Source organism: Micromonospora alfalfae, assembly GCF_022230925.1.
GTDB lineage: Bacteria > Actinomycetota > Actinomycetes > Mycobacteriales > Micromonosporaceae > Micromonospora > Micromonospora alfalfae.
The window spans coordinates 1-113,738 of record NZ_JAKKFH010000061.1; the positions used below are offsets into that span (position 1 = coordinate 1).

Genomic DNA, 113,738 nt, shown 5'->3' on the forward strand with positions numbered 1-113,738 from the left:
CGGCGGCGGCGAGCGCGGCGCCCAGCGCGGCCCGGAACAGCAGCGAGCCGGTGCTGACCCGGGCCACCCCAGCGGCGCCCAATTCAGCCAGCCCCGGGCCGCCCGGCTGGTACAGCGCGTTCACCGGAGCGTCGATCCGCTCGGTGAGGACGCGCACTGTGGCCAGGTCGACGGTCCCGGGCACGAAGATCCCGTCGGCACCGGCCATCAGGTAGGCACGGGCACGAGCGAGGGTCTGCGGCAGCGGGTCGTCCACCCCGAGCCACCAGGTGTCGGTGCGGGCGTTGATGAACAGTTCCGGCACGGCCGCCTTCACTGCCGCGACCTTGGCGGCGGTGGACTCGGTGTCGGCGAGGGTGCCGTCGGCGCGCCCGTCCTCCAGGTTGATCCCGACCACGCCGAGACCGGCCAACTCCGCCACGTACTCGGCGACCTCCGCCGGGTCGTCGCTGAACCCGGCCTCCACGTCCACGCTGAGCAGCACCGGCAGCCGAGCCAGCCGGCGGGCCAGGGCGAGGGTCTCCGCCGCGGTGGCCGCGACGCCGTCGGGTAGGCCGGCGGTCGCGGCGACACCGAGGCTTGTGGTGCCGATGGCCGGATGTCCACGCGCGGCGAGCGCCGCCGCCGAGGCGTGGTCCCACGCGTTGGGCAACAGCAGAGGGCGGCCAGCGCGGTGCAGGGCGTGGAACGCGGCACGACGGTCGATCATCGGACGCTCACCTCCAGAGTCGTCGGCACCCGCAGTGTCGGGTGCGGTTCGTGGCGCACCGGCGTCGGGTTGCGCCGGCACCGTTCCCGCAGCACGTCGAACACCCCGGTGGCCAACGCCAGGGCGTGCCGGTCGCCGGGGCAACCCCGCTCCCCCGTCCCGAAGGTCAACAGCCCGGCACCGGGCCGACCGGGCTGGAACGTGCCGGGCTCGGTGAACGCCTGCGGGTCACGGTTGGCCGCGTCGAAGCGCAGCAGCACCGGGCTTCCGGCCGGCAGATCCCGCCCGCCCAGCCGTACCTCGTCGACGGTGACCCGTCGGGTGGCCCGCACCGGTGGGTCGAGGCGCAGCACCTCGCCCAGCAGATCGGCGGTCCGTGCCGTGGCTGGCGCTCGCGGGCCGGCAGGGGGCAGCAGGTGCTGGGCGGCGGCGCCGATCAGGCCGGCGGTCGCGTCGCACGCCTGCACCAGCAGACCGATCAGGTTCGCCCGTACCTCCGGCGGACCCTGCGGCGCGAGCGCCAGCAGCGCCGTCACCGCCCGGTCAGCCCGCGCTGTCGAAGCCGGGTCCACCCCCGGGTGGTACGCCGCCGCGACGACAGCGACCGCCGTCCCGGCGGCTACCGGATCAGCGAAACCGAGGCGATCGGCCAACGCCAGCAGCGGCACCGGCCGGGCCAGTTCCCTCATCACGTCGACGCGGTCGCCGGCGCGGTCGAGAACGGCACCGGCCAGCCGTGCCGCGTCCAGCCGCAGGTCGTCCGGGGCCAGCGGGGCCAGAGCGCCCACCGCGACCGCCCGACGGTCGGCGTGCTGTCGCTGTGGACTGAACCGGCTGACGGTGGCACGTAGCCAGGCGAGGGTGCCGGGCGGACCGGGGTCCACGGCCGGCACCTGGAACGCCCTGTCGGTCAGCGCCGCGCGCACGTCGGCGTGCCGGGTCACCCACCAACCGCGCTCCGGTTCGAACGAGGGCGGCCCACACGCCGGTGTTCCCGGGGCGGGCGCAATGTGCGGCCAGTTGTCAGTCACCGCCCGACCGTAGGGCGCGAACCGTTCGCCCCACACCGAACGATCCCGCCCCGGTCCTCCGCTACTCGCCGGTCAGGCGCGGCCGCTCGTGGGCGGCGAGGCCACCGGCGGGTCGAGGGTGTGTTCGGGGATGGACAGGGCCGTGGCCAGGCCCTGACGACCGGTGGGAGTGAGTCGGACGGCGCGGCCGGTGCCCTGGCTGATCCAGCCGACGTCGGTGAAGCGGCGGCAGAGCGCCGCGCCGAGCGCTCCGGCCAGGTGCGGGCGGCGTTCGGTCCAGTCCAGGCAGTCGCGGACCACCGGGCGGCGGGCGGCGCGCAGCACGTCAACGGGTACGCCCAACCCGGCCGCCCAGGCCCATCCGTCGGGCGTGAGCGCCAAGCCGCTGGACCGGTCGAGTCGGCGCTCGGCCAGCAGCGCGTCGTACATCAGCACGCCGAGCCGCCCGGCGAGGTGGTCGTAGCAGGTCCTGGCGTACGCCAGGGCGGCGGTGGCGGTCGTCGCGCGCAGCGACCCGGTCGGTGCGGGCGTGGCCGGGGCGTGCCCGGCCAGGTCCTCGATCAGTTGGGCCACCGACGGCCCGGCCAGCCGCAGATAGCGGTGCCGGCCCTGCCGTTCCTCGACGAGCAGCCCGCCGCTGACGAGTCGGGTGAGGTGGTCGCTGGCCGTCGACGGGGCGACACCGGCGCGCCGGGCCAGCTCACCGGCGGTCCACGCCCGCCCGTCGAGCAGCGCCAGGCACATTCCGGCCCGGGTGCCGTCGGCCAGCAGGGCCGCCAGCTCGGCCATCCCCCGACCGTCGGTGCCAACGCTCATCGCCCCAGTCTAGGTACCGGTGAACAGCGACCCGGGGGCCTCCGTCACGTGGACGAAGACCCCCGGGGCTGGTGGGGCCGAGGCTCAGCCCTTCGGCGTCGGAATCAGGTGTGCGGCGAAGCTGACCGCGGACGGGCTCACCTTCGCTGCCGCCATCCCGCCGGGGGCGGCGAACCGCCGGTCCAGCGCGATGGTGGTGTTGTTCCGGTTGCGGTAGACCACCACGAAGCCGGTTCCGCCGGAGTTCTGGATCGGCGCGATGGCGGGATCGGTGGCGGCGGTGGCAGCGGTCGGGTCGCCCGGGTTCTCGTACAGGCGCAGCCACTCACCCCAGGTGCCCGAGCCCTGCTCGGTCTCGTACACCCGGTACATCTCGTTGTCGCTGGCGCGAGCGACGACAACGATCCGACCCAGAGCCGGGTCGAGGATCGCGGCCGGGGACCCGGCAGCGGTGAACGTACCCACCGTCTGCCAGGTGCTCGGCCAGGCCCCGCCCAGTTCCTGCTTCTTCATGACCAGCGAACCGTCGGCGGCACGGGCCACGACGGCGGTGCGGTAGCCCTGGTTGAGGAAGGCGGCCGGCACCCTGCAGGCCGCCACGTACAAGGGTGGTGCGCTCACCTCGGCCTGGGCGGGCCTGGGTGACGCGGGCTTCGTGGACACGCCGAGCGTGGTGACACTGCCCGGCCGCCGCCTGATGGTGTTCGCCCGGCACACCGACGGAGTGGTGAAGAGCCAGTTGCAGAGCATTGACGGCACCTGGCCCGGCACCTGGAACGCGGTGGGCGACATCGGTGTCACGCCGGTCGGCTCCCCGACCGCGGTCCTGAGCCCCAACACCGGCCGTGTCTCGGTGTTCACCCGGACGACCGACGACACCATCCAGCACAGCCGACAGACCGCCGCAGGCTCCACCGCCTGGGGCAACTGGGCCACGGCGACGGTGCCGGACGAGACCTATCCGACCGATCCGACGGCATTCGTCTTCCAGAACTCCAATGGCTTCCGACTCGGTTTCGTGAGCCGGACCGCCAACGGCTCGGTTCGGCTCTACGACACTGATGAGTCGGCTGCCTCGCTCGCCACCCGGGCCGCCCCGGCCGCGGGCATCTCGTTCACCAGGCAGGAGATTCCGCAGCCGCGCGACAACTGACCAGGATCGGGCCGGCGGCCGTCGGGGCGACACGCCCCGGCGGTCGCCTCAGCTTGCCCGCTGCCCCTACTCTGAAGGGGCCGCGACGCCACTTCGGCAAGTCGGGGCCTTAGCGCCCGCACCGCCGGGCGGATAGAAGTAACCGGATGATCTGGACGAAGTTCAGAAGCGACCGCACCCCTCGCCGACTCCGCGCCGTGTCCGACCTGCAGTTTCCTGCCAGCGGACGTCACCATCTACGAAATCGGTATCCCCATCTCAGCGACGACGACATCGTTCTCGTCGAGACCGCGACCCGGCAGTGGTTCCGGATCATCGCCCGCCAGCCCAACGCGAAACTGTCCATGCCCTCGGTGGTCGTGGACGACCTGTGGCAGGAGCTGACCCTCCATGCGCGGGACTACGCCACCTTCTGTGACGCCGCGTTCGGGCGCGCTACGCACCACCGACCGACGTCCGCGGCGAGCGGCGACACGACCGCCGCCGATCGCGGGCCTCTCCTGCTCGCGACGCTGGGCCACGGCCGGCGGGACGAGGGGTGCGGCCCGACCGGCCTTCCGCTGCTGTTCCGGGTGGACCAGGAACTGGACATCCAGGACGGCAACCGCTACCTGGCCGACTGCGGAGGCCGTGGCGAATGCTTCCCGGTTTCCGGCCGGGTCTGCCTGCAACACCTCGCCGGGCCAGGTAAGCGGCCCAAACCCCGCGGCATCAGTGGCGACCTGCCCTTCCTCGACGGCCGCCACGGCTACGCCGGCGGTGCGGGTGGCAGCGGTGGTGGCGGCGAGTTCAGCGGCGGGAACGATGGCGGAGGCGGCGACGGCGGTGGGGGCAGCAACTGAGGTTTTGGACGACTTGCGACGATCTCAGCCGAGGCCGGTCAGCGGAGTCACCGTCCGGTCCGTGCCGTCGTAGCTGCGCGCGGCGGCGAAGTCACCCGTCGGTCGCTGTCCACCGGCGACGGCACGAGCCACCCGCAGGTCGGCGTTGCGGAACCGCAGGGCCAGGCTCAGGTGCGGCACCCACACCTCGGGCGCATGCCACGGGCGGTGTCCGTCGGCCTCGGCGAGAACGTCCCAGACGGCGGCGTGCAGCGCGGTCAGCGCCGGAGTGGGTCGGACGAGCCAGACCAGTGGGGCGCTGCCGTCGAGGACGACGACCCGGTCGAGCGTCACCGGCACCGGCAGCGCGGCGTCGAACAGCTCGGCGAGGCGGTGCTCGATCCCCGGCGGGAACTCGTCGACGGCGGCGAGGGTGAGGTGCGGCCGGTTGGTCGGGTGGGTGTTGCGGGCCAGGCTGGGCAACCCGGCGGCGGCCAGCCGGCCCCAGACCGCCCGGACCGCGACCTCCAGGCCGGGCGAGCAGACCAGTTCAACGGTACGCACGCGCCCACGCTAGCCGGACGGTCCACGCCGCCCTCACGGATCGGAACCGAGCCACACCCTTCAGGCCGGGTGGCGGCGGTGAGCGCCCTCGGCCGACGCCGGGTTGACCTCACCCGCGATCCGGGCGCGGTGGGTCAGGTCGAAGATGGCGACGACGGTGATGGTGGCCGCGCCCAGCAGGCCCACCGCCAGCGGCGGGAGTCGCGCCGCGACCGGGCTCAGGATCAGGCACGCCACCACGGCCGCGAGGCAGTGCCTCGTCAGGCGGCCGAACACCCAGATCTCGAAGATGATCCGCCCGATGAGGAAGGTCAGCGGCCCGACCAGGATCGCCACGACGTTGCCGGCCGACCGCTGCGCGTCGGGCTCCTTCAGCATCAGCTCGCCTCCGATGCCGGTGAGCAGGATGCCCGCCACCATCACCAGGTGGGTGTAGCTCGCCCGCAGGTTGAGCCGGTACGGGTCCACCGCGGTGTCGATCTTCACGGCGAGGCTGCTCGTGGTGCGATAGAAGTAGGTCCACCAGAGGAAGACCACGGTCCAGAAGGTGAGCAGAAATGCTGTGGTGTCCGCCAGGTCCCGCGTCGACAGCCGGTAGAAGTTGCCGGTGGCCAGGATCGTCTCGCCGAGGGCCAGGATGATGAACTGCCGGTACCGCTCGTTGAGGTGTTCGCCCGAGAGGTGCCACTCGTTGGCCCGCGCCCGGCCGAGCCACGGCAGCGGCCATCCCAGGACCGGCCCCGAGTAGTCGATCGCCAGCGCGCATGCCCACAGCAGGACTCGGGCTTCGCCGCCGCTGGCCGCCGCCCCGGCGAACCAGACCGTCGCGGACAGCAGATACCAGACGATTCCTCGTACCGGCCGACGCCAGGCCGGGGTGCCGCGCAGGTAGAGGGCCATGACCAGGGTCCGGCCGAGGTGGATCCCGAGGTACGCGCTCACGAAGACGAAGCCCTGGTCACCGAAGGCGTCCGGAACGTTGATGGACATCAGCAGGCTGCCGAGCATCACGCAGATGATCAGAATCTGCACTGTGGGTCGTTCGCAGTCGAGGCTGTCGGTGGCCAGGTTGGTGTTGTACCAGATCCACCAGAAGGCCAGCAGGAAGATCACGGCCTGCGCGTCGGCGAGCAGACTGGGCTCCTCGACCAGGGTCGCCGACAAGCGGCCGAGGGTGAAGATGAAAACGAGGTCGAAGAACAGCTCGACGGCACTGGAGCGCACCGGGTCGACCGGACCCGCCGCGGCTTTCCTGGGCATTTGTCCCTCTTCGCAGCCGGCTGGGAGACGAGGACTCCACTGCCCCTTATTGATCAGCTTCCGTCCACCCACGCTGCGGTCGTCCGCGAGGCGCGCCGACGGTCAGAGCCAGCCGTTGTCCCGGGCGGTGCGGACGGCCTCGGCCCGGTCGGCGGCGCCGAGCTTCTGCACGGCGGCGGAGAGGTGGTTGCGCACGGTTCCGGTGGACAGGTGTACCCGACGGGCGATCACCGCGACCGGGGCACCCACCTCCACCAGCCGTAGCGTCTCCAGTTCCCGAGGGGTCAGCGGGCACGGGGGCAGGGTCAACGCGTCGGCGGCCAGCGACGGGTCGACGTAGCGCCCTCCGGCGTGCACCCGCCGGATCACGTCGGCGAGCGCCCCACCCGGCGAGCCCTTGGGCAGGAACCCTCGGGCGCCGGCGGTCAGCGCCTGGCGCAGGTGCCCGGGGCGACCGTGGCCGGTCAGCACGACCACAGCGCAGTCGGGTCGGACCCGGGTCAGCTCGGCGGCTACCGCGATGCCGTCCAGGCCGGGCATCTCCAGGTCGACCACTGCCACGTCCGGGCGGTGCGCCAGCGCCGCGGTGACGGCCGTCTTCCCGTCGGCGGCGTGTGCCACCACCTCGATGTCCGGTTCCAGGGCGAGCAGCGCGGCGACGGCTACCCGGATCAGGTCCTCGTCGTCGGCGAGCAGGACGCGGATCACGACGGCGCCGGCACTGTGGCTTCGAGGGTGAAGATCGCGTCCTCCCGGCGTACCCGCAACTCGCCCCCGGCAGCGGCGAGCCGGTCGGCCAGCCCGCGCAGGCCGTGACTGTGCGCGTCCGGGCCACTGTCGTCGGCGCCGTCGTTGGCCACCGTCATCCTGGCCACGTCATCCTCCCGATCGATGCGGATCCGGCACCAGTCGGCCCGGCTGTGCCGCAGCACGTTGGTGCTCGCCTCGCGCAGCACCGCCGCCAGCTCGATGGCGGCCGGCTGCGGCAGGTCCGCCGGCAGTGGCAGAACCGTGCACCGCACCCCGCAGGAGCGCAGCACCCCCACCACCGCCGTGAGCTGTTCGTCGAGGTCGACGGCCCGGTAGCCGTGCACGGTCTCCCGTACATCGCTCAGCGCGGAGGCGGCCAACCGTTGCACCTCGGCGGCTTCCCGTCCGGCCCGTTCCGGGTCGACCGGGGCGAGCCGGGCGGCGAGTTCGGCCTTCAACGCGATCACCGTGAGGGTGTGCCCCAGGACGTCGTGCACGTCGCGGGCGAAGCGCAGCCGCTCCTCGGCGGCGGCCAGCCGGGCCTGGGCGGCCTGACCCTGCCGGGCCTCCACGAGCAGGTCCCAGAACCAGACCTGGAACCCGTTGACGGCGGCCACTGCCGCGCCGATCCCACCGGTCACGGCGAGGTGGCGCGGAACGGAACCACCGGTCCACCAGGCCACCGCGACCGCCACCGCCAGGACGCCGACAGCCACCGCCAGCGCGGCCCGCCACCGCACCAGAAGCGGCGTCATGCCGATCAGCGCCGCACCGAGCCAGGCCCAGGTCGGCCACCTGCCGGCCGCCACCGGACCCACCAGCGGAACTGTCAGCACCGCCACCCCGACCAGGCTCAGCTCGGCCCGACGCCGCCAGCGCGGGTCGAGCCATGGCGTCACGGCCGCGTACAGCACGACGGTCTGGGCGATCACGAAGGCGAGGATGCCGAGCGCGCCGAGTGTCACCCGGCCCGGGTCGGGCTCGCGGGTCAGGCCGACCGCCGGTAGTAGAACGCTCGCCCAGACGCCGGTGGCCAGCGACACCAGCGTCGCCCGCCGGGCGCGGCGCAACCGGCGGTCCGCCCGGGGAGTCACCGCGTCGCTCGCCACGCACCGATCCTAGGACCGCCCGGCGCAGGGTCCACCCGTGCGAACTGTCACGGTCGGGCCGTGCGGTCCGCACGGTTTTCCCGTGACGAACGGGTCTGCCGGCCACACCGGGGGCACCGGCAGGGTCGAGGCATGGAAAACACCCGGATGTACGCGGACAGCCTCACCGCCGTACCGTCGCCCGCGCCAGTGCCCACCGACGAGCCGGCCCCCTCGGCCCCGACACCGACCAGCCCGACACCGACCGCCGCGGCACCGGTCAGCAGCAGGCGGCGGCTGCTGTGGCATCTGGGCGAGATGGCCCTGGCGATGGTCGCCGGGATGCTGCTGCTCGGGCCGTTGTGGGAGCTGACCGGCACCGCTCTGGGCGTCGGCGACGCGCTGGCCCGGCCGGAGGTCGCCGCACTGGTGATGGCCACGAACATGACCGTCGGGATGACGGTGGCGATGCGCTACCGGGCGCACCGCTGGCACGCGGTCGGTGAGATGGCCGCCGCGATGTACGTTCCGTTCCTGCTGTTGATCGTGCCGTTTCGGGCCGGGCTGATCGACGCCGACGCGCTGCTGCTCGGCGGTCACCTGCTGATGATCCCCGCGATGGTCCTGGTGGCTCTCCGGCACCGACACGAGACGTCGTCGTCGGTACGCCGACACCGGGTCGTGGTGGCGCTCGCCCACCGCTGGCCGGCCGGGTTGGCGCTGCTGCTGACCGTGGACATGTGGGTCGACCCGGGGGTGCTCAGCCCGTGGACGATGCTGGTGCTGCCCGGCGGCTACCTGGTGATCGGCATGGCCCGTCGGACGCTGGGCGGGCGGGGCGTGCTCGCCACCCAACTCGCCGGTCTGGCCATCTGGGTCGCAGTGACGCTGGTCGCGGTGCTGGCCGGTGGGCGGACCGCCGACTGGCTGGTGGCGTTCGGGTGGTTGGCGCACGCCGGCTGGGACGTGGTGCACCACCGCAACCGTCGGGTGGTGCCGCGCGGCTACGCCGAGTTCTGCGTGGTGCTCGACGTGGCCCTCGCCGCGGTGATGGTGCTGGCCATCCTGACCACCGACGCCTGATCGAGGCCGCCGTCGGGGCCGCGGAACAGCCGCAGCACGGGCTCGGGGACAGCTCTTGTGGCGGTCGGCGCAGCGGCTCGGACGGCGTAATGAAAGGCTTGGCACATGAGTTCCGCACCTGCACAGCACGACGCACCGATTGACGCACCGATTGACGCCGCCCCCGACGGCACCGACGAGGTGAGCGCCTTCACCGAGCTCGGGCTCCGCGCCGAGCTGCTGGGCGCGCTCGCCGCCCTCGGGTACGAGGAGCCGACCCCCATCCAGCGGGAGGCTATCCCACCGCTGCTGGAGGGTCGAGACCTGCTGGGTCAGGCGGCCACCGGCACCGGCAAGACGGCTGCGTTCGCGCTGCCGCTGCTGAACCTCATGGCGGCACACCGCCAGGGCGGCGACCCGGTGGCGCTGGTGCTGGTGCCGACCCGGGAGCTGGCGGTGCAGGTCTCCGAGGCGTTCCACCGCTACGGCAAGGACCTGGGCGCGCGGGTGCTGCCGATCTACGGTGGGCAGCCGATCGGGCGGCAGCTGCGGGCGCTGGACAGCGGTGTCGACGTGGTGGTGGCCACCCCCGGGCGGGCCCTCGACCACATCGCCCGGGGCACGCTGCGCCTGGGCGGGCTCGCCACGGTGGTGCTCGACGAGGCCGACGAGATGCTCGACATGGGCTTCGCCGAGGACATCGAGGCGATCCTGGAGCACGCTCCGACGCAGCGTCAGACGGTGCTCTTCTCGGCCACCATGCCCTCGCGCATCGACGGGATGGCCCGCCAGCACCTGCGCGAACCGGTCCGGATCGAGATCGGCCGGGAGCAGCAGGTCGCGGGTGAGGCGCCCCGGGTGCGGCAGAGCGCGTACATCGTGACCCGGGCGCACAAGCCGGCCGCGTTGGGTCGTGTGCTGGACGTGGAGTCCCCGACCGCGGCGATCGTGTTCTGCCGCAGCCGGGAAGAGGTCGACCGACTGACCGAGACGATGAACGGTCGCGGCTACCGCTCCGAGGCGTTGCACGGTGGCATGAGCCAGGAGCAGCGCGACCGGGTCATGGGCCGGCTGCGGGCCGGCACCGCCGACCTGCTGGTGGCGACCGACGTGGCGGCCCGTGGGCTGGACGTCGAGCAGCTCACCCACGTGGTCAACTACGACGTGCCGTCCGCCCCCGAGTCGTACGTGCACCGGATCGGCCGGGTGGGTCGGGCTGGCCGCGAGGGCGTGGCGATCACCCTCGCCGAGCCGCGTGAGCACCGGATGCTCAAGACCATCGAGCGGGTGACCGGCCAGCGGATCACCATCGACAAGATTCCCACAGTGGCCGACATGCGGACCCGGCGGCTGGAGCTGACCCAGGCGGCCCTGCGGGAGAGCCTGCTGGAGGACGATCTCGACCCGTTCCGGGTGATCGTGGAGACGCTGACCGACGAGTTCGACCTGATGGAGGTCGCCCTCGCCGCGGTGAAGCTGGCCCACGAGGTGACGTCGCCGGGCTCCGACGACGAGGAGGAGATCCCGCAGGTTCCGGTCCGTGGGCCGCGCGAGGGTCGACCGGAGGCCGGCGGCCGGGGCGGCGACCGGCGGGGCGGGGGCCGGCCGCGCTCCGGCGGCGGCAACACCGTCCAGGTCTTCGTCGGCCTGGGTCGACGCGCCGGGGTGCGCCCGCAGGATCTGGTCGGCGCGATCACCGGGGAGACCGGGATCCGTGGTCGGGACATCGGTTCGATCGAGATCGCCGACCGGTTCTCACTGGTGGAGGTGCCGCAGGGGGTGGCCGACGAGGTCATCTCCGGGTTGCGCTCCAGCACGATCAAGGGCCGCAAGGCCACTGTGCGCCGCGACCGCGGCGGCGACGAGCGCTGAACACGCCGTCGGCGACCGCCGGAGTACGACGGTCGCCGACGACATGGCCCGGCGAGGCGGCGGGAGAAACGTGAGCCCTCGCCGCCCGCCGGTGTCAGCCGATGTTCGCGTTGAGCACGTTGTTGGCCCCGGCCAGCGACGCGCCACCGGAGCGGTGGTCGTACGCCCGCATCACGTTGTTGCTGACGATCCAGTTGTTGCTGGTGCCGACCGTCATGATCGGTCGGTCCTGGCGGCGGGGCGTCGCGTCGTCGTAGAACTGGTTGCCGATCACCTGGCACATGTCGGCGTCACGGCCGAGGATCCCGTTCGCGCCGTTGTCGTGGATGTCGAGCCCCATGATCCGGGTACGTCCGGATGAGGAGACCTCGATGCCGTTGGTGGCGTTGCGCCACAGCCGGCCGCCGATGAACTGGGTCCCCCAGACCTGCCGCAGGTCGGCGCCACTTCCGGTGCCACTCGTGCCGTTCGACTCCAGGTAGACGTTCTGGAAGATGTTCCGATGGGCGGGTTCCCGCAGTTCCACGCCGTTGCCCCGGCAACCCCAGACATGAAGGTTGTCGAAGAAGCAGGCGCTGTCGAGCAGCCGTATCCCGGTCTGGCACTCACCGACCCAGACGTTGAGGAACTCGTTGTCGTACGCGACCTTGTTCACCAGGATGCCGACACCGAGGCAGTCCTCGATGTTGATATCAGTGATCTTGTTGGCGTGGGCGCTGGTCTCCGCGTCAGTGCCGAGGAACTCGATGGCGTGGCTGCCCGAGTTGCCGAAGTGCAGGTGGTGGAAGGTCGACCGGGGGCCACGGATGGTCAACAGCACGTTGGAGGTCCGCATGCCGTAGAAGTGCACGTTGGAGATCTGGTTGTACTTACCGCTCGACACCAGACGACCGGTGTAGCCCGGGGCCGGCTGGATGATCGCCGCGCCGATGTTCTCGCCGGTCCAGGTCACACTCGTCGGGAAGCGGATCTCCGATCCGAGACCGAGTGCGCCAACCGGTTGGAAGATCTCCCCGCCACCGGCCGGCAGCAGGTTCAGCGCGGTGGTGACCTTGTCCGACTCGTCACTGCCGTCGAGCCGGCAGCCGATCCGGGGGTCCCGGAGGCTGAGCGGGGCCTCCCGCACTGTCGTGACGGGCGGCGATCCCGCCTGTTCGGCTCCGGCGAGGGTGGCCACCGTCGTCGCCACCGCGGCGCCCGCCCCGCCGGCGAAGAGCACTCGCCGTCCCATCCGTCGGCCCGGTGGATCTGACCGTTGTGGCGCTGCCGGCGGTACCGCACCAGGTGCGCTCACGATCGGTTCCATACCTCTCCCCCGTTGAGTGCCACCTCGGCCGGCGGGCAGACTCTACTGTGCATTGTCGCGTGCTGGCCGACCCGGATCAGAGGGCGTACGGGCCGAAACGACCCCAGGCCACCACTGCGGCGAGGACGAGCAGTACAGCGCAGGTGACCGCGCCCTGGATCTCGGTGCGACGTCCCTCCTGGGTGGTCTGCTGCTGACGAGCGCGTAGGTGCACCAGGAGGCCGCCGATCATGACGATGACCAGCCCGACGGCGGCGAGCGGGGTGAGCACCGTGGCGATGCCGGTGGCAGCGGGCAGCACGAGCCCGGCGGCGGCCAGCAACTCGACAGCGCCGAGCGCCTTGACCTGTGACGGCGGCACCGGGTCCACCCACCGCATCACGTCGCGCAACTTCTCCTTGGGCTGGCCCAGCTTGGCCAGTCCGACGCCGGCGAAGACGGCGGCGAGCAGGATCTGAATGATCCAGAGCACCACGTTCACGGGGTTCCTCCAGGGGGCCGCCTGGCGGCGGAGAGGTGGTTGACGGTGCAGACGAGACAGTAGACCTTCCCCCGCGTACCGAAAGGGCCCCCGCCGTCGGAAGACGGCGGGGGCCCGGATGGTCGGAGCGTCAGACCGCGAAGAGCGCCGGACCGTCAAGCGTCTTCACGTCGGCCGGGCGCAGCGCCAGGGCGAGCACGTCGGCCACGTCGGCCAGGGTGTGCACTGTCAGCGCTTCGCGCACCTCGGTCGGCAGGTCGTCCAGGTCGGGCTCGTTGCGCGCCGGGATGATCACCTCGGTGAGGCCGGCCCGGTGCGCGGCGAGCAGCTTCTGCTTCACCCCGCCGATCGGCAGCACCCGACCGGAGAGTGTCACCTCACCGGTCATCCCGAACTCGGGGCGGACCGGGCGACCGGTGACCAGCGACGCCAGGGCCGTGACCATGGTGATGCCGGCGCTCGGACCGTCCTTGGGCACCGCGCCCGCCGGGAAGTGGACGTGGATCCGGCGTCCCGCGAGAGCGTTCGGGTCGATGCCGAACCGCCGCCCGTTGGAGCGCAGGTAGGAGAGCGCGATCTGCGCCGACTCCTTCATCACGTCACCGAGTTGGCCGGTCAGGGTCAGCCCTGGCTCACCCTCCATGCTGGTCGCCTCGATGAAGAGCACGTCCCCACCGGCGCCGGTGACGGCCAGGCCGGTGGCCACGCCGGGCACCGCGGTGCGCTCGGCCGATTCCGGTGTGAACTTCGGCCGCCCCAGGTAACCGGTGAGGTTGTCGGTGCCCACGCGGGCCGGCGTCGGGTCCGTCGCCAGCGTCACCGCCACCTTGCGCAGGATCTTGGCGAGGGCCCGCTCAAGCTGCCGGACGCCGGCCTCCCGGGTGTACTCCCCCGCGATCAGCGCGAGAGCCTCGTCGGCGACGCTGACCTCGTCGACTGTCAGCCCGGCCCGCTCCCGCTGCCGGGGCAGCAGGTGGTCGCGGGCGATGGCGACTTTCTCGTCCTCGGTGTACCCGTCCAGGGTGACCAGCTCCATCCGGTCCAGCAGGGGGCCGGGGATGGACTCCACCACGTTGGCGGTGGCCAGGAAGAGCACGTCGGACAGGTCGAGGTCGACCTCCAGGTAGTGATCCCGGAAGGTGTGGTTCTGCGCCGGGTCGAGCACCTCCAGCAGGGCGGCGGCCGGGTCACCGGCGTAGCCGGCGGCCAGCTTGTCCACCTCGTCGAGAAGCACTACCGGGTTCATCGAACCGGCCTCGCGCAGCGCGCGGACGATCCGACCGGGCAGCGCCCCCACGTAGGTGCGCCGGTGCCCGCGGATCTCCGCCTCGTCGCGGACACCGCCGAGCGAGACCCGGACGAAGTTGCGCCCGAGCGCCCGCGCCACGGACTCGCCGAGGCTGGTTTTACCCACCCCGGGAGGACCGGCGAGGGCGAGCACCGCACCGGAGCCGCGACCGCCGACCACACCGAGATTGCGCTCGGCACGCCGGTTACGCACCGCCAGGTATTCCAGGATGCGGTCCTTCACGTCGGACAGGCCGGCGTGGTCGGCGTCGAGCACCGCCCGGGCCGCGGCCAGGTCGGTGTTGTCCTCGGTACGCGTGCCCCACGGCATCTCGAGCACGGTGTCCAGCCAGGTTCGGATCCAGCCCGCCTCCGGGGAGGCGTCGCTGGCCCGCTCCAGCTTGCCGACCTCGCGCATGGCCGCCTCGCGTACCTTCTCCGGCAGCTCGGCGGACTCGACGCGGGACCGGTAGTCGGCGGAGCCGTCCGGCTCGTCCTCGCCCAGCTCCTTGCGGATCGCGGCGAGCTGCTGGCGCAGCAGGAACTCGCGCTGGGACTTCTCCAGCCCTTCGCGGACGTCACTGTTGATCTGCTCGGTGACCTCCTGCTCGGCCAGGTAGTCCTTCACCCAGCCGACAAGCAGTTCCAGCCGGGCGGTGACGTCCGGCGCGGCGAGCAGCTCGGTCTTCTGCTCCAGCGTCAGCCAGGGCGCGTAACCGGCCGAGTCGGCCAGCTCGGAGAGGTCGGTCATCCGCTCCACCGCGTCGATGACCTGCCAGGCGCCCCGCTGCTGGAGCACGGAGGTCACCAGGGCGCGGTACTCGCGGGCGAGTTCCCGGGCCCGACCGGCGTGGGCGGGTTCGTCGAGTTCGGTCGCCTCGACCCAGAGGGCAGCGCCAGGGCCGGGCACGCCGGAGCCGATCCGGGCCCGGGACAGGCCACGGATCACGGCGGCGGGCTCACCCTCGGGCAGCCTGCCGACCTTCTCGATGGTGGCGACCACGCCCACCGGGCCGTACTCGCCGTCGATGCGCGGCACGGCCAGCAGCTTGCGGTCGCCGGTCGCGCGCGCCGCGTCGATCGCGGCCTGGGTGGTGGGGTCGAGGGTCACCGGGATGACCATGCCGGGCAGCAGTACGGCGTCGGTCAGGGGAAGTACCGGAAGAGTTGCCATCGAACACCTCGCGTTGAGTTGAGCGTGTCTCACTCAAGTAACAAAGCGTTCCCCTTGTTCCGATCTGTGACCCAGACCACTCTTCCACCCGGTCCGTCGGGTCGCCCGGGACCGGCGGACGACCCGACGAGGCACCTCAGGTGAGGTTGCTCTTCACCGTGTTCTTCACCGAGCCGACCACCCCCGGGTTGGTGCCGTACAGACGAGGGTCACCCGGAGCCAGCACCGGTTCCGGCGCGTTCGCCCGCGGGTTGTCGTCGTACCGGAACTCGCCCTTGCCGTCCGGCGAGGGCCCGGACGCCCAGCGCCCCTGGGCGGCGTCGGTGCCCGAGGAGAAACCCAGGTAGGTGTAGCCGTACTCCTCGGTGAACTCGCCCGAGTCCGGGAAGGCCTCCGGCACCGGCATCTCCTCCAGCCCGTCCTCCTTGAGCTGCTCGATCGCCGCCAGCCACATGTTCTGGTGCATCGTGTCGCGGGCCAACAGGAAACGCAGCATCTGCTTGACGCCCGGGTCGTCCGTCATGTGGAACAACCGGGCGACCTGGAGCCGACCCTGCGCCTCGGCGGTGACGTTGAGCTGGAAATCGGCCAACAGATTGCCGCTGGCGGTGATGAACGCGCCGTTCCAGGGCACCCCGTTGGAGTCGGCGGGCAGGGCCCCGCCACCGCCGTGGATGAAGTGCGCCGGGTTCTCACCGGCGTAGGTCGCGGCACCTCCGGGGTCCTCCGCGATCCCCTCGGTCAGCGACAGCGGCGCGTTGTCCAACAGCCGGGTGATCATCGTGACGATCATCTCGACGTGGCCCATTTCCTCCGTGCCGACGTCGAGCAGCAGGTCCTTGTACTTGCCGGGCAGCCGGCAGTTCCAACCCTGGAAGAGATACTGGTTGGCGACCGTCATCTCGCCCCACTTGCCGCCCAGCACCTCCTGCAACCGGCGGGCGAACGCCGCGTCCGGGCCGTCCGGCTTGGCTTCGAACTGCAGATCCTTGACGTGGCTGAACATCCAACCTCCTCGGTACCGGAAAACAGGTAGCGAGGCCGTTCCCGCCCCGATGACCCGAGCGGGCCAACCGGTGTCCCGCCCGGGTCAGGGCACCGGGCGTCCCATCGGCAGCAGCACCTCCAGCGCCACTCCACGCGGCCGTAGCCGGTGCGCCCGCAACGCTCCCCCGTCCGTCGCGACGAGCTGCCGCGCGATCCACAGGCCCAGACCTGACATCCCGACGGCGGGCGCCGGACGTCGCAGCGCGACCAGCAACGCGTCGTCGACCCGACCCTCGTCGGTGACCAGGATGCTCAGGCTGGGGCCGCGCACTGTGGCGTAGAGCCCGACCTGCCCGTCCGGCGGCCCGTGCCGCAACGCGTTCTGCACCAGGTTGACCAGCACCTGTCGGGTTCGTCCGGCCGGCACCGGGCAGGAGGCCGCCCGCCGGGTGGCCCGCGCCCGCCGACGGCCCACCGGCACCAGCGCGGCGGCCTCCCGCAGGATGCCCGACAGCGCGACGGCCGGCTCCGGCTGCGAAGTCGGCGTCAGCACTCCGGTGCCGGCGGTCGCGTCACGCAGCAGGCTCTGCAGGTGGGCGGCCTGGTCGCGGGCCAGCTCACTGAGCGCCCGCCGGTCGTCCCCGGTCAGCTCACGACGCTCGTCGGCCAGCGCGCGGGTCAGCGACGTCAGGGTGCTGATCGGCGTCCGGAACTCGTGGCACAACACCCGCAGCAGCAACTCCGGATCGGCCGCCGCCGGTGGCCGCTCACCCGGTGTCGGCCCATCGGGGCGCAACCCTCGCAGCAGGTCGCGCAAACCGTGCCGTGCGCGCATGCACCCGACTCCTCTCGTTCGGTGCGAACCCGCATGATCGGTACCCGCTGGGGAACGGCGCAGACATGCCGGGAGCCTCCACCTTGCGACTCGTCGTCGTGGACGATCACCCCCTTTTCGTCCGCGGCCTGGAGTTGCTGCTCCCGATCACCACAAACGGCCGCGTCGCTGTGGTCGCCTCGACCGGCGATGCCGCCGCGGCAGCGGCCCTGGTCAGCAACTGCCGCCCCGACCTGGCCCTGGTCGACCTGCACATGCCGCCGCCCGGCGGCATCCGGGCGGTGGCCGCCATCCGGCGGACCACCCCACGGGTACGGGTGGTCGCGATGTCCGGCTCCACCGACCCCGGGCCGGCGGTGGAGGCGCTACGGGCCGGCGCCGAGGGGTTCCTGCCCAAGACCAGCGAAGCGGAGGAACTACTGCCCCCACTGCTGGCGATCCTCGACGGCTGGGCGGTGCTGCCGGCCGAACTGCTGCGCGCCATGCTGCGGCCCACGCGCCCCGCGCCCGTCGACCTGGACGGCGAGGAACGGAGGCTGCTGCGGGCGATCGCCGCCGGCCGCAGCACCGTCGACATCGCCGAAGAACTGCACGTCTCCGAACGGACGGTGAAACGGATGACCGCCGCGTTGCTACGCAAGTTGCGGGTCTCGAACCGGGCCGAGGCGGCTGCCGTCGCCGGCCACAGCGGCATCCTCGGGGAATGAAGCTCCGGCACCGAACCGATTCACGGTTTTGCTCGGTAACGGAATCGCGACGCGCCGAATGAATGGAAGGCATATTGTTGCGGATTACCGGGGTGGTAGGTCAGACTTTGGACACATCCCGCCGCACACAGGGAGTAATCGGCAATGGCGAGAAAAGTAATCACGGTTCTGACCGACGACCTCGACGGTGGGAAGGCCGACCGGACGGTCGAGTTCAGCCTCGACGGCGTGGCCTACACGATCGATGTCTCCGACGAGAATGCCGGCGTCCTGCGCAAGGCGCTCGATCCGTACATCAATGCGGGTCGGCGGATCGGGCGCGGCCCGGTGGAGAGCGCCCGTTCAGTCCGACGGCCGGGACGACCCACCGGTGCGGGAATGGATCGGGAGCAGAACCGGGCCATCCGGGAATGGGCCGTCAAGAACGGCTACAAGATTTCCGAGCGCGGCCGCATCCCGGTTGAGGTCGTCGAGGCGTACAAGAGCCGCTGACGCGACTCGACGGGGCCCCGCCGGAAACGGCGGGGCCCCGTCGTTTTGTCAGGGCTCCCGAAGCGATGCGGCGGCCGGCCACCCCGGGTTGTCGCCCCGAGTGGCCGGCCGCCGTTGGTACGTCAGGTCAGTTGACGTCGATGCGCACCGAGTCGAAGGCGGGGGTCTGGTTGGCCCGCTCCATCATCGGCAGGCGGTGCGAGCCGTCACCGGCCCAGACCGAGCACTGGGCGGTGCCGGACTCCGGCAGGCCCGGAATCTGGATCGTCACCTCGTCGGGCTGGGCGCCGCCGCGGCCGTCCTCCGTCGCGACGAAGAACGCGGGCACCTCCTGCGGCTCCGGCGGAGCGGTCAGGCTGTCCAGCATCCGGCAGGCGGTGTGGAAGTGACCGCGGACCAGGCCCTGGTCGTTGAGGAGCGAGCTCTCCACGTAGTAACCACCCTGACCGGCGGCCAGGAAGCGGTCCCGGACCAGGTTGCGGGTGCTGACCCGCAGGGTGAAGGGCTGGTTCTGGCCGACCTGCTCGGGGAACTGGGTGATCAGCAGCGACGGGTTGTTGGCCGCCGCGCCGACCTCACCGAACTCGGTGCTCACGCACCGGTTGCCGTTCTGGAAACCGTCGTGCGGCTGGAGCCGGCTCTCCTCGCAGTCGTTGGCGAGCACGCCGAGCCCGGCGCCGGGCGCGGTGCCGCCACCGTTGTTGCCGCCACCGTTGTTACCGCCACCGTTGTTACCGCCGCCGTTGTTGCCGCCACCGGGGGTGGTGGTCGGCGTGCTGCCGCCGCCGTTGTTGCCGCCCGTGCCGCCGGTGGGCTGCACCTGGCACTCGGCGAGCTGCGCGAGGCCCTGCGGCCGGGGTCCGACCCGGTCGATGGCGGTCGTGATCCGGTCCAGCACGGCGCGGCGCTTGCCGGCCAAGGGCTGGAGGATCGCGCTGCGGATGAACGCCTCACCCTTGTTGCCCTCGGCGGCGAGCCGGCGGTCCGCCTCGGCGATCTGGGTCTGCAACTGGGCGAGGTTGCGGTCCACCTCGGCGCGCGCCCGGTTCGGCACCTGCGGCAGTTTGGCCGCCACGTCCGGACAGGCGATCGCCGTGCCGGTGCCCACCGTGCCGTCCTTGCCGTCCTCGCACTCGGGGACCGACTGCTGTCCGTCACCCCAGTGATTACGCACCCACCGACCGTTCTGCCAGGTCCGGCTGGTCGAGCCACCGGTCGGCGCGGTCGCGCCGGGGCTCGGCTCCACGCACTGCCCGGAAGCCGGACGTGGCTTATTTGTCCGCCGGTCCTGGGCCGACGAAATCTGAGTCACGGCGACAACTCCGCCGAAGACCGCGAGCGTGCCGACAACTGCCAGCAGACGCTTGCTCCGCGCGTTGCCGGAAGGCCGGCGCGCCCGAGTGGACCTGCGCATCGAATTGCTCTCCTTCTCGATCCGGTAGTGGATTTCTGCCCTCGGCGGACCGACGGATGTGAGGTGGCACGCCGCGGTGGCGACCCACCGTGACCTACCCGGTAATGCGTCGATGGCCGACGATGCCCTTTCCGCACCGTCTCCCGCGCCCGGTGGACGCGGATGGGGAGATCCTGTTCATTCGCGCAGGAGTACGGGGCTGCGGCCGGGAAGGTTCAACAGACGCACAGGAAATTGCCGCGACCCGACACGGAGCCGGTGCGGAGCAGGGATCAGCAGGTGAGACGGACGCTGGTCAGTCGGCGCAGAGGTGGTCGAAGGCGAACCCGCCGACCAGTTCGTGGCGGCGCTGGCTCAGCGCGGCGATCTGCGCGGTCCACTCGGCACGCGACAGCAGGTCGACGCCGACGTTCTCCCGCAGTCGTTCCCCCACGGCGACGGCGGCGAGATCCTCGGCCAGCCGGGCCGCGTCGATGCCGCAGGAGAAACGGTGTTCGGTCACCGAGACCTGCTCGATGAGGCACGCGTCGGGGCGTACCTGCACCCAACTCCACCCCTGTGCCGGCCCGTCCACCCAGCGCACGTGCAGTCCCCGCACGATCGGGTCGGCCACCTGCCCGGCCACGTACGCCTCGACCGCAGCCGCGCGGGTCAGCGCGCCGAGGTCGTTGACCGGGCCGGTACGCCCGTCCGGCAGCCGGCCCAGGATGTCCCGGAAGCCCACCGGCTGCGGTTCGGTCCCGGCGGCGGTGGCCCCGCCCGCGGCGTAGGCGCGCGCGTCGATCACGTACTCGACAAGGCGCCGGCCATGCTCGGCGGCGCTCAACGTGGGCGACCCGATCCGCAGAACCGGTAGGCCGACGGCCGCGCTCACGGCGTCCGTGAGTCGCTGCACGCGCTGCTCCGCCGAGCCGGGAGGCGGCACCGGGCCGATCTGCACGGCGACGACCGGACGGCCGGTGTCGGCGGTGTAGACAACAAAATCGAAGCTGGCGCGGCTCGCCGAGGTCCACTGGCTGCCGGTCACGCCGGATGGGCGGCCCTGGACCAGATCAGTGAGCCGGCGCGCCGCCAGGACCCTGTGACCAGCGCGGCTGAGCAGCGCGTCGAGCCCTGCCTCGGCGGGCATCGCCCGCAGCCCACCGCGGTCGTCGCTCCCGATGCTCGTCATCTGCCTGATCCATCCGCCGGTCGGTCGAGCCGGGCCGAGTCTAGGTGGTCGATCATGGGCCACCGAGTTCTGATGTGACGGGGATCACAGTAGCGCCGACGTTCCAGGGATGGCCCCCGGGTGTATCCAGCCACCGCCGGTACCGGACCGGCCCGGAGGTGACCATGTCGCGACAGCAGTTCGGCTTCCTCGCCGGGTTCCTCGCCGTGGCGGTCTGGGCGCTCGCCGGCGTCGGCGTGGCCGCCCTCGCCGTGCTCGCCGGCCTGCTCGGCTGGCTGGTCGTCCGGGTGCTCGACGGCGACCTCGCGGTGACCGGTCTCGGCGACCGCCGCGCCGACGCTCGGCGGCGCCGATGACCACCCGCCCGTCCGCGGGGACGAACCCCCGCACCGGGCTGGCCCCCGCGACCACCGGTCCGGAGCGCCGCCCGGGTGACACCGCGGAGGTCGCGCGGATCGCGGTGCAGGCGGCCAGCCTCGTGCCGGGCGTGTCCGTCGTCCGCCCGGCGGCGGTCCGCCTGGATGACCGGTCCGTCGGACTCGACCTGCACCTGATCACCTGGTACGGGCACAGCGTGCCGACGATCGCCGAGGCCGTCCGGGCGGTGGTCACCGACCGGGTGGCCGCCCAGACCGGCCTCAGCGTGGCGGTGGTGACAGTCACAGTGGACGACCTGCTCGTCCCCGGCGTCGACTCCTCCGGGGTCGGCACCGCCAGGCCCGAGGACGGCTGAGATGCGCACCGTCAACCGGGTCGCCTCGTTGCTGCTGGCCACCGCTCTGCTCCTCGGTGGCGCGGCGGCGGCCGTCCAGGCGTTGCTGCTCACAGTGCGCCGACCGACACCGCTCGACACGAGCGGCTGGCTCGACGCGCTGAGCGACACCCGGTGGCGCGACCCGACCGTCCGGGCGGTGGCCGCCGGGGCTCTCCTCCTGGGCCTGGCCATTCTCGTAGCCCAGCTGCGCCGCTGGACGCCGGTCCGCCTGCGTGCCGACGAGCGCGACGGCTGGTACCTGCACCGGCGGTGTGTGGAACGGCGGCTCGCTGACGCCGCCAGCGCGGTGCCGGGCGTCCGCCGCGCCCGGGTCCGGGTCCGACGGCGGGGCGGCCAGTGGCGCCCCCGGGTCCGCGCGTCTGGCGACCCGGCGGCCCGAGCGGAGGTCGAGTTCGCGGTGCACCAGGAGTTGCGCCACCTCACCGCACCCCGCCCCGCCCGGATCGACGTCCGGCTGCTGCCTCGGCGACGGCCGGCGTGACCAACGCCGGGCACCGACTGCTGTGGACGATCATCGCGCTGCTGCTTGTCGCGGGCGGCTCGGCGGCGCTGACGGCCAGCCTCGGCACGTTGCCCGGTGCTGACCCGGCGGCGGTGCTGCTCAGCGCCGAACTGGTCGACGAGTGGCGGACGGCCGCGCCGTGGAGCACCCTGGCCGCGGCCGTCGCCGGGGCGCTGTTCGCGCTGGCCGGGCAACGCCTGCTGGCCCGGGAACTGCGGGGCCCGGACGGCACGCTGCGCGGCACCCTCAGCCACCCCGGCCGCCGGCCGGGCCGGACCCGGCTGGCCACCGACGTTCTCGCCGACGCACTGGAACGCGACCTGACCGGCAACCCCGGGGTACGCCGGGCCCGGGTGGTGCTCACCGGCGCGCCACCGCACCCCGACGTGTGGATCCGCGTGGACCTCACCGCCGATGCGCCGACCGCCGGCGTACGCGAGCACGTTCGCGCCGCGGTCCGCCGATTCGCGGCCACTACCGACTGCCAGCCCGCGCACCTCGACGTGACCGCCCGCATCGAGCCCGGTCATCCCTGAGCTGACCCCGACCCGCGGGGCATGATCGGTGTCGGCGGCCCGGTGGCCCGGCGGCCCAGCGGCTCGGCGGTTCAGCCAGCGGGTCGTCGGCGGGCGGCCAGGGTGCTGGCGCCGATGGAAACCGCAAGGGTCAGCAGCACCACGGCCAGGGTCAACCAGACCGGCAGCTTGCCCACCGGTGTCTCGGCGAGAATCAGCTTCAGCCCGGCGAAGGCCAGGAGCAGCGCCAACCCGTACCGCAGGTAGCCGAAGTGCCGCAGCAGGCCGGCGAGGCAGAAGTAGAGGCTGCGCAGCCCCAGGACGGCGAACGCGGTAGCCGTCCAGACCAGGAAGGTGTTTGTGGTGATGGCAAGGATCGCCGCCACCGAGTCGATGGCGAAGACCACGTCGGTGGCCTCGATGGCGACGAGCGCGACCAGCAGCAACGTCGCCACCCGTCGGCCGGCCACCCGGGCGGTGAACCGGTCGCCGTGATAGCGGGCATCGGTGGGCACCAGCCGCCGGAACAGCCGGACCACCACATTCCGTTCCGGGTCGACGTCCGGCTTCCCGCGTACGGCCAGCCGCCAGCCGGTCCAGATCAGGAACCCGCCCAGCGCGAAACCGGCCCAGGCGAGCCGGTCCAGCAACTCGGCACCGGCGAAGATGAACAGCAGCCGGAAGACGAGCGCCCCCACGACACCCCAGAACAGCACCTTGTGCTGGTAGCCCGACGGCACCTGGAAGTAGCCGAAGAGCAGCGCGAAGACGAACACGTTGTCCACCGAGAGCGCCTTCTCCAGCAGGTAGCCGGAGAAGTACGCGATGGCCGGGTCACCGCCGAGGCCCCACCAGACGACCAGGCCGAACAGCAGACCCGCGCCGATCCAGACGGCGCTCCACAGCAGTGCCTCGCGGAGCTCGATCACGTGGTTGTCCCGGTGCAGGAGCACATCCACGGCGAGCAGCACCGCGATCACCGCGCCGACCGCCGCCCAGGCCCACAGTGGGACCGCGACCGTCGCCTCAGCCACCGACGCCCTCCGCATCGACCACCGCGCACCGCCCGTCCACCCAGGCCGGCCGGCCCTTTCCGAGCCTAGGTGAACGCCCGACCCGGCATCGGACGGTCGAACGAAGTCGGGTCGGTGCCCCACGACGACGATCTGAGCGCTACTCGACGAGCACAGCGCCTGCGATCCGGGGGGGGGTCAAACGTCCCGGGCCGTTGCGGTCTGTCGGCCCTGCCGCCGAGAACGCCGTGGGCGTCCACTGGAGATGCCACCGGGAAGCGCGGTGCGAAGCTGAGAAGGGACGTGGAGACCATGATCGCGACGATCGAGCGGGTCACCGCCAAGAACACCGCTGCTAAGGCCGGCACCGCTCACGAGCGGGCCGTCCGGTACATCCTGGCCGGCACCCGGCTGGCACTCGGCTGGATCTTCCTCTGGGCCTTCATCGACAAGATGTTCGGCTTCGGGATGGCCACCGAGTCGAAGAACGCCTGGATCAACGGTGGTAGCCCCACCAAGGGATTCCTGACCTTCGGCGTGACCGGCCCGTTCAAGGATCTCTACGCCGGGATCGCCGGTGCCGCCTGGGCGGACTGGCTCTTCATGGTCGGCCTGGCCGGCATCGGTGTCGCGCTGCTGCTCGGCATCGGCATGCGGGTCGCCGCCGTGGCCGGTGGGCTGCTGCTGGTCATGATGTGGACCGCCGTCCTGCCTCCGGAGAACAACCCCTTCATGGACGACCACCTGATCTACGCGGCGGTGCTGGCGGTCCTGGCGCTGGTCAACGCTGGCGACACCTGGGGCCTGGGCCGGGTGTGGGCGGGGCTGCCGATCGTCCGGCGGATGCCCTGGCTGCGGTGAACACCGCACACCCCCTCCGCGGGCGTCACCAGCACCGGTGACGCCCGCCAGGGCGTCGCCCCACCACCCGGGCCGGCAGCGCCACCGGGACCGCCGATGTGCGACCGGCGGGGACGGGCCTGAGCAGGTTGCGGGTCCGCCGCACATCGGTGAGGGGTGATCCGGCAGGATCGACGGTGACCGGACACATCACCCAACACGGCAGGAGATCCCCGCATGACCCAGGCAGCAGGCGCCCAGTCGGGCAAGCCCGAGGTTGGTCCGATCGAGGGTGCACCGCCGGCCGACCTCGTGATCGAGGACATCACCGTGGGCGACGGCCCGCAGGCCCAGCCGGGCCAACTGGTCAGCGTGCACTACGTTGGCGTGTCGCACTCCACCGGCGGCGAGTTCGACTCGTCGTGGAGCCGGGGCGAGGCGTTCGACTTTCCGCTCGGCGGCGGTCAGGTCATCGCCGGCTGGGACCAGGGCGTCGCCGGCATGCGCGTCGGCGGTCGCCGTCGCCTGATCATCCCGCCGCACCTGGGGTACGGCGACCGGGGTGCCGGCGGCGTCATCAAGCCGGGCGAGACGCTGGTCTTCGTCGTCGACCTGCTCGGCGTGAGCTGACCGATTGCCGGGGTCGCCGGCCCACGCCGGCGGCCCCGCGTCCGGGTGCGAGGGTGGAAGCCCACCTCGCCGTCGGGTCAGGCGGCCAGTTGCAGGTCCGTGGTCGCGAACGCCGGGCGACGCGCGGCCTCGATCGGCGAGGTCAGCTCCAGAATCGGCATCACGCGGTGCAGCCCGCTGACGCGCAACACCCGCGCCACCACCGGGCTCGGGTCGACCAGGACCAGCTCGCCACCCCGGGCCCGCACGCGCAGATGCGCGGCGAGCAGCGTGCGAACGCCGGCGGCGGAGAGCAGCCGCAGCCCGGACAAGTCCAGTTGAAGCATCGGGCGGGCCGGCGCGGACCACAGCGCGGACCGGAACGCGGACACCGTTGCGATGTCGATCTCGCCGGCCACCCGCACGAGGACCATCTGGTCACCCACGCTGACCTGCACGTCCAGCCGGTCGCTGTGCTCTTCCATGCCCAGAAATCTAGCCGCCACCACCGACATTTTCGCCAGTCCACGGAGTGATTCCGGGTACGCCCAGGGGCATACCCCGAGGTATCCCACCTCCCTCTCGGGGTGGAGTCAGGGGCCCGGGCGGCGCGCCGCGCGGGCGCGGAACCCGGGGGTCGGCCGGCATTCCGGTGGAGAATAGGTCGATGCTGATCCCCCGGCCCCGGCCGCCCCGGCTGATCCGCCCCGTCCGCGAGCCGGCGACCAGCCCTCCGGCGCTGGCCGGGCCATGGGCCCCCACCGACCGCCGACTCGACGAGGCCGAGTTGCTACCCCTCCCCGCGGGTGCCGTCGGCCCCGAGGACGTGCTGGTCGACGGCGCCGGGCGGGTGATCAGCGGCGACGAGGACGGTCGGCTCTGGTGGTGGCCTGTCGACGCGCGGGCCGGCACCCCACCCCACCTGCTGGCCGAGACCGGGGGCCGTCCGCTCGGCATCGAGCTGGACCGGTCCGGTGAGGCACTGGTGGTCTGCGACGCGTACCGCGGGTTGCTGCGGGTCACCCCGGACGGCGCGGTACGCGAACTGACCGGAACGGCGCCCCCGGTGCACCTGGCCAACAACGCGACGGTGGCCCGTGACGGCACCATCTACTTCACCGACAGCTCCGACCGGTTCCCGGTTTCGCACTGGAAGCGGGACCTGCTGGAGCACCGTCCCAACGGTCGGGTGCTGGCCCATCATCCGGGCAGCGGCCGCACCGAGGTGGTGACCGACGGGCTGTACTTTCCCAACGGAATCGCGCTGACCCCGGACGAGTCCGCGCTGATGCTCGTGGAGACCAGCACCCACCGCCTGCTGCGGGTCGAGCTCAGCGGCGGTGTGCGGGTCCTCGCCGACCTGCCCGCGTACCCGGACAATCTCGCCTCGGTGGGTGACGGGACGTACTGGATCGCCCTGCCCAGCCCCCGGGTGCCGATCGCCGAACGGCTCCTGCCCCATCCGCGGCTGCGCCAGATCGCCGCCCTGCTGCCCGACGCGATGCAGCCGCAGCCACGCCGCTATGGGCTGGTCGCGCTGGTCGACGACGCGGGAACGGTCCGCCGGACGCTGCACGGTCCGAACGGGCACTACTCCATGATCACCGGGGTACGCCAGCACGGCGACCACCTCTGGCTGGGCAGCCTGACCGGGCCCGGGGTGGCCCGCGTACCCCTGGGGTGACGGGCGAGGGCCACGGGCGGCGACAGGGCCGGGCCCGCCGCGTACCCCTGGGGTGACGGGCGGCGACAGAGCCGGGCCGCCCGCGTACCTCTGAGATGACGGGCGGCGGCAGGGCCGGTCCGCCGTCGTTGCGGGCCGACCCTGTGCTGCCGCATGTGGTGTGTCAGCGGCCGCTGACCGAGGGTGCCGGTGCTGGCGATCCGCCGGCCACCGCGCCCGGGTGCGCCGGGGCGACCGGCGCGGGCTTGAGCCCGGGCGGCACCGGCAGGGCGCTGCCCCGGGCGAACTCGTCCCAGCTCACGTTCCACGCGGTCCAGCCGTTGCCCGGCTGTAGCTCCACCTCGGTGCCCTTGACGGTGACCAGGTCACCCACCTGCGTCACCCCCATCAACCAGTCGGCCGCGGTGGCGGAGACGTTCGCGCAACCGTGCGAGACGTTGGTGCTGCCCTGGTCCCCCTCCGACCAGGGGGCGGAGTGGATGAACTCGCCACCCCAGGTGTAGCGCTGGGCGTCGTCGACGTCGACCACGTAGCCACCGTTCGGCTCACCACGGGTGTCGAAGGTGACCCGCTCGTGCTTCTCCATGATCACCATCTTGCCGCTGGAACTCGGCGTGCTCGGCTTACCCAGGCTCACCGGGATCCGGCGGACCTGCTTGCCGTCGCGCAGCACTGTCATCTGCTTGGTGGCGTTGTCGATCTCCAGCGAGACCTGCCGTCCGATCTTGGAGGTCGCGGTCCGCTCGGCGTCGCCGACCAGCTTCTTGCCGATCGGCAGACCCTCCAGGCCGGCCCGGACACTGATGGTGGTCCCCGGCTTCCAGAAATCGGGTGCCCGGTAATAGACCTGACTTCCATCCTCAAGCCACGACCAGGTACCCGGTTGCGGTGGATTTGTCTTTACGAACAACCGCCGCTGGACATCCGCCCTGGCCTCTTTCGGAATTCCTGGGTCGAACGCCACCGTTACCGGCATCGCCGTGCCGTACGTCCGATTGCCGTTGAAATACAGGGTGCTGGTGATCTGCGGCTTGGTCGATTTGGCCATCGTCGTGAACGTGGTGGTGCGGGTAGTGGTGGCACCGGAGTCACCGGTCGCTGTCACCTCGGCGGTGTAGGTCCGTCGTGGTTGCAGCGGAGCGTTCGGCACCCAGCCGGAGCCGTCCTCGCGCGGCTCGGCGTTCACCTGCTTGCCCTTGTCGTCGGTGAGGCGTACGCCGGTGACCCGCCCGCCCTTGACCACGGTGCCCACCTCGGCGCTGACCGGGACGTCCCGGGCCTTGTCCCCCGGCGTCACGGCGAGTTCCGGTGGGGCGGCGTGCTTCCTGGCCGAGCCGGTCGCCGAACCCCGGTCGACGGTGCACGCACCCAGGACGAGTGGTGCCGCTGCGATGGTTACCGCCAACAGCGTCATTCGCCGCCTAGACGTCATGTTTCAGTCCCCCCGTTTTCGACTTCCCTCCGCCACATTCTTGCCCGCTTGACGGGCCCATTCGCGGCATTCCGAAATAATCGGCCGCGCATTTATCGACGCATTTTCCGACAATGCTCCGCTTGGCCGAACAGGGGTTCAAGCGACCCGTGTCATGCGTTTCGCTCCGCTTGAGCGACCCAACGTCGACTGTCCGAATGGCGGGGTGGTGGCACCTGGGGGCCCGGTGCGCCCATGGTCGACTCCACTTCACGAGAGTCGCGGCATCCCGGCCGCCCTGACACCGCGACTTCCGTGAACCCGAGTGGATCATGCGGCGGGTCGGCCGAGCCGGCCGGATCGCGCGGCGTGGTGGCACGGGAAGTAGAAGGTCAGGCCGGGTGGCGCACCTTGTGGGCGGACTTTTGTCAGTTGAAGCGAAACTTCCGGCGAACGCGACAAAGCTTTGCCTTCGTCCGGGGGCAAGGGTAAGGTCTCGATCTAGATAGAGGGTTGCCCATTCGTCGATCAACTTGCCGCCACCTCTGCCGGGTCGCCGCGTTCCGCTCCCGATGGGTCCGGGCCGCACCCGCGCCGTTCCTCACCGTCCAGCCGGAGCCCGCCTCCGGCCGGTTCGGCGCGCCCGGCGGACGGCAGTCAGGTCGACCGCCGCCGACGGCGTACCAGCCGTCAGGAAGGGACCACCACCATGGATCAACAACTCAACCGACCGGGGCCGACACCGGCGTCCGAGCCGGTCAGCCGGCGTGGAGTGCTGCGCGCCGCGACTGTCTCCGCTGCCGCTGTCGGTGCCGCCGGCCTGCTCGGCGGCCCCGCCGTCGCCGCGCCCGCCGGCCAGGCCCAGGGCCGCCGTCGGGTGCCTGTGGACCGGATCAGCATTCAGCTCTACACGCTGCGTGATCAGCTCGCCGCCGACCTGCCCGGCACCCTGGACGCGCTGCGCCGGATCGGTTACCGGCGAGTCGAGCACGCCGGGTTCGTCGGACGCACCGCCGCAGAGTTCCGGGCCGCGCTCGACGAGGCCGGGCTGCGTTCCACCTCCGGTCACGTCGGCATCCCGCAGCCGTTCGACGCCGCCACCTGGGAGCAGGCCCTCGCCGACGCCAACGTGGTGGGCTGCAAGAAGATCGTCCACCCGTACTTCGGTCGGGACGCGAGCGGTCAGCCGATCCGGGACCCTGCCGTCTACCGGGCCCTGGCCCGGGACCTGAACCGCGCCGGTCGGCTCGCCGAACGCGCCGGGTTGGACTTCGGCTACCACAACCACCAGCTCGAGTTCGTGCCGCTGACCGGCGGCTCGACCGGGTTCGACATCCTCAGCTCGCAGACCGATTCCCGGCTGGTCCACTTCGAGCTCGACCTCTACTGGACCTGGCGTGGCGCCCACGACCCGGTCGACGTGATCCGGGCCAACCGCGGTCGGATCCGCCAGGTGCATGTCAAGGACCTCGACGTCGAGGGTGGTTTCGCCGACCTCGGCGACGGCGTCATCGACTTCGGCCGCATCTTCGCCCACGAGCGTGAGGCCGGCATCGAGGAGTACATCGTGGAGCGTGACGACGCGGGCACCGCGCCGCGCTCCCCCGCCGACGCCCTGGACACCGCTCGCGTCGGATTCGACTATCTCGCTTCACTTCGGTACTGAAACCACCTCGGGGGACTCACCTGATGAACAGGACCGCATACGCGTCCGCCCTGCTGTTGGTGACGGCCGGTCTGGCCGTACCACAGTCGGCAGCGTCCGCAGCGCCGGCCGCGCCGCCGGACAGCAGCTTCCAGAAAGTGACACTGAACGACTTCCCGGGCGAGCCGATGAGCCTCGCCGTCCTGCCCGACCTGCGGGTGCTGCACACCTCCCGCACCGGTGAGGTCCGCATCCACGACCCGCGCACCGGGCTGAACACCCTCGCCGCCGACATTCCGGTGTACGAGCACGACGAGGAGGGGTTGCAGGGCGTCGCCATCGACCCGAACTTCGCCCAGAACAAGTGGGTGTACCTCTACTACTCGCCGCCGATGGACACTCCGGTGGACGACCCGGCGACACCCGGCGTCAACGAGGGGGACGCGCCGGAGACCGGCACCGAGGCGGACTGGCAGCGGTTCAAGGGCGCGCTGCGGCTGTCCCGGTTCAAGCTGGACGGGACGAAGCTGAACCTCGCCAGCGAGCAGCAGATCATCGACGTGCCGACCGACCGGGGCATCTGCTGCCACGTCGGCGGCCAGATCGACTTCGACAGCAAGGGCAACCTGTACCTGTCGACCGGTGACGACACCAACCCGTTCGCCTCCGACGGTTACATCCCGATCGACGAGCGGGCCGACCGCAACCCGGCGTACGACGCCCAGCGCACCGCGGCCAACACCAACGACCTGCGCGGCAAGCTGCTGCGGATCAAGGTGAAGGCCGGTGGTGGCTACACGGTGCCGGCCGGCAACCTGTTCAAGCCGGGCACCGCGCAGACCCGTCCGGAGATCTACGCGATGGGGCTGCGTAACGCGTTCCGGTTCGCCGTCGACAGGCGTACCGACGACGTGTACGTCGGCGACTACTCGCCGGACGCCTCCAACCCGAACCCGGAGCGCGGCCCGGCCGGTCACGGCCGGTGGATGCGCGTCGACAAGCCGGCGAACTACGGCTGGCCGTACTGCGTGACGCCGACGATCGCCTACCGCGACTACGACTTCGCCACCGGCGAGTCCGGCGCCAAGTTCAACTGCAAGCGCCCGGTCAACGACTCACCGCACAACACCGGCAAGCGCGTGCTGCCGCCGGTCGAGCAGCCTGAGGTCTGGTACGCGGCCGCCGCCTCGGCCGAGTTCCCGCAGTTGGGCACCGGCGGCATCGCTCCGATGGGCGGCCCGGCCTACGACTACGACGGAACCAGCACGTCGCGTACCCGCTGGCCCGCCTACTACGACGGGGTGCCACTGTTCTACGAGTGGACCCGTGACTACATCAAGGAGTTCCGCCTGGACGAGGACGGCGACGTCGACGACATCCGTCCGGTGGCGCCGTCGCTGGTGGTGGACAACCCGATGGACATGGAGTTCGGCCCGGACGGCGCGCTCTACGTCCTGGAGTACGGCGACGGTTACTTCGCCGAGAACCCGGACGCCCAGCTGTCCCGGATCGACTTCGTCAGGGGCAACCGGACGCCGATCCCGAAGATCAGCGGCACCCCGACCGTTGGGCAGGCCCCGCTGACCGTCGCGTTCTCCAGCGCCGGCACGACCGACCCGGACGGTGACAAGCTCAGCTACGCGTGGGACTTCAACGCGGACGGTTCGGTGGACAGCACCAACCCGAACGCGAGCTGGACGTTCCCGGAGAACGGCTCGTACACGCCGACGTTGAAGGTCACCGACCGCACCGGACGGTCCGCCTCGGCGTCCCTGCCGCTGGTGGTCGGGCCGACCGCGCCGGTCGTCGAGTTCGTCACCCCGGAGGCCGGGCAGCCGTTCCAGTTCGGGCAGACCGTCGCGTACGAGGTGAAGGTCACCGACGACCTGCCGGTGGACTGCTCCCGGGTGAAGGTCACCTATGTGCTCGGGCACGATGAGCACGGGCACCCGCTCTCCACCTCGACTGGTTGCTCCGGCACCATTCCCACCTTCCTGGACGGTGGGCACAGCGGCGCTGACAACCTGACCGCGGTGTTCGTCGCGGAGTACACCGACGCCCCGACCGACCCGGGCGTACCTCCGCAGTCCGCTTCGGCGACCGTGGTGCTGGACCCGACCCCGGTGGCTGGTCTGGCCGGCTGATCAGCTCAACCACGACAGTGGCGGCGGCCGGATCCTTCCGGCCGCCGCCACACGTCGTTCAGCTTCATGCTCTCGCCGGCGGCGTCGCCGGGGCGCCCAGACGGCAGCCAGCGTCCGGTCAACTCCAGTCACTGTCCACGTGGTTGTCCCGCCATCGTCCGCCCACCGGCGGGGTGTCCAGTCGCATCCCCTCGTCGGCGTTGCCGGCCAGGTCGTTGTCCTCGACCCGGCAGTCCACGCAACTGCCCCGCTCGGTGATCCACAGCCCGTGCGTCTGGGTCGGGTTGTCGTGGTTGTCCCAGACCCTGTTGCCCCTGATGGTGGCCGAGTCGAAGGGCGCGTCGATGGTGATGCCGGCCCGCCGCCCGGGGGCGGGGTCCAGTTCGTACGCACAGCCCGGCGGTGGCACGTCCCCGCTCCACGCGCTGAACGCGTCCGGGCGGACCGGGGCGAGGGTGAGTTCGTCGCCGCTGTTGGCGGCCACCGTGGCCACGGACCGACCGACCCGCAGGATCTTGCCCCGGTGCCCGTCGTGCGGCCAGTCGGCGGTCCGGTCCACCAGGCTCCGTTCGCTGTAGCGGACGGCCTCGCCCTTACCACCGGCGGCTCGGGCGTACTGCCTTCCGTTGTTGCGGATCCGGTTGTTGAGCAGCACGGCGTCGGTCATCTGGTGGTCGATGCGGACGGCGTCGAGGCCGTTGCCCCAGAACTCGTTGCTCTCGATCACCACGTCGCGGACCGGGCCCTGGTAACCGCGCCGGAGGTCGCGCGCGTGGTAGCCGTGCTGGCCGTTTCCGCTGATCCGGTTGCCCCGTACGGTGTACGGGCCGGGGCTGTTGCCGATGCTGACCCCGTCCCGCAGGTTGCCGTCGATGACGCAGTCGGTGAGCAGCCCGCCCCGGCCGGCCACGGTCGAGGTGCCCTGCGACGACACGTCGAAGCCGGCCTCCAGGTTGCCGGTCATCGTGCAGGCGGACACGATCAGCCCGTCGGTGCCCCAGTCGGAGATGCCGAAGCGGTTGCCCTGGCTGTGGCAGCCGATGATGCGGTAGCCGCGCGGTGGCTCCCAGTAGTCCTTCTGCAACTCCAGGAAGATCCCGTTGGTGCCGTTGGCCAGGGCGGTGCAGTTGGCGATGGTCAGCCGCTCCTCCGGACCCCACCCGCCGACGCCGATACCGATGCCGGCTCCGCCCATCTGCTCGCCGTTGTCGAGCCGGCCACAGCCGACCACCACGACGCCGTCGATCAGGGTGTCCTGGAGGAAGTCGCAGCCCAGCCCGCTGGCGGCGGTGTGGTGGATGTAGAGGTTGCGGAAGACGCCCCGCACCACGTACTGGAGGCCGAGGCCCTTGGCCAGGTAGTTGTACTCGGCCATGGCCACGCCGGAGCCGTCGATCTGGAAGTCGGCGAAGGTGCAGTCGGCGATGTGCCGGTCCCGGTCGGCGCCGTGCTGGAGTGTCGTCCAGAAGGCCAGCGGGGTGGGGTCGGCCCGGTTGCCCTCGTTGCTGAGCATGAACCGGGTCGCCGCCGGGCCGGCCCCGATCAGCGACACACCGCTGCGCCACACGGTGCCGGCGTCGCGGATCGAGTAGATGCCCGGCGGGCAGTAGATGACCCGAGCCCGTCCGTCCGAGGCGTACCCGGTGCCGAGGCGGTCCACGAGGGCGGCCAGCGCCGGCTGGTCGTTGGTCGCGCCGTCACCGGTGAGCCCGTACTCCAGCGCGTCGCAGTACAGCGGCGCGCCGGCCGAGGCGGGCCGTCGTACCCGGACCGAGTTCAGCAGCAGCTCGTTCGCCACGGCCACGGCGGGCTCCCTTCGACGCGTTCGGTGCGCTCCGGCGGGGCCGACTTCCCGGTGAGGCCGCCGGGAAACCCCGGCCCGGAGACACGGCCGGGAAACCCCGGCCCGAAGACACCGCCGGGAAGCCCCGGCCCGATGGCACCGCCGGGAAGCCCGGACGTGCGCCGGCCCCGGCGCCGCAGAGGCAGCGCCGGGGCCGAGGGGGGTACGCGTCAGACGGCGGCGATCAGCAGCGCCGGTCGCTCCACGCAGTCGGCGACGTGCCGCAGGAAGCCGCCGGCCACCCCGCCGTCGCAGACCCGGTGGTCGAAGGTGAGGCTGAGCTGGGTCACCTTGCGGACGGCGAGCTGCCCGTCGACCACCCACGGCTTGTCCACGATCCGCCCGACCCCGAGCAGGGCCGCCTCGGGGTGGTTGATGATCGGCGTGGAGCCGTCGACGCCGAACACCCCGTAGTTGTTCAGCGTGAAGGTGCCACCGGTCAGCCGGGCCGGGGGCAGGCTGCCGGCCCGCGCGGCGGCCGTGGTCGCCGCCAGTTCGGCGGCCAACTCGGCGGTGGTGAGCCGCTGGGCGTCGCGCAGCACCGGCACCAGCAGACCCCGGTCGGTCTGCGCGGCGATGCCGAGGTGCACCCCGGCGGACTGGACGATGCGCTGCGCCTCGGTGTCGACCCGGGCGTTGAGCTGCGGGAACCGGCGCAGTCCGCTGAGGCAGATCCGGGCCAGCAGGGCGAGGATGCTCACCGGCGCGTCGGGAGTCGCCGCGTTGATCGCGGCACGGGTGTCCAACAGGCCGGTGGCGTCCACGTCGACCCAGATGGTCACCTCCGGGATCTCCCGCCGGCTGCGGGAGAGCTTGTCGGCGATCACCTTGCGGACGCCGGTCAGCGGGACGATGACGTCGCCGTCTCCGGCCGGGGCCGACCCGACCTGCGGGTCCGGCACGGCGGCGAGCCGGGCGGCGGGCGCGGTCAGCGCGGCCTCCACGTCGGCGCGGCGGATCACACCCCCGGGTCCGGTGCCCCGCACCGTGTCGAGGTCGACGCCGTGCTCACGGGCCAGCCGCCGCACGATCGGCGAGATGACAAGGGCCGCGGACGGCGGTGCCGGGTCACCGGACGCGGCACCGGCAGCCGCGGGGGTGCCGCCGGTCGGGCCGGCGTCGGCCGGTTCGGGGGCCACCGCCAGGCGGGGCCGCCGCCGACGGCGGGTGGCGGTGCCGTGGCCGGTGCCGTACCCGATCAGCACGTTGCCGGATCCGGCCCGCTCCTCCTCGCGGTAGGTGGCGTGCCCGGCGGGCTCGTCGCCGCCGTCCAGCGGCGCGATGGTGATCAACGGCTGGCCGACCGGGCGTACCTCACCGGCCGCGCCGTGCAGGGTGACCACCCGGCCGGCGTACGGGCAGGGCACGTCGACGACGGCCTTGGCGGTCTCCACCTCGACCACGCTCTGGTCGACGGTGACCACGTCACCCACGGCGACCCGCCACTCGACGATCTCGGCCTCGCTCAGCCCCTCGCCCAGGTCGGGCAGGAGGAAGACCTGCGTCCGTTCGACGGTGGTCATGCCGCCGCCCAACGCGCGTCCGGCTGGTCGTCCCACTGGAGGCGGGCCACCGCGTCGAGCACCCGGTCCACGCCGGGCAGGTGGGTGTGCTCCAGCATCGGCGCCGGGTACGGGATGTCCAGTCCGGCGACCCGCAGCACCGGGGCGTGCAGCGCGTGGAAGCAGCGCTCCTGGACCCGGGCGGCGATCTCCGCGCCGACGCCCGCGAAGCCGGGCGCCTCCTGGATCACCACGCACCGGCCGGTACGCCGGACCGAGGCGGTGATGGTCTCGTCGTCGAACGGCACGATGGTGCGCACGTCGACGACCTCCAGGTCCCACCCCTCCTCGCGGGCGGCCTCGGCGGCCTCCAGCGCGACCGGCACCGCCGGCCCGTACGCCACCAGTGTGGCGTCGCGTCCGGGCCGGCGCACGACGGCCCGGCCGAACGGCTCGTTGCGGGTCGGCAGGGACGCCTCGGCGCTGGCGAAGTAGAGCTTCTTGGGCTCCATGAAGACCACCGGGTCGGGGTCCTCGATGGCCTCGCGCAGCAGCGAGTACGCGTCGTCGACTGTCGCCGGGGTGACCACCTTCAGTCCCGGGGTGTGCGCGTAGTACGCCTCGGACGAGTCGCAGTGGTGCTCGACTCCGCCGATCCCGCCCGCGTACGGCACGCGGATGACGATCGGCACGCTCAGCGTGCCCCGGGTGCGGTTGCGCAGCTTCGCCACGTGCGAGGCGATCTGTTCGAACGCCGGGTACGCGAATGCGTCGAACTGCATCTCGACCACAGGGCGCAGACCGGACATGGCCATGCCGACGGCGAAGCCGACGATGCCGGCCTCGGCGAGGGGGGTGTCGAAGCAGCGGTTCTCGCCGAAACGGGCCTGGAGGCCGTCGGTGATCCGGAAGACGCCGCCCAGCGCGCCGACGTCCTCACCGAAGACGACGACCCGGTCGTCGGCGGCGAGCGCGTCGGCGAGCGCGGTGTTGAGCGCCTTCGCCATGGTGGTGGCCATCAGGCGTCACCCTCCTCGGCGTGGGCGGCGGCCAGTTCGGCGCGGACCTGCTCACGCTGTTCGATCAGTTGCGGGGTGGGCTCGGCGTAGACGTGGTCGAAGAGGCTCAGCGGGTCGACGGTGGGCTGCTCGTTCATCCGGGTCCGCAGGTCCGCCGCGTACGCCTCGGCCTGCTCGGTGATCTCGGCGACCGCCGCGTCGTCGAGCACACCGCGGGCGCGCAGGTAGGTCTCCAGCCGGGCGACCGGGTCCCGGTCCCGCCAGGCGTCGACCTCGGCGCTGTCGCGGTAGCGAGTGGCGTCGTCGGCGTTGGTGTGCGGCTCCATCCGGTAGGTGTGCGCCTCGACCAGGAACGGCCCCTTGCCGGCCCGGGCGTGGGCGACCGCGCGGGTGAGCACGGCGAGCACCGCCACCGGGTCGTTGCCGTCGACCTGCTCGCTGGGTACGCCGTAGCCGACGCCCTTGTAGGCCAGCGACGGCGCGGCGGTCTGCCGCGACAGCGGGACGCTGATGGCGTACTTGTTGTTCTGCACGAAGAAGACCACCGGCGCCTTGAACACGGCGGCGAAGTTGATCCCCTCGTGGAAGTCGCCCTCGCTGGTGGCGCCGTCGCCGATGAAGGCCAGCGCCACTGTGTCGCGACCCTGGTACGCCTCGCCGTGCGCCAGCCCGGCGGCGTGCACGCACTGGGTGGCGAGGGGGGTGCACTGCGGCGCGGTGTGTACCTCGGTCGGGTCGTAGCCGCAGTGCCAGTCGCCGCGCAGCAGGGTGAGCACCTCGACCGGGTCGATGCCTCGGGCAACCAGCGCCATCGACTCGCGGTACGTGGGGAAGACCCAGTCGGTGTCGCGGACGGCGAGGACCGCGCCGACCTGGCACGCCTCCTGGCCCCGCGAGGACGGGTAGACGGCGAGCCGGCCCTGCTTGGTCAGGGCGGTCGCCTGGGTGTCGAAGCGGCGGCCGAGCACCATCCGGCGGTACAGCTCGCGCAGCACCTCGGCGGGTGGTTCGGGGTAGTCGGCACGGGCGGGCAACGGCGTGCCGTTCTCGGCGAGCAGGCGGACCGGCTCGGCGTCTGGCAGCAACGAGCGGGCCGGGTCGGGCGGGGTGACCGTTCGACGGGCGCGCGGGGATGCCCTGCGGACCGCCTGGGGAGTGGTCGTCACGGCGGAACCTCCTGGGACGTGTGGTGAGCCTATGCTTCCGCTTGTGAATGATTGACTCAAGATCGACACAGAAGGCGGGACGGTTGGCATGCGGAGGGCCCAGCAGTGAGCCAGGAGACCGCCGACGAAGCGAGCCGGGGCGCGGGATCGGGACGATCGGCCCGAGCCCTGGACGAGGTCGACCGGCGGATCCTCGACGAGCTGGTCCGCGACGGTCGGACGTCGGTGCGCACCCTCGCCGAACGGATCCACATCTCCCGCACCAACGCGTACGCGCGGGTGGAGCGGTTGCTCCGCGACGGGGTGATCACCGGGTTCCGGGCCCAGGTAGCGCCCGAGGCGGCCGGGCTGGGCACGTCGGCGTACATCGCCCTGACCATCGAGCAGAACACCTGGCGGGAGGTGTCGGCCGAGCTGGCCCGGGTGCGCTACATCGAGCACGCCGCGCTGCTCGGCGGTGACCACGACGTGCTCGCGCTGGTGCGCGCCCCGGACAACGCCGCGCTGCGCGACGTGGTGCTGGGCCGGGTGCAGAGCATTCCCGGGGTGCTGTCCACCCGTACCTGGCTGGTCTTCGAGGAGTTCGACGGGCTTGGCAGCCCCTGGGCGTGAGCGCCGGGCTCAGCGCTCCGGCGGAGCCTCCAGCCCGTCGCGGTCGGCCAGCTCCAGCAGCGGTTCCAGCGAGTGCCGGTCACCGTCCAGGCCGGCGTGCGGGTCGCCGCGCTCGGCGAACCGGGACGGCATGCTGAGCACGTCGAAGTCCTCCGGTCGGACCTGGTCCAGCTCCGACCAGTCCAGCGGCGCGGAGACCAACGCGGCGGGCGTCGGCCGGATCGAGTACGCCGAGGTCACCGTGTGGTCCCGGGCCATCTGGTTGTAGTCGACGAAGACCGGTCGGTCCCGTTGTTCGCGCCACCAGGTGGTGGTGACCAGGTCCGGCAACCGGCGCTGCATCTCCCGGCCCAGCGCGAGCACCGCTCGACGGCAGTCGCCGAAGCTCCACCGCGGCTCGATCGACAGGTAGACGTGCAGACCCCGACCGCCGGTGGTCTTCGGGTAGGCGGTCATGCCCAGCTCGGCGAGGAACGCCCGCACCTCGTGCGCCACCGGCACCACCTGCTCGAAGCCGACGCCGGGCATCGGATCCAGGTCGATGCGCAGCTGGTCGGGGCGTTCCACGTCGGCGGCGGTGACCGGCCACGGGTGGAACCGCAGGGTCCCCAGGTTGGCCGCCCAGATGACGACCGCCAACTCGCTCGGCGCGACCTCGTCGGCGGTACGACCACTGGGGAACGTGATGTGCGCGGTCCGCACCCACTCGGGCGCGCCGGCCGGCAGCCGCTTCTGGTAGAACGCGTCGCCCCTGTTGGTCTGCCGGGTGGCGATCGTCGCGCCCTCGAAGACACCGCGCGGCCAGCGTTCCAGCATGGTCGGCCGGTCCCGCAGCGCCCGCAGGATGCCGTCGCCCACCGCCAGGAAGTAGCGGACCACGTCCAGCTTGGTCAGCCCACGCTCCGGGAAGTACGGCTTGTCGGGGCTGGAGACGCGGACCAACCGCTCCCCCACCTGGATCTCCTCCGCCGCCGTCGCCATCTGCCGAGGGTACGACGCGCAGGCACGCCGTACGGCCATCGAACGGACACCCGTGCGGCGCGGCGGCGGAGCTGTCCGGCGGCGGCGGGGCTGGCGCACCCGGTCAGGTGATCAGCAGCACGCCCACCACGATCATCGGCAGCCCGACGAAGAGGAAGATGCCGACGCCGGTGAGCACCTGGCCACCGCCGGCCGTCTCCCGCTCCGGCGCGGCGCCGAAGGTGGCGCGCGGGCCGAGCATGCCCATCCGGCTCAGCGTCAGGTCGCCCGTCACGCCGAGGAGCCCGCCCACCACCACCAAGCCGATGCCCAGCCGGTTGGTGTAGGCACCGCCGGCGATCGCCACCCAGATCGCTGCCGCGACGGCGACCAGCACCCCGGCCATCACGAATATCAGAAACGCTTCCCGCAAACCTCGCACGACGGTCACCGTCGACACCCCCCCGTTGGCTGTCCGTCACATTGTTCCGCATCAACCCCTCGCGGCGCTGCCCCGCAGACGGCGGCGACCTGCACGGTCGTCCGGCGGCGTGCGATCGGCGGGGCCACGGTTACCGCGGTGGGCGCCCGGGTAGGGGGTCGGCATGGCGGAACTGGCGACGCTCTGGATCATCCGGCACGGTGAGAGCACCGCGAACGTGGCGGCGACGCACGCCGAGGCGACCGGTGAGGAGCTGATCGGCCTCAGCCACCGCGACGCCGACGTGCCGCTCTCCCCCACCGGGGAGGATCAGGCCCGGGCCACCGGTCGTTGGCTGGCCGGGCTTCCCCCGGACCGCCGGCCCGACGTGGCGGTGGTCTCGCCGTACCTGCGGGCAGTCTCCACCGCCGAGTTGGCGCTGCACGGCACCGACATCCCGGTCAGCCGGGACGAGCGGCTACGCGACCGGGAGCTGGGCATCCTCGACGGACTGACCGGCCACGGGGTACGTCAGCGGTACCCGGACGAGGCCGCGCGCCGGGAACGACTCGGCAAGTTCTACTACCGGCCGCCGGGCGGAGAGTCCTGGACGGACGTGGCGCTGCGGTTGCGCACGCTCCTCGGCGACCTGCGCCGAGACCACGAGGGCCAGCGTGTTCTGCTCTTCGGCCACGACGCGCTGGTCTTTCTGCTGCGCTACCTGGTGGAGGGGCTGACCGAGACGGACCTGATGGCGCTGACCCGCCAGCACGTGATCGCCAACTGCTCCATCACCGACTGGTCGGCCGACGCGGAGCACCGGCTGACGCTTGACGGCTTCAACGAGGTCGGCCACCTGCACCAACAGGGCGCCCAGCCCACCAGGGAGGACGAGATCCATGCCGAGCCGGTCTGAGGTGAAGGTGATCACCCCGGCGTTGCTGCGGGACTGGGCGTTGCCGGTGCCGGTCGGTGGAAAGGAGAGCCGGGGCACCGTACTGGTGGTCGGCGGTTCCCGCTTCACGCCGGGCGCGGTGCTGCTCGCCGGGGTGGCCGCGTTGCGCGCCGGCGCCGGGGTGCTCCAGCTCGCCGCCGCCGAGTCCACCGCCGCCGCGCTGAGCATCCAGGTGCCGGAGGCGCTGGTGGTCGGTCTGCCGGAGACCGCCGACGGCGCGGTGGCCGCCGACCGGGACGGCCAGCTCGACGACCTGGTCGCGCAGGCCGACGTGGTGGCGATCGGCCCCGGCCTGAAGGCGATCGACGAGACCAACCGCCTGCTGGGTCTGGTCCTGGAAGCGGCCCGTCCGGACACGTCGCTGGTGCTCGACGCGTACGCCCTCGGTGCGCTCAGCCACGCGCCGGACCTGCTGGTCGGCTCGGGTCGGCCCGTGGTTCTCACCCCCAATGTCACCGAGGCCGGGCATCTGCTCGGGCGGGAGCCGGGCGACGACCTGGATGCCGAGGCGGCCGAGTTGGCCGCGCGGTACGAGGCGGTCGTGTCGCTGTACGGGCACGTGGCCGCCCCGGACGGGCGGGGTTGGCGGGAGGAGAGCGGCGACGCCGGGCTGGGCACCTCCGGCAGCGGGGACGTGCTCGCCGGGTTGCTGGCGGGGCTGCTGTCCCGGGGGGCCGACCCGGCGCAGGCGGCCTGCTGGGGCTCGTTCGCGCACTCGGTGAGCGGCCAGCGGCTGATTCCCCGCTACGGACGGATCGGCTTTCTGGCTCGGGAGTTGCTCGACGAGATACCCCGCACCCTGGCGATGGTCTGAGGCGGTTTCACCTTGTTTCCGCCTTCGGCGTCGGGGTACCGGAACCGCACCAGCCCAGACTTTTTCAGGAGGTCATACCGGTGTCGACCGATGCCATCGTCCTGCTCAAAGAGGACCACAAGGAAATGCGCCGCCTGTTCAAGGCCTTCCAGGACGCCGAGGAGGGGCCGGCGAGCCAGCGGCAGAAGCTGGTGAACCAGATCCTGGAGGCGCTGACCGTGCACACCTACCTGGAGAACGAGGTGATGTACCCGGAGGTCCGCCGCCTGCTGCCCGACCTGGAGGACGACATCCTCGAGTCGTACGAGGAGCACCACGTCGCCGACGTGCTCTGCGCCGAGCTGGTCAGCATGGACGCCGACGACGAGCGGTTCAACGCCAAGACGACAGTGCTGATCGAGAACGTCAGCCACCACGTCGAGGAGGAAGAGCAGGAGTGGTTCCCCAAGGTCCGCGACGCGCTGGGCCGAAAGCAGCTCCAGGAGATCGGCGAGAAGATGATCGCGCTGCGCGCGGACGCACCGCGTACCCCCACCGCGCCGAAGGCGATCAAGAAGGCAATGGACGCGGTGACGGCCTGAGGCACCCGCTCACACCGAAGGGCCCGGCATCGTGCCGGGCCCTTCGGTGTGCCCCGCGGGTCAGCTGCCGGATCCCGGCTCGGCCATCCGTCGGTGCTGCTCGGACTTGAGCTTGTCCGGAATGATCTTGCCGGCGGCGGTCTGCACCTTGTTCATCAGCGAGCCGGCGGTGATCGTCTGATCACCCTTCATCATCGCCTCGAAGCCCTGCTCGGCGACCTTCGCCGGGTCGTCCTTCCTGCCCGAGCCCACCCGGGTGTCCTCCATATCGGCCCGGTCGAAGAACTCCGTGTCGGTCGGCCCGGGCATCAGCGAGGTCACCGTGACGCCGGTGTCCTTCAGCTCGTTGCGCAGCGCCTCGGCGAAGGACTGCACGAACGACTTCGACGCGTTGTAGACCGCCTGGAACGGCCCCGGCATGGTGGAGGCGATCGACGAGGTGAAGAGCACCCGGCCCGCACCCCGCTCGACCATCCCGGGCAGCAGTCGCTTCGCCAGGTGCACCGTCGAGCGCACGTTGAGGTCGACGATCTCCAACTCGTCGGCGAGGTCGGTGCCGCCGACGAAGGCGCCACCGGCGCCCCGGCCGGCGTTGAGCGCAAGCGCGTCCAGCGGCCGTCCGGTCGCGGTGACGGCGGCCACCAGTTCGGTCACGCCCTGCTCGCGAGCCAGGTCGACGCGGACCGACCAGATCTGCGGGCCGCCGTCGCGGCGCAGCTTCTGCGCGGCCGCCTCGATGCCGTCGTCCTCGGCCGCGATGACCAGGTCGAAGCCGTGCTCGACGAACTGCGCGGCCAGCTCGTACCCGATCCCGCTGGAGGCCCCGGTCACCAGGGCGAGCGGCCGGTCGGAGGTGGGTGTGGTCATGTTCTCGACTCCTTCTGTGCGAACCCTGGCCGCACCCGTGACGGCGCGGTGGTCACCTACCGTGTGCCCCGCGACGCATCGCCCAATCACGTCGGCGGGGTCGCTTCCCGGAGGGCGGCCCGAACGGCCGGTTCCGGCCCGGTAGGATCCTCCCGGGCCGTTACTGGCGCGTGGGGATGGAGAACCATCGGGGAGCGGCCTCGTCACGTGGACGTTTGCCGAGCGCCTGGGCCTTCCCGCACGTCTGTTGGAGGTCGCATGTCCCGCAACGCCGAATCCACCGCATTCCGGAGCGCCCTTGAGGTGATCCGGGCTGTCGAGCCGCGGGTCGCCGACGCCATCGGCGCCGAGCTGACCGACCAGCGGGAGTCGCTCAAGCTGATCGCCAGCGAGAACTACGCCTCCCCGGCGACCCTGCTGGCAATGGGCAACTGGTTCAGCGACAAGTACGCCGAGGGCACCGTCGGCCGCCGCTTCTACGCCGGCTGCCAGAACGTCGACACCGTCGAGGCGCTCGCCGCCGAGCACGCCCGGGAGCTGTTCGGCGCCGCGCACGCGTACGTGCAGCCGCACTCGGGCATCGACGCCAACCTGGTCGCCTTCTGGGCGGTGCTGGCCGACCGGGTGGAGTCCCCCGCCCTGAAGAAGGCCCAGGTCCGCCAGGTCAACGACCTCACCGAAGCCGACTGGTTCGCGCTGCGCCGCGAGCTGGGCAACCAGCGGATGCTCGGCATGTCGCTGGACGCCGGCGGCCACCTCACCCACGGTTTCCGGCCGAACATCTCCGGCAAGATGTTCGACCAGCGCAGCTACGGCACCGACCCGACGACCGGCCTGATCGACTACGACCGGGTGGCCGAGGCCGCCCGGGAGTTCAAGCCGCTGATCCTGGTGGGCGGCTACTCGGCGTACCCCCGGAAGGTGAACTTCCGGATCCTGCGCGAGATCGCCGACTCGGTCGGCGCCACCTTCATGGTCGACATGGCGCACTTCGCGGGCCTGGTGGCCGGCAAGGTCTTCACCGGCGACTTCGACCCGGTGCCGCACGCGCACATCGTCACCACCACCACGCACAAGTCCCTGCGCGGCCCGCGCGGCGGCATGGTGCTCTGCCAGCCGGAGCTGGCCGACCAGGTGGACCGGGGCTGCCCGATGGTGCTCGGTGGTCCGCTGCCGCACGTGATGGCCGCCAAGGCGGTCGCGCTCGCCGAGGCCCGCCGGCCCGACTTCGCCGACTACGCCCAGCGGATCGTCGACAACGCGCAGGCGCTCGCCGAGGGGCTGCTGCGCCGGGGCGCGACGCTGGTCACCGGCGGCACCGACAACCACCTGGTGCTGATCGACGTGTCCGGCTACGGGCTCACCGGCCGGCAGGCCGAGCAGGCCCTCCTCGACTCGGGCATCGTCACCAACCGCAACTCGGTCCCGCAGGACCCGAACGGCGCCTGGTACACGTCCGGCATCCGGATCGGCACCCCGGCGCTGACCACCCGGGGCCTGGGCACCGCCGAGATGGATCAGACCGCCGAGCTGATCCACACGGTGCTGACCCAGACCACCGCCGGCGCCAACGCCGACGGCACCCCGTCGAAGGCGAAGTACAACCTGGACGCCGGCCTGGCCGACAAGGTCGCCGGTCAGGCCACCGACCTGCTGGCCACGTACCCCCTCTACCCGGGCATCGACCTGAGCTGAGCGGGTTGCCACTGACGGCACCTGCTCGGATAAGCGACATACCTCTGGTTCACGCTGTGACCCAGAGGTATGTCGCTTATCCAGGTGAGTGCCGGGGCGGGCCGATAACCCTCAGACGATGGGGCGCTTCAGGTGGTAGCGGTGGACCTCGGTGCTGCCCTGGACGTTGTTGACGTCCTCGGCGGCGGAGACCAGCTCCCACCCCTCCCGGCCGGCGCGGTTGAGGTGCGCGATGGCGGTGTCGCCGTAGGCGGTGATGTCCTTGCGTGACCCGTCCGGCGCGTACCAGACGAACGAGACGTGAAAATTGCGGCCCTGTCCCTGATAGCGGCGGACGAGCAGGGCGTACTCCCAGGCAACCATGCGGCTTATTATGACCGTCCAACCAGGACGGCGGCAGGCGGGTCGTCGCGCATTGCCATCCGATGAACGCGGTGTGTCAACCCGCCCGGCGAGCCAGCTCGTCGGTGATCAGCGCCGCGAGGCGATCCAGCCCGACGTCGATCTGCTCAGGTGTGACAGCGCTGACCGACAACCGCAACGCACGTACCGGCGCGGTGTCGTCGTAGAAGTGCGCCATCGGCGTCCACAGCACCCCGTAGTCGCGCCCCGAGCGGTCCAGCAGCGCGTCGTCGACCGGAAACGGCACCGTCACCACCACGAAGAACCCGCCGGCCGGCACCGTCCAACGCACCGCGGGCCGGTCCGGCTGATCGGGGAAGCGCCGGGTGAGGCCGGCCACCAGGTGGCGCAGATTCCGGGTGTACGCGGACCGCTCCCGGGTGTTCGCGGCCACCAGGCTGCATCCGTGCTCCAGCAGCCGGCCTCCGATCACCGCCTGCGCGATCGGTGACGTGTTCACAGTGACCATGCTCTTGATCATGGCGAGCTGGTCGGCGAGCGGGCCGACGCGACCGCCCGGGCCGGCCACCCGCTGGTCGGCGACGACGTACCCGACCCGCGCGCCGGGGAGCACTGTCTTGGCGAACGAGCCGAGGTAGACGACCCGCCGGCCGGTGTCCAACGCCTTGAGGGTGGGCGGGCGCGGCCCGTCGTCGCCGTGGAACAGTCCGTACGGGTTGTCCTCCAGCAGCAGCAGATCCTCCTGCGCCGCCAGGTCCAGCAACCGCTGCCGGTGTGCGGTGTCGATGCTGGCCCCGGAGGGGTTGGCGAAGTCCGGCATCAGGTAGCAGGCGCGCGGCCGCAGCCCCGCAGCCCGGGCTCGGCGTACCTGGGCCGCCAGGTCGACCAGGTCGACACCGGCCGACCCACCGGCGACCGGCCACACCGGCAGGTCCACCAGCCGGGCCGCCCCGGTCAGGCCGACGTAGGTCGGGGCGACCGCGAGCAGCACATCCGCCGGCCCGGCCCGCAACGCCCGCAGCACCAGGAACATGGCCTCCTGGCAGCCGACGGTCACCACCACGTCCTCCGGGTCGACGGTGATCCCCTCGTCGACAGCGAGGTTGCGGGCGATCAGGTGGTGCACGATGCCCTTGGTCCGGCCGTACTGCAGCAGCAGCCGCCGGGCCTGCTCGGGTCGGTGCCCCAGGTCGTCGACGAGGTGCCGGTGGAAGGTGTCCAGGTGCCGGTGCACCGCCGCGAGGTCGAAGAACTCCTCGTACGGCCGGCCAGCCGCGAGGGACACCGCCGCCGGGTAACGCTCGGACACCTCGTTGAGGAAGTTCATCGAGGTCAGCGCCGGATCGCCCAGCGCGGGGTGCAGGTCGGCGACGGTCAGGTCGACCGGTTCGGCGGCGCTCACCCCTCAACCCACCCCGAGGGTGCGCAGCTCGCCGGCCGCCACCACGTCGGCGCAGCCGGCCAGGGTGAGCGCATCGGTCAACTCGGCGACGAGCAGTCCCAACGCGTCCCGGGCGGCCGGTTCGCCACCGGCTGCGAGGGCCCACAGCAGCGGCCGGCCGACGAGCACCCCGGCCGCACCCAACGCCAGCGCCCGCAGCACGTCGGTGCCGCACCGGATGCCGCTGTCCAGCAGCACCTGGCAGCCGTCCCCGACCGCGTCGACGACCTCCGGCAGCATGGTGACGCTCGCCGGTGAGCCGTCCAGCTGCCGCCCGCCATGGTTGGAGACGACCACCGCGTCCGCGCCGACCCGTACCGCCTCGGTCGCGTCACGCGGGTCCAGCAGCCCCTTGACCACCAGCGGCAGGTCGACCTGCTCGCGCAGCCACGCCAGGTCGGCCCAGCGCAGCGCCGGCGCGAACGACGCGGCGGTGTGCGCGGCGATCGCGGACACCCCGGGGGCACCGGAGTGCGCCAGCGCGTCGCGCCCGCCGGGGAGGTTCGCGGCGATCACCTCGGTCGGCAGCCGGAACGCGTTGCGCAGGTCCCGTGGACGTCGGCCGAGCACCGGGACATCGACGGTGACCACCAGCGCCCGGCACCCGGCCGCGACGACCCGGTCCAGCAGATCGCGGACGAGCGCCCGGTCGCGCAGCCAGTAGAGCTGGAACCAGACGTCAGCGCCCGCCCCGGTGACCTGTTCGATGGGGGTGCTGCCCAGCGTGCTGGCCAGGTACGGGATCCCGGCCGCGCCGGCCGCCGCCGCCAGACCCAGCTCTCCGTCCGGGTGCACCAAACGCTGGTACGCCATCGGCGCCACCCCGACCGGCATGGCGTACCGACGGCCGAGCAGGTGGGTGCCGAGGTCGACGGTGTCCACCCCGCGCAGCACCCGGGGCAGCACCGCGACCCGGTCCAGCGCGCGACGGTTCGCGGTGAGGGTGACCTCCGACGCGCTGCCGCCGGCCAGGTAGTCCCACACGTCCGGTGGCAGCACCGCCCGGGCCCGCTCGGCGTAGTCGGCGAGCGACACGGCCGGCAGGTCGGCCACCACCCGCTCACCCATCGCCCGACCCCGGGCCCGTCGCCGGCTCGACCAACTCGTCCGCGTCGTCCGGCCGGGACGGCAGCCCGAAGCGCTCGCGGAGGAACGCCGCAGCGCTCCCCTGTGCCCGCCGTCCGTCGGTGAAGGTTCCCGGCATGGCGAAGAAGCCGTGGATCATGCCCGGGTAGTGCTCCAGCCGGGCGGACACGCCGGCGTCGCGCAGCCGCTCGGCGTACCGCCGCCCCTCGGCGCACAGGGGATCCAGTTCGGCGGTGATCACCAGCGCCGGCGGCAACCCGGACAGGTCGTCGGCGAGCAGCGGCGAGGCCAGCGGATCCCTGGCGTGCGCCGGGTCGGAGAAGTAGTGCGTCCGGTACCAGGCGACCGAACGGCTGTTGAACAACGTCGGGTCGTCGTCGCCAACGGGCTCGCCGCTCTGGTCGGTGTTCGGGTAGACCAGCAGCTGGGCGGCGAGCGGCGGCCCGTCGCCACGGCTGAGCAGGGTGACAGCGGCGGCCAGGTTTCCGCCGGCGCTGTCCCCACCCACCGCCAGCCGGGTCGGGTCCACGCCCAACTCGTCGGCATGCCGGGCGATCCACGAGGTGGCGGCGTGGCAGTCGTGCACCGCCGCCGGGAAGGGGTGCTCCGGGGCGAGACGGTAGCCGACGGTGATCACCTGGCAGGGCACGGCGTTGGCAAGGCGTCGGCAGATGCCGTCGGCGGTGTCGATGCTGCCGAGCGTCCAGCCGCCGCCGAAGAAGTACAGCACTGTGGGCAGCGGACCCGACCCGGTCGGCCGGTACACCCGCAGCGGCAGCTCCCCGGCGGGGCCGGGGATCCGCTCGTCGCGTACCTCGGTCACCGGCTCGACCGCGCCGCTGCCGGCGCGGATCGCGGCCAGGTCCGCGGCGCGCGCCTCGGCGAGGGTCTGCGTGTACAGCGGTGGAGTGCCGGCCGCGGCGCGGGCCGCCCGGTACGCCGCGACCTCCGGGTGCAGCGCCATGTCGCTCCTATCCACAGGTGCTGACCAGCAGCTTGTCGATACCGCGCAGGAACAGGCTGCCGCTGTACGTCGGCGTCTCGGTGACCGTCAGCGCGGGGAACCGGGCGAACAGCCGGGGCAGCGCGAGACGTCCCTCCAACCGGGACACCGCAGCGCCGAGGCAGAAGTGCAGGCCCGCCCCGAAGGCCAGCGACGCCGGGCCGGGACGGGACGGGTCGAAGGCGTCCGGGGCCGGGAAGCGGGCCGGGTCCCGGTTGGCCGCCCCGATCATGATCAGCACGTTGTCGTCACTGGCGACCGGCACGCCGTGCAGCACTGTGTCGGCCGGCGCGGCGCGGGCCAGGAAGTGCACCGGGCTGGCCAACCGCAGCACCTCGTCGACGCAGCCCTGCGCCAGCGTGGCGTCGGTGGGCAGCGCCGCGACGGTCTCCGGGTGGGCCAGCAGCAACGGCAGCCCATTGCTGAACATGTAGACGGTGGTGACGAAGCTGGCGTTGAACAGCACGACCAGGTTGCTGATCAGCTCGTCCTCGGTCAGCTCCACCTCCCCGGAGTCGAGCGCCTCGACCAAGCCGCTGAGCAGGTCGTCCCCGGGCGTCCGGCGGCGGTGTGCGAGCAGCTCCCGGTAGAAGGCCCGCAACTCCTGCGCGGCGGTGTTGGCGGCGGCCAGCCGCTGCGGGGTCTTCCCCGCCACGTCCAGGAACTCGTCGATCCACTCCACCCGCTCGCGGTACCACGGCAACTCCCCTGCCGGGATGCCGATGAACTCGGCCATCACCAGGGCCGGGATCGGGTACGCGAAGTCGGCCACGAAGTCGACGACGCCCTCACCGGCGTCCGCCATCCGGTCCAGCAGCTCGTCGACCACCCGCAGGATCACCGGTTCCAGCGCGCCGAGCCGGCGCGGCGTGAAGGTGCGGGAGAAGACGTGCCGCATCCGGGTGTGATCGGGCGGGTTGACGAACATCATCGAGGTCTGGAAGGTCCGCAGGATGTCCTGCTCCTCCCAGCCCGGCGGCGGCTGCTTCGTCCACTCCGGATCGCGCAGCAACCCGTCGACGAGGTCGTAGCCGACCGCGACGGCGGCCACCGTCCGGTGCTCGGCGCGCGCCGGCACGGCGCTGATCGGGCCGAGCCGGTGCAGGTCCGCGTACCACGGATACGGGTCCTGTCTGCCCGCCTCGCTGTACAGGCCGGTGAGTATCTCGTCCACGTCCACTGCCAACTCCTCCCCAGGATGTCGGTGACCGGGGCGGCGGGGATCACCCGCCGCCCCGGCCCGTGTCACAGGTCGAGCAGCCGCAGCGGCACGGCGTTTGCCAGTGCCTGGTTGCCGGCGTCGTTCGGATGGATGTGGTCCCCCGAGTCGTACGCGGGCAGCAGCTGGCTGGGCCGTGCCGGGTCGCGCAGCACCCTGTCGAAGTCGAGTAGCCCGTCGAACTCCCGACTGCCGCGCAGGTACGCGTTCACCGCCTGGCGGGTGGCCTCCTTCTGCGGCGTCCACACGCCCGGCGCGCCGTGCCCCTCGTACGGCGTCAGCGTGGCCACCAGGCTGGTCAGCCCGCGCTGCTGAAGCTGCTGGTTGATCTGGCGCAGCGTGCCGATGATCGCCTCAGGTGTGTCGTTCGACATCCAGATGTCGTTGATGCCCAGGTGGGTGACGACAGTACGCACCCCGGTCTGGCCGAACACGTCCTCGTTGAGCCGGGCCGCCGCGTTCGGGCCGAGCTGGTAGTAGCCCGGGTAGTTGCCGTCGCCCGGCTCGGTGCCCTCGTGGTTGAGCCGGTTGCCGGCCAGGCTCAGGTTGAGCACACCCGGGGTGCGCTTGTCCGGCCGGTCGGCGAGCAGCCGGTCGGAGAGCAGGTCGGGCCAGCGCCGGTTGGCGTTGACCGTGCTGCCGTTGCCGTCACCGATGGAGTCGCTGAGCACCACCAGCGCGCCGGGGCTGCCCTTGCGCTGCACGTCGACGCCGGAGAGGAAGAACCAGCAGCAGGTCGGCCGGGTGGTGAACCCGGCGCCCTCGGCCGCCCCGGTCAGATCCCCGGCGCCGATGAAGTTGGCCTGCTGGGACTGCCCGTGGAACGTGGTCGGGCCGGTAGGCGTCGGGAAGTGCACCGTGACCACCAGGTCGCTGTCGTCCGCGACCGGGAAGGCCAACGGGTCGCTGAGCAGTTCGGCGCCCCGGTTCATTGTCGCCGTGGTGGCACCGGTGAAGGTCAGCGGGCGCACCGAGGCCGCGTCGATGTCGGAGAGGTCGTCGGGGGTCGCGGTGTTCGGCCGGGCGACTGTGGCGCGCCCGACAGTGACCGCCTGCTCGCCGTAGAGGTTGCTCAGGCGGACCCGCAGCGCCGGGCCGCCCACCGACACGTGCACGATCATCCGGACGCTCTGGTCGTTGAGGCCGGTGTTGGTCAACCCGACCGAGTTGCCCCGGGTGACAGCGGTGGCCCAACTGCCCGCCCACTCGGCGCGGTCGGGTCGGCTGGCGGCGGTGCCGGACGGACCGGCGCTGGCGACGACGGCGGGTGTGCCGGCGACCAACAGCGCGGCCGCAGCGGCGATGACAGGCCATCTCTTCGGGGTTGCCGTTGCCATGGAACCTCCATCGTGTGGCAGCCCAGGGCCGTCCGCTGACGGCGCCCGCCTGGACGATGGTCCAGAAACCTAGCCGCCGCCGCTGACGGGCGTCAATCGACCTGATCGACGCCATCAAATGTCCGGCGGGCTGCCCGGACCGCCCGTCGGCACGGTTCCGACCAGCCGTTTCCCGCCTAGGCTTCCAGGCGGCGGCGGTGCGGTCGCCCAAGCGCGCCACCGTCGCGTCGTCACCGGGAGCTGCCCGGGGACCGCCGCTTTCTCGGATGGGGGCTGCCGGATGACTGACGGACCCGGGCACACCACTACCTACGTGCACAGGGTGTTGGATCTCTTCGCCGAATTCGGCGACCGGGAGGCACTGGTCGGCGCCGATCAGCGGCTCACCTACACCGAGGCCGCCGTGCGGGTCCGGGCGATGGCCGCGACGTTGACCCGGCACGGCGTACGGCCCGGGTCGGCGGTGCTGGTGACCGTCGCGAACGCGGTGGAGGGTCCACTGCTGCAACTCGCCCTGCACCTGCTCGGCTGCCGGACGATGTGGGTCGCCCCGGTGACAGCGCGGCGGGAGGTCGACGAGTTCATCCGGTTGGCCCGCCCGGACGCCCTGGTCTACGACGCCCGGGACCCGGCCGGTCTGGGCCCGGAGTTGGCCGCCGCGCTGCCCGGCACACCGGTGTGCTGTCTGGGCGCGGGCGGCGCCGGCCCCGACCTCACCGCCGACACCGACGTGACGCAGCTGCCGGCGTCCGTGCCGGCGCCCGAGTCGTTCCTGCAGACCAGCGGCACCACCGGCAGCCCCAAGCTGGTGCACCACCGGGAGAGCTTCTACGCCCAGATCCTCGCCCTGGCCGCCGACTTCCGCGCCGCCGGGTTCCCGCTGCTGCGGCACCTGTCGCACTCGCCGATGTGGCTGGCCAGTGGGCAGATCACCACACTGTTCAACCTGTTCACCGGTGGGGTGCTGTTCCTGCGCGACGAGTGGGACCCGGTGGCCTTCGTGGACACCGTGCAACGGGAGCGGATCAACTCGACCTTCGTCACCCCGCCGATGCTCTACGAGGTGTTGGACCACCCGGCGCTCGTCGACGCGGACTTCTCCGCCATGTTCATGTTCAACGTGGGCGCCGGGCCCGCCGCGCCCGCCCGGCTGCGCCAGGCCATCGCGCGGTTCGGTCCGGTGCTGCGCATCGTGTACGGCCTCAGCGAGGCGGTCGTGATCACCGCGCTGCCCGGGCTGACCGACGATCCGGAGCACCCGGAGCGGTTGCGCTCCTGCGGGCGGCCCTACGGCGACGTCCGCATCGAGATCCGCGACGACGACGGCGCGGTGCTGCCGACCGGCCGCGACGGCGAGGTGTGGGTGCGGACCCGACTGAGCTTCGCCGGCTACCACGGTCAGCCCGAGCTGACCGCGCAGACGCTCGTCGACGGGTGGGTGCGGACCCGCGACATCGGCCACCTCGACGACGACGGCTACCTCTACCTCGTCGACCGGGCCCACGACATGATCGTCACGCATCGCCGGAACTGGGCGATCTTCTGCCGTCCCATCGAGGACGTGCTGGTCGGGCACCCCCAGGTACGGGCCGCCGCCGTGATCGGCGTGCCGGACGAGACGGTCGGCGAGGTGCCGTACGCGTACGTAGTGCTCGGGCCGGGCGCGACGGTCACCGGGGCGGAGCTGATCGAGCTGGTGACCGCCGAGCTCAACAAGATGTGGGCGCCGGCCGCCGTGGAGTTCCTCGACCGGCTGCCGGTGAACCGGTCGATGAAGGTTGACAAGCGGGCGCTGCGCGCACGGCACGCGGCCCGCCGGGCGGCGGCGGTCGGGGCGTGACCCCCCGCCGGCAACTGGTGGTCCTGGTCAGCGCGGACCTGATCTCCAACCTGGGCACCCGCATCTCGGTGGTGACCATCCCGTGGCTGGTGCTGGTCACCACCGGCAGCCCCACCAAGATGGGCCTGGTCGCGTTCGCCGAGACCCTGCCGTACCTGCTGTCCAGCGCGTTGGGCACGCCCTGGGCGGACCGGATCGGCCTGCGCCGTACCTCGATCCTCTGCGACGCGGGCAGCGCGGTGGTGATGGTCGTCGTGGCGCTGACCCCGTGGTTGGGCTTCGTCCCGCTGGTGGCGCTCGTCGCGGTGGCCGGCGCGCTGCGGGGCATCGGGGACCGGGTGAAGCACGTGATGTTCCGCCCGGTCGCGGAGGCCGCCGGAGTGCCGCTGATCCGGCTGACCTCCGCGTACGACGGGCTCAGCAGGGTGGTGACGTTGTTCGGCGCCGCAGTGGGCGGCCTGCTGATCGCCGTCTTCGGGGTGACCGAGGCGATCCTCATCGACGCGGCCAGCTTCGGGGTCTGCGCGCTGCTCATCGGCGTCCTGGTCCGCCCGCCGGCCGGCCCGACGCAACCCGCCCAGCCGGAAGGTTACCTGCGCGCCCTGCGGGGTGGCTTCAGTTACCTAAGCCGGGACCGGCCGCTGCTCGGCATGCTCGCCGTCATCTCGGCGCTGAACATGGTGGCCAACGCCAGCGTGGCCGTCTACATCCCGGTCTGGGTCGCCCGGGAGCTGCCCGGCCCGAGCGGTCTCGGCCTGGTGCTGGCGGCGTTCTCGGCGGGCGCGCTGCTGGGCAATCTGGTGTTCACCGCGCTCGGCCCCCGGCTGCCCCGGCAGCTGACGTTCCTGGTCGGCGCGCTGGTCGCCGGCACGCCCCGGCTGGTGGCGCTGGCGATCAGCGACGAACTGCCGGTGGTGCTCGTGGTGACGTTCCTGTCCGGAATCGGCATCGCGGCGGTCAACCCGCTGCTCGGGGTGGCGCTCTACGAGCGGGTGCCACCGGAGTTGCAGACCCGGGTGATCGGCATCGCCGGTTCGTTGGCGTTCGTCGGGTTGCCGGTCGGCGCGCTGCTCGGCGGCTGGTCGGTGGACGCCTTGGGATTCACCCCGGCCCTGCTGACAATGGCGGCGGCGTGTCTGGTCGTCACCGCGTACCCGCTGCTGAGCAGGGCCTCCGGCCCGGAGACACCGGCGCGGCCCACCCCCGTCACCACACCCTGACGGGTTCCAGCCTGCCTCGCGTGGTCCTACCGCACCACTGCCCGCTCTGCCCGACGGGCCCGACACTCAGGGTCGTTGCGGTGGGCGTCGGCTGCCGGCCGGATCACGCCGGCCGGCAGTTGCGTCAGGGCGTCCACGAACGCGCAGCGCAGGGCCTCACTCGCGACCCCTTCGAGGTTCGCCCCGCTCAGGTCGACGCCGAGCATTTCGGCGCCGAACAGATCTGCGTTGGTCAGGTCCGCGCCCGCCAGGTCGGCGTCGGTCAGATCCGTGCTGGACAGGTCCACGTCGGTCAGCACGGCGAAACGCAGGCTCGCGTCGACCAGGCTCGCGCCGACGAGGGTGGCGTGGTCCAGTTCCACCCGGTCCACTTGCGCGTGCTGCAGGTCCGCCCCGCTGAGGTTGGCGCCGCGCAGCTCCGTGCCGATCAGTTCGACGTTGGTCAGGTTGGCGCCGGTCAGGTCCGCGTCGGTCAGATCGGCGTCGGAGAGGTTCGTCCCTTCCAAATTCGCCAGGCTCAGGTCCATTCCGGCCAGGTCCATCCCGCGCAGGTCGGTGCGGGACAGGTCGACGCGGGTCAGATCCGGCCGCCCGCCGATCGAGTCACTGTCGCCCAGCGCGGCCAGAGCGGCCTGGATGTCCACCGGGGGCAGTGCCAAGGTGCCCTCGACGGAGGTCGCCCCCGCGGCCTTGTCGCTGCGGGCCGGGATGCGAGCCGCCCCGCCGACGGAGTGGACGCGGACGAACGCCGACAGGATCTCCACCACGGCAGACCGATCGGCCGCGGAATCGCGCATGATCCGTCGCAGGGCGTGGATGGCACCCAGGCGCACGTCCACCTTCTCGGCGCCGGGCTGCCCCAACTGTTCGATCGACGCGGTGAAGCGGTCGGTGATCTGCCCCTGCGCGGTGAGGCGTTGCTGCTCGCGGTTGGCCTCCTGTTGCGCACGGTTGGCCGCGTTGGTGATGAACAGCCCAACCGCGAGGACGATAACCGACAGGATGCTCCCCAGGCCGAGCAACCGTTGCCACGGGTCCGGTCTGAGCTCCAGGGAGGCGCTCGGGGCCAACTCCAGCCGGGTTGCCGACGGTCGGCGGGGGTGCAGGACGCGCGAAGCGACGGTAGCCGGCCGAGGCCGTCCACCGCGGGTCGGGCGGACGGGGGCCGGGGTGGGGGCACCGGCACGCCAGGCGGCGCGGACGGCGGCTAGTCGAGCGCGGATGGTCGCCACGACCTCTATTTGACCCGACGTGCGCTACCCCTGCCGTCACCACCCGGACGCCCGGCAAACCGATTGCGGGGCAAGCCCGGCTGCCGCAGGCTCGGACCGATGAGCGCGCAACCGCCGCGGGGTGTCCCCGTGACCGACGACGCCGTGGCCGACCGGATCGACGTGGCACTGGTCCGCCGGCTGGTGGCCGAGCAGTTCCCCCGGTGGGCGGATCTACCGATCCGCCCCGTCGCTGTCGACGGCTGGGACAACCGCACGTTCCACCTGGGCGAGGAGATGAGCGTGCGGCTGCCCAGCGGTGCCGGGTACGCCCTCCAGGTCGCCAAGGAGCAGCGTTGGCTGCCGGTGCTCGGGCCACAGTTGCCGGTGCAGGTGCCGACCCCGCTCGGTCACGGCCGGCCCGGGGCGGAATACCCGTACCCGTGGTCGGTCTACCGGTGGATCGACGGGCGGACCGCCCACGCCGAGCGGATCGACGACCTGACCCGGTTCGCCACCGACCTTGCTGCCTTCCTGCGCGCCCTGCGCGGCGTGGACGCCACCGACGGTCCGGCGGCCGGCCCGCACAGCGCCTGGCGGGGTGGCCCGCTGTCCACCTACGACGCCGAGACCCGGGCGGCGATCGAGACGCATCGCGACCGGGTGCCGGTCGACGTCGTCACCGGCATCTGGCAGGCCGCACTCGACGCCACCTGGACCGGGCCGGCGGTCTGGTTCCACGGCGACGTCGCGGACGGCAACCTGCTGGTCCGCGACGGCCGGCTCGCCGCCGTCATCGACTTCGGCTGCTCCGGAGTGGGCGACCCCGCCTGCGACACAGTGATCGCCTGGACCCTGCTGCACAGCCCCAGCCGGGCCACCTTCCGCGCCGCGCTCGGCCTCGACGACGCCACCTGGGCCCGCGGACGAGGCTGGGCGCTGTGGAAGGCGCTGATCACCCTGGACAGTGGGGACCCGGCCAAGGCCGAGTGGGCCGGGCGGGTGCTCGGCGAACTCCTCGCCGAGCACAGCGTGGCCCGCTGAAAAACTGGGGCCCGTCAGCGCCCGGCTGCGGCCGGGCTGGCGTGTTCGGTACGGCAGCGTGGGCAGCGCAGTCGCGTCCCGGCTGTCGTCCGGGGCACCCGGAGCCGCTGACCGCAACCGCAGGTCATCACCGGGGCCGACGCGCGTAGGTATTCGTCCCGCTCCCGGCGTGGCCACTGACAGTGGCAGCGGGCGCACCACTGTGGTGGGTAGCTGTGGTAGTGGGCCAGGCCGAACGCGCCCGCGACCATCAGCGCGGCAGGGACCAGCAGGCCGAGCGGCGCGAGCAGCGCGGTCGGCACTCCGCCGACGCCGTCGGACACCAGGACGGCGACCACGGTGAGCACAACCACCGGCACACCGAGCACTGTGAACCCGAAACCCCAGGCGAAGGCCAGCATCGACGGCAGGAACATCCACATGCCACCGGGTGCCCACCGGCGGACCCCGTACCCGCCGCAGCGCGGGCAGTTCGGCGAGGCGCGGTGCGGCACCGACCGCAGCGCCTTCGGCGCCAGCCACTGAACCAGGAGCTTGAGGATCTCCTCGACCAGTTTCGTGGCGAGGGCCTGAAGGAACGAACCGAGCATGCGGCCACCTCCCTCGCCGATGGATTCTGCGGTCAGCCCACCGCCCATGGTGGGCGTTGGGTGCCACCAGCCCACCCCGGCGCGCCGACGCGGCGTCGTCCACGACGCCAATCCGACAGCGTCCGCGCGTTGTTCGTCGGACGTTCGGCTGCTGGCCGCGCGGGCGTCGGCCGGGGACGGCTAGCGTCGACCGTCGTCACCGCACCTGGAGGCTGCCGCGTATGACGTCGTCACCCACCCGCCGTCGCACCGCCGAGGTCACCGCCGTGCGCCGGATCGGCGACGGTGCGCCGCACAACGCGTTCACCGACCTGATCCGGTACGCCGGGAGCTGGTTCTGCGCCTTCCGGGAGGCAAGCACCCACCTGAGCGACGACGGCGTGATCCGGGTGCTGACGTCGACCGACGGCCGGTCCTGGACCTCCGCGACGGTCATCCGGCAGGCCGACGCCGACCTGCGCGACCCCCGCTTCGTGACGCGACCCGACGGGCGGCTGCAACTGCTGGCTGCAGCCGCCACCGGCGCGGTCACCAAGACGTTCCAGACGGTGACCTGGCTCTCCACCGACGGGCATGCCTTTGGCGATCCGACCCCGGTGGGTGAACCGGACGTCTGGGTGTGGCGGGCGGCCTGGCATGACGACGCGATGTACGGCGTCGGCTACGCCACCCGGGAGCCGAGGTTCGCCCGGCTCTACCGCAGCACGGACGGGGTGGACCTGCGGCCCTGGGCGCCGGCGCTGTTCGAGGACGGGTACCCCAACGAGTCCGGTCTGGTCTTCGCCCCGGACGGCACCGCCCTCTGCCTGCTGCGGCGGGACGCGGGCACCGCGAGCGCGCAGCTCGGCCGGGCCGTGCCGCCGTACCGGGACTGGACCTGGACGGATCTGGGTGTCCAGGTGGGCGGGCCGACGCTGCTCCGCCTGCCCGACGGGCTGCTGCTGGCCGGGGTGCGGCTGCACGACGGCGAGGTCCGCACCTCGATCTGCGTCGTCGACCCGGACCGGGGCGAGCTGACCGAGCTGGTCGCGCTGCCGTCCGGCGGCGACACCAGCTACCCCGGACTGGTCTGGCACGACGACCTGCTGTGGGTGAGCTACTACTCGTCGCACGAGGGGCGGACCTGTGTCTACCTGGCCGAGGTCAGCCTGACCGGCTGAGCCTGGCCCGGCAGCCCGACGGTCGGCTAGCGTGCCGGCATGCCATCGACGCTCACCGAATCGACGGACCCGTACTGTCTGCGCCCCGGGGAGGCCACCGACCTGCTGAGCGGGCACCCGTGGCGGCGGTTCGTGGCGCTCGGCGACAGCGTCGTGGAGGGCATGTGTGAGCCGACACCTGGTTACCCGGACGTGCAGTGGGTCGACCGGGTCGCCGCCGAGCTGACCGCCGTGCGCCCCGAGCTGGCGTACCGGAATCTGGGTCGACGCGGGCTGCGCGCGCACCAGGTGCGGGCCACCCAGCTCGCCCCGGCACTGGCCTTCGCACCGGACCTGGCGCTGGTCGTCTGCGGCGGCAACGACGCCTTCCACCCGGCGTACGACGCGGAGGCGGTGGACGCCGAGCTGACCACGATGATCATCGCGCTGCGCGAGGTGGGCGCCGCCGTGATCACAGTGGGCATGTTCGACGTCTCGCACAGCCCGGCGGTGCCCGAGCACGTCCGGCCCGGCCTGGGCGAGCGAATGCGCCGCCTGTCGGCACACACCGCAAGCCTGGCCGAGCACCTGGACACCGTCCACGTGCACCTCAGCGACCACCCGTTGACGGCCGACCCCACCCTCTACAGCACCGACGGCCGCCACGGCAGCGCCCGCAGCGACGCCATAGCGACAGCCCAAACCCTCCGCACCCTGTCCCCTCACCGCCTCCCCAAACCCCCACCGCGTTGATCATGAAGTTATTGCCACGACACGCCGGCGGGGAGGGCAATAACTTCATGATCACCGGGGCTGAGGTGGGGGTGGGGGTGGGGGTCAGCCGGTTAGGAGGACTCCGGTTAGGAGGACGCCGTGGGCCAGGTTGAGGACTCCGTCGCAGCCGGGGTAGCCGACCCGCGCCAGGCCGCCGGACGCCTGCCGGCCGAACAGGTACGGGGCCAGGGAGTACGGGACGTCGGCGGTGACCGTCTCACCGGTCTCGATCTGGACGAAGTCCATCGGCACCCGGTCGGTCGACAGGTACTCCTGAAGGATCGCGCCACCCTGCCCGGCGGCGGCCCGTACGCCGTCGGCCCAGTCCGTCGGGCTCAGCTCGGGGCCGAGCAGCACACCGATCCCGGCTGAGCCGTCGGCCGGTTTGACCACCAGCCTCGCCTGCTCGGCGATGGCCCGGTCGAGCACCGCGCCGGTCAACGGCACCGTGTACGGCACGTGCCGGCGGATCAGTGCCTGGTCGTCGACGGGTAGCCCGTCCACGTCCTCCCACAGCCAGGCGAACGTGGTCTTGTTGCCGAGCAGCCAGGCCGCCGCCGACACGAACATCGGTAGGGTGCCGGCGGCGAGGGCCACTGCCACCGCGTCCAGGCCAGCGGTCGGGGTGACCCGGTTGGGCACGAACAGCCGGAACAGCGCGTCGACAGGTGCGCCGTCGACGACCAGGCGGTTGTCGGCGTCCACAGTGGCGGTGGCGACCGGGGCGATGACCAGGTCGATACCGAAGTCGCGGGCCCGTACGGCGAGCGGGTCGAGGATCCGGATGAACGTCTGCGGGTCGTCGAGGCCCGGGTAGTCGCCGTCGAAGTCCATCAGCAGCGCCACCCGGGCGCCCTCGGGCAGCCGCAGCTCCTCGCGGATCGCCACGAATCGCTGGTCCAGCAGTGAGGGCGCGGCCCGCGCCGGCAGATCGTCGAGGATGCCGTGCTCCCGGTAGAGGCCCTCGTACCGCTGGATGACGGTGTCGGCGTCGAACCCGCCGCCGAGGCTGCTGTCGATGTTGTACTCGACGAACTTCGGCACCCCGGCGGAGAAGATCACGTCCGGGCGGTACGCGGCCAGCAGCGCCTCGGTCAGCGGCTCGGCCTCGTCCAGCAGCCGGGTCTCCCCCACCGGTACGCCGAGCAGCCGGCGCAGCTCACCCGCGGTGCCGGCCCGCCGACGGCAGGCGTCGAGGATGAGCTGGGCGAGCCGGTCGCAGACGTCGTTGAGCTGCCGCCAGGCGTCGGCCGTGAGCACCGGGGGTCGGGCCAACCGCCACTGCTTGTTGTAGGTGGCCCGGCCGTGGAAGACCTGCTCCCAGGCCGCCGCCCCACTGGCCACCATGGCCCGGCGGGCCTGCTCCGGCAGGTCGGTCCAGGCCCGGTCAGCCGCCGGCCACTGATAGTTCGGGTCGATCATGAGGAGTCCTTCATGGTCAGGTGGATAGCGGTGGCGAGCTGGGCCCGGCCGGGCTGGACGGCCCGGTCCAGTGCCGGGGCGAACGGCAGCACCGCCCCGTCCGGGCGGGTGACCCGGCGCGGCGGGGCGAGCAGCCGGACCCGCTCCACCACGCTCGCGATGATCTCGGCGGCCATCCCGCAGGAACGGTTGCCGTCGTCGAGCACCACGAGGCGTCCGGTGCGGGCCACCGACTCGGCGAGACCGTCGATGTCGAACGGGTACAGGGTCCGCGGGTCGAAGACCTCCACCGAGACCTGGTCGGCCACCTCCTCGGCGACGGCGAGCGCGTCGTGCACCAGGTGCCCGATCGCAACAACAGTCACGTCGTCGCCGAAGCGGTGGATCCGGCCTCTGCCCAGCGGCACCGGCGTCAGGTCGTCGACGTCGGCACGCACGTCCATCGCTCCGGCAGGCGCGAACACCACCACCGGGTCGTCGTGGCGGATCGCGGTGACCAGCAGCCCGTACGCGTCGGCGGGGGTGGCCGGCACGACGGTGACCACGCCGACGTGGGCGAAGAGGCTGTACGGGTGGTCGGAGTGCTGCCCGGCCCACCCGGTACGCGAGCCGGAGCCGGGCACCAGGTAGGTGACGGGGACGCTGCACTGCCCGCCGGTCATCAACGGGAACTTGTGCGCGTGGTTGACGATCTGCTCGAAGACCAGGAACAGCAGCGACGGGATCTGGAACTCGATCACCGGCCGCAGCCCGGCCAGCGCCGCCCCGGTGGCGAAGCTGGTGAACGCCTGCTCGGACAGGGGGGTGTCGCGGACCCGTTCGGTGCCGAACCGCTTGGCCAGCCCGGTGGTCACCAGCGACGCCCCGACCTGAACGTCCTCGCCGAGCAGGAACACCGCCTCGTCGCGGGCCAACTCGTCGCCGAGGGCCCGGGTGAGCGCCCGACGGTACGACAGTCGCGGCACCTCAACCACCTCCGGCGCGGGCGGTCAGGCCGCTGGCGTACAGATAGGTCAACGCGTCGGCCGGGTCGGGTTCCGGGCTGCTCACCGCGAACCGCACCGCCGCGTCGAGGGTCGCCTCGACCTCGGCGTCCACTGCGGCGCGGTCGGTGTCGGTGAGGCGTTCACCCTGGATGCGCACCGGGTCCCGGGCCCGACCCCGGGTCACCTCGTCGGGTGGCCGGTAGTCGAGGCGTACCGCGTGTTCGAAGGTGTGGTGGACGTCGAAGCGGTAGGTCCGGGCCTCGATCAGCTCGGGGCCGCCGCCGGCGCGCATCCGGTCGACGGCGGCGGCCGCGGCGACGCGTACCGTCTCGGGGTCCTGACCGTCGACCTGGACGGCCGGGATGTCGAACGCGGCGGCCCGGCCGGCGATGCTGCCGGCCACCGCACCGGCGACCGGCATGGTGGTGGCGTAGCCGTTGTTCTCGCAGACGAACAGCACCGGCACCCGCCAGAGCGCGGCCAGGTTGAACGCCTCCAGCAGCATCCCCTCGTTGACCGCGCCGTCGCCGAAGAAACTCACCCCGACGGTGTCGCGGCCCTGGCGACGGTAGGCCCAGACCGCGCCCGTGATGATCGCCCCGGATGCGCCGACGATCGCGTTGGCGCCGAGCACGCCGATGCTCAGGTCGGCGGCGTGCATGGAACCGCCCCGACCGGCGTTGAGGCCGGTGACCCGGCCGCACAGCTCGGCGAGCATCCGGGCCGGATCGGCCCCGCGGGCCAGGACGTGGCCGTGCCCGCGGTGGGTGCCGGCCAGCACGTCGTCGGCGTCCAGCGCGGCGCAGACGCCGGCGGCGATCCCCTCCTGACCGAGGTACGGGTGGACGCCGCCGACGATCTGCCCGCCGTGGACCAGCTCCACCGCCCGTTCCTCGAACCGGCGGATCAGCCGGACCGTGCGGTAGAGCCGGACCGGGTCGGCGTCGGTCACGCCGGACTCTTGATGGCAGCGAGGATGTCGTCCCAGAGCCGCGCCCTGGCAGTGAGGGCGGTGTTGACGGTGTCGGCGCACTCCTGCCACCTGGTGTCGTCGTCGCCGCACAGGTCGGCGAGCATCTGCATGGCCATCGGGGTGTGCTGTTCGCCGTCGACCTCGATGTGCCGTTGCAGGTAGTCGACGAAGGTGTTCAGCCGGTTGCTGACCTCGTTGACGGAGACGACCTGGGTGAACATGTCCGGGATGAGGTCCTCCCGGCCGAACGCGAAGGCCGCCGCCTGACAGTGCACCGGGGTGGACTCGATGATCTGCCAGGTGGTCGCGGCGAACCTCGCCGACGCGGCCGGCACCCCCGCCTCGGCGAGCGCCTCGGTCACCGGCCGGCCGGTGCGCAGCAGGTCGACGAGGGCGTTCACCGCTGTGGTGTCCGCGCCGGCCTCAACCATGCCCTGCACGTACAGCTCGAAGTGGCTGATGTAACCGCCGCCCAGCTCGTCACTCTCCTCGACCATCACGATGTCGTTGATGAGGCGACGGCTGCCGGTCGGGCCGGTCGGGATCCACGGCACGGTGACGCAGGTCAGTTGCCGTTGCAGCGACTTCAGCAGCGACATGAAGTCCCAGACCGCGAAGACGTGGTGCTCCATGAAGGTGACAAGCGCCTCGTGGGTGTCGAGGTTGGCGTAGAGCGGGTGCTTGACAACGGCGTCGCGCCGCTCGGTCACCGCCCGCTCCAACCGTTCGATGCCCGGGTGCGTCTTACCCCAGTCGTACCGTGACATGTCAGCCTCCCTGCTGGGCGCGGTGGCGCCAGATGACCGGGCAGTAGTCGGGGTCCGCGTAGTCCGGCCGCCCGTCGTGGGTGCGGCGGACCAGCACGTCGTGGTTGTACGCGGCGAGCGTGCCGTCGGAGAGCGAATACTCCCGCCAGGCGTTGTCGCCGTCCTGCAGGTGCAGCGAGATCGCCTGTCGGGGGCGACCGCTGACGTTGGGGCCACTGCCGTGGTAGGTGCGGCAGTGGTGGAAGCTCACGTGTCCCTTGGGGATCACCATCGGGATCCTGCGGATCTCCGCGCCGTTGTACGCGGCGTTCTCGGCCAGCATCTCCTCCAGCTGGCTGCGGTCCCGGTCGGCGAAGTGCCGCACCACTGTGTCGTCGGCGCCGATCTCCTTCCACCGGTGCGAACCGTCGACCATCGTGATGGTGCCCATCTCCTCCCCGCAGTCGTGGAAGGGGATGAACGCGGTGAGCATCTTCTCCGACGACGAGGACGCCCAGTAGTGCTTGTCGAAGTGCCAGGGAACGATGTTGCTCGGCTCGCCGGAGATCGGCGGCTTGTAGATGAGCGTGGACTGGAAGACCCGGATCTCGTCGGCCTGTGCGAGCCGGGCGGCGACCGCGCCGAGCAGCGGCTTGCGCAGGATCGCGCCGAGCCCGTCGTGCTCGTGGTGGACGTAGTCGTTGTGCCGCTGCACCGGCCCCAAGGACGGCTCCCAGTAGGCCAGCTTCGGTGGGCGTGCCGGCAGCCTGCGGTCCCGCTCCCCGTCGTAGTAGCGCTGCGCGGCAGCGGCGAGGGCGTCCACCTCGTCGTCGGTGAACACCTTTCCCGACAGGTACCAGCCATGCTCGGCGTAGTGCCGCACGTCGTCGTCGGACGGCAGCAGCGCCCGCTCCTCGGCGGTCAACGTCGGCTCGTACTCCGTCGCGGTCACTGTGCCTCCTCTGTTCGCGACTGCGGGGCTCGCAAAACCGGCTCACTCCTCACGCTCACGCCCCCACCCCCTGTGGTGTGGCCGCCACGGCGGCCAGTTCCCGCTCCTTGGCCTCGTAGAGCGCCTTGATGTTGCCGCTGCCGAAGCCCCGCGCGCCGCGACGCTCGATCAGCTCCAGAAAGAGCGTGCGACGCACGTGCATCGACTCGGCGAAGATCTGCAACAGCTGGCCGTCATGGTCGGAGTCGACGAGCACACCCAGCTCGCGCAGCCGGTGCAGCGGGGCGTCGATCCGACCGACCCGCGCCTCCAGGGCGTCGTAGTAGCTGGCCGGGGTGCCGGCGAAGCGCACCCCGCGCCGGCCCAGCGCCTCGACCGCGCCGACGATGTCGTCGGTGCGCAGCCCCAGGTGCTGCACTCCCCCACCGGCGTGCTGGTCGAGGAACGCGTCGATCTGCCCGGGCCGCCGGGTGCGATCCGGTTCGAGCAGCACCACTGTGACCAGCCCGGACGAGCTCTGCACCACCTTGGAGTTCATCGCCTGCCCGTCGACCTCGATGTGCTCCTCGAAGATCTGCGCGAAGTCGAACAGCGCCTCGAAGTGCCGGACCGTCTCGTCGAGCTGGCCGGGCGGCACGCAGACCGCCAGGTGGTCGATCTCGGCGAGCACCGGCGGGTGGCCGTCCATCGTGGACGCCGTCGCGGTGATGGCGCCGGGCAGGAACTCGCCCCCCTCGCCCCGGCGCTGCACCAGCCGGTGCCGCACGTCGGCGAAGCCGTCCACCTCGGCGATCACCACCTCGGCGTCCGCGCCGGTGCGGGTGGTCGGCGGCGTCACACCTGTCGCGCCCCGACCCACCAGCTCGGCGTACGCGGCCGACACGTCGTCGACCTCGACAGCGACGACAGCGATGCCGTCACCGTGACGTTGCACGTACCGCGCCGCCGGATGCTCGGCGCTCAGCCCGGAGGTGAGCAGCAACCGGATGTCGCCGTGGCAGAGCAGCAGCGAGCGCTGCCCTTCCAGCCCGGTCTCCGGACCACCCTGGCCGCAGATCTCGAAGCCGACGGCGGTGCTGAAGTAGAAGGCCGCCTGTCGGGCGTCCCCCACGTAGAGTTCGATGTGGTCGATACCACGGATGTCCATGTCCCCTGAAACCCTTCCCACCCGATTCCCCCTGTTGCCGTCCGGGCACACCCCGCCCGGGATGCCGCCTCGATCACCCCCTCGGCTCGGCGACGCGCGCCAGCAGCAGGCTCACGTTCTGGCCGCCGAACCCGAACGAGTTGGTCACCGCGTACTCCAGGTCGGCGGTGCGGGGCGTGCCACGAATGTGGTCCGCCGGGCAGGCCGGATCCGGATCGTCGAGGTGGTACGTCGGCGGCAGCAGCCCTCGACCGAGCGCCAACGCGGTGGCCGCCGCCTCCAGCACCCCGGACGCGCCGAGCAGGTGACCGGTGAGCGCCTTGGTGGAGCTGACCGGCACACCGCCGACGCCGAAGACGTCGGCCAGGGCGGTGGTCTCCGCGATGTCACCCAGCTTCGTGCCGGTGCCGTGTGCGTTGACGTAACCGACCGCCGCCGCCGGCACACCGGCGCTGCGCAGCGCCCGGCGGATGCACGCCGCAGCGCCGGCGCCGTCCGGGCGGGGGGCGGTCGGGTGGTACGCGTCAGTCGTCGCGCCGTGGCCGGCCACCTCGGCGTACCCGGCGACGCCGCGCGCCGCGGCGTGCTCGGCGCGCTCCAGCACCAGCAGGGCGGCACCCTCGGACAGGACGAAGCCGCTGCGGGAGGTGTCGAACGGCCGACTCGCCCGGCCCGGGTCGGTGCCGGCGCGCGCCAACGCCCGCGCGTTGCCGAAGGTGTCGGCGAAGGTCGGGAAGAGCGGCGCCTCGCTGGCCCCGCAGAGCACCACGTCGACCTCGCCGGTGGCGATGAGCCGCACCCCGTCGGCGACTGCCTGGGCGCCGGAGGCGCAGGCGGTGCCGACCGACGAGCTGTAGCCCCGGATGCCGTGCGCGATGGCGATCCGCGCCGCCGGCATGTTCGGCAGGATCCCGGTGAGCAGGTACGGGCTGACCGCCGCCCGACCCCGGGCCGCCCGGGCCAGCACCTGCGACTCCAGGGTGGCCATTCCGCCGACCCCACCGACGATCACACCGATCCGGTCGGGGTCGACGTCGCGGCCCACCTCGATGCCGGCGTCGGTGAGAGCGTCGGCGGCGGCGAGCAGGGCGAGGACGACGATCCGGTCCAGCACCCGGGTCTCCGGCCCGGACGCGACGGTGCGTGGGTCGATGTCGGGCAGCAGGCCGGCGACGTCCAGCGACGTGCTCGCCGGGTGCCCCTCGGGCGGGCGGGTCAGCCCGGACCGGCCGGTGGTCAGCGCGTCGAAGGTTTCCTCGACGCCCCGCCCGACCGGTGTGAACAGACCCATCCCCGTGATCAACGCGGTCACGAGCTGGCCTCGGTGAGGTAGCGCTCGCGTAGGACCACCTTGCGGACCTTTCCGGTCACGGTGACCGGGATGTCGGCGGAGCGCACCGGCACGACCCGGCGCAGCGTGGCGCCGACGTCCGGGCCGAGGGCGGCCCGGACCCGCTCGGTGCGGTCCTCGGCCGCGTCGGCGCCGGCGGCCAACTCCAGCAGCACGTCGGTGACGACCGCGCCGGCCTCGGCGACGATCACCACAGTGCAGTCGGTGACGTCCGGACAGGCGGCGAGGATGCGCTCCTCGGACAACGCCGTGTAGAAGCGCCGCCCGTCGCCGGCGTCGACCGAGTCCACCGCCCGGTCCAGGTGGTAGTAGCGGCCCTCGGCGTCGGCGCGGACCAGGTCACCGGTGAGGTACCAGCCACGCTGGCGGAAGCGGTAGGTGGTGACCGAGTCGTTCCAGTAGCCCCGGAACAGCGACGGCGAGTCGATGCCCAGGAAACCCACCTCGCCTACCGGCACCGGCTCCCCGTCGGCGTCGAGCACCGCGACGGTGGCGAACCGGTACGGGCGGCCGATGCAGCGGCCGTACCGGTCGGTGTCGGCGCGGTGGGTGATGTGGAACATCGAGTGCCCCATCTCGCTGGAGCCCAGCCCGTCGATGAAGACCGAGCCGGGCACCTTCGCCACCCCGTCGCGGGTGATGGTGTCGCGCCAACCGACAGCGACCAGGCGGCGGATGTGCGGCTCGTGCGAGGCGTCGCCGGTGTTGAACCACAGCCGCACCGAGTCCAGGTCGTACCCGGACAGGTCGAAGCGGGCAAGCTCCGCCCAGGTGACCGAGAAACCGAACACCCCGTCGGGGCGCCAGCGTTGGATGGCGTCCAGCACCTGCTCGCCGCCCTGCTCGGAGAGCAGGAACATCTGCGCGCGGTTGCCCAGCGCCTGGTTGACCATCAGCACAGTGGCGGTGTGCGGTGCGGGTAGCGCGTTGAGGATCCGGGTGGTGCCCTGCGCCTGCGGCATGGTGAGCAGGTGTCGGGTGGCCGCGAAGAGGCTGGCGTGCGAGTGCAGCACCGCCTTGGGCACCCCGGTCGTCCCGGAGGTGTGGGTGATCACGATCGGGTCGTCCGGGTGGTGCCGGTAGTGCGCCGGGGCCGTGGCCGGGTCACCCGCGCCGGCCTGCGCGGGAGTGCCGAGCAGCGGTACGCCCAGGTCGTGCCCGGCCAGCAGCGCGGTGTGCTCGTCGTCGGCCAGCACAGCGACGCCGCGCAGGCGTCGGATGTACTCGGCGGCGATCTCCGGGCGGAGTTTGCCGTTCATCAGCGCCGGGATCGCGCCGAGCCGAGCCAGCGCCAGGAAGCTGAGCACCATGTCGGCGGCGGCGGAGGCCCAGACGGCGACCGGATCGCGGGGGCGTACCCCCTGTTCGTGCAGCCAGGCGGCGCGGGCGGCGACCCGCTCGTCGAGCCGCCCCAGCGTCAGCGGCGTCTCGGCGGGGTGCCCGTCGACGGCGGTGTCGAAGGTCAGTCCGGGCCCGTCCGGGTCGGCGCCGTGCGCCAGGACCCGGGCCAGGACGTTGCCCGCACCCAGCTCGGTGTCGGCGGCCAGTGCGCCGCGCAGTCCCCGTTTCCTCATTGTCCTGCTCCTCCCCCCAGCAGCACCGCGACCGCCTCGGTCGGCCCGTCGGGTGCCTGTTCGATCAGGATCAGCAACACCTCGTCGGCGTCGCCGTCGTCGCACAGCAGGTCGGCCTCGGCGACACCGTCGGTGTACGGGTCGCCGGTCGGGCTGAGGCAGACCACCGGGCCGTGCAGGTCCCAGCGGGCCGCGAGGTGCCCGGCGACGCTGTTGGGCACGGACTGGAAGAAGAACAGCGGGCCGACCCGCCCGCCGGCCTCGACGGTGGCCCGTACGTGCTGGGCGCTGGCGAGATCACCGCTGGCGCTGACCAGCACGATCCCCGTCCGCACCCCGGCCGGTACTCCCGCCGACCCGTACCCCCGCCGCAGACACCGCTCGGCGACGGCCACCAGCACCGGTGCGAAGTCCGAGTGCACGAACCCCGGCACCCCCGCCGCCGCGCCCGCGACGTCCCCACCCTCAGGCCAGCAAGCCCGAGCCCTGACCCCCGCCCCGACCCCCGCCGTGACCCCCGTCGATCTTGCAGTTTCGGTCGTCGTTTCGGGTGCTTGGTCGGAATCGTCGGGGCAGAAAGTGCAAGATCGCGGGGACTCGGGGGCGGTCATTCGCGGCCGACCAGGAGAGCGGTGTTGGCGCCGCCAAAGGCGGCGTTGAGGGTCAGGGCGTGGGTGGCTTCCGTCTTGTGGGGACGGTCCTTGACCACGTTCACGGGGCAGGACTCGTCGGGGGCGAGCCAGCCGGCGTTGACAGGCAGTTCACCGTGGCGCAGCGCGAGCGCGGTGACCACCAGTTCGAGTAACCCGGACGCCTCCAGCGCGTGCCCGTGCACCGACTTCGTGGAGCTGACCGGGACCCGGTCGGCATGCCCACCGAGGGCCCGACGCAGGGCGGCCGCCTCGGCGGCGTCGCTCTGCGCGGTTCCGGTGGCGTTGGCGTTGACGTAGCCGACGGACTGCGGTGCCAGCCCGGCCCGGTGCAGCGCGCCGCCGACAGCGCGGGCCAGTCCGCTGCCACCGGGCTCCGGCTGGCAGGGATGGAACGCGTCGCCGGCCCGCCCCCAACCGACAACTGTGGCCACCGGATCGACACCGCGTCGTCGGCCGGTGCTCGACTCCAGCACCACCGCGGCCACGCCGTCACCCAGCAGCAACCCCCGGCGGCCGGCGCTGAACGGGCGGACCGCCCCGTCGACAGCGAGGGCGCGACCGGCGTCGAAGAGCGCGAACTGGTCCGACTCCACCAGGTAGCCGGCAGCGACCACCACCCGCTCGACGTCACCACGGGTGATCCGGGCGGCGGCATCGGCCACCGCCGTGCTCGCCGACACGCAGGCGCTGGTGTAGACCCGGGTGTGACCCGAGAGTCCACATCGGGCGGCGAGCTGTCCGGCGAGCACGGCCGGCGCCGGGCCCGGGGCCGGGCCGCCGTGCACGGCGAGCAGCAGGGCGCACCCGGTGCGCTGCGCGCGGTCCAGGCCGGCCGCCCGGCAGGCCGCGTCGATAGCGGCGGCCAACTCGTCGGGGAGGGTGGCGACCTCGGGCAGTGTGGCCGCCACTGTGACCCGGCGGGCGGCGGTGTCGAATCGGCTCACCGCTGCGAACGCCGGCACCCCGGCCAGCACACCGTCGAGCTGCGCGTCGGCGCCCCGCCCCAGGGCGCTGACCGCGTGCACACCGGTGAGCTGGGCGACGCGCGCCTCAACCATCTGCGGAGGCGGTCAGCGACGCCCGGAACACCACCAGGGCGTCGTCGACGGTGCGGATGCCGGCCAGTTCGTCGTCGGTGAGGTCGAGCCGGCACTCGTAGCGCTGCTCGACGAGGTGCACCAGCCAGGCAAGCTCCATCGAGCCGATCCGGTCGGACACCTCGGCAGCCGGTTTCGCGGTGAGTTCGGCGAGCATGGTCATCAGGTCAGCTCGCCCCAGATCGGGCTGACCGCTCATCAGGCGTTGTCGCTCGTCGCCTCGGTGACGCGATTGGCGACCATTGTGGTGAACTCGCCGACAGTCATCAGGGCCAGCTGCTCCGACTCGTCGTCGGCGAACGTCAGGCCGTACCGGTCCTCGACCCGGACGGACAGATCGGCCAGGGCGAGTGACTCCAGGTCGACGCCGGACGGGCCGAGCGTGGTGTCGTCGTCGAGCCCCTCGACGTCGTAGTTCATGTCGGCGAGCTGCTCGACGACGAAGGCGCGGACCTCGGCTCTCATGGATACCCTCTCTAGGTGGGTCAGCTGACGGTGTCCGGTCGGGACACCGTCTACGTGTGGGTCGGCCAGGACACCGGCGGTCAGCCGGACCCGTCCGCTGAGCTGGTGCGGCGGGCGAGTGCCCTGCTGCTCGGTCGCGCGGACACCGCTGTGGTGCTGACGCACGACCGCGAAGGACGGCCGGTCGTCCGCGCCGACGAGGTCGAGGTGGCGGTCAGCGTCAGCCGCACCGCCGGGCTGGTGGTGGTCGCCGCCCGTCGGGCCGGCGCGGTCGGGGTGGACGTGGAGCGGATCCGCCCGCTGCCGGCGCTCGCGCTGGCCCGCCGCTGGTTCCCGCCCGCCGAGCTGGCCTGGTTGGGCGATCGGCCCGAGGCCGGCCGGACTGTGGACTTCCTGCGGCTGTGGACCGCCAAGGAGGCGGTCGGCAAGGCGTGCGGGCAGGGGTTGCGCGGCGGCGGGCTTCGCCGGTTGATGCCGCCGCCGGGGCTGCCGTTGCAGCCGGTGCCCGGCGCCGAGGTCCTGCGGGTCGGTCACCCGCGGCTGGGCCGGGGCCTCGTCCTGGCGATCGCCGCGCAGGCGAGCGCGCCTGTCGACGTCAAGGTGGTGCAGCGGCCCGGTCACGAGGCGGCCGCCGAGCGCAGCACGTCGGTCGAGCGGACCAGCTTGCCGGTGGTGGTACGGGGCAACTGATCGAGCAGGTGCAACGCCCGGGGCCGTTTGTAGCCGGCCAACCGCTCGGCGAGGAGCTTGTCCAGCGACTCCTCCGACAGTGGGCCGTCGGGTTGGACGTACGCGGTGATGCCGTCGTCCCAGACCACCACGGCGGCGGCCACCCCGGTCAGCTCGGCGACGGTGGCCTCCACCTCGGTCAGGTCGACCTTCATCCCGCCGACGGAGACCTGCGAGTCGAGTCGACCGCGCACCGTGACCAGGCCGGTGTCCTCATCGACGGTGCCGGCGTCGCGGGTGTGCAGCCAGCCGTCGGACCACCGGGTCGGGTCGCTCAGTCCGACGTACGGCGACGTCGGGCAGGACACCCACAGCTCACCGCCGGACTCGCGGACCTCGATCCCGGGCGCGGGTGCGATCGACGGTCGGTGCGCGCCGTACAGGTCGGTGCCGATCACCCCGACCTCGGTCATTCCGTACATGTTGCCCAGCGGCACCCCGTAGCGATCGGTGAACGCCCGGGCGACGGCGGCCGGCACCAGCTCGCCACCGGTGGTCATCCGCCGCAGCTGCGGCAGTGGACCAGCCGGGCGGGTGGAGGCGAGCAGTCCGATATGGAACGGCACACCAAGCACTGTGGCCGGTGTGGTGCCCGAGCTGATCGCGGCCAGCACCGCGTCGCCGCTGAGCCGCTGCGGCGGAACCAGCTCGACCCCGGCGTGCAGCCCGTAGAGCAGGCCACCGACCAGGCCGAGCACGTGCACCATCGAGGGCAGCAGTATGAGCCGCTCGCCAGGCAGCGCCACCCCGTCGATCAGGGTGTAGCGGTGCACCTCGGCGACCAGGTCGGCGGCGGTGCGGCCGATCACCTTGGACGGGCCGGTGGAGCCGGAGCTGAGCTGGATCACGGCGTGGCCGCTGACCGCCGGACGGTCGGCGTACCCTGTGACGCCCTCGGTGACGTCGACGAAAATCTTCAGCGCGCCGCCACCGGTCCGCACCGGAGCGACCACCACCTGCGGGGTCAACCGGACCAGCGCCCGGTCCACCTCGTGGTCGGTGAGCCGGTGGTCGAGCAGGATCGCCTGCCCCCCGGCGCGCCAGGTGGCCAGCAGGTTCACCACGTACGCCAGCGACGGTGGCAACCGCAGCGCCGCGGCGCCACCGGGGCGCAGTCCGGCAGCGGTCAACCGGTACTGCGCGGCGGCGACCAACCGGTGCAGGGTGGCCCGGTCGACGGGCTCGGGCAGACGGAGACAAACGTCGTTCGGGTGGCCGGCGAAAAGGACATCGTCCACCCAGCCGGGGTCGGTCGCCGTAGGATCTTCTGCCGTCACTGCCGTTCACCGCCCAGCATGAAAGAGGGCGAATCCGCCCATCACGTACGCTTGTCGGGGTGTTGCGGGGAACCATACGACGGCCGCAGGGCCATTGCTAGATGCGAATGGATGGATCAGAAGCAGCGGCCCGCCGGATTGCCGACAGCCCGTTCGGCGGACAGGATCGAGCGGGCGACTTGGCGGAGCGTCACCGAGACATGACCCCTCGTACAAGCGTCGCGCGGTACCAACCGGACGGCCGATGGCGTCGCGGTCACCGGCCGAGCCCGACGATTCCCGGGTGCTAGTTCGGTTTGATGCTGGCGAGTTGAACGAGCAGCTGAACCAGCCGGTACGCCTCGGCGACGTCGGCGGCGTGGAAGGCGACAGTCCGGCCGCCGCCGACGCGGGTCACACCGGGCACCAGAGTTGCGAGGTCGACCATGTACGGGCCGTACAGGTCGACCTCGACGTCCAACGGCCCGGCCATCTTCGCCGGGGGAATCGAGGCGCGCCGGGCGATCGCGTCGGCGGCGGCGCGGCGCAGCCGCTCCCGCGCTTCCTGTGGATGCAGGGCCACCGCGGCGGCCTGCCCCAGGGTCTGCTTGACGGCGACGGTGACTGCCGAGGGCACCAGCTCACTGAATTCCGTGCAGGCGGTGTCGTCTCCGCTGAGCAGGACGACGGGCGCGTCCAGGTGCCCCGCCATGGCAACGTTGAGGCCGATCTCGCCCAGCGACCGGCAGGCCACCCTTACGTCGAGGACGGCGTCACTTATCGTGTGGGCCAGCACGGCGGGCCCGGCACCAGCCCGAGCGTGATAGCCGACGAGCAGAACGGCATCCGTCTGCTCGTCCAGCCCCGCGAGCATGCCCAGCGGGCGGGGTTTGCCCCGCACCAGGTGAGCGCGCCGGTCGAGGTCCTCCGGCAGGATGTTCCGAAACGTGCCGTGCGCGTCGGCGACCCACACCACCGCGTCGGGTTCGGCATCGAGGACCCCGGCGATCACCGCGTTCGCCTCGGCCGTCATCAGCGCCCGGCCGCGCTCGTAGTCGTACCGATCCGGGTTCGTCTCGGCGGGATGCACGATCCCCGAGATGCCTTCCAGGTCCACCGAGATCAATACCTTCATGGCTCCAGGACCCTACGCGCTCCTGAAGGACACCGCCCGGGACGAAGCCAAGCCATCGGCCCACCCCACCCCACCCCACCCCACCGCGCCGATCTTGCAGTTCCGGTCGTTGCAATGCGTTGAATGCCCTCTATGTCGCGACAGTACGCGCAAGATCGCGGGGTGGAAGCCGGCCAGCCCCGTCCGATCATGGAGTTGTGGTGCCTGGGTCGTCCGCATAAGGAAACTTTGTCCCCCACCACAACTCCATGATCGACGGGGGCGGCGGGGCGGGGGCGGCGGGGCGGTCAGGGCAGGGCGGGGGTTTGGGCGTGGATGTGGAAGCGCAGCGAACGGGCGTCGGTGAAGCACTCCCGCATCGGGCGGACCAGGTCACGGTGTTCGGGGCTGCGTTCCCAGTCTTCGAAGTCGGCCAGGCTCGCCCACTCACTGGTGATCAACCACTGCTCCGGATCGGTCGACGACCGGCACACCTGGTCGACCAGGTGCCCCGGCACACCGTCGGCGACCAGGTGTCGCACCTTCTCGTACGCGGCGAGGAACTGCTCGGTGCGCGGCACCGGCACCCGCACCAGAAAGACCACCCGGGCTCGTTTGTCGCTCATGACGCCTCTCCCCTCATCGGCGCGGCCCCGCGCAGGACCAGCGCGCTGTTGAACCCGTCGAAGCCCCGCGCGCAGATCAGGGCGAGTCGGTTTCGCGGTTGGCGGTGCTCGCGCAGGAAGTCCAGCTCGCAGCCCTCGGCCACCTCGTCCGGTCCCGCCGACGCGGGCAACGTGTCGTGGGCGAAGGCGAGCAGCGCGGTGGCCACGTCCAACGCCGAGCCGCCCTGGTACGCCCGACCGGTCAGCGGTTTCTGCGTGGTCACCGGGGGCGGCCGGTCGGCGAACACGGCCCGCAACGCCTCGGCCTCGCTGCGGTCGTAGCGGGACACCCCGAGAGCGTCGGGCAGCACCACGTCGATTCCGGCGGCGGCGACGCCCGCCCGGTCCAGGGCCAACCGCATCGCCCGCGCGTACTGAACCGGGTCGCCGCTGCTCTGCTCCGTGGTGTGCGCGGCGTCGTGGGTGGAGCCCCACCCGCTCACCTCGCCGTAGACCCGGGCGCCCCGGGCCAGGGCGTGCCCCAACTCCTCCACCACGAACACCGCTCCGCCCTCGGCCGGCAGGTAGCCGCTGGCCGTGACGTCGAACGGCCGGTACGCCCGCTCCGGGTCGGCGACGTCACTGAGCAGTCCCGAGCGCAACTGGCAGGCGAGCGCGTACGGGCTCAACGGGCACTCGGTGGCCCCGGCGATCACGACGGGGGTGCCCCGGCGCACCGCGCGGGCGGCGTGCGCCAGGCTGTCCAGCCCGCCGGCCGACTCCGCGACCAGCACCCCGCTCGGGCCCTTGAACTGGTGGTGGATGGAGAGCTGCCCGACGCTGGCCGCGTAGAACCAGGCGATCGACTGGTACGCCCCGACCGTGCGCGACGTGCCGCCCCACAGCCGTTGCAGTTCCCGCTGACCGAACAGGTTGCCCCCGGACGAGCTGGCCAGGGTCACCGCGTAGCCGTACGGGTCGGGGGCCCGGTCGGGCAGGCCGGCGTCGGCCAGCGCCAGCCGGGTGGCGGCGAAGCCGAGGTGCGTCCACCTGTCGGTCTGCACCAACTGTCGACTGTCGGCGTAGGAGTCGGCGGTGAAGCCCGGCACCTCCCCACCGAAGCGGGTCGGATAGCCGGCCGGGTCGAACAACGTGATCGGCCCCGTCCGGCGGGTGCCGGCGAGGACGGTACGCCAGTGCGCGTCGGCGCCGATGCCGCTCGGCGCGACCACCCCGATGCCGGTCACCACGGCGCGAGCGACCTCGGCGCTCACGCCAGCACTCCGCTTCGCTCGCTCACGCCGCCACCGCGCCGACCATCCGACGGAACACCATCGCCGACTGGAAACCGCCGAACCCGCTGCCCACCGAGAGGGCCACGTCCACCGGGACCTCCCGCGCCTCATTGGGTACGTAATCCAGGTCGCACTCCGGGTCCCGGGTGCTCCAGTTCGCCGTCGGTGGCACCACACCGAACTCGATGGCCAGGGCGCACGCGGCCATCTCGATCGACCCGATCGCGCCGAGCGAGTGCCCGACCATCGACTTGATCGAGCTGACCGGTATCCGGTACGCGGCCTGGCCCAGCGCCCGCTTGAACGCGGCCGTCTCGTGCCGGTCGTTCTGCCGGGTGCCCGACCCGTGCGCGCTGATGTAGGAGACCTGCTCGGGCAGGATCCGGCCCTGCCGGAGCGCGTCGGTGACGGCGAGGCCCATCTCCAGCCCGTCCGGCCGCAGCCCGGTCATGTGGAAGCCGTTGCTGCGGCTGGCGTAGCCGGCCACCTCGCAGTAGATGTGCGCTCCCCGTCGCCGGGCGTGCCCGGCCTCCTCAAGCACCAGCACCGCCCCGCCCTCGGCCAGCACGAACCCGTGCCGGTCGGCGTCGAACGGGCGGGAGGCGTGCGCCGGGTCGTCGTTGTCCGGGCTGGTCGCCTTGATCGCGTCGAACGAGGCAACGGTGACCGGCGAAATCGGCGAGTCGGACGCGCCGGCCAGCATCACGTCCGCCTCACCGTCCACGATCATCTGGTGGGCGTACCCGATGGCGTCGATGCCCGAGGTGCAGCCGGTGGAGACCACCTGCGCCGGGCCGTGCAACCCGTGCCGGCAGGCCACGTCCGCCGCGAGGCTGCTGGGCACCAGAGCCTGATAGAGGTACGGGCCACCGCGCGCCCCGTCCACCAGCCACCGTCGGCCGTGCTCGCTGACTGTGACGTACTCCTGCTCCAACGCCATGGTGCCGCCCACCGCCGTGCCCAGCACCACCCCGGCCCGGTCCCGTTCCGCGTCGGTGAGCACCAACTGGGCGTCGGCCACCGCCTCGGCGGAACAGGCCAGCGCGAACTGCACGTACCGGTCGGCCCGGCGTCGCTCGGCCTCGCTGAGCCCCGCCGCGACCGGGTCGAAGTCGCACTCCGCCGCGATCTGCGACCGGAACGCCGACGGGTCGAAGAAACTGATCCGCCGGGTGGCGGTCCGCCCCTCGGTGATGGTCTTCCAGAAACGGTCCCGGCTGGCGCCACCCGGGGCGACCACCCCGATCCCGGTCACCACAGTGCGACGCCTGGTCATGATCCGCCCCGCTGTTCGACCAGTTCGGTGTCGACGTGCCCCAGCTCGGGCCGGGGGGCGAGCGGTCCCAGGTGGAAGACCACCTCGGCCGGTTCGACGCCGGTGTTGCACAGCCGGTGCCGCACGTTCACCGGTACGAACAGCCCCTCGCCGGCGGCCAGCAGCGTCGGCTGGTCGTCCAGGTCGACGGTGATCGCGCCCCGAACCAGGTACAGGAACTCCTCGCTGTACGGGTGGTAGTGCTCGGCGATCCGCTCCCCCGGATCGAGCGTGGCCACCCCGAGGAAGCCTGAGGTGCTGCCGACGGTGCGGGGGCCGAGCAGCACGCGCAGCTCACCGCCGCGCCGGCGGTCGGCTGGTACGTCCCGGGCAGCGATCGGGCGGGTGCTCAGGTCACTCATCGTCGGCCTCCGTCGGTGCGTCGCTGGCGGTCGGGCTGCCCTGGTCGGCGCGCTGCCAGGCGATCCGCTCCACCCGGTCCTTGATCACCGCGAGTTGGATCACGCTGTTGGTGTTGATCCGCTCGGTCATCGCGGCGTTGTCGACAGGCGCTGTCGGCTTCATCGCGAAGTCCTGCGTCCAGGTCATCCGGGTGCCACCGGCCTCCTCGGTGTAGCGCCAGTGGATGCGCATGTACTCGAACGGCCCGGTCTCCACCCGGTGCGCCCGGACCTGCCTGCTCACCGGGTCGGCGGTGCGCTCGCTGACCCAGCTCCAGGACACCCCGTTCTCGTCGGGGTACATGGTGAGGCGGAACCGGACCGTGTGCGCCTCGCGGTGCAGGATCTCCACCACGGCGTACTCGGTGAACAGCTCGGTCCAGTTGGCCACGTCGTTGGTGACCTCCCAGACCAGCCCCAGCGGCGCGTCGATGACCACGCTGTTCTCGGTGTGCCCGGGCGGGTCGGCGCGGCGGGCGACCAGGTCGGCCACCGCCGGGATGCTCAACTGTCCGGCCTGCTCGGGGATGGCCACCTGCCAGCGGTCGGCGACGACCGCCGACAGTTCCAGCAGGGCGAGCGAGTCCATGCCCAGTTCCTCGAGCGACGCGGCGGGCGCCCGGGCCGCGGCGTCGGCGTCCAGCCCGCAGTGTGCCACCAGGATGTCGGTGATCTCGGCGGTCATCGGGCGACCATGGGTGACGGTCATCGGGTCCTCCTGTGGGTTGCGTCGGGATCTGCGGCGGGCGCGGTGCGCGGTGCGGGGGCGGCCGTCGGCCCCGGCGCGGGCGCGGCGAGCAGACGGTCGACCAGGCCGGTGGTGTAGCGGCCCTTGCGGAATGCGGCGTCGTCGAGCACCCGCCGGACGAACGGGATCGTGGTGTGCACGCCCGGACCGGCGATGTCGAACTCGTCCAGGGCACGTTCCAACCGGTTGAGGGCCAACTCCCGGTCGGGCGCCCAGACGATCACCTTGGCGAGCAGCGAGTCGTACCAGGGGCCGACCAGGTAACCGGCGCTGGCGTGGGTGTCCACCCGGGTGAACGGGCCGCCGGGTGGGGTGAACCGCTCCAACCGGCCGGGGGTGGGGGCGAAGCCGCGCCCGGGGTCCTCGGTGTTGACCCGGCACTCCACGGCGACGCCGTGCAGGCGGACCTCCTCCTGCCGCCACCGCAGCGGTACGCCGGCGGCGATGTGCAGTTGCTCGTGCACCAGGTCGATCCCGGTGACCATCTCGGTGACGGGATGCTCCACCTGGATCCGACAGTTGATCTCCAGGAAGTGGAACTTCTCCTCGGCGTCGACAAGGAACTCCAGCGTGCCGGCACCGACGAAACCGACCTGGAGCGCACCCCGCAGGGCGGTCTCGGCGATGGTGTCGAGAACGGCGGCGGGCAGCGCCGGCGCGGGCGCCTCCTCGACCAGCTTCTGGTGCCGGCGCTGCACCGAGCAGTCCCGGGTGCCCAGGTGCACCCCGTTGCCGTGGGCGTCACAGAGCACCTGCACCTCGACGTGTCGCGCCTCGGTGAGGTAACGCTCGACGTACACCCGGTCGTCGCCGAAGGCGGCCTGCGCGGCGGCCCGGGTACGGGTGTACGCCCGGCGCAGCTCGCCCGGTGTGTGCACCACTGTCATCCCCCGGCCCCCGCCGCCGGCGGCGGCCTTCACGATCACCGGGTAGCCGACGGCGTCGGCCACCTCGGCCGCCGCGGCGGCGGTCGGCACGGGCGCGACACTGCCCGGCGACAGCGGCAGGCCGGCGCGGCTCATCAGTGCCCGGGCCGAGGACTTGTCGGCCAGCGCGGCCATCACCGCCGGTGGCGGACCGATGAACGTCAGCCCGTTGTCGGCGCAGATCTCGGCGAAGTCGGCGTCCTCGGAGAGGAAGCCGTAGCCTGGGTGGACGGCCTGCGCCCCCACCTGCCGGGCGGCCTCCACGATGGCGGCGGCGTTGAGGTAGCTGCGCCGACTCGACGCCGGTCCGATCCGGACGGCCTGGTCGGCGAGGCGGACCGCCGCCGAGTCGGCGTCGGCGGCGGAGTAGACCACCGCCGTTCGCACGCCGAGCTCCTTGCAGGCGCGCAGCACCCGCAGTGCGATCTCGCCGCGGTTGGCGATGAGCACGGTCTCGAACATGGTCAACCTCCCCGCGCCGTCATGCCGGGTCCAGTTCGACGAGCGGCTGGTCGTACTCGACCGACTGGCCGTCCTCGACGAGGATCGCGGCCACCCGGCCGGCCCGGTCGGCGGTCACCTCGTTCATCAGCTTCATCGCCTCGACGATCGCTACCGGCTGGCCGGGGCGGACCAGGTCGCCCACCGCGACGAACGGCCGCGCGCCGGGCTCCGGCGCCCGGTAGAAGGTGCCGACGATCGGTGCCCGCACCGCGGCGCGCCCGGGCCCCGGCGGCCGCAGCACAGCAGGTGGGGCACCGGGCACCGGCCCGGCCGTCGGTGCCGCCTCGGCCCGGGGCAGCGGTACGTCCGGGCGGGTCGCGTCGTCGGGGTGCCACTCGACCTCCAGCACGGCCGGTCCGCTGCGCAGCCGGATCCGGCGCACCGGTCCGGCCAGCTCGGCGATCAGGTGCTGCGCCTGCCGGCGTAGCCCGGCCAGCGCCTCCTCGCCGTCCACCCCGACGTCGTCTGACGCGTCGACTGTCGACAGCGCCCGGTCACCGGCGGTCATCGCAGGCCCGCCCGAGCGCCGACGCGGTTCGCGCCGAACCGTCGGAAGCGTTGCCGGCGCAGGCGGACCAGCATGGCCGGCGGCACGTCCAGCAGCGGCAGGAGGTTGGCCAGCAGAGCGGCGCGCAACCGGTGGGCGGTTTCCGCCGGGTCGTCGTGCGCGGCACTCGACGGCTCCGGCACGACCTCGTCGACCACCCCGAGCCGGCGCAGGTCGGGCGCGGTCAGTCGCAGGGCGCGGGCGGCCTGCGGCGCCGCGGACCGGTCCGGCCAGAGGATCGCCGCACACCCCTCGGGGCTGATCACCGAGTAGACGGCGTTCTCCAGCATCAGCACCCGGTCGGCCACCGCCAGCGCCAACGCGCCGCCGCTGCCGCCCTCGCCGGTGATCACCGCGAGCACGGGCGTGGGCAGCACGGTGAGGGTGAGGATGTTCTCGGCGATGGCCGCCGCCTGGCCATGCTCCTCGGCGCTCACCCCGGGGTCGGCGCCGGGGGTGTCCACCAGGGTGACCACGGGCAGGCCGAGGCGTGCCGCGAGGCGCATGAGCCGCAGCGCCTTGCGGTGCCCGGCCGGGCTGGCCATGCCGAAGTTGCGGGCGACCAACTCGGCTGTGGTGTGCCCTTTCTGGTGACCGATGACCATCACGTGCCGGCCGGCCAACCGGGCCACCCCACCCACGATGGCCGGGCAGTCCGCGCCGAGCCGATCGCCGTGCAGCTCCACGAACCCGTCGAAGACCGAGTCCAGGTAGTCCAGTGTGGTGGGCCGCCCCGGGTGCCGGGCCATCCGGACGGTGTCCCACGCGTCGCGTACCGCCGGGGTGCCGGCGTCTTTCTCGGCCGCCGGGTCCGGCGGCTGCGGCACCACCGCGCCGTCGTCGGCGAGGCGCTCGCGGTGCGACGCCGGCTCCTGCCGGGGTACGGCCGGACGCGCCGGACGGCCGGCGCGGGTCGCGGCGAGCAGCGCCGTCAGCCGTCCGCGCAGCGACCGGCGCTGCACCACCATGTCGACCTGCCCGTGTTCGAGCAGGAAGTCGGCGGTCTGGAAGCCCTCCGGCAGGGCCCGCCCGGTGATCTGGCGGATCACCCGAGGGCCGGCGAAGCCCATCCGCGCGCCACTCTCGGCGAGCACCACATCGGTGTTGGTGGCGAACGAGGCGGCCACCCCACCGTAGGTCGGGTCGGTGAGGACGCTCACGGTGAGCAGTCCCGCCTCGCGCAACGCGGCGATGGCCTGACTGACGGTCGCCATCTGCATCAACGACAGCGCGCCCTCCTGCATCCGCGCCCCGCCGGAGGCGGTGATCAGGACGAGCGGCGTCCGGTCGTCCAGCGCCCGTTCGGCCGCCCGGGTGATCAGCTCACCCACCGCGCAGCCCAGGCTGCCCCCGAGGAAGCGGAAGTCCATCACCGCCAGGGCCACCGGGTGCCCACCGATGGTGGCCGTGGCGCAGACGACCCCCTCGGCAAGACCCGTGCTGGCCCGCGCGCCGGTGAGCCGGTGCGGGTACGGCAGCGCGTCGACGAAGTCGAGCGGGTCCGCCTCCGGCAGCCGGTCGGGCAGCAGGCGCAGCGAACCAGGGTCCACCAGTTGGCGCAGGCGTTCCGGCGCGCCGAGTCGGGCATGTTCCCCGCACTCCGGGCAGACGTCGAGGTTGCGGCGCAGCCGTTTGCGGTAGAGCAGGCTGGCGCAGCCGGCGCAGCGGGACCAGAGCTGCTCTTGGCGCGGCGCGGTGGCCGTCACGACCGCCGCCCGGCGTCCGGGGCGTCGAACCGGTAGAAGCACCGCGCCATGGCGTCGCGCGGCGAGCGCCAGGTCGACAGGTACGGCGACACGTACGGGCGTAGACGGTCACTGACCCGGATGAACTCGGGGTGGTCACGAGCGGCCTCCACCGCGCCCTCCGCCGGCTGCGCGGTCTCGAGCAGGTGCACATAGAGGTCGTGCAGTCGGTACAGCGAGCGGTGCCGGACACCGACCAGGCGCGGCAGCTCCGTCGCGTCCGACTCGGCGAAGATCTCGGCGACCCGCTCCTCGGCGGTCGGATCCACCTTCGCGATGATCAGCGAACGGTCCATATTGGGCCTCCCCCCACAGCGTCCGGCCGGCGACGGGTGGCCCCCGGACGCGCTGGACGACTGCCGACACGATGCGCCGATCCTCGTCACGGCGGCGTCACCGCGCCGGGTCGTCCAGCGACGGAGGGTGGTGACGCTGCGTTGACGCAACCTGTGTATCAGCTATGTGCCGAACGCGCTCAACGCGCCAACATTTATGCAGTTCAGAACCGATCTCGGGTTGACTGTCGCCAATTGGAGGGTCGCGCTGGCGTTGACGCAACGTGACCGTTATTGATAATCTTCAGCGTGGTCAGCCCAGCGGCCTCGGCGGGCGGGGCCGCGCCCGGCCACGCCGCGATCGGCGGGGTCGACAGTGGCGTCGAGGGCAACCGATCCGGAACACAGCAGACAGTCGGGACGAGCGTTCCGCAGGGGGTGCCGCCGTGGCCGCTGATCCGTCCGTGCCGACCGCCGGAGACCCGCCCGAGGAGGGCGTCTCGCTGCACCTGCTCGGAGGTTTCCGACTCCTCCGCGAGGCGGTGCCGGTGGTGGTGCCGCGCGGGCTGCAACGGGTGATCGCGCTGATCGGGCTCCGCCCCGGCGCCACCCGCAGCCAGCTCGCCGGGCTGCTCTGGCCCGACGCGTCGGAGGAACGGGCGCTGTCCTCCCTGCGTACCGCCCTGTGGCGGCTGCGACAGGACCCGTGCTGCCCGATGACAGTGGCCAGCGACACCGTACGCCTCGGCCCGGCGGTTCGGCTCGACGTGGACGACCTGGTCGGCACCGCGGCCCGGGTCCGGGACGGCGACGACCCACGCACCGCGGCCGGGGCGCTCGCCGCCGGGCGGCACGACCTCCTCCCCGGCTGGTACGACGACTGGGTGCTGCTGGACCGGGAACGCCTGCGCCAACTCCGCCTGCACATGCTGGAGCAGGTGGCCGGGCACCACCTGGCCGCGGGACGGCACGGCGAGGCCCTCGAAGCAGCGTTGGAGGCGATGGCCGCCGAGCCGTTACGGGAGACACCACACCGACTGGTGGTCCGCATCCACCTGGCCGAGGGCAACGCCTTCGAAGCCGTGCACGCGTTCTACGTCTACCGGGACCTGTTGCGCCGGGAGCTGCGGCTGGAGCCGAGCCCCGCCATGAGCGCCCTGCTCGACGACACCCTCGCCCCGATCCGCCAGGCCAGCCGCGAGGCCATCGCCGACCGCCCGTCACCCGCCGCCCGGCGTACGTGACGGCGGTGCCCGTCACCGTCCGGTCGGCGTACGTGACGGTGATGTGACAGGCACTGCGGCACGGTGGGCGCACAGAGCACGTGGCACCGGCCCCCGAGGGGCTGGGCAGGCCACCGGCGGAAGGGGTCCCATGAGTCGTCTACTGATCGTCAGCCGGATCATCCCGGGAGCGGAGGGGCGGGTCGCGCAGATATTCGCCGAGTCCGACGCCACCGAACTGCCCAGCCTGACCGGTGTCACGCACCGATCCCTGTACTGCCTGCACGACCTGTGCGTACACCTGCTGGAGACCTCGGACGACGTCGACCCGGACGCGCTCGCGGCGGCCCGCAACCACCCACTCTTCCGACAGGTCAACGAGCGGCTCTCCGCGCACACGTCGCCGTACCTGCCGACCTGGCGTTCCCCCCGGGACGCGATCGCCGGCTGCTTCTACCGGTGGGACGCGGCCGAGGCGCCCGCCGCGCGCCCGGCCGGCACCGAGGCGCCCGCTCCGCGCCCGGCCGTTACCGAGGCGCCCGCCGCGCACCCGGCCGGCTGACATGTCCGCCGCGCCGCCGCACGTCCTGATCATCGGCGCGGGCACGGGCGGGCTGTGCCTGGCGCACGGCCTGCGCCGTGCCGGGATCAGCGTCGCCGTCTACGAACGGCACCGCGACCGCGCCGAAGGGCTGCTCGGCTACCGGGTCGGCATCGGCCCCACCGGTAGCCGGGCGCTGCGGGAGTGTCTGCCCCCGGAGCTGTTCGCCACCTTCCTGGCCACCTGCGCCCGGCCGCCGCACTACTTCAACGTCGTCACCCAGGGGCTCCGCCAGACCGCGTCGTTCGCACTGCGGCCGAACGCCGACCCGGTACACACCGAACACTCGGTGGCCCGGATGGTGTTGCGGCAGGTCCTGCTGACCGGTCTGGAGGACGCGGTGCACTTCGACAAGACCTTCACCCGGTACGAGCAGCGCGACGACGGCACTGTCACAGCGCACTTCGCCGACGGCACCAGCGCCACCGGCAACCTGCTGGTGGCTGCCGACGGCACCCACTCCGCCGTACGTCGCCAGTACCTGCCGCACGCCGTCACCCGTGACGCCGGGACGATCAACATCGCCACCCGGATCCCGCTGACCCCGCACACCAGCGGTCTCATTCCGGAGCGGGTCCAGCAGGGCATCTCACTGATCTTCGGCGTCGGCGGGATGATGGGCGTGCTGCACGTCATGGAGTTCAAGTGGGACGCCGAACGCAGGATCAAGCCCGGTGTCAGCGAGCCCGACGCGGCAGTGCTCCGGGACTGGCCCGGCCTGGCCCACGACACCACCACCGACAACATCAACCTGATCATCTGGAGTGCGGCAAACCGGTTCCCGACCGACATCATGGAACGCCGCGGTGAGGACCTGGTGCAGGTCGCTCTGGACCTCACTGCGAACTGGCACCCGCACCTACGAGAACTGCTGACCCACGCGGACCCGGCCAGCGCCCTACCGATCAAAGTGTCCACGTCCGAGCCGGTGCCGCCCTGGAAGAGCAGCACCGTCACCATGCTCGGCGACGCCATCCACACCATGACCCCCGGTCGGGGCGTGGGCGCGAACACCGCGCTGCGCGATGCCCGCCTGCTCTGCGCACAGCTCAGCCGCGCCACTGCCGGCGACAAGACGCTGCTCCAGGCGGTCGCCGACTACGAGGCCGTGATGGCGCCGTACGGCTTCGCCCGGGTCGCCGAATCGTTGAACCGCAGCGGCACCAGCGGCGACGACCGGATGTACCGGCCGGTGGTGGGTCGGCTCGCGTTGCTCGGCGCGCGCGGCTACTTCGGAGTGACCAGCCGGGTACCACGGCTCCGTCGCCGGTTCGTCGACGACTTCCACACCTATGAGGGCGATCGGGACTGAACCCCACATCGCCCGACCCGGGCTCGGCGTTCCGCGCCGGGCCCGGGTCGCATCATGTCCGGCACCCTCACGCCCCGGCCGGTCCCGCCGAAGTCCGTTCCATGCCCGGTCTCGGTCTCGTCGCGTCCGGGCCCTGCCGGGTCCCGGTCTTTCCGGTCCTCGTCTCGACGGGTCGGGTTCTGGTGCAATTGAGCGACGCTGTGTCACCCGGTGGGCACCGGCTGAGGTGGCCGGCCCATTCGCAACGCTGTCGGCCGATCCTCTCTCTCGCCGGCAATACGCGTGTGCGAAGCTGCGGCGAGTTTTTCTCGTGACTTTTCCAACGAGCTGAGAGGGAGGTTCGCCGTGGCGTGGTCTTTCGGACACTCGCTGATACTGGTACTGGCACTGTTGCTGGGCCTGGCCGCCGGGTGGCTGCTGCGCGGCCGGCGGGGCGTACAGGGCAATTCGATTGTGGATGGTGACCCCGTCGCCGGCCTGGCCGTCATCGAATCGCCCACGCCGGCTGCCACCACCGACGAGGTCCGGCCCGCGGCCGCCGTCGACCCGGCACCCACCGCGGTCGCCGACGAGCCGGTGCCTGTCGACACGGTCAGCGCGCCAGCCGCGGTGACCGGGCCGGACGGTTCCACGCCGGTGCCCGTGCCGGCGGACGCCCCGAGCACGGTCGACCCGGCGGACATGGCGCTGACCGAGGACCCGCCGCCGGTACCGGTGACCGAGCAGTCCGACGCTGAGGAGCTGCGGCAGGAAGCGGCCCCCGAGCCGGTCATGGTCGACGAGCAGCCTGCCCCGGCGGCCGTGGTCGCTCCCCGCCAGCCCGCGGACGACCTCCCGACCGCCGATGACGCGCCGGTCGCGGCCACCACCGCCGACAGCACGCCGGCCTCCGTCGGCGCGGCCGACGATGCGGAGACCAAGGCCACGACGGCCGAGCCGGCGCAGGCCGACTCCGTGTACGCCGAGCCGGCGCAGGCCGACTCCGTGCACACCGAGCCGGCGCAGGCCGGGTCCGCAGTCGACGCTGCGGAGGCCGAGCGGTCGGCGGTGGCCACGCCTCCGGTCCGGCCGGTCAGCACCGCGACCCCTCCGGTCCGATCGGCCGCCGACGCGACGATCAGCAGCGTCGACGCCGACCCGACGGGCCCGGCCGACGACTTCCGCCGGATTCAGGGAATCGGGCCGAAGATGGCGGCCGCGTTGCAGGACGCTGGCGTGCGTACGTACGGTCAGCTCGGCGAGTTGGACGAGCCGGCGCTGCGCGACCTGATCCGGGCCGCCGGCCTGCGCGCCGCACCTGGGCTGGCCAGCTGGCCGCAGCAGGCGCGCGTGCTCGCCGGCGCCGGCGAGGAGATGGCGGCGGTGCTGCCGAACGGCAACCAGGCCTGACCGCCTGCAACCGAGCCCCCGGCTGCCGTCATCACGACGGTGCGCCGGGGGCTCGGCCGTTGCTGCCGAGAATCCCCGACGCCACCCCGGTGATCGACTCGGCATTCAGGAAACCGCGCCATCCATCCAACCCGGACACCCCGACTTGCAGGAACCCGAGTCGATCACCCCAGGCCGAGCGGCTGCGCCGCAGCGCTGACGCGTGAGTGACGGGCAGCCTCAGGCGCGCAGCTCGGCCGCGAGGTCGCCGATCGACGCCATCGCGTACCGCTGCATTCCTGGACCGAAGGTGATGCGTGTCGCGCCGTGGCGGCCCAGCTCGGCCACGGACTCCCGGTCCGGTCCGGCGGCCATGTTGATCGGCCCGGAGATGCCCTCCCGCAGCTGCGGAAGCACCTTCAGCGGCGCCAGGATCGGGTAGACGCAGTCGGCGCCGGCAGCCACGTAGCGGCGGGCCCGTTCCACCGCGTCGGCCGGATCACCCGTCCCGACCAGGAACGTGTCGACCCGGGCGTTGATGAAGAGCGCGTCGCCCGCCTCCGCCCGCACCTCGGCCAGCCAGTCCGCGTGCCGCTGCGGGTCCTTCAGAGTGGCGTGCCCCTCCGAGTCTTCCAGGTTGCAGCCGACCACGCCGGCCTCCACCAGCCGCCCGACCAGCTCGCGAGGGGCGAGGCCGTAACCGCCCTCGACGTCCGCGGACACCGGAACGGAGACAGCGCGGACGATGCGCGCGACCGCCGCGAACATCTCGTCCGGCGGGGTCGCGCCGTCCTCGTAGCCGAGCGAGGCGGCGACACCCGCGCTCGGGGTCGCGAGCGCCGGGTAACCGGCGTCGGCCAGCACCCGGGCGCTGGCCGCGTCCCAAGGGCCCGGCAGGACGAGCGGGTCACCGGCGGCACGGTCGTGGTGCAGGGCACGGAAGGTGGCGGCTGTCATCGTTGGTGTCTCCCGACGGGGCTGCGGAGGGGCGGGGCTCAGGCGGTGTATCCCCCGTTGGAGTCAAGCACGGCACCGGTGATGTACGAGGCCGCGGGGCTGGCCAGGAACGCGATGGCCGTGGCGGTCTCGGCGGGCTCGCTGACCCGTTGGATCGCGAGGCTGGACACCATGCCCTTGAGCATCTCCGGGGACGGCGGCTCCATCCCGGTCAGCATCAGCCCAGCCTGCACCATGTTCACGGTGATGCCGCGCGGTGCCAGGTCACGGGCGACGCCCCGGGTGTAGCCGACCAGTCCGGCCTTGGTCGCGGCGTAGTCGGCGAGACCGGGCACCCCGACACGGGTTCCGATTCCCGAACCGATGTTGACGATCCGGCCGTTGTCGCGCAGCACCTTCGCCGCGGCGCGGATGATCGCGATGACGCCTGTGTAGTTGGTGGCGTGCATGCGGTCCAGGATTGCCACGTCGACGTCCGGGTCGTCGACAGTCCTGCCCTGCTCCAGGGAGATCGCGGCGTTGTTGACCAGGATGTCCAGGCCGCCGAACTGAGTGACGACGTCGTTGATCAGCTGCGGGGCGCGGGAGCTGTCCGCCTGGTCGTTCTGCAGGGCGAGGGCGCGTACCCCCCGACCCTCCACCTCCTTCACTACCGCGGCGGCCTTGTCGGCCGAGCCGACGTAGGTGATGGCGACGTCCGCGCCGGCGTCGGCCAGAGCGCGGGCCGTGGCCGCGCCGAGACCGCGGGAACCGCCGGTGACGAGGGCGACCTTGCCCGCAAGAGGCTGTGCCATGGGTTGATCCTCCAGTGACCTAGTTATTGACTGCTCGGTCCATCATAGGTTTGGTGGACCGTACGGTCAATAATTGCTACGCTTGTCACATGGCGAGGCCACGGCAGTTCGACGAGGAGCAGGTGATCCGCGCGGTCCGGGACCAGTTCTGGGACGCCGGCTACGCGGCGACCTCACTGGAAGACCTGGTGCGCGTCAGCGGGCTGGGCAAGGGCAGCCTCTACGGCGCCTTCGGCGACAAGCACCGGCTGTTCCTGCGGGCGCTGCGGGAATACACCGACACCAGCGGCGGCTACCTGCGCGAGATGCTCACCTCCGCTCCCCGCGCCCTGGACGCGCTGCGCGCGTTCGTCATGGCGCCGGTGAACGACCCGGGTGGTGCTGCCGCCCGGCGCGGCTGCCTCATGGCCAACAGCACGTACGAACTCGCCACCAGCGACCCCGACGTCCTCGCCGAGGCGCGGCGCACCTACGAGGCGACGACCGCAGTGGTCGCCGAGAGCGTCGGACGGGCCCAGGACGAGGGCGACCTGCCGCGCGACGTCGACCCGGTCGAGACGGCGCGGGCGCTGCTCGCCGCACAGCAGGGCCTGGTGTTCATGGGGCGCACGGGGCTGGACATCGACACCCTGACCGCCACGGCCCGCACCCTCGCCGCCAAGCTCCTACCGGACGCCTGACACCACCCGCCCGTGAGCGCGATTATTTGATCTTGCGGGTGGACCTGACCACGACGCTCTCGTACTCCGGGTGCTTGACCACCCAGTCGGCGATGAACGGGCAGATCGGCACGACCGTCCGACCCTTGCTCCGCGCGTCGTCCAGCACGGCCCGCGCCAGCGTCGACCCCACGCCCTTGCCCTCGTACGCCGGATCGACCTCGGTGTGGGTGTAGGCGATGATCGAGCCGGTGAGCTGGTAGGTGACGAACCCGGCGACCGCGCCGGCCTCGTCGCGCGCCTCGAAACGCTCCCGCGCCGGCGCGTCTGTCACTGTGAACTGCACCCGACCATCCAACCACCCGGCCGGCGGCGCTCGCCGCAAGGCCGGCAGGGGACGCGACCCACGCGCATTGTCTCGGGCGGAACGGGAAACGCAACGCCGCCGGGCACGCAGTGGGAGGAGACACGCCACCATGACGAATCCATCGACGGACGGCGGCTTCGCCGTCGTCGAGATGTTCACGTCCCAGGGCTGCAACAGTTGCCCTCCCGCCGAGGAGTTGCTGAGCGAGATCGAGCGCGACGCACGAGCTCGGGGCCAGAACGTCTTCGCCCTCGGGTTCCACGTCGACTACTGGGACGACCTGGGCTGGCCCGACCAGTTCGCGGACGCGGCGTACACCGCGCGCCAGGAGGCGTACGCCCGCGCGTTCGGTACCAGAGGTCTGTACACCCCGCAGATGGTCGTCAACGGCACCGTCGAGTTCGTCGGTTCCGATCGCCGCCGGGCGGCCTCCGCGATCATGTCCGCCATAGCCTCGGCCACCGCCACACCACTGGCGCTCTCCATCGGCAACCTGGGCAATGACCGGGTGATGGTGGAGTACCGGACCGAACAGCCGCCGGAGCGCGCGGTGTTGCACGTGGCGGTCGTGGAACGGGACCTGACCAGCGACATCGCCCGGGGGGAGAACGCCGGGCGGACGCTGCGGCAGGACAACGTCGTACGCGCCTTCAGGTCGGTGGGCCTGGACGCCGAGCGGGGGCAGGTGGAGCTGGCGACACCACCCGGTCTCGATCCACGGAGCGCCAGTGTTGTCGGTTATGTCCAGGAGAACGGCGAACGGGCGATCGTCGGCGCCACGGCCATCGAACTGTCCACCGCGTAACCTCAGCGCATGCTCATGGTGCGCGGTGCGAGGGGGTTCGGTGGCTGACGCGGACGACGTACGCCGGGTGGCGCTGGCCCTGCCACACACTGTGGAGATCGCCAGTGCCGGCTTCGACTTCCGGGTGGCCGACAAGGGCTTCGTCTGGTCCTATCCGGAGCGGACGCCGGGCAAGCCTCGGGTGATCCGGCTCGACATCGCTGTGCTGTTCGTCGGCGACGAGGCGGAGAAGCAGGCTCTCCTGCTCGGGGAACCCGAGATCTTCTTCACCACGCCCGGCTACCAGGGCCTGCCCCTGGTGCTGGTGCGCCTGGCGGCGGTCGACCTGGACCGGTTGACCGAGCTGGTCACCGACGCGTGGCGGATGCGCGTGCCGGACGCGCTGTTGGGCGACAGCGAGGGCGAAGTGCTGGGCGACCATGCGGGCGTCGGCAAATAGCGACATCAGCACGCAACGGGTTGGACACATTGACGGGGATCTCGGTACTCCATTACCGTGGCCGAGAGAGCGCTCTCTCACCTGACCTTCCCCCCAATTCAGACGCAAAGCGCTGGACCCGGCAAGGGCCGCACCCAGCGCGCGATGGAGGCACGATGAAACCTCCCGTCCCCCACCGCCGATGGGCCCTGGCCGCCGCCACCGCGCTGGCCCTGGTCGTCGGCGGCCTCGCCATCCCCGTCACCCGCGCGGCCGAAGCCGCACCCGTCGGCGCCGGCAGCTACACCACCACACCTGTCGGCCCGCTCCCCAGCGGCTGCGGCGCGATGTCCAGCAACCCCCGGCAGTTCGCCACCGCCAACGCGCCCGCCGGGCCGATCCCCACCAACGACTGGTGGTCCTCACTGCTGTGGAAGCGCACCGACTGCTCGTTCAGCGAGCCGCTGCACGCCCACCCGATCTCGTACGACACCTTCGGCGACGGGCTCGGCTTCTCCGCCAACTCCACGCCCGCCATCAGCGGCACCGCCACCGGTGTCGGTGAGTTCCACTACCCGTACGTGCAGGACATCCGGGTCGGTGTGGCCGGGCTCGCCGCTCCACTGGTGAAGGTCGACGGCTGGACGGACTGGACGGTCAGCCCGCACTGGAGCGACGGCACGCGCACCATGCGCGCGACCATCGGCCACGGTTTGCCCTTCGCGTACTTCCAGACCACCGGGGGGAACGCGCAGATCAGCACCGCCGGCACCCCCGACGTCTGGTCCAACAGCGGCGCCACCATCGGCTTCCGGGTCAACGGCCACGACTACGTCGGGTTCGCACCGAGCGGCGCCAGCTGGAGCGTGGCGTCCGGGCGGATCTCGTCCACCCTGGCCGGTCGCGGTTACTTCTCCGTCGCCCTCCTGCCGCCCACGTCGAGCACCACCGAGCGCGCCAGCCTGGCCGCCACCTATGGCCAGTACGCGCACGCCCACGTGACGGGCACGCAGGTGTCGTACGCCTACAACCCGGCGACCAGCGGCCTGACCACCACGTACGCTTTCACCACTACCGCGCGGGAGGGCACCGCCACGCAGACAGTGGTCAGCCTCTACCCGCACCAGTGGAAGTCGCTGAGCGGTTCCACCGCGATCACGCCGACCTACCCGTCGGCGCGTGGCCGGATGAAGGTGCTCACCGGCGTCAACCAGTTCCGCACCGCGATGAAGTTCCAGGGCATCCTGCCGGAGCTGCCGGCCGTCGGTGACGGCAGCGGTGGTGACCTGTCGACGCTCACCGGGCACCTGGCCGCCACCCGCGCGAACCCGATGGACCAACGCGGCAACGACACCTACTGGACCGGCAAGGGGCTCGGCCGGGCCGCGCGGATCGCCGAGATCGCCGACCAGGTGAACGACACCACGACGCGCGACAGCGCGCTGAACGCCATCCGCAGCACGCTCACCGACTGGTTCACCGCGTCCAGCGGCAAGACCAGCAGGGTCTTCTACTACGACAACAACTGGGGCACCCTGATCGGCTACCCGGCGTCGTACGGGTCCGACCAGGAGCTCAACGACCACCACTTCCACTACGGCTACTACATCGCCGCCGCCGCGACACTGGCGAAGTTCGACCCGGCCTGGGCGGCCACCAGCCGCTACGGCGGCATGGTCGACCTGCTGATCCGGGACGCCAACAACTACCGTCGCGACGACACCCGCTTCCCGTACCTGCGGGACTTCGACATCTACGCCGGGCACGACTGGGCGTCCGGGCACGGCTCCTTCGGCTCCGGCAACAACCAGGAGTCCTCGTCGGAGGGGATGAACTTCGCGAGCGCCCTGATCCAGTGGGGGCAGACGACAGGCAACACCGCGGTCCGCGACGCGGGCGTCTTCCTCTACACCACGCAGGCCGCAGCGATCCAGGAGTACTGGTTCGACGTGAGCGACCAGAACTTCCCGAGCGCGTTCGGGCACTCCACGGTCGGCATGGTCTGGGGCGACGGCGGCGCGTACGCCACCTGGTTCAGCGGCGAACCGGAGATGATCCAGGGCATCAACCTGCTGCCGGTCACCGGCGGTCACCTCTACCTGGGCAACAACCCGGCGTACGTGCGGACCAACTACGCCGAACTCGTCCGCAACAACGGCGGACAGCCCACTGTGTGGCAGGACATCCTCTGGCAGTTCCAGGCCCTCGGCGACCCCGACACGGCGCTGGCGAACCTCCGTGCGAACCCGGGCTACACCCCCGAGGAGGGAGAGAGCCGGGCGCACACCTTCCACTGGATCCGTAACCTCGCCGCCCTCGGCAATGTCGACACGACGGTGACCGGCAACCATCCGTTGTCCGCTGTCTTCTCCCGAAACGGGGCGCGGACCTACGTGGCGTCGAACCCGACGGCGACGCCGATCACTGTGACGTTCTCCAACGGCACCACGCTCGCGGTGGGCGCCGGCAGGACGGCCACCACCGGGGCGTACACCTGGAGTGGTGGCAACGCGGCCGGCGGTGTCCCCCCGACGACGCCGACCGATCCACCGCCGACGACCACCCCGCCGCCGACCACCCCGCCGCCGTCCACCGGCGGGCCGACGCGGTACCTGTTGCCCGGAGGTGGGTTGGGCGTCGCCGGTAGCGCGGCCACGACGACGGTCGCGGCGGCGAACGGAAACCACGACGGTACGCCCACCAACGCCCAGGTCTTCACGGCGACCGGCCTCAACCTCGCCTACGCCGGCGGGCAGACGGCGTTCGACCTGTTCGTGGACGCCGGGACGGCGGTCGGCAACGGCGTGCAGGTGCGGATCTCCTACGACCTCACCGGCAACGGCAGTTGGGAACGGGTGGAGACGCTGCGCTACTTCGCCACCGACCCGGTCACCGGCTACGAGCACTACACCCAGAACGCCGGCCTGTCCTCGGCCACCGGCACGTTGGGCGCGCTGAGCAACGGCACGGTCCGGGTGGAGGTCTGGTCGGCGATCGGCAACAACCCGACCACGCTGGGCATCGGCAACCAGTCGGTGCTGCGGCTTCCGTACTCCTGATCGATCTGATCGTCGCGACACGACGTCGGCCGGTGTGCAGGACCAGGATCGGTCCCCCACACCGGCCGATGTGTGCCGGGTCAGTCAGTCGTGCTCAGGAGGCGGTGCAGGTGGGCGTGATGCCGGCCCCACTGCCCGTGCCCTGGAAACCGAACTCGGTGACCTGGCCCGCGCCGAGGCGGCCGTTGTAGTCCACGTTGGCGAACCGCACACTGCCGGTCGAGCCACTGGCCGTCGCGCTCCAGGTGTTCGTGACACTCGCACCGCTCGCAAGGGTGACACCGACGTTCCACCCGCTCGTGCCGGCGGAGCCGGCGGTCACCTTCACGGTGGCCACGAACCCGCCGTTCCACGAGTTCAGTGACACCGACGCCGAGCAACCGGCCGTTCCCGGCGGCGGAGTGGTGGGCGGCGGGTCCGTCGGCGGGGGCGTCGTCGGCGGCGGGTCCGTGGGCGGCGGCGTGGTGGGGATGGCCGGGCCGGCGTTGAGGGCGTTCAGAACGCTCGTGTACGCGGCCTTCTTGTTGCCGTTGCAGTCGAACAGCAGCGCGTTGTCCGAACCACGCCACGAGTCGCAGTCGCGCACACCCCAGGTGGTGATGCCTGTGCAACGGGAGACGTTCATGCAGGCGCGGGTGACGGCGCCGAAGATGTTGGCCTGGTTGCCGCCGGTCATCACGTCCAGCTCGGTGATCTGCACGTCCACGCCGAGGTCGGCGAACCGCTGCAGGTTGGCCTGGTAGTCACCGGCCAACGAGGTGCCCAGGTGCGACTGGAAGCCCACGCAGTCGATCGGCACGCCACGGGACTTGAAGTCCCGCACCATGTTGTAGATACCCGTCGACTTCGCGTTGATCCCGTCGGTGTTGTAGTCGTTGTAACACAACTTCGCACCCGGATCCGCCGCCCGTGCCGCCCGGAACGCCGCCTCGATCCAGTCGTTGCCGGTGCGCTGCAGGTTCGAGTCACGACGCCCACCACCACCACCGTCGGCGAACGCCTCGTTCACCACGTCCCAGGCATAGATCTTGCCCCGGAAGTGCGTCGCCACCTGCGTGACATGGTTGATCATCGCGCTGCGCAACGCACTGCCCGACATGCCCTGCGCCCAACCCGGCTCCTGCTGGTGCCACAGCAACGCATGGCCCCGCACGCTCATGCCATTGGCCTGCGCGTGACTGACCAGACGATCACCACCGGTGTAGCTGAACCGACCCTGCTGCGGCTCGGTGGCGTCCCACTTCATCTCGTTCTCAGCCACGACACTGTTGAACTCACGGTTCAGAATGGTCGTGTACGCGCTGGTGGACAGCTTGCCCGTCGCGACGGCCGCGCCGAAGTAACGGCCCTTCTCGGCCGCCGAGGCCCGGAGGGTCGTGCCGGCGCTGGCCGTGGAGGTCAGCGTCATCGTCATAGCGGCGGCGAGAGCGCCGGTGACTGCGATGGTCACCGCCGCTCGCAGGGCTCTTCTGTGATTCATGCGGATTCCTTCTCTGTGGTGGTGCAGCGATGGAGACGCACGCCCGAATCTGCTCCTGCGACAGGGAGACGTCAGCAACGGTCGCCGTCGCGGCAGCGGTGCGGGGAGTCCTGACCCGACGTCCGGCATGCCCTGGGCGGACGTCGCGGGTCGAGGTGCCACAGCAGGTTCGCCCGGTGAACCACTGGTGCGGCTACCCTCAAGCATCGACTGTGAGCGATAACATGCTGTTCGTCAAGTCGTAACCAACCGCGTCAGGAAACGGGCCGCCCCGTCGCAGTGGTGGGGCACGTCGCCGTGCTGCCGGAGCCGCGCCGGGTGCGGCTCCGGCAGCAACCGTCACTGGAACGAGGCGTCGTCGACGAGGAGGCTGTCGGTGCCCTCGGCCGTCTCCACGTAGAAGGCGGCGTTGCTCAGCGTGCCGCTCCACGAAACGGTAGTGGTGCCGGTGAGCAGGGTCCAACCGTTGACGTTCACTCCCACCGCCGGCGTCAGCTGGAGGTAGTTCGTCGTGCCGTTGGCTGTCAGCGACAGCGTCGCCTTCGCCGACGGGGTGCCGCTCTGCGCTCGTACCCAGACGTTCGTGGTGTAGCTCCTGCCGTTGGTGAGCTTGGCGGTCACGTCCTGGCTGGGGCCGTTCCAGGCGCCGGTCCGGCCGGTGATCGACAACGATCCGCTGCCGCCGTGCGCGACAGTGGTGTTCCTGGCGAGGGTGCCGCTGCCGTGCACACCCCAGCCCGTCGTGCCGTTCTCCACGTCGCCGTTGGTGAGCAGGTTGGTGGCGCTGCCGCCGGTACCGCCGAACTGCCACCAGTTGATGTTGAACAGGTTGCCGCTGCCGCCGGCGAAGCGCAGGTAGAGATCACGGGTGCCGGTCGCTCCGCTGACCGCGCAGGTGGTGGTGCTCCAGGTCTGCCAGCCGCCGGTGCCACCCACCGTGCAGGTGCCCACGGTCGGGCCGTTGGCACTGTCGAGGCGTACCTCGATCCGCCCGCCGCTGGTGGCCGACGCGACCCGGGCGCTGAACGAGGTCGCACCCGCCCCGAACGCGACGCCCTTGACCTTGATGTAGTCGCCGTTCTCGATCCAACCGACGTTCATCCCGCCCTCGCTGGACGCCTCGGTCTCGATCCCCGAGCCCCACGCGATCGTCTCGGCCTCCTGCCGCACGTACGGGTTCAGCGTGCCCACCTGCGGGGCACCGGTGTTCGTCATCGTGATCGTCGGGAACAGGCCATTGCTGCCGTAACTGAACTTCTCCACGGCGACCGAGCGGGTGTAACCACCACCACCCGGCAACGCCCCGTTGTGATAGAAGAAATACGAACCGCCCTGGAAATCAATCACACCCGCGTGATTGGTGAAACTGGCGCCCTGCCGCGGCATGATCGTTCCCCGATACGTCCACGGCCCGGTCGGTCCCGTCGCGGTGGAGTACGCGATGAACTCCGAGCAGCACTCCGCCGCGAACACGTTGTAGTACAACCCGTTGCGCTTGAACACCCACGGCCCCTCCTCATACAGCGTCGGCCGACTCGCATTGCCGTTACGGGTACCGAACCCCGCCGTCGTGAGTGGAATGCGTGTCGCGCTGCCGGAGAACGAAATCATGTCCGGGTTCAACTTCACGTACCACAGACCCGGGTTACCCCAGTACAGATACGCCTGCCCGTCATCGTCGATGAACGCGTGCGGGTCGATTTCGTTGTTGCCGACCAGTGGTCGACCGAGCGCGTCGCGGAACGGCCCGGTCGGGCTGTCCGCCACCCCGACACCGATGACCATCTGCCCGTTGGAACGCTGGCGCACCGGCACGTACCAGTAGAACTTGCCGTTACGCGGAACGACCTGCCCGGCCCACGCGTTGGCGTCCGCCCAGGCGAACGTCGCCAGGTTCATCGGCGAGCCGTGATCGGTCCAGTTCACCATGTCGGCGGACGAGTACACCCGCCACTCACGCATTGTGAAATAGGTGGAACCGTCCTCGTCATGTCCGGTGTAGAGGTAGACCCGACCGTTGTGCACCATCGGCGCCGGGTCGGCGGTGTAGATGTTCTGGACAATGGGGTTGTCGGCCCTGGCCGTACCCGGAATCAGTGCGAGGAGACAGGCCATGCTCGCCAGCCAGGCGATGACGCGCCTGGCCCGGCGGGTGGCCCGGGTTGTGGTTCGATCTGTCACTTTCACTGTTACTCCCACAGAGAGTGCGCCGTACGCGATGTCCGACTGGGCGAGCCACCGCTGTGCCAGCGGCCGCGCGAACGGGCGTCGCCGTTCGCGCGCCGAGCAGCACGACCGGCGGCCGTGTTAGCGCTAACAGGTTGTTCCTGAATGCCTCCTCCCCCATCTGACCTGGATTTTTGTGAGGCGCGGGATGACCGTCGTAACCACATCGCAGCATTGATGTATCGACGTTGACATCGAAGATTTACGATGCACGGTACTGAGCGGCCGGACGGGCGTCAACGGAGGGAAAGTCGACAGCATCCGTCACACACGGTCACACTCCGATGATCGCGAGTCCGGCGGATGTCCGTCTCGGGCCATGACCGCCACCGGGCCCGACACCCCCAGGCCAGGTCGCCTCGGAAATGGGTCAGCGAGGCGCCTCGGGGGTTGCGGGCGTGTTAACGACGAACTATGTTAGCGATCACATCGATGTGCCGCGATAAGCGCAGGGGTGGGCACCCGGCGTCCACGGCGACCCACGTTCCACCCACCCACACCGCACCCGTCGCCGGCCCCATGCCGCCGACGATCCCCCGCCATCGATGGCGGCCCCGACGTACCCGGCCACCTGGAGGTTCCCCATGCCACCCCTGCCCCTCAGCCGCCGCCACCTGCTTCAGGCCGCCGGAGCCACAGTGGTGGTCTCCGCGAGCGGCGTCGCCGTCTCCCCCGGGAGCGCGTCCGCGGCCGTCGTGCCCCCGGCCCGGTCCGACATCGGCGTCTCGGCGTACGCGTTCGACCCGGGTCAGGTACGACTCAGCTCCGGCCGTTGGATGGACAACCAGACCCGGACGCTCAACTACCTGCGGTTCGTCGACGTCGACCGGATGCTCTACAACTTCCGCGCCAACCACCGGCTGTCCACGAACGGCGCCGCCACCAACGGGGGCTGGGACGCGCCGAACTTCCCGTTCCGGACCCACATGCAGGGCCACTTCCTGAGCGCCTGGGCGTACGCGTACGCGGTGCTGGGTGACACCACCTGCCGGGACAAGGCGAACTACATGGTCGCCGAACTGGCCAAGTGCCAGGCGAACAACGGTGCCGCCGGGTTCGGCGCGGGTTACCTCTCCGGCTTCCCGGAGTCCGACTTCACGGCGCTCGAGGCTCGGACGCTGTCCAACGGCAACGTGCCCTACTACTGCATCCACAAGACCCTCGCCGGTCTGCTCGACGTCTGGCGCTACATCGGCAACACGCAGGCCCGTACGGTGCTGCTGTCCCTCGCCGGCTGGGTCGACACCCGGACATCCCGGCTGAGCTCCAGCCAGATGCAGTCGATGCTGGGCACCGAGTTCGGTGGCATGAACGACGTGCTCGCCGACATCTACCAGCAGACCGGCGACTCCCGCTGGCTCGCCACCGCACAGCGGTTCGACCACAACTCCGTGTTCAACCCCCTGGCCTCCGGCCAGGACCAGCTCAACGGGCTGCACGCCAACACGCAGGTGCCCAAGTGGATCGGCGCCGCCCGCGAATACAAGGCCACCGGGACCACCCGTTACCGGGACATCGCCAGCAACGCGTGGCGAATCACCGTCGGCGCGCACACGTACGCCATCGGCGGCAACAGCCAGGCAGAGCACTTCCGGTCGCCGAACGCGATCGCCGGCTACCTCAGCAACGACACCTGCGAGCAGTGCAACACGTTCAACATGCTCAAGCTGACCCGGGAGCTGTGGCTGCTCGACCCGAACCGGGCGGACTACTTCGACTTCTACGAGCGCGCGCTGATCAACCACCTGATCGGCGGGCAGAACCCGTCCGACAGCCACGGTCACATCACCTACTTCACCCCGCTGCGGCCGGGCGGACGTCGCGGTGTCGGCCCGGCGTGGGGTGGCGGCACCTGGAGCACCGACTACAACTCGTTCTGGTGCTGCCAGGGCACCGGCCTGGAGATCAACACGAGGTTGATGGACTCCATCTACTTCTACAACGGCACCACACTGAGCGTGAACCTGTTCACGCCGTCGGTGCTGAACTGGACGCAGCGCGGCATCACTGTCACCCAGACCACCAGCTTCCCGGTCAGTGACACCACCACGCTGACCCTGTCCGGCTCGATGAGCGGGTCGTGGAGCATCCGGGTGCGGATCCCGTCCTGGACCAGCGGCGCGACGATCGCCGTCAACGGCACTGTGGAGAACGTCACCACCACACCGGGCAGTTACGCCACCGTCACGCGCACCTGGGCCGCAGGCGACACCATCACCGTGCGGCTGCCGATGCAGGTCGCCGTCAAGGCCGCCAACGACAACGCCAACGTCGGCGCGGTCACGTACGGCCCCGCGGTGCTGGCCGGCAACTACGGCAACACGGCCCTGAGCACCCTGCCCACCCTCACCGTCTCCTCGATCACCCGGACCAGCACCAGCTCGCTCGCGTTCACCGCCAGCGCCAACGGGTCCACGGTGAACCTCGCCCCCTTCTACGACGCCCACGGCTACAACTACACGGTCTACTGGAACACCAGCGGCAGCGGCGGCCCCACCGGCAGCTACCGCCTGGTCAACGTCGGCACCGGGCTGGTCCTCGGTGTCCAGAACATGTCCACCGCCGACGGTGGTCTGGCCGTGCAGTGGGGCGACAGCGGCACCGCGGACCACAACTGGGTGGTCATCACCGACGGCAACGCGGTCCGGTTCCGCAACGTCAACAGCGGCAAGGTCCTGGGCGTGGAGAACATGTCCACCGCCGACAACGCCCGGGTCCTGCAGTGGGCCGACAACGGGACCGCCGATCACCGGTGGATCCTGGTGGACAACGGCGACGGCACCTACAAGATCCGCAACGTCAACAGCAACAAGCTGCTCGGGATCCTGAACGCGTCGACCGCCTGGGGAGCGCAGGCCGTGCAGGATCCGGACAACGGCAGCGCGGACAACCGGTGGAGGCTGGTCCGCAACGCCTGACCTCCGCCCCGCTCGACGGGCTCACCGGCGCGGTCACCCGAAGGCCGCGCCGGTGACGCCGGGCGGACGCCCGCCAGCGGTCGTACAGTGGGGAGGGTCCTGGCCCCAGTGAACGTGGCGGACGTGTCGGCTCGTGCCGCTTCCGCCCGGAAGGAGCACAGTGAACCGCCCCCTCCGCACCACGCTCGGCGGCGCGTTGACCGCCGCCATGCTGGCCACCGTCGCCGCCGCGCCGGCACAGGCGCACCCCGCAGGGCCGCCGCCGGCCGTCGTCGCCCTCCCCGACGGGTTCCAGCCCGAGGGCATCGCCACCGCCGGCCGGTACGCCTACTTCGGCTCCCGCGCCACCGGTGCCATCCAGCGCGTCGACCTGGTCACCGGCCGGGGCACGACGATCGGCGCGGCCACCGGCACGCCGTCGCTCGGCCTCAAGGTCGATCCACGTGGCCGGCTCTTCGTCTCCGGGGGCACGGCCGGCGACGCTCGCGTGCTCGACACCCGCACCGGCGAAGTGTTGGCCCGCTACCAGTTCGCCACCGCCCCGACGTTCGTCAACGACGTCGTGCTGACCCGTGACGCGGCGTACTTCACCGACTCGAACCGGCCGGTGCTCTACCGGCTGCCGCTCGGTCGCGGTGGGGCGCTGCCGCCCGCCGACGCCTTCACCACGATCACGCTGACCGGCGCGTACGAGCAGGTCGGCACGGGGGTGAACCTCAACGGCATCGCCACCACACCGGACGGCCGGGCGCTGATCGTCGTCCAGTCCACCACCGGCACGCTGTACCGGGTCGACCCGGCGACCGGGGCGAGCACCGTCGTGGACGTGCCGGGCCACACCTTCACCAACGGCGACGGACTTCTCCTGCTCGGCCGCACCCTCTACGTCGTGCAGAACCGCCTCAACCAGATCGCCGTGGTCCGGCTGAACCATGCCGGCACCGCCGGAGCGCTCACCAGCACCATCACCGATCCGAACTTCGACGTACCCACCACAGCGGCCAGGGCGCTGGGCCGGCTCTACCTGCCCAACGCCCGATTCACCACACCGCCGACCCCCACCACGCCCTACACGGCCGTCGCGGTCCGCGCCCACTGAGCGACCCGAGGGGGTACGCGCCGCGCGGCGCGTACCCCCTCGGCCCACCGCTCTGGATCTCGATCGTCGATTCGGCCGCCAGTAGGATCACTGGCACCTCGGCGACGACTGTCGCCTCGTGCACCCCGGAGTTCGTGTGGCCGCCCGCCAGTACCGCTTCCTGCGCCGAACCCTGGCCGTGGGCTGCCTCCTCGCCGCCGCCGCACTGCCGGCCAACCGGCCGGACGCATCGCGTGCCGCGCCCACCGACGCCGCGCAGCCCACTGTTCTACGGATGCTCCAGCTGAACCTCTGCAACAGTGGCCGCGCCGGCTGCTACACCGGCCGAGCGATGGCCAGGGCCGCCGAGGTGATCACCATCGAGGCACCCGATCTGGTCACCCTCAACGAAATCTGCGCCGGTGACGTGTCCGAGCTGCGCGGCGTCTTTCAGACCGTGCACCCCGGGCGAACCGTCGTGGCCGCGTTCCAGGCCGCAGGCGACCGACCAAGCGGTGACGACACCCGCTGTCGCAACGGCCAACGGTTCGGCATCGGGCTGCTGGCCCACGTGCGGACGCCGGCCGCCCCGCCCACCGTGTACGCCGGAACCCACCCGACGCAGGACCTCGCGGACCCCGAGGAACGAGCCTGGCTCTGCGTCGACGTCGACGGCGCCCTGCTCGCCTGCACCACGCACCTGTCGGCCACCGGCTACCGCGTCGCGCTCACCCAGTGCGACCACCTGCTCGACACCATCCTGCCGACGATCAGCCGCAACGCCGGGTACGAGCCCACCGTGCTGGGTGGCGACCTGAACCTGCGCGCCGGCCACGACCCCGACGTGCGGTCCTGCACCCCGCCGGGCCATCAGCGGGTCGACGACGGCCGACTGCAACACGTCACGGCGACCACCGACATCACCCTCTGCTGTCGCAGCCTGGTGCCCATGCACGGGGCGACCGACCATCCCGGGCTGCTGGTCACCCTCGCGATCGACGGCAGCCGCCCCAGCCGGCGGCCGACCTGATCCGCCGCCTCAGCGGGCGCGGATGGGGCGGGCCGGCCGCACGGCGTCAGCGCGGCGGTGTGTCCCGGCGGGACGGGAACGGCGTGCCGGGCTGGCCGAGAGTGGAGCGGGCACGCAACCCCACCGGGTCGGGAGCAGCGGTGGGCGCCGCAGCCGCCGGCTCCGAGAGCCGCCGCCCGTCCAGGTACGCGGTGGCGGCCCGGTCGTCGTCGGTCGGAGCGGCGAGCAGCGCGTAGAGCAGACCGACGACCCCGAAGATCACCGCGAGCACGATCGGCACGAGCAGGGTGCTCACCCCGGCGCCGGTCACCTCACCCGCCCGTTCGTGACGGTGCACCGACAGGGCGCTCATGCCGGTGAAGTGCATCCCGTTGACGGCGATGCCCATGACCAGCGCGGAGGCGAAGATCGCCAACCCCCGCCGGACCGTCATCGCGAGCCACAGCGCGACGGTGGACGCCACCACGGCGATGACCACCGACAGCACGACCCGGACCGTGTCATAGCCGAGGCTGCCGTTGAGGCGCATGGCGGCCATGCCGGTGTAGTGCATGGAGGCCACGCCCGCGCCGGTGAAGATACCGCCGGCGATCAGGCGTACCGGATTCAGCCGGCCGGTGCCCACGATGGCCAGGCCGATACCGACCGCCCCCACGGCGATGGCCGTGCTGGCCGCGGTCAGCGGCACGTCGTAGCGGATCCGGGTGTTCTCCACGGCGAAGCCGAGCATGGCCATGAAGTGCATCGCCCAGATGGCGGTGCCACCCAGCGCCCAGGCCGACAGCAGACCCCACCACGCCCGCTGACCGTTCGTCCGAGCCGTGCGGATGCGCCCGGCGCACACCAGACCGAGGATCGAGCCGAGCACGGACAGCGCGTAGCTCAGCGAGGGCGTGATCCACCCATACTCAAAGTGATTGATCTCCGCCACGGCGGCTTTCTCCCCATTCGTTACCGACGCGTCAACAAGACGCCTCGGCAATGATCAGGGGTGCTGTGATCAGGCGCAACAGTGCCCCCCGCGCTGTTCGAGGGGTGCCGTCGCGGTAACCGTCCGCTGCGTCGATTCACCGACGAAAAATGACTGAGCGTGATTGTCACGCTGACGTGTGGTACGCGAGAACGCCTCGATTGACTGCCGCTATAGCCTGTCGAGCCGTCGACCGCAGCTCCGTTGTGGCACCGCCGGAGTCGGCAATCTGACCGAGCAGGTCGACCACCTGTCGGGCCCACCGGACGAAGTCACCGGCGGGCATTTCGCCATCGATCTCGTGACCGCTGCCGAGCACCTTCGCCAGCGCCTCGCCCCGGGCCCACCGGTAGACGGGCCAGGCGAAACCGAGATCCGGCTCCCGGGTCGCCGTCAGCCCCCGCGCCGCCTCGTCGGCCTCGATCTCCCCCCACAGCTTCAGCGTCTCGTCCACCGCGTCGGCAACCGGCCCGCGCGGCAGCGACGCCCGCTCGTCGACATCGCGGCGCGCCTCGAACACCACCACTGACACCGCGGAGGCCAGCTCGGCAGGGGACAACCCGTTCCACACCCCCCGGCGCAGACACTCGGCGACCAGCAGGTCCGCCTCGGTCCAGATCCGGCCCAGCATCCGACCGGCGTCGGTGACCGCGCCGTCGCGGGCGAGGTAGCCACGCTCGGTCAGCAACGCCACGATCCGGTCGAACGTTCGCGCGAGGGACCCCGTACGACCACTGACGCGCTCGCGCAGCTCCTCGGTGTCACGCTCCAACCGCCGACGCCGCTCCGCCCAGCGGGCGTGCTCCTCCCGCTCCGGGCAGGCATGGCAGGGGTGGTGACGCAGCTCGGTGCGGAGCTGGGCGATCTGGTGGTCCTCGCCGCTCACCTGCCGGGAACGGCCGCCGCGTCGGCCACCGTGCCGATCCAGGCCGGTGCCGCTGACCTCGGCGGCCAGATCCCGCCGGGCACCCGGGGACCGGTGGTTGAAGTGCTTGGGCACCCGGATCCGGGCCAACACCTCGGCCGGAGTGGTGAAGTCGCCCGGGCTGACCCGCCCGGCCCAACGGTCCTGGGTGAGTACCAGCGGCCGGGGCTCACCGAACCCACCGGTCGCCGGGTCCAGCACCACGGCCAGCCCGGCCCGCCGGCCCGACGGCACCCGGATCACGTCGCCGACCCGCAGCCGCTCCAACGAGGCCACCGCGGCGGCCTTGCGCTGGGTCTGCCCCTGCCGGGCGATCGCCTTCTCCCGGTCGGCGATCGCCACCCGCAGCGCGAAGTACTCGTCGAAGTCGCCGTGATGGCAGGCGGCCTCCGCGCCGTACGCCTCGATGGTCTCGGTGTTGCGCTGCACCTGCCGGGCCAGGCCGACCACCGACCGGTCCGCCTGGAACTGGGCGAACGAGGACTCCAGCAGGGCCCGAGCGGGCTCCGCGCCGACAGTGCCGACCAGGTTCACCGCCATGTTGTACGACGGTCGGAAGCTGGAGCGCAGCGGGTAGGTGCGGGCGGACGCGAGCCCGGCCACGTGCCGTGGGTCGGTCTCCGGGGACCACACCACGACGGCGTGCCCCTCCACATCGATGCCTCGCCGGCCGGCGCGCCCGGTGAGCTGCGTGTACTCCCCCGGGGTCAGGTCGACGTGCGCCTCGCCGTTGTACTTGACCAGCCGTTCCAGCACCACGCAGCGGGCCGGCATGTTGATGCCCAACGCCAACGTCTCGGTGGCGAAGACCGCTTTGACCAGGCCGCGGACGAACAACTCCTCGACGACCTCCTTGAACACCGGCAGCATGCCGGCGTGGTGGGCGGCCAGGCCGCGTTCCAGGCCGTCCAGCCACTCCCAGTAGCCCAGGACCGACAGGTCCTCGCCGGGAATGGCGGTGACCCGCGACTCGACGACCCTGCGGATCTCGGTCCGCTCCTCGGCCGAGGTGAGCCGCAGCCCGGCGGCGAGACACTGCTGCACCGCGGCGGCGCAGCCGGCCCGGCTGAAGATGAACAGGATCGCCGGCAGCAGACCCTCCCGGTCCAGTCGGTCGACGATGTCCGGGCGCAACGGGCCACGCCAGCGCGGGCCGCGCCGGCCGGCACCCGGCCCAGCGCTGCGCCCCTCACCCAACTCCAGCCGCCGCGCGGTCTCCCGGGTGTAGCGCAGCAACTCCGGGTGCACGTCGTGCTTGCGGGCGGCGTCGGCGTCGTGGAACAGGTCGAACATCCGCTTGCCGACAAGCATGTGCTGCCACAACGGCACCGGCCGGTGCTCGCTGACCACCACGGCGGTCTCGCCGCGCACGGTGACCAGCCAGTCGGCGAACTCCTCGGCGTTGGAGACGGTCGCCGACAACGAGACCAGGGTGACCGAGGCGGGCAGGTGGATGATCACCTCTTCCCAGACCCCACCGCGGAACCGGTCGGCCAGGTAGTGCACCTCGTCCATCACCACGTAGGCCAGGCCCTCGAGGGTGCTGGAGCCCGCGTAGAGCATGTTGCGCAGCACCTCGGTGGTCATCACCACCACCGGGGCGTCGCCGTTGATCGCGTTGTCGCCGGTCAGCAGGCCGACCTGCTCGGCGCCGTAACGGGCGACCAGGTCGTGGTACTTCTGGTTGGACAGCGCCTTGATCGGCGTGGTGTAGAAGCACTTGCGCCGCGCCGGTGGGGTCGTCGCGTCGACGGCGGGCACCGGATCGTCGGGCCGCCCCCGCAACGCCAGGTGGACGGCGAACTCCCCGACCACCGTCTTGCCAGCACCGGTGGGAGCGCAGACCAGCACACCGCTGCCCCGCTCCAGCGACTGGCACGCCTCCCGCTGGAAGTCGTCGAGGTCGAACCCCAACTCGAGGGCGAACTCGTCCAGCGCCGGAAACTGTGCGGCTTGTGCGGCCTTGCGGCGCGCCGCTGCGTACCGCTCGGCGGGGCTCGACATGGCACCAAGATTAGTGCGTGCCGAGTCATGTCACCCCACAAGGCCGTCCGGAGGGGCGGTCGGGGGCGGTCGGTAGGGTGCACGGCGTGCCGGACCATGCCGAACCGCCCCAGACCAGTCCGCCGGGCACCGCCGAAGCGCCCGCCGCCCGCCGGGCGTCCCGACGCCCTGTCAAGGCGGTGCTCTTCGACTTCCACGGCACCCTGGCGCAGGTGGAGGACCCCCAGCGGTGGGTGCTGCAGGCCGCGGCGGCGTGCGGCGTCACGCTGGACCGGGTCCGCGCCACCTCGCTGGCCGACCGACTGCTGACCGCCGGCCGCGCCGGCGGGCCACTGCCGGCACGGGTGCCGCCCCGACTCGCCGAGCTGTGGGCCGACCGGGACCTCTACCAACACGCCCACCGGGGCGCGTACACCGGGCTGGCCGAGACCGTCGACGCCGGCATCGACGGCTTCGCCGACGCGCTCTACGAACGGCTGCTGACCACCGAGGGCTGGCTGCCGTACGCCGACACCGCCCCCACGCTGACCGCGCTGCGTGACGCCGGGGTGCCGGTGGCGGTGGTCAGCAACATCGGCTTCGACCTGCGGCCACACTTCGACGCCTGGGGGCTGACCGACCTGGTCGGCGCGTTCGTGCTGTCGTACGAGGTGGGGCGCTGCAAACCCGACCCGGCGATCTTCTGGCGTGCCTGCGGCATGCTCGGCGTCGACCCGGAGCAGACACTGATGGTCGGTGACACCCCGGCGGACGCGGGCGCGGTGGCCGCCGGCTGCTCGGTGCTGGTGCTCCCGGCAGCCGAGCCGGGCCGGGAGAACGGGCTGGGCGCGGCGCTCGACCTCGCCCTGCCGTCCTGAGCGGGCGTGCTGTGCCGTCAGTCGGGAATGTGAGTCACCGGTAGCTCCACGCGGCGCCACCCCGGATACCACGGTTCCAAGCGGCGCACACCGCCGCTCGGTGTCCCCCCAACCGCGGGCAGGGGCCGCCTGCGACACACAGGTCCTCTCGCCACCAGCCGCCTGCCAGAGCTCGCCTTTCGGCAGGCGGACACCGCCGGACGGTAGCCGGAGCGGACCGCCTACCGTCGTGCCCGTGACCGAGATCCTGCTGCCCACGCCATCGCCGGCCGACACACCACCGGCCCGGCGCGGCGGCATCGTCGCCGTGGGGCTGGTGCTCGGCGGGGCGCTGTCGGTGCAGTTCGGGGCCGCCGTGGCCGCGTTGCTCTTCCCGCGCACCGGGGTGGCCGGCGCGGTGACCCTGCGGCTGACCATCTCCGCGGTGCTGCTGCTCGTCGTGTGCCGGCCCCGACTGCGCGGACACGACCGGTCGGCCTGGCTCGCGGCCGGCGCGTTCGGGCTGGCGCTGGCCGGCATGAACTCGCTGTTCTACCAGGCCATCGAACGCATCCCGCTGGGCCCGGCGGTGACGCTCGAGGTGCTCGGCCCGTTGGCGCTGTCGGTGTTCTCCGCCCGCCGGCTGGCCAGTTGGGGCTGGGCGGGTCTCGCACTGGCCGGGGTGGCGCTGCTCGGGCAGGGCGGCTTCGACCGGCTGAACCCGGTCGGGGTGGCCTTCGCCTTAGGCGCGGGCGCCATGTGGGCCGCGTACATAGTGCTGAGCGCCCGGGTCGGCGGCCGCTTCCCCGGCGCGGACGGGCTGGCCCTGGCACTGGCCGTCGCCGCGCTGGCCACCCTGCCGCTGGGCATCGTCGACGGCGGCGCCGCGCTGCTCGACCCGCAGGTGCTGGCGCTCGGCGCCGCCCTCGCGGTGCTCGCCTCCGGGCTGCCCTACACCCTGGAACTGCTGGCGCTACGGCGGATGCCCACCGCCACCTTCGCGGTGCTGATGAGCCTCGGCCCGGCCGTCGCCACGCTCGCCGGGTGGCTGGTGCTGCGGCAGGCGCTGACAGTGCTGGAATGCGCCGCCATCGTGCTGGTCATCGCCGCCAGCATCGGCGCGGTACGGGTCAACGCAGCAGCCGCACGGCGCCCGGAACCGCGCTGATCGTCACCGGCAGCCGCAGGGAGCGTTCCCCGTCGGCGTACGAGGTGATGCCCTCAGCTGCCAACTCCACGGTGCGGGCCCGGAAACTGCGCACCAGCGGGTGGCTGACGTGGGTGCCCTGGTAGATGCGGGGCTTCACCCGGACCAGGGTCCGCCGGTTGACCCGACCCGCCACCACCACGTCGAGCAGTCCGTCGGTCGGATCCGCGTCGGGGCAGATCCGCATCCCACCGCCGTACGTGGGGCAGTTGCCCACCGCCACGAGCACCGCGTCCAGGTCGTGTGGCACCCCGTCGAGGCGCAGCGTGTAACGGCGTGGCCGCAGCCGGGCCAGCTCGACCAGGATCGCCAGGTCGTATCGGCGCGGGCCGCGGGGCCAGCGCATCCGGTTGGCCCGCTCGTTGACGATCGCGTCGAACCCGGCCGCGAGGACCGCCCCGTACCAGCGCTCGACACCGTCGACCCCGACCATCCGGGCCAGGTCGACAGGTTGGCTGCGCCCGTCACGCACCGCCTCGGCGATCACCGCCGCCGCGGCGACGGGGTCGGCCGGGAAGCCGGTGTCCAGGGCGAAGTCGTTGCCGGTGCCGGCCGGGATCGGGCCGAACGGCACGGCGGTCCCGGCGACCGCCTGCAACGCCCGGTGCACGGTGCCGTCCCCACCGACCGCCACCAACGCGCCGGCGCCGTCGGCGACGGCCTGACGGCATGCCGCCTCCGCCTCGGCTGGGCTGGACGCCGACAGCAACCGGACCGGCCGCCCGGCGGCGGCCAAGCCGTCCAGCAGCCGGGGCAGCAACGCCCGGTGCCGTCCACGACCGGCGCTCGGGTTGGCGAGCACGGCGACCGGGCCGGGCAGGTGATCGTCTGCGGTCACGGGCAGCACCGTACCGGTCGGCTCAAACGCCGACCAAGCTGCGGCTGTGGGCTCGTCAGTAGATCCTGAAACGGTACGCCATTGGGTCATGGCGTGGCCGCTGGAGGCCGCTCACTGTGGCCGGAGGAGCGGCGCATTTCCGTGGATGCAATCCGGGTCGATCTGAGAACGACGAAGGTCACACAACTATGCGTGGTGAATAACACATCCACCGGCTTCTGTCTAGAATAAAATCGCACACACGACAGATATTGACCGACGGAATAGACGATGATAGAAATATTCATGTCAGGCGACTTGCGCATTCAAAATGCAGGATGAGTTGCAGGGCTGCCGAACAATACGGGATGACTTCAACTGCAGCCACCTGATACGCCGCAGGCCTGCCAAAAGGCAGAAGTCAATACAGAAAGAGAGCCATGAAGAAATCCAGAAAAGCCATGTTCATCGCAGCCGCCTCCGCTGCACTCCTTGCGGTTGCAGGGTCGCCCGCACAAGCACATGATTTGAAAGCAACCGGGCCCTGGGGTTGCGGCTTTCCGCCAGCATCTTGCGGGTATGGCGAGCTGAGGAATAATCATAAAGAGCTCTTCGCCTGCGACACGAAGGCTGACGGACAGTCCCTTGAGGTCAAATGGGAGCAGAAGGATGGAACATTCGGCAGGCTGGGCGACCCTAACGGCTCGGCAAGCAATTGCGGATTTAGGGCAGCTTCGGGCGGCAGTTCGTACGCCAAGATTCAGGTTTGCTCGGACGGCGTCGTAGACGATATCTGGGTCTGCAACCAGTGGGTTGATGCGTAAATACCCAGCTTCTTTGCCCAGCTTCAAAACGAACAAGCCGCCCCGACCCAGGGCGGCTTGTTCGCGTATCAAGTCGTCGCTACATCGCGACTTGGCCTACTAAAGGCGAGCCCTCGGGGCCATCGGAGCCAAAACGGTCGGTCACGTCCGTCGATGGCGAGCTAAATGTTCGTGCTCAACCCGCCTCGCAATCGGTCGGTGGAGTCACCATCTTGCGCGCCAAGCGTTGCCCAGTTGCAGCGGACTCTTCCCTTACGGCGGCCTGGGGTATGCTGGCGCGCCTGCACGACCAACGAGTCGAAGCGCTGGTCGACCGCTGCACCCGCGTCCCGTCGGCAAGTAACTGCGCCGCCCCCAAGACTCGATCCCACCCGCCGTCAGCCGCCTACCGGCACAGGCGTTCGCGGCAGTTCTTCAACGGCTCGAAGCGTTCCCCCCGCGCACTACCAGGCTCCGGCAGCAGCGGCGCGATGATGCTTACGCCGCGTCCGTGAGCCCACTGCGCACACACCACCGCACATCGTCAAAAACGAACCACTACAAGATCGACAAGGCGCGCCCTAGACCTAGACCGGCTGCGACGTGAGGAAAAGCTCTGCAACAGACACGTCGTTCGTTGCCATTACGTCCAATCCTTGCAGCCACCAAGCCCTCTGGCATTTACACAACAGTTTACAGGTTACACAAGTCGCAGTGGTGCTTAGCGGTTGCAGCCGAGGGCTCCCCGGAAAAACGGAAGTGGCACCGACACGCACAGACGACAGGATGGGGACGTTGGACGAACACGCAGCAGCAAGCCCGGAATTCGTGCACAGCTGAAACCCGCATCAGAGCCGGCTCACGCCGCCCGATGCGGGTTTCGACTGCTAACGACCATCAATTAAATCATGGAGTGCCCATTGAGTTGCCGTAGTAGCAAACCTCAAGTCCCCCTCCCTGAGAGGAGCAAACATCCCATGCAACGATAGGATTGGACGCAGTTCCAGGCGTGGCCAGGCTACACCCAGATGTTGAACCATTGGCATCACTGACGCGCCCGGTAGCGCCATTCTGTAAGCGCCATTCAACAAAAAGGCCGTAGCCGTCTGCTACCTGATCACAGGCTCCAACCTGCGTGTGACCGCTCGAAATCCAGCCATAGCCACAGACTTGCGTTCCCAAGACGCCACAGCCACGCGTGCTCAACTGCTTGTAGTGAGCTTGCGCGGGAAGACCCGTTGCAACAACGACTGCAGCAGATGCACCCACTACAAGTGCAAACCTTCTGACGAACGCCGATCGGGATGACATTTGGCTCCCTCCATTAAAAGATGATTCATGTCTATCAGTGACCTTCCCACTACACCAACATCTGTCGGATAGGCGTCAATCGCTTGCCGCGATTCGCCCTCCGCAGCCTCGACTGAGCGATGTGGTCACGCCTTGGCGGTCCGGTACGGACTGCCGAGGATCATCAGGCGCGCGTGTCGCGGCCGCCCTAGCCCCCGGGCAGTGCAGCCTCAAGCCGGATTTCCAGCTGTCAATCGGCTCAGGACAGTCCAGGCCAGCGCGGCGAGCCGGGTTCGCAGATCGTCGCCGGCCCCGCCCACCGAGATCGTCTTCGAGATGCGCGGCCCAGGCCGGCGACGGCCGGAAGAAGGTCGTCCAACCGGCTACCCTCGGATCTCGCCATGTAGAGACGGTGGGTTCCCACCTCGGTGGGGATGCTGCGGTCGAGGATCCGCTCGCAGGTGTCGGCGGCGATCAGCGCCACCGCGGTTCGCAGGCCTGGCTCCGGAAGCCCGAATTCGTCGGTGACCGCCGCCAGGCACCGATTCGCGTCCTGCAGAGGTAGTCTCCGAGTTGACTTGGCCGCCAGCGCCACCACCGCCTCGCCGACGTGGCGGTGACGGCGTCGCCGACGGTAGGCCCCGCCGGCATCGGGCCCTTGATTTTGGCCGACGGGGTGTTGCTGGCGGCCACACCTGCTGGCGTCCGGGTCTTACCGGCGTCACCAATCGAGATAGGTTGATGCCGCCCCCGAAAGGCGGGGGCGGCATCGGTGATCAGTCGGTGCGCGGCCGTCAGGTCATGTCGTCGTAGCGACGCTCGATCGGCGCCGGTGGGGCGACCGGTTCGGGTACGCCGATCGGCGCGGTCGAGTCGACCCGCTGCCCGGCCACGACCGGGTCCGCGTCGAACTCCAGCGGCGACACCTCGTCGTCGTCGATGCCGGCGTAGATATCCTTGCCCCGCCCACGCCGCTTGTCGTTGAGGAACGCGATCCCGACCGCAACGAAGTACAGCAGGGACAGCGACAGCGCCAGCAGGGTCATCCCGAAGGGCCCAGGGTCCGGAGTGGCAACGGCAGCGAAGGCGAAGCAGATAAAAATCACTGCCCGCCACCAGCTGAGCAGTCGCCGTGCACTGGCAATCCCGGCGAAGTTGAGCATGAGCAGGATTAGGGGGAACTCGAATCCCACCCCGAACAGCAGGATCATGTTCGTGATGAAGGCGATGTAGGCGCTGACCTCGAACTGGTTCGAGAGCCCGCCCACCCCGGATTCCATCAGGAAACCGAGACCCTTGTCGACCACAACGTATGCCAGCGCCGCCCCGGCGGCGAAGAGCGGCGCGGCGATGGACACGAAGACATAGGCCCACTTGCGCTCGTGCCGGTGCAGACCGGGCGCGATGAACGCCCATAGCTGGTACAGCCAGACCGGCCCGCCGATGATCAGCCCGAGCCAGAGCGCCAACTTCAGCTTCAACACGAAGCCAGTCGTCGGTGCCAGGGCCAGCAGATCCTGGCAATTGCCGAACGCGTCCGTCGTGTCAGGCAGCCGACAGTACGGCTGCTTAAGCAGCAGGAACACAGGTTCGGAGAGCAAGAACCCGACGATCAAGCCGCCGACGATTGCCAGCGACGCGCGGAACAGACGGTTACGCAGCTCACGGACGTGCTCGATGAGCGTCATCGAGCCGTCGGCGGCCCGTTCGAACGCCTTTGGGCCGCGTTTACGCAGTGCGAAGGCCACGGGAGTGGGGCCCTTCGGTCAGTTGTCGCGGACGCGGTGCACCGGGTCGACGACCGGCTGCTGCGGCGGCGCCTGCTGGTACGGGGCCTGCTGCGGCTGGCCAGCGTACGGCGCCTGCTGCCCGGCGTGCGGCGGCAGCGGCTGGTAGCCGGCCTGCGCGTCGGCCTTCTCGGCGAGGTCGCGGTCGTCGTCCTGCAGGCTCTTGGTCTCGGCCTTGATGATCCGCAGCGACCGACCCAGCGAACGGGCCGCGTCGGGGAGCCGCTTCGCACCGAAGAGCAGGATCAGCACAACCACGAGAACAGCGATGTGCCACGGCTTGAGGGCACCCATGAGAAGCTCCAGTCGCTCTGTGTCCGGGGGGTGGTACGCAGCCCATCGTACGTGCGGATCGGCTGCCCGCCACCCACTGGGTGGTGGTGGTCTGGGCGGGAGGGTGAAGTCTTGACCAACCCGCGATGATCCGTCAACCACCGGCGGGTGCGTACTCGATCAGCCGCGCTTGGCCTTGATCACCGCGAGTCGGTCGGAGGTGGTGTCGAGCCGACGTTGGACGTCCTCGGCGCGCTGTTGCAGCGCCTCGGCGGTTTCCCGCAGCGCCTCGGCCTCGGCAGCCCGCCGCTGCAACGCCACGGCGGCGCGGCGCAGTCGGGGCAGCCGGGCCAGCAACGGGCGCACTGCCAACGCGAGCGCCACGAGGGGTAGCAGCACCACCGCGAGCACGATCCAGATCAGCACGGCGGTCAGCCTACTGGGTGCGGCCGGCCACCGCCCTGTCACCCGACGGCGTGCGCTCCGGGTCGACCTCGGGCGGCCGGGGCACGGCCGTGGGCGCGGGCACTGCGTACGCGTCCAGCGCGGCGGCCGCCGTCGCCCGCACCTGCTCGGCCAACGCGACCGGGGCGACCACACTCACCTCCGGGCCGAGGCCGAGCACGAACCGGCGGGCCCACAGCAGGTCGGTGACCCGCAGGGAGACGAGCCACTGGTCGCCGTCGCCGGCCTCCACCCGCTCGCACGGGTAGTACTCGGTGATCCACCGCTCGCCCCGGCCGATGCGCAAGGTGATCAACGGCAGGTCGGCCGAGGGGCGGAACACGCCCTCGGTGAGGTCGTGCGGGACTGCCTGCGGCGGCACCGTGGCCGGCTCGTCCAACTCGGTGACCGCGTCGATCCGGTCGGCGCGGAACAGCCGGA

108 protein-coding genes and 1 riboswitch (1 of these 109 running past the window's edge) are annotated in these 113,738 nt (G+C 71.6%); of the genes, 40 read left to right on the top strand and 68 right to left on the bottom strand.

Features of this window, described 5'->3' with window-relative positions; translation table 11 throughout:
• From MED01_RS32110 to MED01_RS32125, 4 genes are all read right to left on the bottom strand, one after another.
• On the bottom strand, positions 1 to 709 hold a 709-nt coding region (locus MED01_RS32110; protein ID WP_238672207.1), incomplete at its 3' end, for an isocitrate lyase/PEP mutase family protein.
• Positions 706 to 1,740 (bottom strand): cytochrome P450, encoded by a 1,035-nt coding sequence (locus tag MED01_RS32115; RefSeq protein ID WP_238672208.1) that lies wholly within the window; start codon positions 1,738 to 1,740, stop codon positions 706 to 708. The genes MED01_RS32110 and MED01_RS32115, both read right to left, overlap by 4 nt.
• Before the next feature lie 72 nt (positions 1,741 to 1,812).
• Complete coding sequence (locus MED01_RS32120; RefSeq protein WP_238672209.1) at positions 1,813 to 2,556, bottom strand: ArsR/SmtB family transcription factor; 744 nt, start codon at positions 2,554 to 2,556, stop codon at positions 1,813 to 1,815.
• Between the two features lie 84 nt (positions 2,557 to 2,640).
• On the bottom strand, positions 2,641 to 3,141 hold the full coding sequence (locus tag MED01_RS32125; RefSeq protein ID WP_238672210.1) for a DUF8189 domain-containing protein: 501 nt from the start codon (positions 3,139 to 3,141) through the stop codon (positions 2,641 to 2,643).
• Between MED01_RS32125 and MED01_RS32130 the strand changes: the two genes are divergently transcribed.
• Complete coding sequence (locus MED01_RS32130; RefSeq protein ID WP_238672211.1) at positions 3,122 to 3,709, top strand: DUF8189 domain-containing protein; 588 nt, start codon at positions 3,122 to 3,124, stop codon at positions 3,707 to 3,709. The genes MED01_RS32125 and MED01_RS32130 overlap by 20 nt on opposite strands.
• Before the next feature lie 197 nt (positions 3,710 to 3,906).
• Positions 3,907 to 4,551 (top strand): UCP032817 domain-containing protein, encoded by a 645-nt coding sequence (locus tag MED01_RS32135; RefSeq protein ID WP_238672212.1) that lies wholly within the window; start codon positions 3,907 to 3,909, stop codon positions 4,549 to 4,551.
• A 24-nt stretch (positions 4,552 to 4,575) separates the two neighbouring features.
• Here the strand turns inward: MED01_RS32135 and MED01_RS32140 are convergent, their stop codons facing one another.
• From MED01_RS32140 to MED01_RS32155, 4 genes are all read right to left on the bottom strand, one after another.
• Entirely contained in the window at positions 4,576 to 5,094 is a 519-nt protein-coding gene (locus MED01_RS32140; RefSeq protein ID WP_238672213.1) for a 2'-5' RNA ligase family protein, read from the bottom strand.
• 60 nt (positions 5,095 to 5,154) lie between these two features.
• Complete coding sequence (locus MED01_RS32145; RefSeq protein ID WP_238672214.1) at positions 5,155 to 6,354, bottom strand: low temperature requirement protein A; 1,200 nt, start codon at positions 6,352 to 6,354, stop codon at positions 5,155 to 5,157.
• Between the two features lie 102 nt (positions 6,355 to 6,456).
• The gene (locus MED01_RS32150) at positions 6,457 to 7,062 is read right to left on the bottom strand and encodes a response regulator transcription factor (protein WP_112673405.1); all 606 of its coding nucleotides are present in this window, start codon (positions 7,060 to 7,062) and stop codon (positions 6,457 to 6,459) included.
• Entirely contained in the window at positions 7,059 to 8,213 is a 1,155-nt protein-coding gene (locus MED01_RS32155) for a sensor histidine kinase (protein WP_238672215.1), read from the bottom strand. Before MED01_RS32155 ends, MED01_RS32150 begins: the two co-directional genes overlap by 4 nt.
• A 132-nt stretch (positions 8,214 to 8,345) precedes the next feature.
• Between MED01_RS32155 and MED01_RS32160 the strand changes: the two genes are divergently transcribed.
• Positions 8,346 to 9,275 (top strand): hypothetical protein, encoded by a 930-nt coding sequence (locus MED01_RS32160; protein WP_238672216.1) that lies wholly within the window; start codon positions 8,346 to 8,348, stop codon positions 9,273 to 9,275.
• A 105-nt stretch (positions 9,276 to 9,380) separates the two neighbouring features.
• Positions 9,381 to 11,126 carry a DEAD/DEAH box helicase gene (locus MED01_RS32165; protein WP_238672217.1) on the top strand — a complete coding sequence of 582 codons (1,746 nt, stop codon included), beginning with the start codon at positions 9,381 to 9,383 and terminating at the stop codon, positions 11,124 to 11,126.
• A gap of 94 nt (positions 11,127 to 11,220) precedes the next feature.
• On the opposite strand, the gene MED01_RS32170 is transcribed toward MED01_RS32165, so the two are convergent.
• From MED01_RS32170 to MED01_RS32190, 5 genes are all read right to left on the bottom strand, one after another.
• Positions 11,221 to 12,357: a right-handed parallel beta-helix repeat-containing protein gene (locus MED01_RS32170; protein ID WP_238672218.1), complete on the bottom strand. Its 1,137-nt coding sequence runs from the start codon at positions 12,355 to 12,357 to the stop codon at positions 11,221 to 11,223.
• A 151-nt stretch (positions 12,358 to 12,508) separates the two neighbouring features.
• Positions 12,509 to 12,913: a DoxX family protein gene (locus MED01_RS32175; protein WP_238672219.1), complete on the bottom strand. Its 405-nt coding sequence runs from the start codon at positions 12,911 to 12,913 to the stop codon at positions 12,509 to 12,511.
• 130 nt (positions 12,914 to 13,043) lie between these two features.
• Positions 13,044 to 15,374, bottom strand: coding sequence for an endopeptidase La (lon, locus tag MED01_RS32180; RefSeq protein ID WP_238672220.1), 2,331 nt, complete (start codon positions 15,372 to 15,374; stop codon positions 13,044 to 13,046).
• A 136-nt stretch (positions 15,375 to 15,510) separates the two neighbouring features.
• Positions 15,511 to 16,380 (bottom strand): manganese catalase, encoded by an 870-nt coding sequence (locus MED01_RS32185; RefSeq protein ID WP_238672221.1) that lies wholly within the window; start codon positions 16,378 to 16,380, stop codon positions 15,511 to 15,513.
• 84 nt (positions 16,381 to 16,464) lie between these two features.
• Positions 16,465 to 17,196: a sensor histidine kinase gene (locus tag MED01_RS32190; protein WP_238672222.1), complete on the bottom strand. Its 732-nt coding sequence runs from the start codon at positions 17,194 to 17,196 to the stop codon at positions 16,465 to 16,467.
• Between the two features lie 98 nt (positions 17,197 to 17,294).
• Here MED01_RS32190 and MED01_RS32195 point away from each other — a divergent pair, with 98 nt between their 5' ends.
• Both MED01_RS32195 and MED01_RS32200 read left to right on the top strand, forming a co-directional pair.
• Positions 17,295 to 17,903 carry a response regulator gene (locus MED01_RS32195; RefSeq protein WP_238672223.1) on the top strand — a complete coding sequence of 203 codons (609 nt, stop codon included), beginning with the start codon at positions 17,295 to 17,297 and terminating at the stop codon, positions 17,901 to 17,903.
• A gap of 144 nt (positions 17,904 to 18,047) precedes the next feature.
• A complete protein-coding gene (locus MED01_RS32200; RefSeq protein WP_238672224.1) occupies positions 18,048 to 18,395 on the top strand; it encodes a histone-like nucleoid-structuring protein Lsr2 in 348 nt (115 codons plus the stop codon).
• 127 nt (positions 18,396 to 18,522) lie between these two features.
• On the opposite strand, the gene MED01_RS32205 is transcribed toward MED01_RS32200, so the two are convergent.
• Positions 18,523 to 19,809: a hypothetical protein gene (locus tag MED01_RS32205; protein ID WP_238672225.1), complete on the bottom strand. Its 1,287-nt coding sequence runs from the start codon at positions 19,807 to 19,809 to the stop codon at positions 18,523 to 18,525.
• 295 nt (positions 19,810 to 20,104) lie between these two features.
• Positions 20,105 to 20,980, bottom strand: coding sequence for a PDDEXK family nuclease (locus tag MED01_RS32210; RefSeq protein ID WP_238672226.1), 876 nt, complete (start codon positions 20,978 to 20,980; stop codon positions 20,105 to 20,107).
• 164 nt (positions 20,981 to 21,144) lie between these two features.
• Between MED01_RS32210 and MED01_RS32215 the strand changes: the two genes are divergently transcribed.
• The 4 genes from MED01_RS32215 to MED01_RS32230 are packed head-to-tail and all read left to right on the top strand — an operon-like array spanning position 21,145 to position 22,793.
• Positions 21,145 to 21,336 carry a hypothetical protein gene (locus MED01_RS32215; RefSeq protein WP_146754562.1) on the top strand — a complete coding sequence of 64 codons (192 nt, stop codon included), beginning with the start codon at positions 21,145 to 21,147 and terminating at the stop codon, positions 21,334 to 21,336.
• Entirely contained in the window at positions 21,333 to 21,713 is a 381-nt protein-coding gene (locus MED01_RS32220; protein ID WP_238672227.1) for an Asp23/Gls24 family envelope stress response protein, read from the top strand. The genes MED01_RS32215 and MED01_RS32220 overlap by 4 nt, the downstream gene beginning before the upstream one ends.
• 1 nt (position 21,714) lies before the next feature.
• Positions 21,715 to 22,236, top strand: coding sequence for a DUF6286 domain-containing protein (locus MED01_RS32225; protein ID WP_238672228.1), 522 nt, complete (start codon positions 21,715 to 21,717; stop codon positions 22,234 to 22,236).
• On the top strand, positions 22,233 to 22,793 hold the full coding sequence (locus MED01_RS32230) for a hypothetical protein (protein ID WP_238672229.1): 561 nt from the start codon (positions 22,233 to 22,235) through the stop codon (positions 22,791 to 22,793). Before MED01_RS32225 ends, MED01_RS32230 begins: the two co-directional genes overlap by 4 nt.
• Before the next feature lie 71 nt (positions 22,794 to 22,864).
• On the opposite strand, the gene MED01_RS32235 is transcribed toward MED01_RS32230, so the two are convergent.
• Complete coding sequence (locus MED01_RS32235; protein WP_372493773.1) at positions 22,865 to 23,821, bottom strand: TerC/Alx family metal homeostasis membrane protein; 957 nt, start codon at positions 23,819 to 23,821, stop codon at positions 22,865 to 22,867.
• A gap of 267 nt (positions 23,822 to 24,088) precedes the next feature.
• Here MED01_RS32235 and MED01_RS32240 point away from each other — a divergent pair, with 267 nt between their 5' ends.
• Both MED01_RS32240 and MED01_RS32245 read left to right on the top strand, forming a co-directional pair.
• On the top strand, positions 24,089 to 24,646 hold the full coding sequence (locus MED01_RS32240; RefSeq protein ID WP_238672231.1) for a DoxX family membrane protein: 558 nt from the start codon (positions 24,089 to 24,091) through the stop codon (positions 24,644 to 24,646).
• Between the two features lie 216 nt (positions 24,647 to 24,862).
• Complete coding sequence (locus MED01_RS32245) at positions 24,863 to 25,255, top strand: FKBP-type peptidyl-prolyl cis-trans isomerase (protein ID WP_238672232.1); 393 nt, start codon at positions 24,863 to 24,865, stop codon at positions 25,253 to 25,255.
• Between the two features lie 77 nt (positions 25,256 to 25,332).
• On the opposite strand, the gene MED01_RS32250 is transcribed toward MED01_RS32245, so the two are convergent.
• Positions 25,333 to 25,719, bottom strand: coding sequence for an STAS domain-containing protein (locus MED01_RS32250; protein ID WP_238672233.1), 387 nt, complete (start codon positions 25,717 to 25,719; stop codon positions 25,333 to 25,335).
• Positions 25,720 to 25,901: 182 nt separating this feature from the next.
• Between MED01_RS32250 and MED01_RS32255 the strand changes: the two genes are divergently transcribed.
• Positions 25,902 to 26,918, top strand: a complete 1,017-nt coding sequence (locus MED01_RS32255; RefSeq protein WP_238672234.1) for an SMP-30/gluconolactonase/LRE family protein — start codon at positions 25,902 to 25,904, stop codon at positions 26,916 to 26,918.
• Positions 26,919 to 27,081: 163 nt separating this feature from the next.
• Here MED01_RS32255 and MED01_RS32260 read toward each other — a convergent pair whose 3' ends face one another.
• Complete coding sequence (locus MED01_RS32260; RefSeq protein WP_238672235.1) at positions 27,082 to 28,350, bottom strand: L,D-transpeptidase; 1,269 nt, start codon at positions 28,348 to 28,350, stop codon at positions 27,082 to 27,084.
• A 688-nt stretch (positions 28,351 to 29,038) separates the two neighbouring features.
• Between MED01_RS32260 and MED01_RS32265 the strand changes: the two genes are divergently transcribed.
• Complete coding sequence (locus MED01_RS32265; protein WP_238672236.1) at positions 29,039 to 29,995, top strand: sugar phosphate isomerase/epimerase family protein; 957 nt, start codon at positions 29,039 to 29,041, stop codon at positions 29,993 to 29,995.
• A 23-nt stretch (positions 29,996 to 30,018) separates the two neighbouring features.
• The gene (locus MED01_RS32270) at positions 30,019 to 32,118 is read left to right on the top strand and encodes a PQQ-dependent sugar dehydrogenase (protein ID WP_238672237.1); all 2,100 of its coding nucleotides are present in this window, start codon (positions 30,019 to 30,021) and stop codon (positions 32,116 to 32,118) included.
• A 118-nt stretch (positions 32,119 to 32,236) separates the two neighbouring features.
• Here MED01_RS32270 and MED01_RS32275 read toward each other — a convergent pair whose 3' ends face one another.
• The 4 genes from MED01_RS32275 to pdhA form a co-directional block, all read right to left on the bottom strand.
• Positions 32,237 to 33,916 carry a right-handed parallel beta-helix repeat-containing protein gene (locus MED01_RS32275; protein WP_238672348.1) on the bottom strand — a complete coding sequence of 560 codons (1,680 nt, stop codon included), beginning with the start codon at positions 33,914 to 33,916 and terminating at the stop codon, positions 32,237 to 32,239.
• A 215-nt stretch (positions 33,917 to 34,131) separates the two neighbouring features.
• Positions 34,132 to 35,484, bottom strand: coding sequence for a dihydrolipoamide acetyltransferase family protein (locus tag MED01_RS32280; protein WP_372493774.1), 1,353 nt, complete (start codon positions 35,482 to 35,484; stop codon positions 34,132 to 34,134).
• Positions 35,481 to 36,485, bottom strand: a complete 1,005-nt coding sequence (locus tag MED01_RS32285) for an alpha-ketoacid dehydrogenase subunit beta (RefSeq protein ID WP_238672350.1) — start codon at positions 36,483 to 36,485, stop codon at positions 35,481 to 35,483. Before MED01_RS32285 ends, MED01_RS32280 begins: the two co-directional genes overlap by 4 nt.
• Entirely contained in the window at positions 36,482 to 37,648 is a 1,167-nt protein-coding gene (pdhA, locus tag MED01_RS32290) for a pyruvate dehydrogenase (acetyl-transferring) E1 component subunit alpha (protein WP_372493775.1), read from the bottom strand. Before pdhA ends, MED01_RS32285 begins: the two co-directional genes overlap by 4 nt.
• Before the next feature lie 105 nt (positions 37,649 to 37,753).
• Here pdhA and MED01_RS32295 point away from each other — a divergent pair, with 105 nt between their 5' ends.
• Positions 37,754 to 38,260 carry an Lrp/AsnC family transcriptional regulator gene (locus MED01_RS32295; RefSeq protein ID WP_124854498.1) on the top strand — a complete coding sequence of 169 codons (507 nt, stop codon included), beginning with the start codon at positions 37,754 to 37,756 and terminating at the stop codon, positions 38,258 to 38,260.
• 9 nt (positions 38,261 to 38,269) lie between these two features.
• Here the strand turns inward: MED01_RS32295 and MED01_RS32300 are convergent, their stop codons facing one another.
• Positions 38,270 to 39,241 carry a DNA polymerase domain-containing protein gene (locus MED01_RS32300; RefSeq protein ID WP_238672238.1) on the bottom strand — a complete coding sequence of 324 codons (972 nt, stop codon included), beginning with the start codon at positions 39,239 to 39,241 and terminating at the stop codon, positions 38,270 to 38,272.
• Between the two features lie 103 nt (positions 39,242 to 39,344).
• Positions 39,345 to 39,671, bottom strand: a complete 327-nt coding sequence (locus MED01_RS32305; protein ID WP_238672239.1) for a hypothetical protein — start codon at positions 39,669 to 39,671, stop codon at positions 39,345 to 39,347.
• A 154-nt stretch (positions 39,672 to 39,825) separates the two neighbouring features.
• Here MED01_RS32305 and MED01_RS32310 point away from each other — a divergent pair, with 154 nt between their 5' ends.
• The 3 genes from MED01_RS32310 (at position 39,826) to MED01_RS32320 (ending at position 41,991) form a co-directional block, all read left to right on the top strand.
• Positions 39,826 to 40,557 (top strand): histidine phosphatase family protein, encoded by a 732-nt coding sequence (locus MED01_RS32310; protein ID WP_238672240.1) that lies wholly within the window; start codon positions 39,826 to 39,828, stop codon positions 40,555 to 40,557.
• Entirely contained in the window at positions 40,541 to 41,410 is an 870-nt protein-coding gene (locus MED01_RS32315) for an NAD(P)H-hydrate dehydratase (RefSeq protein WP_238672241.1), read from the top strand. The genes MED01_RS32310 and MED01_RS32315 overlap by 17 nt, the downstream gene beginning before the upstream one ends.
• An 80-nt stretch (positions 41,411 to 41,490) precedes the next feature.
• Positions 41,491 to 41,991 (top strand): hemerythrin domain-containing protein, encoded by a 501-nt coding sequence (locus MED01_RS32320; protein ID WP_238672242.1) that lies wholly within the window; start codon positions 41,491 to 41,493, stop codon positions 41,989 to 41,991.
• A 60-nt stretch (positions 41,992 to 42,051) separates the two neighbouring features.
• On the opposite strand, the gene MED01_RS32325 is transcribed toward MED01_RS32320, so the two are convergent.
• A complete protein-coding gene (locus MED01_RS32325) occupies positions 42,052 to 42,858 on the bottom strand; it encodes an SDR family NAD(P)-dependent oxidoreductase (protein ID WP_238672243.1) in 807 nt (268 codons plus the stop codon).
• Positions 42,859 to 43,007: 149 nt separating this feature from the next.
• Positions 43,008 to 43,097, top strand: a riboswitch (ZMP/ZTP riboswitch).
• A 19-nt stretch (positions 43,098 to 43,116) separates the two neighbouring features.
• Here MED01_RS32325 and MED01_RS32330 point away from each other — a divergent pair.
• Entirely contained in the window at positions 43,117 to 44,553 is a 1,437-nt protein-coding gene (locus MED01_RS32330; protein ID WP_238672244.1) for a glycine hydroxymethyltransferase, read from the top strand.
• A 111-nt stretch (positions 44,554 to 44,664) separates the two neighbouring features.
• On the opposite strand, the gene MED01_RS32335 is transcribed toward MED01_RS32330, so the two are convergent.
• The 6 genes from MED01_RS32335 to MED01_RS32360 form a co-directional block, all read right to left on the bottom strand.
• Positions 44,665 to 44,925: a hypothetical protein gene (locus MED01_RS32335; protein ID WP_238672352.1), complete on the bottom strand. Its 261-nt coding sequence runs from the start codon at positions 44,923 to 44,925 to the stop codon at positions 44,665 to 44,667.
• A gap of 67 nt (positions 44,926 to 44,992) precedes the next feature.
• Entirely contained in the window at positions 44,993 to 46,318 is a 1,326-nt protein-coding gene (locus MED01_RS32340; protein WP_238672245.1) for an aminotransferase-like domain-containing protein, read from the bottom strand.
• Between the two features lie 3 nt (positions 46,319 to 46,321).
• Positions 46,322 to 47,425: an alpha-hydroxy acid oxidase gene (locus MED01_RS32345; protein WP_238672246.1), complete on the bottom strand. Its 1,104-nt coding sequence runs from the start codon at positions 47,423 to 47,425 to the stop codon at positions 46,322 to 46,324.
• Complete coding sequence (gene lipP1, locus MED01_RS32350) at positions 47,418 to 48,407, bottom strand: LipP1 family hormone-sensitive lipase (protein ID WP_238672247.1); 990 nt, start codon at positions 48,405 to 48,407, stop codon at positions 47,418 to 47,420. Before lipP1 ends, MED01_RS32345 begins: the two co-directional genes overlap by 8 nt.
• Positions 48,408 to 48,414: 7 nt before the next feature.
• Positions 48,415 to 49,626 carry a cytochrome P450 gene (locus MED01_RS32355; protein ID WP_238672248.1) on the bottom strand — a complete coding sequence of 404 codons (1,212 nt, stop codon included), beginning with the start codon at positions 49,624 to 49,626 and terminating at the stop codon, positions 48,415 to 48,417.
• A 65-nt stretch (positions 49,627 to 49,691) separates the two neighbouring features.
• Positions 49,692 to 50,969 (bottom strand): SGNH/GDSL hydrolase family protein, encoded by a 1,278-nt coding sequence (locus tag MED01_RS32360; RefSeq protein WP_238672353.1) that lies wholly within the window; start codon positions 50,967 to 50,969, stop codon positions 49,692 to 49,694.
• A 313-nt stretch (positions 50,970 to 51,282) separates the two neighbouring features.
• Between MED01_RS32360 and MED01_RS32365 the strand changes: the two genes are divergently transcribed.
• Both MED01_RS32365 and MED01_RS32370 read left to right on the top strand, forming a co-directional pair.
• Complete coding sequence (locus MED01_RS32365; RefSeq protein ID WP_238672249.1) at positions 51,283 to 52,842, top strand: AMP-binding protein; 1,560 nt, start codon at positions 51,283 to 51,285, stop codon at positions 52,840 to 52,842.
• On the top strand, positions 52,839 to 54,062 hold the full coding sequence (locus MED01_RS32370) for an MFS transporter (protein ID WP_238672250.1): 1,224 nt from the start codon (positions 52,839 to 52,841) through the stop codon (positions 54,060 to 54,062). The genes MED01_RS32365 and MED01_RS32370 overlap by 4 nt, the downstream gene beginning before the upstream one ends.
• A gap of 26 nt (positions 54,063 to 54,088) precedes the next feature.
• Here the strand turns inward: MED01_RS32370 and MED01_RS36240 are convergent, their stop codons facing one another.
• Positions 54,089 to 55,294: a pentapeptide repeat-containing protein gene (locus MED01_RS36240; protein ID WP_238672251.1), complete on the bottom strand. Its 1,206-nt coding sequence runs from the start codon at positions 55,292 to 55,294 to the stop codon at positions 54,089 to 54,091.
• A 129-nt stretch (positions 55,295 to 55,423) separates the two neighbouring features.
• On the opposite strand from MED01_RS36240, the gene MED01_RS32380 reads away from it, so the two are divergent.
• Entirely contained in the window at positions 55,424 to 56,317 is an 894-nt protein-coding gene (locus MED01_RS32380; protein WP_238672252.1) for an aminoglycoside phosphotransferase family protein, read from the top strand.
• Positions 56,318 to 56,331: 14 nt separating this feature from the next.
• On the opposite strand, the gene MED01_RS32385 is transcribed toward MED01_RS32380, so the two are convergent.
• The gene (locus MED01_RS32385) at positions 56,332 to 56,907 is read right to left on the bottom strand and encodes a hypothetical protein (protein WP_238672253.1); all 576 of its coding nucleotides are present in this window, start codon (positions 56,905 to 56,907) and stop codon (positions 56,332 to 56,334) included.
• A gap of 221 nt (positions 56,908 to 57,128) precedes the next feature.
• Between MED01_RS32385 and MED01_RS32390 the strand changes: the two genes are divergently transcribed.
• Positions 57,129 to 58,067 carry an exo-alpha-sialidase gene (locus MED01_RS32390; protein ID WP_238672254.1) on the top strand — a complete coding sequence of 313 codons (939 nt, stop codon included), beginning with the start codon at positions 57,129 to 57,131 and terminating at the stop codon, positions 58,065 to 58,067.
• Positions 58,068 to 58,106: 39 nt separating this feature from the next.
• Complete coding sequence (locus tag MED01_RS32395; RefSeq protein WP_238672255.1) at positions 58,107 to 58,799, top strand: SGNH/GDSL hydrolase family protein; 693 nt, start codon at positions 58,107 to 58,109, stop codon at positions 58,797 to 58,799.
• A gap of 84 nt (positions 58,800 to 58,883) precedes the next feature.
• Here MED01_RS32395 and MED01_RS32400 read toward each other — a convergent pair whose 3' ends face one another.
• From MED01_RS32400 to MED01_RS32455, 12 genes are all read right to left on the bottom strand, one after another.
• Positions 58,884 to 60,242, bottom strand: coding sequence for a hypothetical protein (locus MED01_RS32400; RefSeq protein ID WP_238672256.1), 1,359 nt, complete (start codon positions 60,240 to 60,242; stop codon positions 58,884 to 58,886).
• Entirely contained in the window at positions 60,239 to 61,207 is a 969-nt protein-coding gene (locus tag MED01_RS32405) for an alpha-ketoacid dehydrogenase subunit beta (protein WP_238672257.1), read from the bottom strand. Before MED01_RS32405 ends, MED01_RS32400 begins: the two co-directional genes overlap by 4 nt.
• 1 nt (position 61,208) lies before the next feature.
• Positions 61,209 to 62,180, bottom strand: coding sequence for a thiamine pyrophosphate-dependent dehydrogenase E1 component subunit alpha (locus tag MED01_RS32410; protein ID WP_238672258.1), 972 nt, complete (start codon positions 62,178 to 62,180; stop codon positions 61,209 to 61,211).
• Positions 62,177 to 62,968 carry a DUF3050 domain-containing protein gene (locus tag MED01_RS32415; RefSeq protein ID WP_238672259.1) on the bottom strand — a complete coding sequence of 264 codons (792 nt, stop codon included), beginning with the start codon at positions 62,966 to 62,968 and terminating at the stop codon, positions 62,177 to 62,179. Before MED01_RS32415 ends, MED01_RS32410 begins: the two co-directional genes overlap by 4 nt.
• 1 nt (position 62,969) lies before the next feature.
• Positions 62,970 to 63,899, bottom strand: a complete 930-nt coding sequence (locus tag MED01_RS32420; protein WP_238672260.1) for a phytanoyl-CoA dioxygenase family protein — start codon at positions 63,897 to 63,899, stop codon at positions 62,970 to 62,972.
• 55 nt (positions 63,900 to 63,954) lie between these two features.
• Positions 63,955 to 65,046 (bottom strand): 4-hydroxyphenylpyruvate dioxygenase, encoded by a 1,092-nt coding sequence (hppD, locus tag MED01_RS32425; protein ID WP_238672261.1) that lies wholly within the window; start codon positions 65,044 to 65,046, stop codon positions 63,955 to 63,957.
• 73 nt (positions 65,047 to 65,119) lie between these two features.
• Positions 65,120 to 66,358: a beta-ketoacyl-[acyl-carrier-protein] synthase family protein gene (locus MED01_RS32430; RefSeq protein ID WP_238672262.1), complete on the bottom strand. Its 1,239-nt coding sequence runs from the start codon at positions 66,356 to 66,358 to the stop codon at positions 65,120 to 65,122.
• Complete coding sequence (locus MED01_RS32435) at positions 66,355 to 67,971, bottom strand: class I adenylate-forming enzyme family protein (protein WP_238672263.1); 1,617 nt, start codon at positions 67,969 to 67,971, stop codon at positions 66,355 to 66,357. Before MED01_RS32435 ends, MED01_RS32430 begins: the two co-directional genes overlap by 4 nt.
• A complete protein-coding gene (locus tag MED01_RS32440; protein ID WP_238672264.1) occupies positions 67,968 to 68,405 on the bottom strand; it encodes a beta-ketoacyl synthase chain length factor in 438 nt (145 codons plus the stop codon). Before MED01_RS32440 ends, MED01_RS32435 begins: the two co-directional genes overlap by 4 nt.
• Positions 68,406 to 68,578: 173 nt before the next feature.
• Positions 68,579 to 69,682 carry a beta-ketoacyl synthase N-terminal-like domain-containing protein gene (locus tag MED01_RS32445; protein WP_238672265.1) on the bottom strand — a complete coding sequence of 368 codons (1,104 nt, stop codon included), beginning with the start codon at positions 69,680 to 69,682 and terminating at the stop codon, positions 68,579 to 68,581.
• Positions 69,675 to 69,920, bottom strand: a complete 246-nt coding sequence (locus MED01_RS32450; RefSeq protein ID WP_210781760.1) for an acyl carrier protein — start codon at positions 69,918 to 69,920, stop codon at positions 69,675 to 69,677. The genes MED01_RS32445 and MED01_RS32450 overlap by 8 nt, the downstream gene beginning before the upstream one ends.
• A complete protein-coding gene (locus tag MED01_RS32455; protein WP_238672266.1) occupies positions 69,920 to 70,186 on the bottom strand; it encodes an acyl carrier protein in 267 nt (88 codons plus the stop codon). Before MED01_RS32455 ends, MED01_RS32450 begins: the two co-directional genes overlap by 1 nt.
• A gap of 15 nt (positions 70,187 to 70,201) precedes the next feature.
• Between MED01_RS32455 and MED01_RS32460 the strand changes: the two genes are divergently transcribed.
• The gene (locus MED01_RS32460) at positions 70,202 to 70,876 is read left to right on the top strand and encodes a 4'-phosphopantetheinyl transferase family protein (protein WP_238672267.1); all 675 of its coding nucleotides are present in this window, start codon (positions 70,202 to 70,204) and stop codon (positions 70,874 to 70,876) included.
• Here MED01_RS32460 and MED01_RS32465 read toward each other — a convergent pair.
• The 11 genes from MED01_RS32465 to MED01_RS32515 form a co-directional block, all read right to left on the bottom strand.
• Positions 70,804 to 72,192, bottom strand: a complete 1,389-nt coding sequence (locus MED01_RS32465) for a class I adenylate-forming enzyme family protein (protein WP_238672268.1) — start codon at positions 72,190 to 72,192, stop codon at positions 70,804 to 70,806. The genes MED01_RS32460 and MED01_RS32465 overlap by 73 nt on opposite strands.
• Positions 72,193 to 72,478: 286 nt before the next feature.
• A complete protein-coding gene (locus MED01_RS32470; RefSeq protein ID WP_238672269.1) occupies positions 72,479 to 73,306 on the bottom strand; it encodes a M55 family metallopeptidase in 828 nt (275 codons plus the stop codon).
• 287 nt (positions 73,307 to 73,593) lie between these two features.
• Positions 73,594 to 73,911: an antibiotic biosynthesis monooxygenase family protein gene (locus MED01_RS32475; RefSeq protein ID WP_238672270.1), complete on the bottom strand. Its 318-nt coding sequence runs from the start codon at positions 73,909 to 73,911 to the stop codon at positions 73,594 to 73,596.
• A complete protein-coding gene (locus MED01_RS32480; RefSeq protein WP_238672271.1) occupies positions 73,908 to 75,164 on the bottom strand; it encodes a beta-ketoacyl synthase N-terminal-like domain-containing protein in 1,257 nt (418 codons plus the stop codon). Before MED01_RS32480 ends, MED01_RS32475 begins: the two co-directional genes overlap by 4 nt.
• Positions 75,165 to 75,186: 22 nt before the next feature.
• Positions 75,187 to 76,461: a beta-ketoacyl-[acyl-carrier-protein] synthase family protein gene (locus MED01_RS32485; protein ID WP_238672272.1), complete on the bottom strand. Its 1,275-nt coding sequence runs from the start codon at positions 76,459 to 76,461 to the stop codon at positions 75,187 to 75,189.
• Positions 76,458 to 76,862: a cupin domain-containing protein gene (locus MED01_RS32490; RefSeq protein ID WP_238672273.1), complete on the bottom strand. Its 405-nt coding sequence runs from the start codon at positions 76,860 to 76,862 to the stop codon at positions 76,458 to 76,460. Before MED01_RS32490 ends, MED01_RS32485 begins: the two co-directional genes overlap by 4 nt.
• Complete coding sequence (locus MED01_RS32495) at positions 76,855 to 77,610, bottom strand: SRPBCC family protein (RefSeq protein ID WP_238672274.1); 756 nt, start codon at positions 77,608 to 77,610, stop codon at positions 76,855 to 76,857. The genes MED01_RS32490 and MED01_RS32495 overlap by 8 nt, the downstream gene beginning before the upstream one ends.
• Positions 77,607 to 79,037: an acetyl-CoA carboxylase biotin carboxylase subunit gene (locus MED01_RS32500; RefSeq protein WP_238672275.1), complete on the bottom strand. Its 1,431-nt coding sequence runs from the start codon at positions 79,035 to 79,037 to the stop codon at positions 77,607 to 77,609. Before MED01_RS32500 ends, MED01_RS32495 begins: the two co-directional genes overlap by 4 nt.
• A 19-nt stretch (positions 79,038 to 79,056) precedes the next feature.
• Positions 79,057 to 79,587 carry an acetyl-CoA carboxylase biotin carboxyl carrier protein gene (locus MED01_RS32505; RefSeq protein ID WP_238672276.1) on the bottom strand — a complete coding sequence of 177 codons (531 nt, stop codon included), beginning with the start codon at positions 79,585 to 79,587 and terminating at the stop codon, positions 79,057 to 79,059.
• Positions 79,584 to 81,332, bottom strand: a complete 1,749-nt coding sequence (locus MED01_RS32510) for an acetyl-CoA carboxylase carboxyltransferase subunit alpha (protein WP_238672277.1) — start codon at positions 81,330 to 81,332, stop codon at positions 79,584 to 79,586. Before MED01_RS32510 ends, MED01_RS32505 begins: the two co-directional genes overlap by 4 nt.
• On the bottom strand, positions 81,329 to 81,667 hold the full coding sequence (locus MED01_RS32515) for a TcmI family type II polyketide cyclase (protein WP_238672278.1): 339 nt from the start codon (positions 81,665 to 81,667) through the stop codon (positions 81,329 to 81,331). Before MED01_RS32515 ends, MED01_RS32510 begins: the two co-directional genes overlap by 4 nt.
• A 425-nt stretch (positions 81,668 to 82,092) precedes the next feature.
• Here MED01_RS32515 and MED01_RS32520 point away from each other — a divergent pair, with 425 nt between their 5' ends.
• From MED01_RS32520 to MED01_RS32535, 4 genes are all read left to right on the top strand, one after another.
• Positions 82,093 to 82,890: an AfsR/SARP family transcriptional regulator gene (locus tag MED01_RS32520; protein ID WP_238672279.1), complete on the top strand. Its 798-nt coding sequence runs from the start codon at positions 82,093 to 82,095 to the stop codon at positions 82,888 to 82,890.
• 130 nt (positions 82,891 to 83,020) lie between these two features.
• Positions 83,021 to 83,431, top strand: a complete 411-nt coding sequence (locus MED01_RS32525) for a TcmI family type II polyketide cyclase (protein WP_238672280.1) — start codon at positions 83,021 to 83,023, stop codon at positions 83,429 to 83,431.
• 1 nt (position 83,432) lies between these two features.
• A complete protein-coding gene (locus MED01_RS32530) occupies positions 83,433 to 84,782 on the top strand; it encodes an FAD-dependent oxidoreductase (RefSeq protein ID WP_238672281.1) in 1,350 nt (449 codons plus the stop codon).
• Positions 84,783 to 85,127: 345 nt separating this feature from the next.
• Complete coding sequence (locus MED01_RS32535) at positions 85,128 to 86,171, top strand: helix-hairpin-helix domain-containing protein (protein ID WP_238672282.1); 1,044 nt, start codon at positions 85,128 to 85,130, stop codon at positions 86,169 to 86,171.
• A gap of 219 nt (positions 86,172 to 86,390) precedes the next feature.
• Here the strand turns inward: MED01_RS32535 and MED01_RS32540 are convergent, their stop codons facing one another.
• Together MED01_RS32540 and MED01_RS32545 are read right to left on the bottom strand one after the other, a co-directional pair.
• Positions 86,391 to 87,107: an isocitrate lyase/PEP mutase family protein gene (locus tag MED01_RS32540; protein ID WP_238672283.1), complete on the bottom strand. Its 717-nt coding sequence runs from the start codon at positions 87,105 to 87,107 to the stop codon at positions 86,391 to 86,393.
• 38 nt (positions 87,108 to 87,145) lie between these two features.
• Positions 87,146 to 87,901, bottom strand: a complete 756-nt coding sequence (locus MED01_RS32545; protein ID WP_238672284.1) for an SDR family oxidoreductase — start codon at positions 87,899 to 87,901, stop codon at positions 87,146 to 87,148.
• Between the two features lie 89 nt (positions 87,902 to 87,990).
• On the opposite strand from MED01_RS32545, the gene MED01_RS32550 reads away from it, so the two are divergent.
• Entirely contained in the window at positions 87,991 to 88,581 is a 591-nt protein-coding gene (locus MED01_RS32550; protein ID WP_238672285.1) for a TetR/AcrR family transcriptional regulator, read from the top strand.
• 22 nt (positions 88,582 to 88,603) lie between these two features.
• Here MED01_RS32550 and MED01_RS32555 read toward each other — a convergent pair whose 3' ends face one another.
• A complete protein-coding gene (locus tag MED01_RS32555; RefSeq protein WP_274526600.1) occupies positions 88,604 to 89,038 on the bottom strand; it encodes a GNAT family N-acetyltransferase in 435 nt (144 codons plus the stop codon).
• Here MED01_RS32555 and MED01_RS32560 point away from each other — a divergent pair.
• The 3 genes from MED01_RS32560 (at position 89,037) to MED01_RS32570 (ending at position 93,209) form a co-directional block, all read left to right on the top strand.
• Positions 89,037 to 89,732, top strand: coding sequence for a DUF1223 domain-containing protein (locus MED01_RS32560; protein ID WP_238672287.1), 696 nt, complete (start codon positions 89,037 to 89,039; stop codon positions 89,730 to 89,732). The two genes, MED01_RS32555 and MED01_RS32560, sit on opposite strands and share 2 nt — an antisense overlap.
• A 40-nt stretch (positions 89,733 to 89,772) precedes the next feature.
• A complete protein-coding gene (locus MED01_RS32565; RefSeq protein WP_238672288.1) occupies positions 89,773 to 90,171 on the top strand; it encodes an MmcQ/YjbR family DNA-binding protein in 399 nt (132 codons plus the stop codon).
• A 155-nt stretch (positions 90,172 to 90,326) separates the two neighbouring features.
• A complete protein-coding gene (locus MED01_RS32570; RefSeq protein ID WP_238672289.1) occupies positions 90,327 to 93,209 on the top strand; it encodes a glycosyl hydrolase in 2,883 nt (960 codons plus the stop codon).
• A gap of 94 nt (positions 93,210 to 93,303) precedes the next feature.
• On the opposite strand, the gene MED01_RS32575 is transcribed toward MED01_RS32570, so the two are convergent.
• Both MED01_RS32575 and MED01_RS32580 read right to left on the bottom strand, forming a co-directional pair.
• Entirely contained in the window at positions 93,304 to 94,689 is a 1,386-nt protein-coding gene (locus tag MED01_RS32575; RefSeq protein ID WP_238672290.1) for an endo-1,4-beta-xylanase, read from the bottom strand.
• 339 nt (positions 94,690 to 95,028) lie between these two features.
• The gene (locus MED01_RS32580; protein ID WP_372493777.1) at positions 95,029 to 96,870 is read right to left on the bottom strand and encodes a family 43 glycosylhydrolase; all 1,842 of its coding nucleotides are present in this window, start codon (positions 96,868 to 96,870) and stop codon (positions 95,029 to 95,031) included.
• Between the two features lie 629 nt (positions 96,871 to 97,499).
• Here MED01_RS32580 and MED01_RS32585 point away from each other — a divergent pair.
• From MED01_RS32585 to MED01_RS32595, 3 genes are all read left to right on the top strand, one after another.
• Complete coding sequence (locus MED01_RS32585; RefSeq protein WP_238672291.1) at positions 97,500 to 99,833, top strand: beta-L-arabinofuranosidase domain-containing protein; 2,334 nt, start codon at positions 97,500 to 97,502, stop codon at positions 99,831 to 99,833.
• Positions 99,834 to 99,993: 160 nt separating this feature from the next.
• Positions 99,994 to 100,932 (top strand): NHL repeat-containing protein, encoded by a 939-nt coding sequence (locus MED01_RS32590; protein WP_238672292.1) that lies wholly within the window; start codon positions 99,994 to 99,996, stop codon positions 100,930 to 100,932.
• Positions 100,933 to 101,068: 136 nt separating this feature from the next.
• The gene (locus tag MED01_RS32595) at positions 101,069 to 101,941 is read left to right on the top strand and encodes an endonuclease/exonuclease/phosphatase family protein (RefSeq protein WP_238672293.1); all 873 of its coding nucleotides are present in this window, start codon (positions 101,069 to 101,071) and stop codon (positions 101,939 to 101,941) included.
• 46 nt (positions 101,942 to 101,987) lie between these two features.
• On the opposite strand, the gene MED01_RS32600 is transcribed toward MED01_RS32595, so the two are convergent.
• Positions 101,988 to 102,872 (bottom strand): MHYT domain-containing protein, encoded by an 885-nt coding sequence (locus MED01_RS32600; RefSeq protein ID WP_238672294.1) that lies wholly within the window; start codon positions 102,870 to 102,872, stop codon positions 101,988 to 101,990.
• 166 nt (positions 102,873 to 103,038) lie between these two features.
• A complete protein-coding gene (locus MED01_RS32605) occupies positions 103,039 to 105,840 on the bottom strand; it encodes a DEAD/DEAH box helicase (protein ID WP_238672295.1) in 2,802 nt (933 codons plus the stop codon).
• A gap of 86 nt (positions 105,841 to 105,926) precedes the next feature.
• Between MED01_RS32605 and MED01_RS32610 the strand changes: the two genes are divergently transcribed.
• A complete protein-coding gene (locus MED01_RS32610; RefSeq protein ID WP_238672296.1) occupies positions 105,927 to 106,697 on the top strand; it encodes an HAD family hydrolase in 771 nt (256 codons plus the stop codon).
• Between the two features lie 229 nt (positions 106,698 to 106,926).
• Entirely contained in the window at positions 106,927 to 107,844 is a 918-nt protein-coding gene (locus MED01_RS32615) for an EamA family transporter (protein WP_238672297.1), read from the top strand.
• On the opposite strand, the gene MED01_RS32620 is transcribed toward MED01_RS32615, so the two are convergent.
• Complete coding sequence (locus MED01_RS32620; RefSeq protein WP_238672298.1) at positions 107,807 to 108,730, bottom strand: diacylglycerol kinase; 924 nt, start codon at positions 108,728 to 108,730, stop codon at positions 107,807 to 107,809. The genes MED01_RS32615 and MED01_RS32620 overlap by 38 nt on opposite strands.
• A gap of 410 nt (positions 108,731 to 109,140) precedes the next feature.
• On the opposite strand from MED01_RS32620, the gene MED01_RS32625 reads away from it, so the two are divergent.
• Complete coding sequence (locus MED01_RS32625; RefSeq protein WP_238672299.1) at positions 109,141 to 109,524, top strand: hypothetical protein; 384 nt, start codon at positions 109,141 to 109,143, stop codon at positions 109,522 to 109,524.
• A 2,063-nt stretch (positions 109,525 to 111,587) separates the two neighbouring features.
• Here the strand turns inward: MED01_RS32625 and tatC are convergent.
• The 4 genes from tatC to MED01_RS32650 form a co-directional block, all read right to left on the bottom strand.
• Positions 111,588 to 112,541 carry a twin-arginine translocase subunit TatC gene (tatC, locus tag MED01_RS32635; protein WP_238672300.1) on the bottom strand — a complete coding sequence of 318 codons (954 nt, stop codon included), beginning with the start codon at positions 112,539 to 112,541 and terminating at the stop codon, positions 111,588 to 111,590.
• A gap of 18 nt (positions 112,542 to 112,559) precedes the next feature.
• Positions 112,560 to 112,874, bottom strand: coding sequence for a Sec-independent protein translocase subunit TatA (gene tatA / locus MED01_RS32640; RefSeq protein ID WP_124855346.1), 315 nt, complete (start codon positions 112,872 to 112,874; stop codon positions 112,560 to 112,562).
• A 159-nt stretch (positions 112,875 to 113,033) separates the two neighbouring features.
• Positions 113,034 to 113,279, bottom strand: coding sequence for a hypothetical protein (locus MED01_RS32645; RefSeq protein WP_238672301.1), 246 nt, complete (start codon positions 113,277 to 113,279; stop codon positions 113,034 to 113,036).
• Positions 113,280 to 113,289: 10 nt separating this feature from the next.
• On the bottom strand, positions 113,290 to 113,738 hold the 3' portion of the coding sequence (locus MED01_RS32650; RefSeq protein WP_238672302.1) for a helix-turn-helix transcriptional regulator. It continues 607 nt past the right edge of the window; 449 of the gene's 1,056 nt are visible here — the last part of the coding sequence; the start codon falls outside the window, past its right edge — the gene reads right to left on this strand; its stop codon occupies positions 113,290 to 113,292.

What these genes read in the sequence shown, in the direction of transcription:
- MED01_RS32605 (WP_238672295.1), bottom strand. Translation starts at nt 105,840, where the DNA reads ATGTCGAGCCCCGCCGAGCGGTACGCAGCGGCGCGCCGCAAGGCCGCA.
- MED01_RS32490 (WP_238672273.1), bottom strand. Translation starts at nt 76,862, where the DNA reads ATGAGTGACCTGAGCACCCGCCCGATCGCTGCCCGGGACGTACCAGCC.
- MED01_RS32575 (WP_238672290.1), bottom strand. Translation starts at nt 94,689, where the DNA reads ATGAATCACAGAAGAGCCCTGCGAGCGGCGGTGACCATCGCAGTCACC.
- MED01_RS32505 (WP_238672276.1), bottom strand. Translation starts at nt 79,587, where the DNA reads ATGACCGCCGGTGACCGGGCGCTGTCGACAGTCGACGCGTCAGACGAC.
- MED01_RS32280 (WP_372493774.1), bottom strand. Translation starts at nt 35,484, where the DNA reads ATGACCACCGTCGAACGGACGCAGGTCTTCCTCCTGCCCGACCTGGGC.
- MED01_RS32470 (WP_238672269.1), bottom strand. Translation starts at nt 73,306, where the DNA reads ATGAAGGTATTGATCTCGGTGGACCTGGAAGGCATCTCGGGGATCGTG.
- MED01_RS32245 (WP_238672232.1), top strand. Translation starts at nt 24,863, where the DNA reads ATGACCCAGGCAGCAGGCGCCCAGTCGGGCAAGCCCGAGGTTGGTCCG.
- MED01_RS32560 (WP_238672287.1), top strand. Translation starts at nt 89,037, where the DNA reads ATGACGAATCCATCGACGGACGGCGGCTTCGCCGTCGTCGAGATGTTC.
- MED01_RS32160 (WP_238672216.1), top strand. Translation starts at nt 8,346, where the DNA reads ATGGAAAACACCCGGATGTACGCGGACAGCCTCACCGCCGTACCGTCG.
- MED01_RS32585 (WP_238672291.1), top strand. Translation starts at nt 97,500, where the DNA reads ATGCCACCCCTGCCCCTCAGCCGCCGCCACCTGCTTCAGGCCGCCGGA.
- MED01_RS32225 (WP_238672228.1), top strand. Translation starts at nt 21,715, where the DNA reads ATGCGCACCGTCAACCGGGTCGCCTCGTTGCTGCTGGCCACCGCTCTG.
- MED01_RS32390 (WP_238672254.1), top strand. Translation starts at nt 57,129, where the DNA reads ATGACGTCGTCACCCACCCGCCGTCGCACCGCCGAGGTCACCGCCGTG.
- MED01_RS32475 (WP_238672270.1), bottom strand. Translation starts at nt 73,911, where the DNA reads ATGAGCGACAAACGAGCCCGGGTGGTCTTTCTGGTGCGGGTGCCGGTG.
- MED01_RS32515 (WP_238672278.1), bottom strand. Translation starts at nt 81,667, where the DNA reads ATGGACCGTTCGCTGATCATCGCGAAGGTGGATCCGACCGCCGAGGAG.
- MED01_RS32455 (WP_238672266.1), bottom strand. Translation starts at nt 70,186, where the DNA reads ATGAGAGCCGAGGTCCGCGCCTTCGTCGTCGAGCAGCTCGCCGACATG.
- MED01_RS32550 (WP_238672285.1), top strand. Translation starts at nt 87,991, where the DNA reads ATGGCGAGGCCACGGCAGTTCGACGAGGAGCAGGTGATCCGCGCGGTC.
- MED01_RS32450 (WP_210781760.1), bottom strand. Translation starts at nt 69,920, where the DNA reads ATGAGCGGTCAGCCCGATCTGGGGCGAGCTGACCTGATGACCATGCTC.
- lon (WP_238672220.1), bottom strand. Translation starts at nt 15,374, where the DNA reads ATGGCAACTCTTCCGGTACTTCCCCTGACCGACGCCGTACTGCTGCCC.
- MED01_RS32265 (WP_238672236.1), top strand. Translation starts at nt 29,039, where the DNA reads ATGGATCAACAACTCAACCGACCGGGGCCGACACCGGCGTCCGAGCCG.
- MED01_RS32530 (WP_238672281.1), top strand. Translation starts at nt 83,433, where the DNA reads ATGTCCGCCGCGCCGCCGCACGTCCTGATCATCGGCGCGGGCACGGGC.
- MED01_RS32170 (WP_238672218.1), bottom strand. Translation starts at nt 12,357, where the DNA reads ATGGGACGGCGAGTGCTCTTCGCCGGCGGGGCGGGCGCCGCGGTGGCG.
- MED01_RS32330 (WP_238672244.1), top strand. Translation starts at nt 43,117, where the DNA reads ATGTCCCGCAACGCCGAATCCACCGCATTCCGGAGCGCCCTTGAGGTG.
- MED01_RS32365 (WP_238672249.1), top strand. Translation starts at nt 51,283, where the DNA reads ATGACTGACGGACCCGGGCACACCACTACCTACGTGCACAGGGTGTTG.
- MED01_RS32495 (WP_238672274.1), bottom strand. Translation starts at nt 77,610, where the DNA reads ATGACCGTCACCCATGGTCGCCCGATGACCGCCGAGATCACCGACATC.
- MED01_RS32215 (WP_146754562.1), top strand. Translation starts at nt 21,145, where the DNA reads ATGTCGCGACAGCAGTTCGGCTTCCTCGCCGGGTTCCTCGCCGTGGCG.
- MED01_RS32165 (WP_238672217.1), top strand. Translation starts at nt 9,381, where the DNA reads ATGAGTTCCGCACCTGCACAGCACGACGCACCGATTGACGCACCGATT.
- MED01_RS32395 (WP_238672255.1), top strand. Translation starts at nt 58,107, where the DNA reads ATGCCATCGACGCTCACCGAATCGACGGACCCGTACTGTCTGCGCCCC.
- MED01_RS32220 (WP_238672227.1), top strand. Translation starts at nt 21,333, where the DNA reads ATGACCACCCGCCCGTCCGCGGGGACGAACCCCCGCACCGGGCTGGCC.
- MED01_RS32190 (WP_238672222.1), bottom strand. Translation starts at nt 17,196, where the DNA reads ATGCGCGCACGGCACGGTTTGCGCGACCTGCTGCGAGGGTTGCGCCCC.
- MED01_RS32415 (WP_238672259.1), bottom strand. Translation starts at nt 62,968, where the DNA reads ATGTCACGGTACGACTGGGGTAAGACGCACCCGGGCATCGAACGGTTG.
- lipP1 (WP_238672247.1), bottom strand. Translation starts at nt 48,407, where the DNA reads ATGGCGCTGCACCCGGAGGTCGCGGCGTACCGGGCGGCCCGCGCCGCG.
- MED01_RS32400 (WP_238672256.1), bottom strand. Translation starts at nt 60,242, where the DNA reads ATGATCGACCCGAACTATCAGTGGCCGGCGGCTGACCGGGCCTGGACC.
- MED01_RS32345 (WP_238672246.1), bottom strand. Translation starts at nt 47,425, where the DNA reads ATGGGTGAGCGGGTGGTGGCCGACCTGCCGGCCGTGTCGCTCGCCGAC.
- MED01_RS32545 (WP_238672284.1), bottom strand. Translation starts at nt 87,901, where the DNA reads ATGGCACAGCCTCTTGCGGGCAAGGTCGCCCTCGTCACCGGCGGTTCC.
- MED01_RS32385 (WP_238672253.1), bottom strand. Translation starts at nt 56,907, where the DNA reads ATGCTCGGTTCGTTCCTTCAGGCCCTCGCCACGAAACTGGTCGAGGAG.
- MED01_RS32250 (WP_238672233.1), bottom strand. Translation starts at nt 25,719, where the DNA reads ATGGAAGAGCACAGCGACCGGCTGGACGTGCAGGTCAGCGTGGGTGAC.
- MED01_RS32315 (WP_238672241.1), top strand. Translation starts at nt 40,541, where the DNA reads ATGCCGAGCCGGTCTGAGGTGAAGGTGATCACCCCGGCGTTGCTGCGG.
- MED01_RS32525 (WP_238672280.1), top strand. Translation starts at nt 83,021, where the DNA reads ATGAGTCGTCTACTGATCGTCAGCCGGATCATCCCGGGAGCGGAGGGG.
- MED01_RS32485 (WP_238672272.1), bottom strand. Translation starts at nt 76,461, where the DNA reads ATGACCAGGCGTCGCACTGTGGTGACCGGGATCGGGGTGGTCGCCCCG.
- MED01_RS32235 (WP_372493773.1), bottom strand. Translation starts at nt 23,821, where the DNA reads ATGCGGAGGGCGTCGGTGGCTGAGGCGACGGTCGCGGTCCCACTGTGG.
- MED01_RS32255 (WP_238672234.1), top strand. Translation starts at nt 25,902, where the DNA reads ATGCTGATCCCCCGGCCCCGGCCGCCCCGGCTGATCCGCCCCGTCCGC.
- MED01_RS32555 (WP_274526600.1), bottom strand. Translation starts at nt 89,038, where the DNA reads ATGGTGGCGTGTCTCCTCCCACTGCGTGCCCGGCGGCGTTGCGTTTCC.
- MED01_RS32300 (WP_238672238.1), bottom strand. Translation starts at nt 39,241, where the DNA reads ATGGCGACGGCGGCGGAGGAGATCCAGGTGGGGGAGCGGTTGGTCCGC.
- MED01_RS32625 (WP_238672299.1), top strand. Translation starts at nt 109,141, where the DNA reads ATGAAGAAATCCAGAAAAGCCATGTTCATCGCAGCCGCCTCCGCTGCA.
- MED01_RS32270 (WP_238672237.1), top strand. Translation starts at nt 30,019, where the DNA reads ATGAACAGGACCGCATACGCGTCCGCCCTGCTGTTGGTGACGGCCGGT.
- MED01_RS32145 (WP_238672214.1), bottom strand. Translation starts at nt 6,354, where the DNA reads ATGCCCAGGAAAGCCGCGGCGGGTCCGGTCGACCCGGTGCGCTCCAGT.
- MED01_RS32205 (WP_238672225.1), bottom strand. Translation starts at nt 19,809, where the DNA reads ATGCGCAGGTCCACTCGGGCGCGCCGGCCTTCCGGCAACGCGCGGAGC.
- MED01_RS32435 (WP_238672263.1), bottom strand. Translation starts at nt 67,971, where the DNA reads ATGAGGAAACGGGGACTGCGCGGCGCACTGGCCGCCGACACCGAGCTG.
- MED01_RS32570 (WP_238672289.1), top strand. Translation starts at nt 90,327, where the DNA reads ATGAAACCTCCCGTCCCCCACCGCCGATGGGCCCTGGCCGCCGCCACC.
- MED01_RS32185 (WP_238672221.1), bottom strand. Translation starts at nt 16,380, where the DNA reads ATGTTCAGCCACGTCAAGGATCTGCAGTTCGAAGCCAAGCCGGACGGC.
- MED01_RS32500 (WP_238672275.1), bottom strand. Translation starts at nt 79,037, where the DNA reads ATGTTCGAGACCGTGCTCATCGCCAACCGCGGCGAGATCGCACTGCGG.
- MED01_RS32200 (WP_238672224.1), top strand. Translation starts at nt 18,048, where the DNA reads ATGGCGAGAAAAGTAATCACGGTTCTGACCGACGACCTCGACGGTGGG.
- tatA (WP_124855346.1), bottom strand. Translation starts at nt 112,874, where the DNA reads ATGGGTGCCCTCAAGCCGTGGCACATCGCTGTTCTCGTGGTTGTGCTG.
- hppD (WP_238672261.1), bottom strand. Translation starts at nt 65,046, where the DNA reads ATGGACATCCGTGGTATCGACCACATCGAACTCTACGTGGGGGACGCC.
- MED01_RS32310 (WP_238672240.1), top strand. Translation starts at nt 39,826, where the DNA reads ATGGCGGAACTGGCGACGCTCTGGATCATCCGGCACGGTGAGAGCACC.
- MED01_RS32260 (WP_238672235.1), bottom strand. Translation starts at nt 28,350, where the DNA reads ATGACGTCTAGGCGGCGAATGACGCTGTTGGCGGTAACCATCGCAGCG.
- MED01_RS32540 (WP_238672283.1), bottom strand. Translation starts at nt 87,107, where the DNA reads ATGACAGCCGCCACCTTCCGTGCCCTGCACCACGACCGTGCCGCCGGT.
- MED01_RS32445 (WP_238672265.1), bottom strand. Translation starts at nt 69,682, where the DNA reads ATGGTTGAGGCGCGCGTCGCCCAGCTCACCGGTGTGCACGCGGTCAGC.
- MED01_RS32120 (WP_238672209.1), bottom strand. Translation starts at nt 2,556, where the DNA reads ATGAGCGTTGGCACCGACGGTCGGGGGATGGCCGAGCTGGCGGCCCTG.
- MED01_RS32325 (WP_238672243.1), bottom strand. Translation starts at nt 42,858, where the DNA reads ATGACCACACCCACCTCCGACCGGCCGCTCGCCCTGGTGACCGGGGCC.
- MED01_RS32210 (WP_238672226.1), bottom strand. Translation starts at nt 20,980, where the DNA reads ATGACGAGCATCGGGAGCGACGACCGCGGTGGGCTGCGGGCGATGCCC.